The following is a 111295-nucleotide window of genomic DNA, read 5'->3' as shown; positions in this document are numbered from 1 at the left end:
CGCCCCGCCCCTGACGCTCGCCGGACTCTCCGCCCATCTGCGGGACGCGGGGCTCTCCGTCCACAAGCTGCCCGAGCAGCTGGAGGTGCTCGACGCGCTGCCCCGCAACGAGACGCTGCGCAAGGTGCTCAAATACCGGCTGCGGGAACGGTTCGGCGGGTGAGGGGAGGCGTTACGGGGGCGGCGCGCCGCCCCCGTAACGCCCGGAACGCCTACGCGTCCGGCTCGATCACCGTGAAGTACGCGGCGAACGCGGCCATCACATCGCTCTCCGCGATCTGCCCGTCCTGGTCCGTGTCCAGGCTCTGGGCCGCGATGCCCGCGATCTCGTCGCCCGCCCCGAGCACCCGCAGCGCCCGCTCCACCGCCGCCACCGACGCTCTGCCCCCGTTGTCGCTGTCCGCCACGGCGATGGCCGCCCTCAGGAAGGGCCGGGCGATCTCCGCGAACCGTTCCGGATTGTCCCGGAGCCGCTTCACCGCCCCGCCCACGAACTCCTCACGGGTGACCCGCTGGTCCCCGTCCACATCGGCGATCCCCGCCATGCCCTGCCAGAAGGCCTCGGCACCGGTGTAGAGCGCCTGGCCCTTGTCGCAGCGGGCCGTCGTACCGAACTCGGTGAGCAGACGGGCGGCTGCGGCGTTGAAATCGGCGCGATCGATGTAGCCGTTGCCGTCCTGGTCGAAGGCGGCGAAGCGGTGCGCGATCTTTCGCTCGTACTCTGCGCTGTCCATGCGGGGAGCGTACGACGCCCGGGGCCTTCACGTGTCACCGAGCAGCTGTTCCTGTGTGACAACCTCGCATCACCGGGCCCGACTCAGGCGCTCAGCGGACTGCACTCCTCGTCGGCCGCCGACCGCGCGTCGGGGTAGACGTCGAAGAGGCGGCGCACCCCGAGCGCCCCCAGCACCTTGTTGACGTGCGAACCGTCCTCCGCGCCCCGGGCCGGAAGGATCAGCCGCAGCCTGCCGCCGCAGGACTTCATCAGCCGCCGCGACGCGATCAGTACGCCCACACCGCTGGAGTCGCAGAAGAAGACGTCGGACAGGTCGAGCACCACATCGCGCCGCCCCTCGGCGACCGCCTCGTGGACGGACTGACGCACGACGGGTGAGGTCACCAGATCGAGTTCGCCCCGTATCCGGAGCACGGTCCAGTCACCCTGCTCGGTCTCGTCCACCTTCAGCGTCACGCGACTGGACCTCTCGTTCCGGGGGCTCCCGGCAACCCGGAAGTTTCCGTTCCTCCTCGCGGCTGCCCCACCGCGCCTCCATGAAACACCGAGGTGCCCGCCGGAGCCCAGGCGGTTTCCGGCGGAAATGCTCACTTCGGCCCGTTTTCGCTGTTCAGAGATGGCGAGGAAGCGCCCGTGGCCGAAATGCACTACCGTCGGCGGCCACACCGCGCGGCAGCGGAGTTGCCGCAAAGGCGCGTACGCCGCCCGCCCGGCGGACTACATTCGGTCAGCGAGGGCAGAGGGTGGATCTACCGAGCTGGGCAGAGGGCGGGGCTGGGGGTTTCATGGCGAAGGACACACCGCCGCGCTGGGACCGCAGGATGCAGCAGAGGCTGGCCCGCGGCGAGGCTGCGGCGCTCGGTGAGCTGTACGACCGGTTCGCCTCCCTCGTCCACAGCCAGGCCCACCGGATGCTGGACGACGAGGACGCCGCGGACCTGGTGACCCGCGAGGTCTTCGCCCAGGTCTGGGAGAACCCCGAGGCGTACGACCCGAAGCAGGGCTCGATGCGTTCCTGGGTGGCCCGGCTCACCCACCTCCAGTCGGTGCGGCGGCTGCGCCGGGCGGCGGCCACGTCGTACGAGGCGGAGCACGGCGAGGGCGCCGTGCCCGATCCGGAGGAGCTGGAGCGGCGGGTGCGCAGCGCCACGGCGGCCGCCCGCGCCGACTACATCGTCTCCTCGATGCCCGCCCCGCTGCGGCAGGCCCTGGAGCTGGCCTACATCCAGCGCCGCGACTACCGCCAGACCGCCGCGGACCTCGGGGTCACCGAGGACGAGGCCCGTCGCCGCCTCCGGCTGGGCCTCCAGCTGCTCTCCACCGCCAACGCCCGCCCGCTGGAAGGGACCGCGCCACCCGGTTACGGACGAGCCCGGTGAGCGGCGACGGCCGGGAGAGCGACGGCCGCGACGAGGAGGTGCGGGGCGCGCGCCGGATACCGGGTCCGCGCTGGGCGGCGGACGACCTAGACCTGGAGTCGATGCCGCCGCCCGTGCTGCCGCCGCCCGGCGACCCGGCCGCGCCCCACGAGGTCGTCCCGGAACAGGCCGCGCCGGAGGACGCCGGGCCGGCCGCGCGCGCGGCCGAACAGAGCGCGCCCGGCGACGACGTGTACGAGGACGGCCTACGGGAGGCCCCCATGCCCTCCGGAACCGAGCCGGACGAGTGGCCGGGACCGCCCCGGCCGACGCCCGCGCCGGTCCTCTCGCACCAGGTCCTCAAGGCGCTCCTCGGCGCCTGGGCGCTGTCCGCCTGTTCGGCGGAGGAGACCGCTGCCGTGGAGGACCACCTCACCGGGTGCGCCCCGTGCGCGGACGAGGCGCTGCGGCTGCGGGACGCGGTGGGGCTGCTGCACACCGGCGGCTCGCTGGACCTCGATCCGACGTTGCGGACCCGGGTGATGGACGGCTGCCTGGGCCGTCGCCCGGCCCGGATTCCCGTTCCCGAGTGGGCCGCGCCGTACGACGCCGAGACCGCCCGGCTGGACGCTCTGCTCCGCGACATCGGGGACGCCGAATGGCATGCGCCGGTGCGGCTCCAGTGGTTCGAGGAGGAGCGCCCGGTCAGCCGCCGGGCGACGGTCGCCGGGGTGATCGGCCATCTGACGGCGGTCGACGGGCTGCTGTCCGCCGCGCTCGGCCTCGACGACCCGCTCGGCGGCGGCGACGTACCGCTCGACCCCACCGAGCGCACCGAGGCGTACTGGTCGGCGACGCGGCCGCCGGCCACCCGGGCCGTCCGCGAGCCCTGGCGGGACCAGAGCCACGAGCTGATCCGTACGGCGTCCCTCGCCGGGCGGAACGTCGCCGAGACCTCCGTCTCCTACGGCGCCTTCGCCCTGCCGCTCCAGGACGCGCTGCTGGAGCGGGCCTTCGAGTGCTGGGTGCACGGCGGGGACATCGCCGACGCCGTGGACTACCCGTACAAGGCCCCGTCCGCCGCCCATCTGCACCGGATGATCGACCTCGCGGCCCGGCTGCTCCCGGCCGCCCTCGCGGGCCGCCGCGGCGCCGGACTGGCCGGACCGGTCAGGGAACTGGTCGCGGCCGGGGCGCCTGGCCGCTCGCTCCATCTGGAGATCGAGGGGCACGGCGGGGGCGACTGGTACATCGCGCTGGACTCACCGGCCGCCGTCGGCTCGCCCGAGCGCGCGGTGGCGACGGTGGCCCTGGACGGGGTGGAGTTCTGCCGGCTCGTCGCGGGCCACATCCCGCCGGTGGAAGCGGCGGCGGGCCAGGAGGGCGACCGCGAGGCCATCCGCGACGTGCTGTTCGCGGCGGCCTCGCTCAGCCGGTTGTGACGCGGCGCCCGAGGACTACGCGAAGATCACCGTACGGCGGCCGTTGAGCAGGATGCGCCGCTCCGCGTGCCACTTCACCGCGCGCGCCAGCGCCTGGCACTCCACGTCCCGCCCGATCGCGACCAGCTGGTCCGGGGTGACGCCGTGGCTCACCCGCTCGACCTCCTGCTCGATGATCGGGCCCTCGTCGAGGTCGGCGGTGACGTAGTGCGCGGTGGCGCCGATCAGCTTCACCCCGCGCGCGTGCGCCTGGTGGTAGGGCTTGGCGCCCTTGAAGCTCGGCAGGAACGAGTGGTGGATGTTGATGATCCGGCCGCTCAGCTGCTTGCACAGGTCGTCGGAGAGGACCTGCATGTAGCGGGCCAGGACGACGAGCTCGACGTTCTCCTCGCGGACCAGCTCCAGCAGCTGCGCCTCGGCCTCCGGCTTGTTCTCCTTCGTCACCGGGAGGTGCCGGAAGGGGATGCCGTACGAGGCGACCAGCTCGGCGAAGTCCGTGTGGTTGGAGACGACGGCCGCGATCTCGACGGGCAGCGCGCCCGTACGGGAACGGAACAGCAGGTCGTTGAGGCAGTGGCCGAACTTGCTGACCATCAGCACGACCCGCATCCTCTCCTCGGACCGGTGGATCTGCCACTCCATCCGGAAGGCCTCCCCGATCGCGGCGAAGCTGGCCCTCAGCTTGTCCACCGTCACGGTGGCGTCCGAGGAGAAGTGGACGCGCATGAAGAACAGACCCGTGTCGTGGTCCCCGAACTGCTGACTGTCCTCGATGTTGCAGCCGGTCATGAAGAGGTAGCTCGACACGGCGTGCACGATGCCCTGTTTGTCGGGGCAGGAGAGCGTGAGGACGTACTGCTCGGGCAGGGCGGTGGGCTGCGGTGCGGTCATCCTCGTAGGGTGCCACAGCCGCCGGGGGCTAGGCGGTCCTGGTCATGATGCGGATGACGTCCAGGGAGCGCGGGGGCGTGTCCGGGTCCTCGGAGTCGTTGACGGCGAGCAGCACGTGCGCCTCGCGCGCCGCCCGGACCGCCTCCGGCCAGCCCTGATGGTCCAGATAGGCGGAGACGGGGGCGTCCGCGCCGACCTGGTGCATGATCCGCAGGACGCGCAGGGCGGCCGTGTCCACGGCGGCCGCCTCGGCGGCGTCCCTGAATATGGTGCCGACGTACTTCTCGGCGGACCAGTTGTCGAGCCAGGTGTCCTCGACCAGTCGGTAGACGGCGTCGGTGACGTCCCCGTACCCCTCCCGGCCGGCGAGCCAGCACTCGTGGTGGAAGTCGGGGTCGGAGAGCATGTGCAGCGCCGAGCGCACGTTGGTGCGCCAGCGCCACCACGGCATGTCAGTGAGCGGCATGCCGCCCATGGTGGAGGAGCGACGGCCGCGACGGGAAGAGTTCTCCGAACCTTGCTGCACGGTCGTCGATCGTACGTTCCTCGGCCGCACCCCCGCACGGCCCCCCGTAATTCACCTGGACATCACCGAGCGTTGAGAATCACACACCGCGCTGTTACCCCGGGCGCGGAAGGGTTCGGTGCCATGACCGGACGGCGACGCGCCCTGTTCCCCCGCCCCTTCCAGCACGGCATCGCCGCGGCGGCCGCAGGTGCGTTGCTGCTGACCGGCTGCGGTGTGCTCCCTGGGGCCTCGGGGGGATCCAGGGAGCCCGTCACCGTGATGACGTGGGCGCCCGACCGCTCGGACGACGTCAGCTCGGTGCAGCGGGCCGGGGTGCCCGTGATGGCCCGGGCGTACGCCCGCTGGGTCAACGACACCGGCGGTATCGGAGGGCGCGAGCTGCGGGTGATCGTCTGCGACGAGGGCGACACCGCGCTCGGCGCCGAGCGGTGCGCGCGGGAGGCCGTCAAGAAGGAGGTGGCCGCCGTCGTCGGCTCGTACAGCCGGCACGGGCAGAGCTTCATGCCCGCGCTGGAGGCGGGCGGCGTCCCGTACATCGGCGGCTACGGCGCCTCCACCGAGGAGTTCAGCAGCTACCTCTCCTACCCGGTCAACGGCGGCCAGTCCGCGCTGCTGGCCGGTCACGGACAGCAGCTGGCGCGTTCCTGCGCGCGGGTCTCGCTGGTCCGGCCCGACACGATCGGCGGCGACGGCATGCCGCAGCTCCTCAACAACGGGCTGTTGGCCGCCGACCGGCCGAAGTCCACCGACATCCTGGCCCCCGAGGACGCCACCTCCTACGACAAGCAGGCCGCGAAGGCGCTGGAGCGGTCCGGCGGCAGCTGTGTGACGGCGGTGCTCGGTTCCCGCACGGAGACCTTCTTCGACTCCTTCCGCCGGCTGGAGGCGGAAGGCGATCGGGTCACGGTCTCCTCCGTCCTCGGCAGCGTCAGCCAGCCGCTCATCACCCGCACGGGCGGCCGGAACAGCCCGTTCGAGGGGGCCCACGTCACCGGCTGGTACCCGGAATCGGGCGACGCCCGGTGGAAGGAGATGCGCTCGGTGATCAAGCGCTACGCCTTCGGGGACAACCGCATCGACCCGGACGACACCGCCGTCCAGACGACGTGGATCGCGTACACGGCGCTGCGGGCGGCCGTCGCGGCGATCGACGACGACGAGGTCACCTCGGGCCGGATCGCCGCCACCCTCAACCGGGGCACCGAGGTCGACACCGGCGGCCTGACCCCGACGCTCCGCTGGCGCTTCCGGGACCTGGTCGGCGCGTCGGCCTACCCGCGCATCGTCAACACGAAGGTGACGTTCCAGGTGGTCCGCGAGGGCCGTCTCACTGCCGAGAGGGAGGGCTTCGTGGATGTCGCGGAGGCCCTGACGGACGCCCCGCACAGCTGACGGCCGGGGTCCCGGCCGGCGCCGGACCCCGGTCTTCCGCTCAGCGGGCCCAGAAGGCTCAGAGGCCCCGGAGGGCTCGGAAGCCGGTCGCTCAGAGCTCGGTGTACGCGTGCTTGGTGAGGCCGTACTTCTCGGCGATCACGTTCCAGAGTCGCGACGCCTCGCGCTTGGCCTGGGTGGCCACCCCGCTCTGCTGGTTGCCGCTGGCGGTCTCCTTCGTCGACCGGGCCTTGCCGCCCTTGCAGACGTTCTTGTTCTTCTTGGCCTGCCGGGCCCAGGTGGCGTAGTGCTCGTCGGCCGCGGCGGAGGCCTTCCACGCCCGGGTGAGCGAGGACGTCAGCTCGGCGTGGCGCGGCAGCTCGTCCAGGGTCAGGCCGTCGAGCCGGGTCAGCAGGTCGCGGCGCTGCTGGGCGGCGCCCCTGAGGTCGGTGTTCGCCTGGTCAAGGTCCTTGCAGGACTTGATCTTCTCGACCGCGCTGATCACCGCGGCGCGGCTGTCGTTGCTGTCGTCCAGCAGCTTGTCCAGCGCCTCGGCCTGCGGCTTCGCGGGGTCGGGCGCCTCCTTGGGGGCGGGCTCCTCGGCCGGGGGTGAACTCTGCGCCGCCACCGTCTGCTTGTCGTCCTTGGGGGAGTCGTCGCCGCCGCTCATCAGGGCGCCCGCGCCGAGCCCGAGGACCGCGCAGCCGACGACGACGGCGGCGATCAGCGGGACGTGCGCGGAGCGCCGGCGCGGCGGCTCGGCGTCCTGGTGCGGGGCCGGCCCGTCCTGCTCCGTACGGCCCTGGAGCCCCTGGAGGCCGGACCGGTAGCCCGGGGAGGCCTGGTGGGAGTGGGGAGCGTGGGGCGGCAACTGCTCGCCCCGGTGCGGCTGCTGGGGCTGGTAGCCCTGCTGCGGAGGCTGCTGGTACGTGGGCTGGGCCTGCTGCCCCTGGTGCGGGGGCGGGGCCTGCTGCCCCGTGCCGAACCGCGGCATCTGCTGCGTGCCGCCCGCCGGACCCTCCGCGCGGAACAGGTTGTCGAACTCCGCGGGCGGCTGCCGGTCCCCCGGCCTGACCCCGTACGGGGCGCCGCCGGGCACCGGAGGTATGTACTGCGTGGCATCCGCGTCGCCGCCGGGCTGGGGCGTCCCGACGGGCCCGGCGCCTCCCGGGACGGGCGCGATGTACTGCGTGGCGTCCGCGTCACCGCCGGGAGCACCGGGAGCCCCGGGGCCTCCCCGCGTACCCGGCACGGCCTCCGGCGGCAGCGGCTGCGCGTACGGCAGGGGCTGGGGCGGCTGCTGCGGCTGGGGCTGCTGGTACGAGCCATGCTGCTGGGGCTGCTGATACGCCCCGGGCTGCTGATACACGTCCGGCTGCTGATACGCCCCGGCGTCCGGCGTCTGCGCGGGCGGAAGGGGCTGTGCCTGCGCCTGGGGCTGCGGGTAGCCGTAGTGCCCCGACGCCTGCGGGTCCGGCTGCGGCGGTGCGTCGGACCGCGGCCCCCACGGCTGCCCCCACGGCTGTCCGCCCGCGGGGGCCGCCTGTTCGCCGTGTCCGCCGTGCGGGTCCTGTCCTCCGGCCGCGGGTCCCCCCGGGGTCCAGGGGGCACCGCCGTCGGCGGGCAGGACGACACCCTCATGCGCGGGTCGTGCGGCGGGGAGCTGCTGCTCGCCGCCCTGTCCGCCCTGTCCGCTCTGCGTCACCGGGACTCCTACGTGTGAACCTACGGAATCGTCGGCTCACGCTATCGGGTGGTCACCCGCCTCCGCCAAGCGCGTAGGGCCCCTCACGACCCCTTCACAGCGGGGGTGACATCCGGCCGCCCCACGACGCTGTTATCGGGCGGACCCGCGCGACCGGGCCCGCAACCGCGGGATCACGCCGCCTGGAGCTCCAGCCGCTCGCCGAACTCCCGTACCGCGGGCTCCTCGGCGTAGGGCGCGAGCCGCTGCTGGAGGTCGTCGAGGTACTCGGCGCCCCGGGTGGAACGCACCGTCCCCAGGAGCTCCATCGCCCGCGTCCCCGTGTGGCAGGCCCGCTCCACCTCGCGCTGCTGGACCTGGGCCGAGGCGAGGAGCACCAGCCCGATGCCCCGGCGCCGCGCCCGGGTCTCCGGCAACGCGGCCAGCGCCTCCCTGGCCCGCCGGGCGGCCTCCTGCGCCTGCCCCAGGTCCCGGTGGCAGTGGGCCAGTTCGTCCGCGAGGTAGCCCGCGTCGAAGTGCGCGATCCAGACCGGGTCGTCGCCCGTGTCCGGGTCTGCCTGCTCCAGCGCGGCGACCGCCCGCCCCGCCACCGCGTGGCAGGTCCTGGCGTCCCCGAGCAACGCGTGCCCCCGGGCCTCGGCCGCGTAGAACATCGCCTGGGCGCGGGGGGTGACCTGCCCCCGGGCCCCTTCCTGTGCGGCGCGGGCCAGTTGGGCGATCTCGCGCGGGTTGCCGAGCTGGGCGGCGAGATGGCTCATGGAGGCGGCCAGCACATAGCCGCCGTAGGCCCGGTCGCCCGCCGCCTGGGCGAGCCGCAGGGCCTGGATGTAGTACCGCTGGGCGAGGCCGGGCTGACCGGTGTCGACCGCCATGTACCCGCCGAGTTCGGTGAGCCGGGCCACCGCGCCGAACAGCTCACGCCCCACCTGTTCGCGGTACGCACCCGAAAGCAGCCCGGAGACCACGCTGTTGAGGTAGTGCACGAGCACCGGGCGGACATGGCCGCTGCCGAAGCGGTGGTCGAGGTCGGTCAGGGCGGTGGTCATCGCCCGCACCGCCTCCACGTCGGACATCCCGACCCGGGCCCCGGCCGTCCGCTCGACCTGCGGGTCGGCGCCGGAGATCAGCCAGTCCCGGCTGGGCTCGACCAGCGCGGAGGCGGCGATGGCCGAACCGGTGAGCAGATCGCGGCGGCCCACGTCGCTGCGCCACAGCTCGCAGACCTGCTCGACGGCCCCGGCCACGGTCGGCGCGTACTGGAGGCCGACGCCGGAGGCCAGGTTCTTGCCGTTGGCCATGCCGATCTCGTCGATGGTGACCGTACGGCCGAGCTTGCGGCCGAGCGCCTCGGCGATGATCCCCGGGGCCCGGCCCCGGGGTTGCTGTCCGCGCAGCCAGCGCGCCACGGAGGTCTTGTCGTAGCGCAGGTCGAGCCCTCGCTCGGCCCCGACCATGTTCACGCGGCGCGCGAGGCCCGCGTTGGAACAGGCGGCCTCCTGGATGAGCGTCTGGAGCCGTTCGTTGGGCTGGCGGGCTACGAGAGGCCTTGCAGCCATATGTCCCCCTGAAGCATCGGTTATGTGCAGTGATCGGTGGAAGGGATCACTGCCCGGCACATACACAAGAAATGCGCATATTCCATCGGCATTCGGTACGGTCGGCGGTCCTGAAGGTGGCTACCCGCCCTTCGGTACGACGCCTCACGCGCGCCCCCGTCCATGCACCGATGCGCCCCGCGTGCAGGATCGATGCGCCGTGACCCGGTCATGGGGAGGCCGTAACCCCCGGTGACGCCGGGAGTTGTGCTGGTCGTGGAAGAGCCCATCGGAGTCACGGAAGCCGCACAAGTCCCTCAGCAGCGGGGGGATCACCTGCTCGACGCCGCGGTGCGGTATGCGGAAGAGCGCCACTGGGACGTGTTCCCCGGCACCTGGCTGGAGGCGGTGGAGGGCAGGGAGCGCTGCTCCTGCGGCGAGCCGGCCTGCGCCCTGCCCGGGGCCCACGCGGACCGGCCCGACTGGGCGGGCCAGGCGACCGGCAGCGGGGCCGCCGCCCGGCGCATGTGGTCCCGGCAGCCGCGCGCCTCGGTGCTGCTGCCGACCGGGCGCACCTTCGACGCGCTGGAGGTCCCGGAGGCCGCGGGCTTCCTGGCGCTGGCGCGGATGGAGCGGATGGACCTGACCCTCGGCCCGGTCACCTGCACGCCCGACCGCCGGATGATGTTCTTCGTGCTGCCCGGGGCCGCGGCCAAGGCCCCCGAGCTGGTGCGCGCGCTCGGCTGGAACGCCGAGGCGATCGATCTGACCGGCCGGGGCGAGGGCCACTACATCGCCGCTCCGCCGACCCGGGTCGGCGGGCGCGGGGCCGTGCAGTGGGCCCGTAAGCCCACCCACGTCAACCGCTGGCTGCCCGATGTGGACGAGCTGATCAGCCCGCTGGCGTACGCCTGCGCACGTGAGGCGGCCGACGCCCGCACCCGGACCTCGTAGGGCTCCGGAAGCCTTTCGTAGGGTGGTCCCCACCACGTGGGGATATCGAAAGGCTGTGCCATGCCGGACCGGGCAGATGCACGTACGGAGACAGACACGCGCACCGAGAGAGGCGCGCGTGCAGAAGCAGACGCGACAGCGGGCGGTGCGCCGACGGCGGCCCCCGCTGTCCGCGTACAGGGGCTGTGGAAGCGGTTCGGGGAGCAGGTCGCCGTCTCGGGGATCGATCTGGAGCTGCCCGCGGGCAAGTTCATCGGGCTGGTGGGGCCCAACGGGGCCGGTAAGACGACCACGCTCTCGATGATCACCGGGCTGCTGCGGCCCGACATGGGGACGGTCGAGGTCGCGGGCCACAACGTGTGGACGGACCCGGTCGAGGTGAAGTCCCGGATCGGCGTGCTGCCGGAGGGGCTGCGGCTCTTCGAGCGGCTGTCGGGACGCGAACTCCTCGCGTACAACGGGAGGTTGCGCGGTCTCCCCGGTGACGAGGTCGACAAGCGGGCCACCCAGCTGCTCGACGTGCTGGACCTGGCGGGTGCGCAGCACAAGCTGGTCGTCGACTACTCGACCGGTATGCGGAAGAAGATCGGCCTCGCGGCCGCACTCCTCCACAACCCCGAAGTGCTGTTCCTGGACGAGCCTTTCGAGGGCGTCGACCCGGTCTCCGCGCAGACGATCCGCGGGGTGCTGGAGCGCTACACCCGGTCCGGGGCGACGGTGGTCTTCTCCAGCCATGTCATGGAGCTGGTCGAGTCGCTGTGCGACTGGGTGGCGGTGATGGCGGCGGGCCGGATCACCGCGCGCGGCACGCTGGCCGAGGTGCGCGGCGACGCCCCCTCGTTGCAGCACGCCTTCCTCGAACTGGTCGGCGCGAGCGGCCGGGACACCGGCGACGCCCTCGACTGGCTGGGCGGCTCCCGATGAGCGTGCTGGACGCCCCGGTCACCGCCGCCGCCCCGGCCGCGCCGACGTCGGGCCTGACACCGGTCTTCGTACGGCTGAAGCTGTCGCTCCTGCGGAACGGGCTGCGGCAGTCCGCCGGGCGCAGGGCCGCGTTCATCGTCTCCCTGGTCCTCACCCTGCTGGTCGCCGCCGGGCAGGTCCTGGGCCTGGTCCTGCTGCGCGGCGACGAGCACGCGGGCACGGTCGTGGTGCTGCTCACCGGCGTCGTGGCGCTCGGCTGGGCGGTGCTGCCGCTGTTCTTCCCCAGTGGCGACGACACCCTCGACCCGACCCGGCTGGCGATGCTGCCGCTGCGGCCGCAGCCGCTGGTGCGGGCCCTGCTGGTGTCGTCGATGATCGGCATCGGCCCGCTCTTCACGCTGTGCCTGGTGGCCGGGTCGGTCCTCGCGCTGGCGCAGGGGGCGGCCGGGGTGGTGTTCGCGGTCCTCGCCGTCCCGCTGACGATGCTGCTCTGCGTGGCGCTGTCGCGGACGGTGGCCACCGCCAACGTACGGCTGCTGAACTCCCGCAAGGGCCGCGACCTCGCGGTGCTCAGCGGGCTGGTGATCGCGGTGGGCATCCAGTTCGTCAACTTCGGCGCGCAGCGGCTCGGGCAGTCCGGCGGGCTCTCCGCGCTCGACCCGGCGGCGGGCGTGGTCCGCTGGCTGCCCGGTGCCTCCGCGATAGGGGCGGTGGACTCGGCGTCGGCCGGTTCGCCGGGTGTCGCGGTCCTCCAGCTGCTGATCACGGTGGCGGCTCTGGCGTCGCTGCTGTGGATGTGGCAGCGGAGCCTGGTGAAGCTGATGACCGCGCCGGACGGCTCGACGCTGGCGGCGGCCGAACCGTCCCGCAAGGAGTCGTCCGCCGGCCGCGGCGGTCTGGCGGGGCTGCTGCCGGAGGGCCGTACGGGAACGGTCGTGCAGCGAAGCCTGCGGTATGTGGCGCGGGACCCGAAGACCAAGGCGGGCTGGGTGACGGCGCTGGCGATCGGCGCGATCGTGCCGCTGCTCAACGCGTTCCAGGGCACCGGCTCGGTGTACCTCGCGTGCTTCGCCGCGGGCATGCTCGGTATGCAGATGTACAACCAGTTCGGCCAGGACACCTCGGCGTTCTGGATGGTGGCGCTGACGATCTCCTCGCCCCGGGACGCGTACGTCGAGCTGCGGGCCCGCGCACTGGCCCTGCTGCTGATCACGCTCCCGTACACGCTGGTGGTCTGTGCGGTGACGGCTGCGGTGATCGGGGACTGGGAGTCCCTGCCGGGGGCGCTGGGCCTGTCCTTCGCGCTGCTGGGCGCGATGATGTCGACGGGAGCGGTGACCTCGGCGCTGTTCGCGTACTCGATCCCGCAGGAGGGCGCGTTCAAGAACGTGGCTCCGGGACAGGGCGGGCTGGCCTGGATCTCGATCCTCGGCGGCATGGTGGCGTCCGCGCTGCTGGCCGCGCCGGTGATCGCGGTGACGATCTGGCTGCACACCGCGGACCACCATGGCGCTCTGTGGCTCATGGTGCCGGGGGGCGTCGCGTACGGGGCGTTCATCGGGTGGGCCGGGCTGAAGCTCGCCGCGACGCGCACGGCGAACCGGCTGCCGGAGATCCTTTCGGCGGTCAGCAAGGGGTGACCCCCTGCCGACGGCTCCAGGAATTGTCGGACAGGCCCTACGGGGCGACCGGCTCCCGGTCGCCCCGGCTGTCCTCGGCGAGCTGTTCCAGGAACGGCTCCACCGCCGCCCGCCAGCCCTCCGGCTGGTCGTAGTGGATGAGGTGGCCCGCGTCCGCCACCTCCGCGTACTGACCGCGGGGCAGGACGCGGACCATCTCCTGGGCCTCGGCACGGCCCAGCTCCCCGTCGAGGCCGCGCAGCACCAGCGCCGGGCACCGCACCTGGGCCAGCTCCTCCCAGTGGGCGTCGAAGACCCAGGTGGCGCGGGAGCGGAGCATCTGGCGGCGGGAGAAGACGGGACGCCAGCCGTCCTCGCACTCGGCCATCACCTCGGCGTAGAACTCGCCGCGAGAGGGGCTCGGCCGCTCCACCCAGGGGTCGTCCTCGCCGAACCACTTCCGTACGTCGGCGAGGGTGGCGAAGGGCAGCGGCCAGGAGTCGAACCAGTCGCTCCACTCACGCTGGGAGGCGGCGCCGAGGGCGGAGGCCCGCATGTCGCAGATGACGACGGCGCGGACGAGGTCGGGGCGCTTGGCGGCGAGCTGCCAGCCGGTGAGCGCTCCCATGGCGTGGCCGACGACGGTGACGGGACCGAGCCCGAGCTGTTCGATCGCGGCCTCGGCGTCGGAGACGTAGGCCTCGCGGGTGTACGGACCCTCGGCCGGCTTCTCGCTGCGGCCGTGGCCCCGCTGGTCGAGGCCGACCGCGCGATACCGCTCGGCCAGCCAGCGGGCGGTGGGGGCCCAGTGGGAGGCCCGGCCCATGAGCCCGTGAAGCAATAAGACGCCGGGGGCGCGGTCGCTCTCCGCACGCCCCTTGGGCGGGTCGGCGAACTCCCATGCCGCGAGGCGTACGCCGTCGGTTCCGGTCACATCGATGCGCCGCACCATAGTCCTGGCACCCCCTTCTGGTCCTCGATCACCGTGTGGTCCCGCCTCGCCAGGCTATCGAACCTGTATTCGAAAACGGAGATGTGCCACCCAACACCCCACGTTCGAGTGACACCCGTCCAGGATTGGCGCCGACCGCCGTGGGGAGATCTTCACCAGGAGGCGGACCGCTCGGGGACAACGGGCCGCGGGGAATGACCTTGAGAGCTCGGGGCTCCGGGTCAGCACAGGGGAGGACAGGCCCCGGCGTCTTCGGACGCCGGGGCCGACCCCTGTCCGGGGGCGCCCCCGGGAAGGGCCCTGAGACCGCTCCCAAAACCGGTCCCGAGACCGCGCCCGGGACCGGCTCCGCCCGGCGACGGCAACGACGACAACGAAGGCGACAAGGGCCCCACAGGGCTCGGTGGGCACCGTCCGGTGCGCGTGCCGGTATAACGGGCGCATTCCCTGCTCCCTCCCCTGCCTGGGCTCAGCCTGGCACGCGATGCGCCCCCGGCGCTGCGATTCCGGAGGGAAACCAGCGCCCGGCCGCCTCGGCCCCGGGCAACGAACGCGTCAGCGCTTGGCGACGAAGACGTGCGAGGCGATCTCGGCGTCCAGCTCGGCCGCCTCCCCGCTGGAGCCGACCAGCACTCCGCCGGGCGACTCGGTCACGCTGACCACGGACCCGGGCTGCACCCCGGCCCGCCGCAGCGTGTACATCAGCTGGGCGTCGGTCTGGATCGGCTCGCCGATCCGCCGCACCACCACGGTCTTGCCCTCGGTGCCCGGATCGAGCTCGGCCAGGCTCACCATGGAGGCGTCCAGGAACGGGTCGGCCTCGGCCTTCTCGCCCAGCTCCTCCAGGCCCGGGATGGGATTCCCGTACGGCGACTCGGTCGGGTGACGCAGCAGCTCCAGCACGCGCCGCTCCACCGCCTCGCTCATCACGTGCTCCCAGCGACAGGCCTCGGCGTGGACCTGCTCCCACTCCAGGCCGATCACGTCGACGAGGAGACACTCGGCGAGCCGGTGCTTGCGCATCACACGGGTGGCGAGGCGGCGGCCCTCCTCGGTCAGCTCCAGGTGGCGGTCCCCCGCGACCTGGACCAGACCGTCGCGCTCCATACGAGCGACCGTCTGGCTGACGGTCGGACCGCTCTGGTCCAGCCGTTCGGCGATACGGGCGCGCATGGGCACGACGCCTTCCTCTTCCAGTTCGAGGATGGTGCGGAGATACATCTCCGTGGTGTCGATCAGTCCGGACATACGTGCCCCTCGATGCTGTGACTAGAAAACGTCGTGCGATGGCCCTGTACCAATTCTGACGCATAGCGGCGACAACCGTGCCGCCCCGGCGCGAGACCGGTGGAAGACCGTGCGGACGAGGGCGCCGGGCGCTATTGACAGGCCACTGGTCCAGACCGCAACGTGATCGGCGGCACGGGCATTCCCACCCCGTCGATCCACCCCGTCGATCCACCCCGTCGTCCCCCGCCGAAAGGGCTCTCCCCGATGAGCGACAGCAAGCTGGCCGGTCAGTTCTTCGACGCGGCGATCGGCCTGCTCCAGCGGGTGCGCGACGAGGAGGCGGCCTCGATCGACGCCGCGGGCACGGCCATCGCCGACACCGTGGAGGCGGGCGGCCGGCTGTTCGCGTTCGGCGCGGGGCACTCCTCGCTCGCCGCCCAGGACGTCGTCTACCGGGCGGGCGGCCTGGCCCTGATGAACCTGCTCACCGTCCCCGGCGTCGTCGGCGTGGACGTCATGCCCGCCACCCTGGGTTCGGCCCTGGAGCGGGTGGACGGGCTCGCCTCGGCCGTCCTGGACACCAGCCCCGCCACCGCCGGGGACGTCCTCGTGATCATCTCGCTGTCCGGGCGCAACGCGCTGCCCGTGGAGATGGCGCAGAACGCCCGCGCCCTCGGGCTGAAGGTCATCGGCGTCACCTCGGTCGCGTACGCCGAGAACACCCGCTCCCGGCACGCCTCGGGCGGCTTCCTGCGGGACCACTGCGACATCGTCCTGGACAGCAAGATCGCGATCGGTGACGCGGAGCTGACGGCCCCCGGCATCGAGGCCCCCTTCGCCCCGGCCTCGACGGTGGTGACCAGCGCGATCATGCAGGCGATGCTGGCCGCCGCTGCCGAGCGGCTGGTGTCCCGGGGCATCGAGCCGCCGCTCCTGCGCTCGGGGAACGTCGACGGCGGCCACGAGTGGAACGGCCGGGTGATGACGGAGTACCGGGACCGGATCTTCTACCGGCACTGAGGTCCGGTACGCGGCCCCCACTCAGGTACCGGTACGCGGCCCCCACTCAGGTCCGGTCCGTACACCGCCTACCGGTACGCCGTCGGGAACGTGACCCGGGCCGTGAGCCCCCCGCCCGGGTTCGCCGTGGCGCTCACCGCGCCGCCGTGCGCGCGGGCGACCGACGCCACGATGGAGAGCCCGAGGCCCGCGCCCTCGCCGGGGGCATGGCGGCGGGCCTGCGCCCGGCGGAACGGCTCGAACAGCAGCGGCACGGTCGCCGGGTCGACGGCCGGGCCGGTGTTGGCGACCTCCAGGCAGCCCGGCCCGACCCGGACCCGTACGCTCCCGCCGGGGTGGTTGTGGCGCAGCGCGTTGGCGACCAGGTTGTGCACGAGGTGGTCCAGCAGCACCGGATCGCCCTCGACGCTCACCGGCCGGGCCTCCACCTCGACGGTGACGGACCGTTCCCTCGCCTCGGCGGCCAGCGCCTCGGTGACCGTCGATGTGGCCGTGTCCAGGTCGACCCGCTCGCGCCGCCGCAGGCCCTCGTCGGAGACCGCGAGGAGCAGCAGGCCCTCGATGAGCTGCTCGCTGTCGTCGGCGGTGTCGATGAGCTTGTCGCGGATCCAGGCGACCTTCTCGGGCGGCGGGTCGTCGGCCAGGCCGATCTCGGCGGCGGCCCGCTGCACGGCGAGCGGGGTGCGCAGCTCGTGGGCGGCGTTGGCGGCGAACCGCTGCCGGGCGGCGACCAGCTCCTCGATCCGGTCGAGCATCCCGTCGAAGGTGTCGGCCAGCTCCTTCAGCTCACCGGGCGGGGCCTTCAGCGCGATGCGCTCGTGCAGGTTGCTGCCGGACAGCCGGCGGGCTCGGGCGGTGATGACGCCGACCGGCCGCAGTACCCGGCCCGCCATCCACCAGGCGAGCGCGACGGAGAGCGCCGAGTAGCCGGCGAGGGAAACCGCGGAGACGGTGAGGAGCTGGTTGAGCGCGGCGTCCCCGGCGGCGGTGCTGAGCTTCTGCGCGACGGCGATCTGGCCGGGTTCGAGCCTGGTGGTCCGCGCCCAGTCCCCCGAGGGCAGCGCGGGAGTGGCGGCGGCGGCCGCGTCCAGCTGGGACGAGGGGACGGCGGGGGCGACGGCGGTGACGATGCTGGCGTACAGGCCCTCGCTGACCAGGAGGTAGACGAGCCCCATCAGCAGGACCCCGGCCAGCATCAGGAGCCCGCCGTACAGGGCGGTGAGCCGGGTGCGCTCGCTGTTCACCGGGCGCCACCCGCCCGCGGCCCGTCGCCGATGCGGTAACCGGCGCCCGGGACCGTCTCGATCACCGGGGGCGCGCCGAGCTTGGCGCGGAGCTTGGAGAGGGTGACGCGGACGGCGTTGGTGCGGTAGCTGGTGTCCTCCTCCCACACCTCCTCGATCAGGTCGTCGCCGCTGACGACCGCGCCCTCGGCCCGCAGCAGGGTTTCCAGCACGGCGAACTCCTTGCGGGAGAGGGACAGGTAACGGCCGTCGCGGCAGACCTGGCGGCGGGCGGTGTCCAGGGTCAGCCCGGCCCGTTCCAGGACGGGCGGGAGCGCGGGGCGGGCGCGGCGGCCGAGCGCGAGGACCCGGGCGAGGAGTTCGTCGTACGCGAACGGCTTGGTCAGGTAGTCGTCGGCGCCGATCCCGAGCCCGGCCACCCGGTCCCGTACGGTCCCCGACGCGGTGAGCATCAGAATCCGGGTGAGCAGCCGCATCGCGACGACCTTCCGGCACACCTCGTCGCCGTGCAGCCCGGGCAGATCGCGGTCGAGGATCATCACGTCGTACGCGCCGAACCGCAGCCGGTCCAGTGCCGCCCGGCCGTCGGGGGCCACGTCCACGGCGACGGCGTCACGGCGCAGCCCCTCGGCGATCATCTCCGCCAGGAATTCCTCGTCCTCCACCACCAGCACACGCATGGGCCCTGTGTACCCGAAAGCGATGTTTCGTCGGTGTAAGCACCGGCGCTGAGAGAAACGAAACCGCGTCCTCGCGCACGCTCGGGGCTGTTCGCACCCGGCCTGTCAGCAACGGACGAGGAGCCCCAAAGCGATGACGATCACCACGCCCCATTCCCGCCCCCATTCCCGCCCCCACTCCCACCCCCTTCCCCGCACCCTTCTCCACCGGACCGCCGCCGTTCTGGCCGCAGCGGCCGTCGCCCTGACAGCGGCCGGCTGCTCGGACGGCGGCGGCACCAGGAACGGCGGATCGGCTTCCTCCTCGAAGAAGACGGAGGAGGACCAGGCGCTGGAGCACCGCAAGTGCCTGCGCGAGCAGGGCCTGGACATCAAGGAGCCCAAGTCGGGCGAGGCCGGCGTCGGCCTCACCGTGGACGGCGGCAGCATGAGCAAGGAAAAGATGGAGAAGGCGTTCAAGGCCTGCCAGGACAAGGCGGTCGGCGGCGGCCCCAAGGAGCTGACCCAGGCGGAGAAGGACAAGATGGTCGCCTTCGCCCGGTGCATGCGCGAGAACGGCATCGACATGCCCGACCCGAAGTTCGACGGCGGGGCGATGCAGGCGGCGCCCGCGATGAAGCCGAAGGACATGAAGAAGTTCGAGAAGGCCAACAAGGCGTGCGAAAGCGTGGGCCGATGAGGCGCGGACGGGCCGCGGCCGCAGCGGTGGTGGTGCTCGCCGTGGCGGCGGGTTCGCTAGCGCTCACCCGGCTCGGTTCCGGCGAGGAGGGCGACGGAGGGGCGAGGGACACCGGGCTGCCCCCGGCCACGGCACCGGTCGAGCGCGGCGATCTGCGCGACAGCGCGCAGGCGGACGGCACGCTCGGCTACGACAGGGAGCGCAAGGTCAACGCGGGCGCGGCGGGAACCATGACCTGGACGCCGCGCACCGGCTCGACCGTGCGGCGGAACGAGCGGCTGTACGAGGTCGACGGCCGTCCGGTCCGCCTGATGTACGGCTCCGGGCCCATGTACCGGACGCTGAAGCCGGGTGACAAGGGCCGGGACGTGGAGCAGTTGGAGCGCAATCTCGCGGAGCTCGGCTACACGGGCTTCACCCCGGACGACGAGTACACCGAGCTGACGGCGGCGGCCGTCAAGCGCTGGCAGAAGTCCCACGACGCGAAGCGGACCGGGAAGGTGGGGCCGCAGGACATCGCGTTCGCGGCGGGGAAGGTCCGGGTCAAGAGCGTCGAGGCAGGGGTCGGCGAGCAGGCCCAGCCGGGCGCCCCGGTCCTCGTCACGACCGGCTCCGAGCGCATCGTGACCTTCCGGCTGGACGTGGCCGAGAGCCAGTTGGCCAAGGCGGGCACGAAGGTCACGGTGGATCTGCCGGACGGCACCACCGCGCCCGGGAAGGTCTCAGCGGTCGGCCGGACGGCGAAGCCGGGCGACGACCCGCAGGACGACAGCCCCAAGGTCACGCTGACCGTCTCGTTCGACAAGCCGGACGACATCGGCGGGTTCGACCAGTCCCCGGTCACGGTCAGCCTGACCGGCGAGACCCGCAAGGACGTCCTGACGGTCCCGGTGAACGCGCTGCTCGCCCTGCCCGGCGGCGGCTTCGGCCTCCAGGTCGTCCAGGGCGGCACGGTCCGCGAGGTGAAGGTCGAGCTCGGCATGTTCGCCGAGGGCCGGGTGGAGGTCTCGGGCGGCGGGCTGCGTGAGGGTACGAAGGTCGGGGTGCCGAAGATATGAGCAGGCACGCGGATACGAGCAGCCACGCGGGTACGGGCACGGACGCGTACGCCGGTACGGGCACGGATACGGATACGGCCCCCGGCACGAGCGCGGCCCCCGGCACGAGCGCGGCTCCCGGCACAAGCGCGTACGCCGGTACGGATACGGACGCATACGCCGGTACGGGCACGGACCCAGGCACGGGCACGGGCACGGACGCGGCCCTCCGCACCCGCACGGTCGTCGCCCTCTCCGGCGTCACCAAGGAGTACCCGGGCCCGGTCGCCGCGCTGCGCGGGGTCGACCTCACCGTCGAGGAGGGCGAACTCCTCGGCATCGTCGGCCCCTCCGGCTCCGGCAAGTCCACGCTGCTGCACATCATCGGCACCCTGGACCGCCCCACCGCCGGGTCCGTTCACATCGCGGGCCACGACGTGGCGGCCCTCTCCGACCGCCGCCTCTCCGCGCTGCGGGCCCAGCACGTGGGCTTCGTCTTCCAGGCGTTCCACCTGGTCCCCGGCGTCAGCGCCCGCGACAACGTGGCGGAGGGCCTCCTCTACTCCGGCCTGCCCCGCTCCGTACGCCGCCGCAAGGCCGCCGAGGCGCTGGAGCGGGTGGGCCTCGCGGACCGCGTGGACCACAAGCCGCACCAGCTCTCGGGCGGCCAGAAGCAGCGGGTGGCCATCGCCCGGGCGGTGGTCGGCGAACCCGCGCTGCTGCTGGCCGACGAACCGACCGGGGCGCTGGACTCGGCGTCCGGGGAAGCGGTGATGCGGCTGCTGCGCGACCTCAACCGGGAGGGGGCCACGATCGCGGTCATCACGCACGACACGGAGATCGCGCGGGAGCTGCCGCGCGAGGTGCGCATCCGGGACGGCCAGGTGGTGGCGGACGTACGGAATCCTTCCTCCGTACCGTCCACGGTGACGGGGGCGGGCCGGTGAGCCGCACGGGCCGGGGCCGGCTGAAGGCGGCCCGGCTGGGCCCCCGGGACGTACTGCACGTGGGCTCGGCGGGCCTGCGCAGCCGCCCGATGCGGGTGGTGCTCTCGGCCCTGGGCATCGCCATCGGTATCGCCACGATGATCTCGGTGGTCGGCATCTCCGCCTCCAGCCAGGCCCAACTGCTCCGCGAACTGGACAAGTTGGGCACGAACCTCCTCGTGGCCTCGCCGGGCGAATCGATGTTCGCCGGTGAGGACGTCAAACTGCCCGAGGAATCGGTGGGAATGGTGGGCCGGATCAAGGGCGTGCAGGAGGTCGGCGCGACGGCCGACCTGGACACGACCGTGCGCCGCAACGAGAAGATCGACGAGGGCGATACGGGCGGGATCTCCGTCAAGGCGACCACGGCCGATCTGCTCCGCGTCCTGCGGGGCGAGGTCAGCAGCGGCAGCTGGCTCAACGCGGCGACCGGCCGCTACCCCTCCGCCGTACTCGGCCATGTCTCCGCCGAACGCCTCGGCGTCACGAAACCGGGCCAGCAGGTGTGGCTGGGCGACCGGTACTTCACGGTCGTCGGCATCCTGGCCCCGCTCCCGCTCGCCCCGGAGATCGAGCGCTCCGCCCTGATCGGCTGGGAGGGCGCGAAACGCCTGCTGTCCTTCGACGGCCACCCGACGTCGGTGTACGAGCGCTCGACGGACGCGGCGGTCAACGACGTACGCAAGGCGATGGCGGCGACGGTCGACCCGCGGAACCCGCAGAACGTGAAGGTGACCGACCCGTCGTCGGCGCTCCGCGCGAAGGCGGCGACCGAGGGGGCGTTCAGCAGCCTGCTGCTGGGCCTGGGCGGCATCGCGCTGCTGGTCGGGGGCGTCGGAGTAGCCAACACCATGATCATTTCAGTCCTGGAACGCCGGTACGAGATCGGCCTGCGCCGCTCCCTGGGCGCGACCCGGGGCCAGATCCGCGTCCAGTTCGTCACGGAGTCGCTGATGCTGTCCGGCCTGGGCGGCCTGGCGGGCGTGGCCCTGGGCGCGGCGGCGACGGGGGTCTACGCGTCGTCCGGCGGACTGCCCTGGGTGGTCCCGCTGTGGGCGGTCGGCGGGGGCTTCGGCGCGACGCTGGTGATCGGCACGGTGGCGGGCCTCTACCCGGCGGTCCGGGCGTCCCGCCTGTCCCCGACACTGGCGCTGCACGCGGCATGAGGGGTTCCCTCTCCCCCGGCCCGCCATGGGGTTCCCTCTCCCCCGGCCCGCCATGGGGTTCCGTCACTCCCGGTCCGCCGGGGGTCCCCCTCTCCCGGTCCGCCAGGGGTCCCTCCTCCCCCGGTGTCCGACGGGGGAGGAGGGACCCCGCGGTGGCCAGTGGGGTTCACACCCCCTTGGTCACCAACGCCAGGTCGACCGCCCCCGCGACCCGGGCCGCCACCGTCTCCGCGTACGCCGTGTCCTGGCGTTCGAACGCGGCCCGGTTCGCCGCGCGCAGGAACGTCAGGACGCCGAGCGTCCGGCCCCGGCTCCGGAGCACCGCGCAGAGGGCGTGCGCCGCGTCCCGGGGCCAGCGGCGCTCGGCGGCCCAGGCCGGGCCGGAGCCCCCGGCGGCCGCGCTCGTACGGACGGTGCCGGTGCGTTCGACGCACTGGAGGGCGGGGTGGCCGGGGGCGTAACGGGCCGGGATGGAGCCCCCCGCGACCAGCAGACACGGGCCGGGCGCGTCGGAAGGCGTGGCGGCCGTGCGCACCAGGCGCTCGCCCGCCATGAGGTCGACCAGGACGTGGTCGGCGAACCCGGCCAGCGCGAAGTCGAGCAGGGAGGTCGCCGCCTCCATCGGGTCCTCGCACTCGGATGCCGTACGGGCGGCCCGGTGGAGCTGGCTCGTCCGGAACCGCAGCCGGTCGGCCTCCTGTTCCGCGAGCTTGGCAGCGGTGACGTCCCGGAAGAGCCACCCCACCCCCAGCGGAACCGGCTCCTCCGTCAGCGGCGAGGCCAGCCGCAGGAACCCGCTGCGCCAGCACCGGCGGCGCTCGCCCTCCGCCGTCCGCAGCGTCACCCACAGCTCGGCCGGGGCGCTCGGCGCGCCCTCGGCGAGCACATGGTGCAGGGCCGCCTCCAGCTCCTCGACGCCCTGGACCACCAGCTCGCCGAGCGGACGTCCGAGCAGGGCGGTGCGGCCGCCGCCGAGCGCGCGGGAGGCATACACGTTGACCACCGTCGGGCGCAGGTCGACATCGACGAGCACCACACCCCAGGACGCGTCCTCCAGCAGCGCCTCGCTCAGCGCGATGGCCCGCTCCAGGTCGATCTGGGCGTGCACCTCGCTGAACGCGCAGTACACCCCGGCCGGTTGCCCGTCGGCGCCGCGCACCCCGGCGGACTGGGTCCGCACCAGCACCCGCCCGCCGTCCTTGCGCAGCAGCGCGAACTCGTGCACCTGCCGCCCGGGCGCCCCCATGGCCGACATCAGCCGCGTCTGCACCTCGTCCGCGTCGGCCCGGCGCGCCGCCCAGCCCGCGAAGCCCGTACGCCCCACGGCTTCCTGCGCCGACCAGCCGAGGATGCGTTCGGCCTCGCGGTTCCAGTGGGTGACGGTGCCGCCCGCGTCGAACGCGCAGAGCGCGGCGTCCATGCCGTCGAGCAGGGCGGCCAGCAGCTCGGACCCGTCGGGCCCGGAGCCCGGCAACTCCCCCTCACCGGAGACCGGAAGACCTGGACGCACCGGGCCGTCCGGGGGCCCGCTGCCGGGACCCTCGTCCGGCCCGAGCTCGTCCGTGGTCCCACTGCTCCTGGAAGCACCCACTCCGTACCCCCCGCAGAACGTGTCGGCTGTTCTCCCACGCGTCGCCGCGCGTATTGCTGCACGTCAGCCCATTCAACTCGAACGTGACCCAGCACACATCAACTTCACCGAAATCATTTCCCGGATCGACGCTTTTCCGATGGATTCACGCCACTCCGGGGACACGTACGGGACACAACGGGGACGCCGGGCCGGAGTTCGCCGGCGACACCACGGTGCGTGGCGGGGACGACACACGAAGTCCGCCGGGCACACCCACCCCCGGGGGCGGTCTGCTCGTCGTCCAGGACGGCCGGGCCACCCCGGTGCGGGACGGACGGGAGGCCACCGGCTTCAAGCTCGTCGATCCACGGAAGGCCGGGGCGCGCCGGGCCTGCCCCGCGCCGCCGAATAATTCGGTTGAACCCCGATCCGGACCGCTCCTACTCTGACGGCACACAGGAAAGGAGGTGTTCCGGAAGTGATTTCTCTTCGGACTCGTGAGGTGGCTGCGGGCTGACGCCCGACGTCGCGCTCTTTCTGCAGTGCAGGCCGGACGCCGGCCAATCCCAAGCAGTCACCGACCCGCAGGCTCGCCGGTAAGTCCGGCCGGCTCCTCTGTGCACGGAGGAACCAGAGCCTGCGGGTTTCTGCGTTCAAGGGGGTCGATCGGGTCGATCAGGTCGAGCCGACTACAGGATTCGTGCGTTCAAGCGGGTCGAGCCGGTCGCGCGGGTGATGGCGGATTACGGGCAGAGCCGCTCGACCCGCCAGGCGGCACCGGGGGCCGCCCCGCCCTCCCGTACGTACCGCAGCCGGTCGTGCAGCCGGTTCTCGTGCCCCTGCCAGAACTCGATCGTCTCCGGGGCGACCCGGAAGCCGCCCCAGTGCGGCGGGGCCGGGACCTTCTCGCCCTCGGGGTAGCGGGCGGCCAGCTCCTCGTACCGGGTGATCAGCTCCTCGCGGGAGCCGACCACGGTGGACTGGGCACTGGCCCAAGCGCCGAGCTGGGAACCGTGCGGGCGGGTGCGGAAGTAGCCGACGGTCTCCTCGCGGGGGACCCGGGCGGCGGTGCCGGTGACGATGACCTGGCGGGCCATCGGGTGCCAGGGGAAGAGCAGCGAGACGTACGGGTTGGCGGCCAGCTCGCGGCCCTTGCGGGAGTCGTAGTTCGTGAAGAAGACGAAGCCCCGGGCGTCGTACTGCTTCAGCAGCACGGTGCGCGAGGACGGCCGTCCGTCCGGGGTGGCGGTGGAGACGATCATCGCGTTGGGCTCGTACAGCACCCCGCCGACGGCGACCTGGCGGAACCAGCGGGCGAACTGGTCCATCGGGTCGGGGCTGAGGTCGCGCTCGGTGAAGTCCTCGGAGCGGTACTGCTCGCGCATGACGGCCGGATCGATGACGAGGTCGTTGCGGGACCCCTCATCGGAGGCGGCCGGGCGAGTTGCCGCATCATCCGGTGCGGGCACAGCGTGATCCGGATGCGGCACGGAGTGATCTGATGTGGGCACGGCCCCATCCTGCCGCAGCGGCCGAGTGTGCCCCGCTCCGAGGGGCCGTAACCACACGGCGGCGAAATGGAGCCCTGTGCCGGATGTCACGCTTCCCCGCATCGGAGGAACCCGCCAATATCTTGGGGCAGGCCTCTGTGGCCTTCGCACAGCACAGCCCGACGCAGCGCTGCGCAGCCTGCCGCTCATCGCCTGTCGCCCACCGCCCGCCGAACTGAGGGAGCCGCCTGATGTCCGACTTCGTACCCGGTCTTGAAGGAGTCGTCGCGTTCGAAACGGAGATCGCCGAACCGGACAAGGAAGGCGGTTCGCTCCGCTATCGCGGGGTCGACATCGAGGACCTCGTCGGCCATGTCTCCTTCGGGAACGTGTGGGGCCTGCTGGTGGACGGGGCGTTCAACCCCGGCCTGCCGCCCGCCGAGCCGTTCCCGATCCCGGTGCACTCGGGTGACATCCGGGTCGATGTCCAGTCCGCGCTGGCGATGCTGGCACCCGTCTGGGGTCTGAAGCCGCTGCTGGACATCGACGAGACGACGGCCCGCGACGATCTGGCGCGAGCGGCGGTGATGGCCCTGTCGTACGTCGCCCAGTCGGCACGCGGCCAGGGGCTGCCGATGGTGCCGCAGAGCGAGATCGACAAGGCGGAGTCCGTGGTGGAGCGGTTCATGATCCGCTGGCGCGGCGAGCCGGACCCCAAGCACGTCAAGGCGGTCGACGCGTACTGGACCTCGGCGGCCGAGCACGGAATGAACGCCTCCACGTTCACGGCCCGGGTCATCGCGTCGACGGGCGCGGACGTCGCGGCCGCGCTGTCCGGCGCGGTGGGCGCGATGTCGGGCCCGCTGCACGGCGGCGCCCCGTCCCGCGTCCTCGGCATGATCGAGGAGATCGAGCGCACGGGCGACGCGACCGCGTACGTGAAGCAGGCCCTGGACCGGGGCGAGCGCCTGATGGGCTTCGGCCACCGCGTCTACCGCGCCGAGGACCCGCGCGCCCGCGTGCTGCGCCGCACGGCCCGCGAACTGGCCGCGCCGCGCTTCGAGGTGGCGGAGGCACTGGAGAAGGCCGCGCTGGAGGAGCTGCACAACCGCCGCCCGGACCGGGTCCTGGCGACGAACGTCGAGTTCTGGGCGGCGATCGTGCTGGACTTCGCGGAGGTCCCGGCGCACATGTTCACGTCGATGTTCACGTGCGCCCGTACGGCGGGCTGGTCGGCACACATCCTGGAGCAGAAGCGCACGGGCCGCCTGGTCCGCCCGTCGGCGACGTACGTGGGCCCGGGGACGCGGGACCCGCGCGAGATCGAGGGATACGCCGACATCGCGGGCTGACGGGGTGGGGCGGGGTCGTCGAACGAGCCGGTACGGGCGTCATGGCGGGGCGCCCGGCGGTCCGGTCGCCCCCGGCCTGACCCGCGCGGCGGCAACGGCCGTGGGCGTCACCCCGCCTGAGCACCCGCCATGGGCAGGGTGACTTCGAAGCAGCAGCCGCCCGCCACGTTGCGTACGGCGGCCCGCCCCTGGTGAGCCTCGACGATGCCCGCCACGATGGCCAGGCCGAGCCCCGCTCCGGCCGGCGGCGTACGGGCGTGGTTACTGCGCCAGCCGGTGTCGAAGACACGCGGCAGGTCCTCCTCGGGGATGCCGCCGCAGCCGTCGGTGACCGACAGGACGACACCGTCCTCGGTGCGCTGAGCGGCCACCGCGACGGTGCCGTCGGCTGGGGTGCGGCGGATCGCGTTCACGAGGAGGTTGCCCAGAACGCGGCTCATCTCCTTGCTGTCGACCTCCACCGGCACCCGGTCGACGGCCTCGCCCACCAGTCGTACGCCGTGCTCCTCGGCGAGCGGGTCGACCCCGGCCATGGCATCGGCGACCAGGTCGTAGACCGAGATCCGGGCGAGACTCAGGGCGAGCGCGCCCGCGTGAATGCGGGACAGCTCGAAGAGGTCGCCGACCAGTGTGTCGAGGCGTTCGACCTCGGTACGGATCTGGCGCAGATAGCGATCGGGGTCGGCGGCCACACCGTCCTCAAGGGCCTCGGACATGGCGCGCAGACCTGCGAGCGGGGTACGCAGGTCGTGCGAGATCCAGGCCACCAGCTCGCGCCGTGAGGCCTCCAGGGCGCGTTCACGGTCCCTGGACTCCGCCAGCTTGGCACTGCTGGACGCCAGCTCCGCGCTCAGCGCCGTCAGCTCCGCGGTCGCCGCGTGCACGGGCGCGGAGAAGCTTCCTCCGTCACCGAACGAGCGGGCCGCCTCGGTCAGGGCCACACTGCGGGCGACCACCCAGCGGCCGAGCAGCAGCGCGGTGGCCAGCGAGACCGCGGCGGCCATCGCCAAGACGATCACGATGACGTTCAGGTCGTGCGGCGACAGGAACATCTCCCAGGCCACGGCCAGCGTTCCCAGCAGCATCGCGAGGACCGCGACGGCCGCGACGACGGTGAGAACGACCACGAGGGATCGGCGCCTCAGCAGCCGCAGGGCCAAGGCACCGAGGAGGCCGGCCACGGCGGCCCCCAGGAAGGCCAGGAGGGCGATGATGAGGATGTCCAGCATGAGGTCAGCCTTCGGTCGTCGTGGAGCGTCCGGGTCGGCCGGGCCGCACGGGGCGGTCTGGGCGTCCGGGTCCGTCGGGCGGCGCGGAACGGCCCGGGCGTTCAGGTCCGCCGGACAACGCGGAACGGCCCGGGCGTTCAGGCCCGCCGGACAACGCGGAACGCCCCGAACGTTCAGGCCCGCCGGACAACGCGGAACGGCCCGGGCGTTCAGGCCCGCCGGGCCGCGCGGAAGGGCCCTCGCCCGCCTCGTCCGCCACGTCGAGGCGGTACCCCATGCCCCACACCGTCTGGATCAGCCGCGGCCTGGCCGGGTCGTCCTCGACCTTCCCGCGGAGCCTGCGGATGTGGACCGTGACGGTCGACAGGTCGCCGAACTCCCAGCCCCACACCTCACGCATCAGCTCCTCACGGCCGAGCACCCGCCCCGGGTTGCGCAGCAGGTAGACCAGCAGATCGAACTCCCGGATGGTCAGAGTCAGCTCGGCCTCCCCCTTCGACACGTGGCGTGCCACCGGGTCCACCCGGAGACCGTCCGCCAGCAGCGGCGCCCCGGGGTCGGAGGCCGGACCGGTGCGGCTGCGGCGCAGTACCGACTCGACGCGCAGAACGAGCTCGCGGGGACTGAACGGCTTGGTGACGTAGTCGTCGGCACCCACTTCCAGACCGAGGATGCGGTCTTCCTCGTCGCCGCGCGCCGTAAGCATGATGACCGGCACCGGGCCCTCGGCACGCAGTCGGCGGCAGACCTCCAGACCGTCCATACCGGGCAGCATCAGATCCAGGACCACCAGGTCGGGCCGGTGCAGCGCGGCGCACTCCAGGGCCGCCGGCCCGTCATCGGCGCGGATGACCTCGTACCCGGCACGGCTCAGGTACCCCGCGACGACCTCGGCCACGGTCAGGTCGTCGTCCACGACGAGCACGCGCAGCCCGGCGTCCAGCGGTGATGTCTGCATGCCCTCAGCCTCGCACCGGCCCGGGCGGACCGGGTAGGCAGGACCCCGGCCCGGCCGTCGACGTCCCGGTTTCGTAAGAACCTGAAGCCCGTTTCGTCCATTCATCCTTCGTAGGGTGAATCCCACGCCTCCCGCCCTCTCCGGGCAGTGACTCCGCCGCGGCGGCACCCGCCCGGCAGGTCGAAGAAGAACAGGAACCGTGACCATGCCCGACCCGACGCCCCGAGACACCCCGAAGCGACGGCCCTGGAGTCGGCCGGTGATCGTCGGCGCGCTGATTGCCTTCGCACTGGTTGCGACCGCGGGGCTGTACTGGTTCCAGCCCTGGAAGCTGTGGCAGGACGAGACGGTACGCGAGGAGCTGGTCGTGCCCACCGCCCCGCCGCAGACCGCGCCCCCTGCCCCGGGCGCCTCCGCGCCCACGCCCCCGCCGGGGCCGACGACACTGGCGACCGGCGAACTGATCAGCCACGAGCACCGCACGACCGGCACGGTCAAGGTGGTGCTCCTGCCCGACGGCTCACGGACGCTGCGCCTGGAGGGCCTGGACACCAGCAACGGCCCCGACCTTCAGGTGTGGATCACCGACGCCCCGGTCAAGGAGGGCACGTCCGGCTGGCGCGTGTTCGACGACGGCGCGTACGAGAACCTCGGCAAACTCAAGGGCAACAAGGGCGACCAGAACTACGCCCTGCCGACCGACATCGATCTCGACCGGTTCACGAGCGTAAGCATCTGGTGCGCCCGCTTCAGCGTCTCCTTCGGGGCAGCCGAACTCAACCCCGCCTGAGCCCGCCTGAGCCCCGCCTCAACCCGGCCCGACCCCCGCCTGAACCCGGCCTGAACCCGGCCTGCGGACGGTCGCCGGGCGGTCGCCGGGCGGTACGCGGGGACGGGGCAGGCCGATCCCCCACGCGCCGTCCGGCGAGAGGCCGTACCCGGAAGCGCTGGCTGCGAGCCGTCGCGAACGGAACGGACACCGCTTGATGCGGCATAGATTCCTTCGCATGGGATCGCAAGAAGCAACTACAGCCGCAGACGTGCACACTTCGACCGTGCACACGTCGACCTCGTCCTGGCAGCAGCCCTGTCCCCCTCCTGCCTCGCCCGAACGGAGCCGCCTGGTCTCGTCGCTCGCGGACCGGGTCCTGACGGGCGGAACGGGCCGCCTGCTCGTAGGAATCGACGGCTTCACGGCAGCGGGAAAAACGAGCTTCGGCCACGAACTGGGCGCAGAGATAGCCAAGTCGGGCCGCCCCGTGCTGCGGGCCACGCTCGACGACTTCAAGAACCCCTGGAAGGACCGCCATCTGTACGACCGGGAGTCCGGCGAGGGCTACTACCGCAACGCGTACGACTACGCCACGGCCAAGCGCCTCCTCCTGGACCCCTGCCGCTCCCCCGAGGCGGCTTCCTGCGCTCTCTGCTCGATCGACCCCCTGACGCAGAAGGACCACACGGCCGAAAGGACCCCGCTCACCCCGGACTCGGTGCTGATCGTGGACGGCGTCTTCGCGTTCCGGCCCGAGATCGACGCGTACTGGGACTTCCGCATCTGGATGGACGTTGACGCCGAACTCTCCGTACGCCGGGGCGCGGAGCGCGACCAGGACTGGGCGGGCTCGGACGCGGAGGCGATCCACCGCGACCGGTATCTGGCGGCCGAGCGCATCTACCTCGACGATGTGGACCCGCTGCCGGGAATGGACGCGGTCGTCGACAACACGGATTTCGCACGCCCGAGGCTGGTGCCGCCGCCCTCCGCCTCCTCGCGGTAGTCCTTGCCCTGAGCCCTCACGGCCCCGAACTGCGCGGCGATCGAGGGGCCAACCGGGGGCGTCCGAAAGCGCCTCCGCCCCGACCGCTGACGTTCCGGAATGGGAATCAGCCCTGCCTCCCACCACGAGGGCCCAGCCTCGCGCGGGAAGGAACTCCACACGGAGCCGACGCGCCTGGTTCCGAAGCCTGCGGGAACATAAGCCGGCTTCATGGTTCTTGCAGGCCAGGCGTTGGCCGCAATCTGGCTGATAGCTGATTGCAGATGCGATGCGGAGATTGGTAGACAGGGACACACATGCGTTCGCGCGCATGTTCGTGCGAAGTGCCGGGGGATGTCGTGAAGTTCGATACGGGGGCGGCGGGACTGTCGGCGTGGCGTCGCATTCGCAGGGTGCGCGTACGGATCTCCATCTGCCTTACGCATTCGGCGTTGGTGAAGAAGGACGACGCCGCTGCACAGACTCTGAGGCGGGCGAAGACTGCGTTCGACAGCGGCGGCTGACACAGGGACGGTTCGCTTTCGCCCGCCGTGCGGGGTGGGCCGGGTTTCGTTGTACGTACGGGGGGCGTGGATGACCGGGTGGGATATCAAGCCGCAGGGTGTGCAGAGCCAGTTGAAGGTGGTCGGTGTGCATGCCGGTGAGCTGGAGAAAGCGCTGACCGCATTATTGGCGGATCTGGCAGATGCCGCGCGGGCGGCGGGTACGGCGGTGCCGGGTGGGGTGGAGGCGGGTCAGCCGGTGGGGCCGTTGGCTCCGGGGGTCCGGCTCGGTCCGGTGGCGGGGAGTGTGACGCACTCGGCGACGGGTCCGGTGGCAGCCGCGCTGGGCGAGTACGTGCAGGCCCGGCAGCCGCAGCTGAAGTCGATGGCCGAGCGTATCCAGGCGGCGGTTCTGGGTGCGGCGACGGCGACGAACGAGTACGTGGAGGGTGACCTCGACACCGCGAAGCAGGCGCAGAACGCGGCGAAGTCGGTCCGCCTGGAACCGGCAAGGCCCTCATCGCCTACGACCAACGGGGCCAGAACCCCGCCCGCGCCGGCGGTGCGGTCACCTTCAACGCCCTGACGACCGTCTTCACCGGCGGCGCGGGAGGAGCGGTCTCCGGCACGGGCAGAGCCTCCACCACGGCCAAAGCCCTGTCGCTCGCCAACAGGACCGGCCGGGCCGTCGACCCCACCACCTACCTCATCAAGAGCGCGGGCGCAGGCCTCACCAAGATCAGCGACGTCATGACCGGCCTCAAAGGCACCGGCAACATCAACGTCCCACCCCTGCCGGAGAACGTCTTCACCCTTCCCGAGGGCGGCATCCGGCTACCCGACGGCACGGTGAGCCTCCCCGCAGGCACCGCAATTCCGGATGGCGCGATCCGCCTCCCCGACGGCACGATCAAACTCCCCGACGGAGTCGCCGCCCTCCCCGAAGGCACCGTCGAATCACCCTCCGACGAGGGACCTGCCTACATCGGCCGCGATGGCAGCCTCTACAACCAGAACGGCAGCATCGCCCAACACGCCGACCAGGCCCACAAGGGCGCCGACACGGATGGACCACGCGTCGACACTGCCACGGAGCCTGCCCTGGCAGGCCCGGGCCGAGTCGGGGCCGACTCCGGCAGCAACAGGCCTCTCCGTATCCGCAACGGTCTTGACGATGCCAACCGAGCCGGAAGCGACCCTCCCGGCCGAATCCAAACCAGCGGTGCGACTTCCGGTGCAAGGCCAGATGGTGACGCTGGTGGATTCACCGGACGAGAGGGTTCACCCAACCATGAGGTGTTCGATACCGGCGGCAGTGGCCCACGTACACCCGACAGCCCTCCTGCCCACAGTGGTGGTGCCGACGACGGACTCGGCCGGGGAGAGGGTTCTGACCAGCCCTACCTGGAGGGTTCCTCACAGGTGAGGCCGGACGGCGGCAGATATGTGGAGGAGCCTGCTCCCGAGGACATCGCTGCGGCACGGTTTTATGATCAAGTGCGCGCTGATCCCTCGTCTCTGGATATCGGGACCATTTCTCGGAGGACGGGCGTGCACGCGGATGTCCTGGACCGAGTGCGGACCCACTTCTTCCTGACCGAGCACGTGGTGACCGATGCCCCCGGCAGTGCCCGAAAGGCCTACTTCACGCCACGGCGCGATGTCGCTGAACTCTGGGAGGCGGCGAGGCAGCGCGACCTGTCCCCTGAAAGTCAGAAGCGGGCGAGTTGCACCATCCGCGCCCCGAATCGACAACCAGGCGTTGAAGTAAAATTGGATGTCAGGGCGGGAGAACAAACCGACCTCGACCTGATGGCCCGAGAAGTAGACAGAGATGCTCACGGCTACCGATACAAGGACTCCAATAGCCCGAATAGGGTCGTTAAAAGATCCTGGACAACACGAAACAGATTCCAACTCGTATGCCCCTTGGACGCGCACCATGACGTTCTCGTACAAGGGAACGACCAAGGCTTCTTCGGGACCGGACAAGTAGTCACCGACGACACTCACCGCCGCTCTCCAAGCCGAAGTCAACGCCTGTGCGGCGGAGATGGCCGAGTAGCGTGACGGGCGCGGGCGTCGCCTGGTGGTCCGCAACGGCCATCACCGGGCGAGGCTGCTGATGGGTGTGCGCGCGGACGGCACGACGGAGCTCATCCCCCTGAGCGACAGCTACCGTGAATCAGCCGACTCGTGGGCTGGCCTGCTGCGCGACTGACACCGGCGCGGGATGCACGCTCCCGTTCTGGTGGTCGGCGGTGGGGGACTCGGATTCTCCCAGGTCCGCGGCAGGCGGGGAACGCACCGCAACTCGTCGCTCTCGTCCGCGCTGGCGCCCGCTTTGGGCGTGGACAGCTCGCCGAACGCCCGGCGGCCCGCATCGTGTGAGGCGCGTGCCGGCACGACGTGAAACGCGATGGACACGATGATCACAGCGGCCGTACTCTCGGCCGGTCCCAGTCTTCACACGTCCGAAGAGGTGCATTTGATGACGGTCCAGGTGCTCGCGGCCAACTCCGGTCGGCCGCATGGCCCAGCCGTTCTGACCAACACGGACCGAAGGAACCCTAGTAGTGGATCTGCCACGTAGCTTCACCATCCGCGAGAGCAGCCATCGCATCTGCAACCCGTTCACCAGCGAGAAGCTGACCAACCTGGGTCAGGCCGTCAGCCCGTCGCCGGGCACCCGCATGCTCGACCTCGCCTGTGGCAAGGGCGAGATGCTGTGCACCTGGGCCCGCGACCACGGCGTGGTCGGCACCGGGGTCGACATCAGTACCGTCTTCATCGACGCCGCCCGCGGGCGGGCCGTGGAACTGGGCGTTGCTGACCAAGTCGGCTTCGTACACGCGGACGCCTCGGGCCATATCGCCGACGATCCCGTCGACATCGCCGCCTGTGTCGGTGCCACATGGATCGGCTCTGGCGTGGCGGGCACCGTCGAACTCCTGCGGCGCAGCCTCGCACCCGGCGGCATGATGCTGATCGGCGAACCGTACTGGCGCCGCGAGCCTGAGGACCAGACCGTCGTCGAGGGCTGCCGTATGGCGCGTAAGGACGACCTGCTCCCGCTGCCAGAACTGCTCGAACAGTTCAGGGCCCTGGGCTGTGATGTCGTCGAGATGGTCCTGGCCGACCAGGACAGCTGGGACCGGTACGTCTCGGCACAGTGGCTCAACATCCGACGCTGGCTCGACGCCAACCCCGACGACGAGCTCGCCGCGGACATGCGTACGGAACTCGCCGCGGCACCCGTCCAGCATGCCAGGTACCAGCGCGAATACCTCGGGTGGGGCGTGTTCGTCCTGATGGACCGCTGACACACCACTCCTCGTGAGCCCCGGCGCCACCTGCCGGGGCTCACCCCCGTGGCACCGCGCCCCAACTCCCTTGGGACACCGCAGGCCTGGCTACGCGCCACGCGATCCACAGATCCTGGCCATTACCGTCGGCTGTCGCCCGCCCGGTCCCTGGCGGAACTCCCGGGTCAGGGCTTGGAAGAGGGAGAAGTTGGGGGTCAGCCGTACGGAGGCGACTTCGGTGTTACGGCGCCCGATCGCGTGGACCGCGATGGAGCCGTCCTTCACGTCCACGCTCCCGACCTGGCTCCAGATGGACTCGTGGAGTGGGTCACAATGCTGATCGTCACCCGTGAGGCCGACCGACGCTGCAAACTCCGGCCGTCCCAGCGCGATAGTCGGCCTGCTCGTCGCACGCAGCGGGTCTGCTGAGGAGGCTACGGGACCACGATCCCGACTTCGTCCTGCTCGACGGCACCCTCGCCGAGTGCGACCGGGGTCACGGCGTCCCCCGCCTGAAATCCTGGCGGATCTTCCGCAAATGCCGCTACAGCCCCAACCGAATGACGCCAATCGCCAAGGCCGTCCTCACACTGGAGCTGCAACGCTGAAGAACCTCGATTAATTTTGGTAAGAATAATTTCAGTTCACGACGTCACCGTAGTTGACATTCAGAACCTTCCCCGTTTCTGCGTTTATCATGACCGATGCTCCTTGATCGACAGGAACTTCCTCTGGGCTGACCTCCGCTGGCGGGAGTGCGAAGTTGATCGCCCACCGCGTCTCCCAATCTCCTTCTTCGTTCTTTTGTACGAGCACTTCCGAACTGTCGAACTTTCCATTCGGGACGCTATTGGAGGCGATTCTCTTGGCCTGCGCAGCAGTTATGCTGTGGGGAGGTGGAACTACGGGGCCAGGCTCGTTGCGTCCCGTAAAGGAGGAGATGCGCCCGCTTTGCTCTACTACGACATCCATCCGCATCGGCATAAGGACACCTTCCACTCGCTTCCGCCACCCGACCATCTTTTGCCCGGTGCCTGGAGCGATCGGGTTCACCATCGGCTGACTCCCTGCGAGCGCCCAGGGGAACCTAGAACGGACGAACAGTTCTGCCTGCCGAATGGCGTCATCATCTGATTTTATAGGACTATTTTCTACGCCAGGCAGTGAATCCGCCAGAGTGGACCCCGTTACGAACGATTCGGATTCGGTAAAATTCAAGAATCCGTCCTCCAGGGTCACGAGAGTCTGGTCCTCTTGGCCATTATCGCCCCTCATGTGCTGAATGCTGGAAATTCCGACCTTGCCGCCATAGATTTTTTTGACCACCTCTCTGGCCTTCTCCTGCTGCGCGGAACTTGCTTGCGTCAGTTCCAACACCTCGGTGAGAACCGGAGTAACAGTCATAGAACCAACTACGAGTATGACTACAGCACTTCCGAAGAGAGTGCTGGCGGCACGGGAGAAATCCCGCCTATTCAAGGCCCTATCCTGTACGCCGAACTTCTTCTTGAGCACGAGAACGGCTGCGGTCGCCCCGAGCACGGCTCCCAAGCCGTTAGCCACTAGATCCTCGGAAGCGCACGAGCGACCCATATGCGGAGTAACCGCCTGTACAAGTTCAGTGGTCGCCGAGAGTGCAATGCAGCTTGCTGTGATCAGGGCAGGACGACGGAACAGGACAACGGCCAAGAAGGCAAGCGGAAAGTACATGGCGATGTTCATCAAGCCCTGCTGAGTTAGCAGTGGCGTGAACGGATCGCGGTTGATCCAGCAAGCACCCGACGCGTCAGCGGAAGCGTGAATCGGGTAAAGCGTGGCGACGAGTTCCCCTGCAACAGCCCACCCGAGAAGCACTGCGAGGGACTGTGACCAATTTCGCCTGCGGGCCACACGGAAAAGCAAAGAACTAAGAATAAGGCCGAAGGCAAGGAAAGTAGGAACCAGCCATGGGTTCCCCTGGAGAATCGCGCTGATCACAGGAGCCTCGGTATAGCATCGAAGAGTAGGGAATGGAACAGCCCTGCGGGCCGCACCTGCAGAGGTGCGGCCCGCAGACAGTGACAATCAGCAGCTGTTGACCGGCGGGGTCTGGAAGGTCTGCTGGCCAGTCACCTGCATCCGGCCGACTGCAGATGCACAGGAGGTAAGCACATACGCGTTCTTCCACGTGGAGCGCTTTGGGGTCTTGGCCGACTGCTTGAAATAGCCTGCCCAGCGGTTCGATCCGTTGTAGCTATAACCGAATCTGGCATTGATTGCCGAGCCTGAATCCTTCCGGTACGCAACGACTATGTTCATCCGATTCTGGACCGTGGAATCCATCGACAGGAAGATGCTCAACTGTCCGCTGCTCAGCGAAGTGCATGACGTCACATGGCCACAATTCCCTGCTGCGGCTGCCGGCGACGCCCCCATTCCGAGCGCCAGGACGCTGCCCATAGCCACAAACGCAGCCGTCTTCTTCCTGGGTTCCCCTTTATTTTCACGAAACCAACACTTGCTTGCATTGTGAACCTACACGGTCACCAATTGCCCGTCCAGAGGCTTCAACAAGCGCCACAATCATCCCACATTCGAGGGAAAGTAATTTTTAGGGTGAGTGGCAAAAATCCACTTATACTGGGAAAGGTTCAGGAGGATTTTACATATTGCCCCTTTTGCCTATCCCGGGCAATCGTGGATCGGCTCGAACTTGCCCATTCCTCTCTCACTGTCGAGGATTACTTTCTGCCAAAGTTGTCTTATTTGGCTCCTGAGTGGGTCGTTCCAATTCGTTGTTGAGTGTTTTCGGATTGGCCACTGACGGGATGACTGCGGCGAGGGCACCCGGCACGAGGCACCCGTGCCGTCGAGAGAGGTGCTCGACGTCTCAACTCAGCAGCACAGGTGCCTCGTTGGTCTCCAATTCTGCCGCACTCGACCTGTCCTATACGTTGGTCGAGCGGGTTACCATGCTCATCGTCACCATCGACTTGTCCAGCCGCACCCTGCAACACCTCTCCGGTCTTCTCTCAGGTCACCGCCGTCGGATCGGCTCGCGGTAGCGTCGCCTGACCTGCGGCTGGCAGGCCCTGCTCGTCCTTGCACACCTGCGCTGCGGCGACACCTACGCCCGTCTCGCAGCTGGCTTCCGCATCTGGATCGCCACGGCCTACCGCTACATACGCGAGGCCGTCGACCTCCTGGCCGCCCTCGCGCCCACGCTGGAACAGGCCATGACGGCTGTCCGGAAGAAGGCGTACGTGATCCTCGACGGCACCGTGCTCCCGATCGACCGCATCGCCGCAGACCGGCCGTACTACTCCGGAAAGAAGAAGCACCACGGGATGAACGTGCAGGTCCTCGCCGATCCCGCCGGACGCCTGGTCTGGGTCTCGGACGCACTGCCGGGAGCCACACACGACCTGACGGCGGCGCGGGCCCACGGCATTCCCGCCGCCCTCGCCGCGGAGGACATCAAGTGCTGGGCCGACAGTGATGATGGTTCATGGCGTCACCGACAGATCTGTCCCTTGGGCTGACTGACCGGAGTCAAGGCGTACCAGGGAGCCGGCCCCGCGATCCGCGTTCCGATCCGTGGCAGCCCCTGCGCGGCTGGCGCCGACGTCACAACCGGGACCACGCGAAGGTCCGCAGACTCGGTGAACGCGCCATGGCGATCCTCAAGCCCTGGCGGCTCCTACGGAAGCTCCGCTGCAGCACCACCCGGATCACAGCCCTCGTCCGAGCCATCGTCGCCCTCGAACTCGCCTCCTGATCAAGATGGGAAGGGCTCACTGTGACCGCCGCTGCAGGCTGCCCACCAACGCGCCCTCGTCGCTCTGGTGTACCTGCGCAAGCGCGACACCCTGACCCAGATAGCCGTCGGCTTCGGGGGCCCGGTCGGCACCGCCCACGCCTACACCACCGCAGTGATCGACCTCCTGGCCACCCAGGCGCCCGGCCTGCTCAAGGTCCTGCGCGAGCACGAACCGCACTGCGCACTGCTCGATGGCACGCTCGCCGAGTGCGACCGGGTCGGTGACGGCCGAACTGAGCCTTCGCACAAGCACCGTCGCCACGGTGTGAACGTGTAGGTCGGCACCGATCCGACCGGGCAGGTGCTGTGGATCTCGCCGACCTTGCCGGGCCAGTGCCACGAACCAACTGCGGCCCGCACTCGCCGGATCCTCCGGATCTACGGACGCCAGGGCGTCCCGATCCTGGCCGGCCGCGCCTACACGGGTGCCGGCCCCTGGGGCACCAATGGACGCAGACGCCCACTAGGCGGGCAGATGCCCCCGCCAGAGCGGACGGTCAACCGGGCAAGGGCCACGTCCCGAGCGCCCATCGAACGTGGGATGGCACGACTCAAGTCCTGGAACATCTTTCGCGGATCGCGATGCAGCCCGAACCGCATGACGTCAATCGCCAAGGCCGTCCTCCCCGGAGAGGCAGCGCTGAAAGCGCTCACTTTCCCACCCAACAGCCCACGGGCGAGGAATGAACAGGAACCGAAGAGACAGGAACGGCGTGGGAATGGTCACGTGGCGTTTGGACCCAATTCCCGCTGTCGGCCCGTTGGTTGCCGCAGACTCGGCCGTAGACCAACCGTCGTCCTGGAGGACCACCGTGAAGATCCGCCCACCGTTCGTCGTCCTGCTCGCCGCGTCCGCCGCCGCCCTCACCGCCTGTTCCGGGTCCGGGCAGGAACTTGGGTACGGGGAGGAGGCCACCGGTGACGGCGTCGATGTGACGGTGGTGAGGGTGGAGGCGGGAAGCGCCGGGGATCTCGCCTCGTTGAAGGACGCCGCGAAGTACGACGGGCGGACGCCGTATTACTTGCACTACCGCGTCACCAAGACCAAGGACGGCTCCGTCGAGGGCCCCTCCTTCGACGTCGCCAACGACAAGAATCGGCTCACCCGTCTGAGCATCCTGCCCAGCTTCCCCACCCCCACCGTCGGCGACGACGGTGAGCTGAGCTACTCGCCGGCGCCGAGGTTCGACAAGTGCACCGGTGACCAGTCCTCCTCGGACTTCAACAAGGCCCCCAAGGGGGAGACGTACGAGGCATGCAGCATCTACCTCAGCGCCGAGGGCGACACTTCGGCACCGTCCGAGGTGACGTGGGTCGAGGGTGCCAAGAACGAGACGGTCGCCGTCTGGAAGTGATCATTCCCGGCCCCGGATCACGGACTTCGCGGCACGGATTGCGGGCCCCGGGTCGCACGGGGCACAGGGCTCGAACCCCGGCCCCGAGCCCCGGTTGCAAGCCCCGAATCCCGAGTCCCGGGATTCGGGTGCCGGGATGCGAGACCCGGGGTTCGAGCGCCTTCTTTAACTGGTAGGTAGATGAAGGGGGTTGGGAGAACCTCCCTACCTCCCCCACCCCGTCACGGCCAGGAAGTATGACTAATCGTGACAGCTTGCGGCGCAGCGTCACGACTGCTTACGGTTCGAGAACCAAACGACCCCGACGCGGTGTTGCCACACCAGGCCGGGGTCTCACCGCAAGACGACTACCCAAGAAAGTCGATCCCGTGGCTATCAAGCAGCCTAGCTCCGCCCTGCACGCCCCCGCACACTCCACCGCGTACCCGATGGCCAAGCCCGGATACGGCAAACGCACCGCACCGGACCAACATGCCCGTACGCGCCACGACTTCGCCCTACTGCCGACGCGCGAGCGGTACGTGGCCGGGTTCGTCGACCACCTCCCCGAGGGCGCGGCGATGAGCGTGAAGCACCTCGCCAAACAGCTCCCGCTCTACGGGCAGCAGGCCATCTCCACCGCCCTCACCGCCCTGTCCGTCGCCGGGCATCTGCGACGCGTACGGTGCCCGGTCGTCGGCGCGGGCGACGAGACCCGCTGGGTCTACCGCACCTTCTGGTCCCGCACCGCCCGCGACAACGCATGGTGGAACACCTACCTCGCCACCGAGCACAGCAGCCTGGCGGACAGCTCGGGCACCTCCGCCCCTCCGCCGCCCTGGGTACCGGCCGAGGAGCCGCCGGGGCCCGCACGGCCGGAGGCTCCTCGCGGAGAAGCCGCCCGAGAGACGCCTGAGCCCCCGCACGCGGACGCCGCCCCGGCGCGCGCGGAGCCCGCAAAGTCCTCGGCCGCCACCTCCGTACCGGAACAGCGCGCCGCCTCCGCGCCGAACTTGGACCAGGGCACGGCTCCAGCAGCACACCACTCCCCCGCCTACCTCGCCCTGGCTCGACTCGGCCGCCGGGACCACCGCCTGGCGTTGTCCGCCGACGACTGCGCCGCGCTGGAGGCTCAGGCCACCGAATGGCTCGCCCGGGGCGTCGGCGCCGAGTACCTGATCACTGCTCTCACCGCGGGGCTCCCCGCCCACGTCGACATCCCGGTCCGCTTCGTACGCCGACGCCTCGCCGACAAGATCCCGCCGCGGCTGCCCACCGAGCCCGCCGCACCAGGAGCCCCCGCCCGCCGCGTCCTGGTGGAGTGCACCGAGTGCGGCGCCCCCGGCCGCCCAGAGGCCCTCCCCGACGGCCTCTGCCGTCCGTGCCGCGCCGACCACCAGCCCGGGGCGGGGGCCGATGCGCCCCCTCCCCGTCCCACTGAGGCACCCTCCGACGCCCCCGACATCGGGGCCTCCATCGCAGGCCTCCGCGACATGCTCAAGGCCCCTTAGACAGGCGCATTGATCACGCGGCGTTGTGCCGGTGGCGGAGCTGAACCGCCTTGCCCGATCCGGCCGGACCCCACGACGGGGCTGTTCGTGGTTTGCGGAGGGGCCGGGGCGGCCGTCGTCGTGAACGGCCCGCCGACGAGGGGGGTTAGCCCTACCTTGCATGGGCCCGCTGCCCGGATCGATGGATCGATCTTGAGCCCGCAGGCTGGACACATCGGGATTTCCGAGGCATCCAGCGGTTGCACCAGGAGGGTTCTCCATGACCGATCGTGCGCATCAGGTCCGGCGTGTTCGTACCGTGTCGTCGGCGGCAGTTCGTGCCGTGTCGTCGTCAGCGGGCCGAGGGCGGCGGCGAGGCATCGCCATGGCGGCCGTGATGGCTGCCGCCCTGGCCGTGGTCGGCACGCTGCCCGCGTCCGCGGCGTCTCAGGGCCACGGCCGGGGTGGCGTCGTACAGCAGGGGCTGGACCGCCTGGTCCACGACGACAGGTACCCCGCCGCCTTGGCCGCCACCGTCGGCCGTGACGGCCGTACCCGTCACTACACGTCCGGCGTCGCGGACCTGAGGACCGGAGCGAAGGTACCGGTCGACGGGCAGGTACGGGCGGGGAGCAACACCAAGACCTTCGTCGCCACGGTCGTCCTCCAACTGGTCGGCGAAGGCAAGGTCGCTCTCGACGACCCGGTGGAGGACTACCTGCCGAACCTGGTGCGGGGCGAGGGCATCGACGGCAACCACATCACCGTACGCCAGTTGTTGCAGCACACCAGCGGGCTGCCCAACTACACCGACTTCATGACCGACGAGGACCTCGCCGGGGAGGGCCGCCACACCTACGTCCAGCCCCGCGCCCTGCTCGACGCGGCGTTCGCGCACAAGGCGGACTTCGCTCCCGGGACCGGCTGGAAGTACAGCAACACCAACTACATACTGGCCGGCCTGATCATCGAGAAGGTCACCGGCCGCCCGCTGGCCGAGCAGATCACCGACCGGGTCATCGACCGCATAGGGCTGCGCCGCACCTACTTCCCCGGAGTGGGCGAGGAACGCATCCGGAAAGCCCACCCCAAGGGCTACTTCGCGGCGAAGCCCGGGGCGCGGCTGAAGGACGTCACGGAGCTCGACCCCTCCTGGGGATGGGCCGCCGGACAGATGGTCTCCACCCCCGGCGACCTGAACCGCTTCCTCACCGCCCTGCTCGGCGGCAAGCTCCTCGCTCCCGCACAGCTCGCCCAGATGCGCACCACCGTCGGGATCGGCGACAGTGACTTCGAGGACTCCGGCGTCCGGTTCGGGCTGGGGCTGACCAGTACGCCGCTGAGCTGTGGCGGCCTGATGTGGGGGCACGGCGGCGATATCCCCGGCTACGCCACGCGCCCCGCAGCCACCGATGACGGCCGCGCCGCCGCGATCGCCGTCACCGCCAACCGGGCGCCCACCGAGCAGGGCCCCGGCCATGTCGACGCCCTCCTCGATACCGCCCTGTGCACGTGACGGCGAGGCGGGCGTGCCTCACTTCCCCGGGGCCGCTCAGCACTCCAGCCGAGGTCGTCGTCCTGACCGGCGAGAGCCGGTGCGGGCAGGGGTGCGGCCACCGTTGACAGCGATCACGGCCGCAGGTCACTGCGCAGACCCTGCCGCTTACGGCGGCGGTGCCTCAGCTCTGCGCGGTGTCGTCGCCCGGCTGCCCGGTGCCCTCGGCCCCGCCGGTCTTCTCGCGCATCTTCCGCACCAGCTCCGCCTTCTGGTCGGCCGCACCCTTGCGGTCGAGGTTGCGGTGCGGACCGTTGTTCTGCCGTTCGGCCCGGGACAGCTTCTTGCGCTGGCCGCCGCCCTGGCCCACGGGGTTGTTGATGTTCTTGCTCACGGTCACGGGTTCTCCCAGGAATGGTGTGAAGTGATCTACGGATTCATCGGTGGGGGACGGGCGGCGACGTCGTAGGACGTCAGCAGGGGCCCATCACGCTCTCACTCGTAAATCGGCGCCCGGAAGAACATGACAAAGACGTTACCCGGTTCCGTCGGCCCCGCACACCAGCCTTCTCCCCGGTCTGGACGACGGGGACGCAAACGGCCCGCGCTACGAGCCCTCCGGTATGACCGGGGTGGCGCTGGCGCCCGGGCTGACGCACCTGACGTACGAGTCCGTCATCGGCGGCAACCGGGCCCGCCGGAGGTCATGGTGGCGCGGACGGCCCGGGGAGACGTCGTGGCGGATGTGCTACCACCAGGCGACGCCCGTCCCGGGCGGTGAGGGCTCCGAGCACTCCTGAGTCCGCGCGGCTCCGAACGAGTGGACTTGTCGGGGCGCGGCACGGATGCGACGCGGAGCCCGGGTGGGCGGATGGTGTCGTTGCCGTCCGCTCCCCTCCCCCTCCCCCGCCCGGAAGAGGCACCCCCACATGCGACGCTCCCCCACCCGACGTCTGTTCGCCGCGATGCTGCTCGCGGCCGCCGTCCTGGCCCCGATGGCCGTGGCTCCCGCCCCGGCGGTCCACGCCGCAGGCCTCGACCAGCACGATCAGCATCACCAGAACCTCAGGAACGACCGGCACGACCGGCACGGCGAGGACGACTGTCCGCCGGGCGGACTCGACCCCGCGCTGACCGCCAAGCTCGACAAGACCATCGAGGACGTCCGAAAGCAGGCCGGCATTCCCGGTGCCGTCATCGGGCTGTGGATGCCAGGGAAGGGCAGCTACGTCCACGCGAGCGGCGTCGGCAACACGGCCACCGGTGAGCCGATGTCGGCCGACACCCGTATCCGGATCGGCAGTGAGACCAAGACCTTCACCGTCACCGCGCTGCTCCAACTCGTCGACGACAAGCTCGTCAAGCTGGACGACCCGATCTCCGCCTACGTGCCCGGCGTGCGCAACGGCGACCGGATCACGCTCCGCCAGCTCGCCGGGATGCGCAGCGGCCTGTTCCCGTACACCGCCGACGCGGACTTCGTGCACGACCTGCTGAGCGATCCGTACCGCTCGTTCACCCCGCGCGGTGTGCTCGCGTACGGCATGAAGCACAAGAACACCTTCAAGCCGGGCGCGCAGTTCCAGTACTCCAACTCCAACCTCGTCCTGCTCGGCCTGGTGATCGAGAAGGTCACCGGTCAGAACCTCGACCGCGTCATCCACGAGCGGGTGCTGCGCCCGGCCAACCTGCACAACACGCTCTTTCCGACCGGGGCCGAGTTCCCTGAGCCGCACGCCCACGGCTACACCGACCAGACGCTGAGCGGCGAGACCGAGGACGCCACGGACTGGAACCCCAGCTGGGCGTGGGCCGCCGGGGCGATGATCTCCGATCTGCACGACCTGCGCCGCTGGGCCAAGGTCGTCGCCACCGGGGAGCTGCTGAGCCCCGAGACCCAGGCGCAGCGGCTCAAGACCCTGCCGACCGGGTTCCCGGGGCTCAGCTACGGCCTCGGCATCTTCGAGACCGGCGGGTGGATCGGCCACAACGGTTCCCTGCCGGGGTACGAGACCGTCACCGTCTACCTGCCCGCGCAGAAGGCCACCATGGTCATCATGATCAACACGGACTCCCTCAGCGGGACCCAGGAGCCGTCCACCCTGCTCGCCCGCGCGGTCACCCGGATCGCCACGCCTGACAACGTCTACGACGGCAGTGCCTCCCAGGGCTGACCCCCTGCATGCCACTGCCCGCACACCGCCGTACGGGCTCGGCCGGGGCTCACCCCAGCCCCTCCTCCACCAGCGCCCCCCACTGCGCCACCACCCGCGCCCGTCGGGCGGTGTCGTCGGTGAGGAGGTTGGCGAGGCCCAGGCCGCGGGCCATGTCCAGCAGCCCCTGGACCGTTTCGCGGGCACCGGGGCGCGACTCGTCCGCGCCCAGGAGTTCGACGGCGATGCGGTGGGTCTCGCGGCCCACCCGCGCCTCCAGTTCCGTGACGCGCGGGCGCAGTTGGTCCTCGTTGGAGGCGGCGACCCACAGGTGGAGGGCGGCCCGGAACAGCGGGCCCGTGTAGAGGTCGACGAGGGCCGCCACCACGTCCGCGCGGCCCTGCACGGGGAGCGCGCGCAGGGCGGCCGAGCGTTCCTCGGCCACGTACTCCACCGCCCCCGTGAACAGGTCCTCGCGGGTCGGGAAGTGGTGCTGGGCCGCACCCCGCGAGACCCCGGCGCGCTCGGCGACGGCGGAGACGGTGGAGCCCGCCCAGCCGTGTTCGGCCAGGCAGGCCACCGCCGCCTCCAGGAGCCGCTGCCGCGTCGCCCGGCTGCGGTCCTGCTTGGGCGCGTGAGCGGATTTGGGAGTGGAAGTAGCGGACGAAGAGGTCACCGCACCCATGCCGGGTCCCGTCGTTCAAGGAAGGCCGTCATCCCCTCCCTGGCCTCCTCGGAGGCGAACAGCGCGGCGGAGCGGGCGATGAGGTCTTCGGCGTACTGGTCGAATCTCTTCAGAACCGTAGCCGTGACCAGCTCCTTCGATGCGGCCAGCCCCTGTGGTGACGCCCTGCGCAGCCCGTCCAGGACCGGGGCCAGCGCCCGGTCCACGTCCTCCGGGTCCCCGGCGGCCTGCGTGATCAGGCCGATTCTCGCCGCCTCCGTCGCGCCGAACCGCTCCCCGGTGAGGTAGTAGCGGTTCGCCGCCGTACGGTCCAGGCGCGGCAGGAGCGTCAGGGAGATCACCGCCGGGGCCAGGCCCAGGCGGGACTCGGTCAGGGCGAAGGACGACGCCCGGCCCGCCACCGCGATGTCGCACGCCGCCAGCAGGCCCAGGCCGCCCGCCCGGACATGGCCCTCCACCCGGGCCACCACCGGCTTCGGCAGCTCCACGATCGCCCGCATCAGGCCCACGAACGCCTCCGGGTCCGGCGGCGCCGTCAGGTCCGCCCCGGCACAGAACGTCGTCCCGGTGTGGGTCAGGACGATCGCCCGTACGGAGTCGTCGGCGGCGCAGGCCTCCAGCGCCTCCCGCACTTCTCCCACCAGCGCCGCCGACAGCGCGTTCCGGTTCGCCGGGGAGTCCAGGCTCAGGACCGCCATGCCGCGTTCGCGGCCGGACCGGATGTACGTCACGCTTCCTCCGTCTTCTCCCGGTCGCGCAGCTCGCGCCGGAGGATCTTGCCCGAGGCGGCACGCGGCACCGCCTCGATGAACTCGGCCTGCCTCACCTTCTTGTAGGGGGCGACGCGTTCGGCGACGTACGCCATGACGTCCTTGGCCGTCAGTCCGTCCGCCCCCGCGCTCCTGACCAGGAACGCCTTCGGGACCTCGTTGCCCTCGGCGTCGTACACCCCGATCACCGCCGCGTCCGCCACCTGCTCGTGGGTGAGCAGCAGGGCCTCCAGTTCGGCGGGGGCGACCTGGTAGCCCTTGTACTTGATCAGCTCCTTCACGCGGTCGACGACGTACAGCCAGCCGTCCTCGTCGATCCGGCCGACGTCCCCCGTGTGCACCCAGCCGTCCCCGTCGATCATCGCGGCGGTGGCGTCCGGGCGGCCCAGGTAGCCCTTCATCACCTGGGGGCCGCGGATGAGGATCTCGCCGTCCGTGCCCGGCGCGGCGTCCTTCGCCGGGTCCTCCAGGGACACGATCCGCATCTGCGTACCCGGCAGCAGCTTGCCGACCGTGCCCGGCGGCGGCCGCTCGGCGGAGAGCGGCACCACGTGCGTACCGGGCGACAGCTCCGTCATCCCGTACGCCTGCCGCACCGGCGGCACTCCCAGCCGGGCCGAGCACGCCGCCGCCAGCTCTGCGTCCAGCGGGGCGGCCGCGCTGACGATGTACTGGAGCGAGGACAGGTCGTACTCACCTACCAGCGGGTGCTTCGCCAGCGCCAGCACGATCGGCGGAGCCACGTACAGGGCCGTGATCCGGTGGGTCTGGATGGTCTCCAGGAACTGCGTCAGGTCGAAACGGGGCAGGACGACGACCGTCGAGCCGCAGCGCAGCGGGGCGTTCATGAGCGCCGTCAGTCCGTAGATGTGGAAGAACGGCAGGACGGCGAGGATGCGCTCCCCCTCGGTCATGGGCATGACCGGGCGCAGCTGCTCCAGGTTCGTGCCGATCGACCGGTGCGTGAGCATCACGCCCTTGGGCGTGCCGGTCGTGCCGGAGCTGTACGGGAGTGCCGCCACGTCCTGGCCGGGGTCGATGGTGATCTGCGGCTCGGGAGCGGTGGAGGACAGCATGTCCAGGATGGAGGTGTGGCCCTCCGCCCGGTCGCAGACGTAGATCTCGCTGACGCCACCGGCCAGTTCGGCCGCCCGCCGGGCCGTCTCCAGGAGCGGGGAGACCGTCACGATCCAGCGCGCCCCGCTGTCGCCGATCTGTTTGGCGAACTCCTCGGCCGTCGCCAGCGGGTGGACCGTCGTGACGGACGCCCCGGCGCGTGTGGCGCCGTAGAAGACCGCCGGGTACGCGATGGTGTTCGGGCTGTGGAGGGCGAGCACGTCGCCCTGGTCGAGTCCCGCGTCGGCGAGCGCGGCGGCGATGCGCCGGTGGAAGCCGTCGAGCTGCGCGTACGTGAGGGAGTTGCCGTTCGTCCCGTCGATCAGGGCGACGGTGTCACCGAGCTGGGCGGCCCCGCCGAGGACCGCTTCGTGGATGGGCAGGTCGAGGGCCGGTACGTCTGCGTACTCACTGCGGAACACCATGGCGGACCCCTGTCGTCGCGGGCCCCGGCGCTCCGGGGGCTCCGGAGCGCCGGGGGCGCCGTGCGGGTGTGGAGGGACAGAATCACCCCTGCGGGGGCGGTAGGGGGAGAGGTCGGACGGGCTTCTTCACTCCGGGCCGCCCTTCGGTGCGACTCTGCTCGCACGGCTTCGCCCGGTACGGCTTCGGCGGCACGTGTCCGGTCAGTACGACTTCGGCAGGCCCAGCGACTGGTGCGAGACGTAGTTGAGGATCATCTCCCGGCTGACCGGGGCGATCCGGGCCACCCGGGACGCGGTGATCAGGGACGCGAGTCCGTACTCGCGGGTCAGGCCGTTGCCGCCGAGCGTGTGGACCGCCTGGTCGACCGCCTTCACGCACGCCTCGCCCGCCGCGTACTTCGCCATGTTCGCCGCCTCGCCCGCCCCGGCGTCGTCTCCGTCGTCGTACAGCCGGGCGGCCTTCTGCATCATCAGGCGCGACAGTTCGAGGTCGATGTGCGCGGTGGCGAGCGGGTGCGCGATGGCCTGGTGAGCGCCGATGGGGTCCTTCCAGACCTGGCGCGTACGGGCGTACTCCACGGCCCTGCCGAGCGCGAAGCGGCCCATCCCGATGGCGAAGGCGGCCGTCATGATCCGCTCGGGGTTCAGCCCGGCGAAGAGCTGGAGGAGGCCCGCGTCCTCGTCGCCGACCAGGGCGTCGGCGGGGAGCCGTACGTCGTCCAGCACGAGTTCGAACTGCTTCTCGGGGGCGTGGAGTTCCATCTCGATCCGGTTCCGTCCGAAGCCGGGGGCGTCGCGCGGGACGATGAAGAGGCAGGGCTTCAGCGTGCCCGAGCGGGCGTCTTCCGTGCGGCCCACGATCAGGGTGGCGTCGGCCATGTCGACACCGGAGACGAAGACCTTGCGACCGGTGAGCACCCAGTCCGCGCCCTCGCGGCGGGCGGTCGTGGTGATCCGGTGGGAGTTGGACCCGGCGTCCGGCTCGGTGATGCCGAAGGCCATGGTGAGGCTCCCGTCCGCGAGGCCCGGCAGCCACTTCCGCCTCTGTTCGTCCGTGCCGAATCGGGCGATGACCGTGCCGCAGATCGCGGGCGACACGATCATCATGAGGAGCGGCGAGCCTGCCGCCCCCAACTCCTCCAGGACGATGGAGAGTTCCGCCATGCCGCCGCCTCCGCCGCCGTACTCCTCGGGAAGGTTCACCCCGAGGTAGCCGAGTTTGGCGGCCTCGGCCCACAGCTCGTGGGTGTGGGAGCCCTCGCGGACGACGGTGGTCATGTAGTCGCGCCCGTACCGCTTTCCGAGGGCGGCGACGGCGGCGCGCAGCGCCTGGTGCTCTTCGGTTTCGAGGACGGTGCTCATGCGTTCTCCTCCGTTACGGGGGCGGTGCCCAGGTCCTCCTGGACCACGGCGAGCAGCGCGCCCACCTCGACCTGGTGGCCGGGGGCGGCGTGCAGGGCGGTGAGGGTGCCGGAGGCGGGGGCGAGGATGCGGTGCTCCATCTTCATCGCCTCCAGCCAGATGAGCGGCTGCCCGGCTGCCACGGCCGCCCCGGCGGCGAGGCCCTCCGCGAGGCGGACGACGGTGCCGGGCATGGGGGCGAGGAGGGAGCCGGGGTCGGTGTGCGTGGCGGGGTCGGTGAAGCGGGGCAGGGCGGTGAAGGTGTACGAGGCGTGGGCGGTGTCCACGTGGAGCCGGTCACGGTCACGGTCGGCGGTGATGGTGAAGTGCCTGCTCACGCCGTCCAGTTCGAGGGTGACCCGGCCGGGGGTCGCGGCGAGGACCCGGACGCCGGGTGCCTCGTACGGTTGCGGGGTTCCGGTGCGCGGGGTGCGGTAGGAGATCTCGTACTCGGTGCCGGCCGGCTCGCTGCGGTAGCGCTTGACCTGGGGCTGCGAGGGGACGTTGCGCCAGGCGCCGAAGCGGGCGGGGGCGGGGGACGGGGAGCTCGTGGCGCGTGCGGCCTCCGCGAGGGCGGCGGCCAGAGCGGCGACGGCGGGGTCGTCGGCCCCCGGGGCGGTCAGGTCCGCCAGGTGCCGGTCGTAGAAGCCCGTGTCGAGCCGGCCCGCCGCGAAGTCCGGGTGGCGCAAGGACCGTACGAGCAGTTCGCGGTTGGTGACCGGGCCGTGGATGCGGGCGCGCTCCAGGGCGCGGGCCAGCAGCCGGACGGCTTCGGGGCGGGTCGGGGCGTGGGCGATGACCTTGGCGAGCATCGGGTCGTAGTGCACGCCGATGGTGTCGCCGCCCACGTACCCCGTGTCCAGGCGCAGGCCGGGCGCCTCCGGCACCTCCAGCGCGAGCAGTGCCCCGGTCTGCGGCTGCCAGTCGCGCGCGGGGTCCTCGGCATAGAGCCGGGCCTCCACCGCGTGGCCGGCCGCCGGCGGGGGCCCCGGCGCGGGCAGCGGCTCCCCCTCCGCCACGCGCAGTTGGAGCGCCACCAGGTCCACGCCGAACACGGCTTCCGTCACCGGGTGTTCGACCTGGAGGCGGGTGTTCATCTCCAGGAAGTACGGCCGCCCCTCGGCGGAGACCAGGAACTCCACGGTCCCCGCGCCCCGGTAGCCCACCGCCCGCGCCGCCGCCACCGCCGCCTCGTGGAGCCGGGTGCGCAGGGCCTCGTCCAGGCCGGGCGCCGGGGCCTCCTCGATGACCTTCTGGTGGCGGCGCTGGAGCGAGCAGTCCCGGGTCCCGAGCGCCCACACGGTGTCGTACCGGTCCGCCATGACCTGGACCTCGACGTGCCGGCCGCGCTCCACGTACGGCTCCGCGAAGACCTCCCCGTCCCCGAAGGCGGAAGCGGCCTCGGCGGCTGCCGCCCTCAACTCAGCCGGAAGCGATCGGAGTCCGCGCACGATCCGCATTCCGCGGCCGCCCCCGCCGGAGGCCGCCTTCAGCAGCAGCGGCAGGTCGCCCTCGCCCGCCGTCGCCGGGTCCACGGGGGCCAGCAGCGGTACCCCCGCCCCGGCCATCAGCTCCTTCGCGCGGGTCTTGGACGCCATCAGCTCGATGGCCTTCACCGGCGGGCCGACCCACACCAGGCCCGCGTCCTGTACGGCGGCGGCGAAGGCGGCGTTCTCGGAGAGGAAGCCGTAGCCGGGGTGCACGGCGTCCGCCCCGGCGGCCAGCGCGGCGGCCACGACGAGGTCGCCGCGCAGATAGGTGTCGGCGGGGGCCGAGCCCGGCAGGCGTACGGCGAGGTCGGCCTCCCGTACGTGGAGGGCGTCGGCGTCCGCGTCGGAGTACACGGCGACGGTGGCGATGCCCACCTCCCGGCAGGTGCGGAAGATCCGGCAGGCGATCTCGCCCCGGTTGGCGACGAGCAGCGTGTCGATCACGTCTCTCCTCATGCGCGGGTCACATCCGGAAGACGCCGAAGCCGCCGCGGGCGCCCTCGACCGGTGCGGTGTGGATCACGGACAGGCACATCCCGAGGACGGTCCGGGTGTCGCGCGGGTCGATGACCCCGTCGTCGTACAGCCGCCCGGACAGGAACATCGGCAGCGACTCCGCCTCGATCTGCTGCTCCACCATCGCGCGCAGCCCCGCGTCCGCCTCGTCGTCGTACGGCTGCCCCTTCGCGGCGGCCGACGCGCGGGCGACGATGGAGAGCACACCCGCGAGCTGCTGCGGGCCCATGACGGCGGACTTGCTGCTCGGCCAGGCGAAGAGGAAGCGCGGGTCGTAGGCGCGGCCGCACATGCCGTAGTGCCCGGCCCCGTACGAGGCGCCCATCAGGACCGACAGATGCGGGACCCTGGAGTTGGCGACCGCGTTGATCATCATCGCGCCGTGCTTGATGATGCCGCCCTGCTCGTACTCCTTGCCGACCATGTAGCCGGTGGTGTTGTGGAGGAAGAGCAGCGGAATGTCGCGCTGGTTGGCGAGCTGGATGAACTGGGCGGCCTTCTGGGACTCCTCGCTGAACAGCACGCCCTGCGCGTTGGCGAGAATCCCGACGGGATACCCGTGCAGCCGCGCCCACCCCGTGACCAGGCTCGTCCCGTACAGCGGCTTGAACGCGTCGAAGTCCGAGCCGTCGACCAGCCGGGCGATGACCTCGCGCGGGTCGAAGGGCGCCTTCAGGTCGCCCGGCACCATGCCGAGCAGCTCGTCCTCGTCGTACTTCGGCGGCTCGGCGGGCCCCGGATCGGGGTGCGCCTTGCGCCAGTTCAGCCGGGCGACGATACGCCGGGCCTGCCGGAGCGCGTCGTGCTCGTCGACGGCGAAGTGGTCGGCGAGACCCGACGTACGGGCGTGCATCTCGGCCCCGCCGAGGGACTCGTCGTCGCTCTCCTCGCCGGTGGCCATCTTCACCAGCGGCGGCCCGCCGAGGAAGACCTTGGACTGCTCCTTGATCATCACGGTGTGGTCGGACATCCCGGGGACGTACGCGCCTCCGGCGGTGGAGTTGCCGAACACGACGGCCACGGTGGGGATTCCGGCGGCCGAGAGCCTGGTGATGTCCCGGAACAGGGCACCGCCCGGTATGAAGATCTCCTTCTGGGACGGCAGGTCGGCGCCGCCCGACTCCACCAGGCTGATGCAGGGCAGCCGGTTGGCGAAGGCGATCTCGTTGGCGCGCAGGGCCTTCTTCAGCGTCCAGGGGTTCGATGCCCCGCCGCGTACGGTCGGGTCGTTGGCGGTGATCAGGCACTCGACGCCCTCCACCACCCCGATCCCGGTGACGAGCGAGGCGCCCACTGTGTACTCGGGGGAGGCACTGCCCCAGGCGGCCAGCGGCGACAGCTCCAGGAACGGGGTGTCGGGGTCGACCAGCAGCTCGATCCGCTCCCGCGCGGGGAGCTTGCCGCGCCCCCGGTGCCGGGTCACGTACTTCTCACCGCCGCCCGCGAGCGCCTTGGCGTGCTCGGCCTCCAGTGCGGCGAGCTTCTCCGTCATGGCGGCCCGATTGGCCGCGTATTCAGGGCTGTCAGTGTCGAGTCCGGTGGGCAGGACGGTCATGCGGTCACCTCCGGGGCGCGGGCGTCTTCGAGCAGTGCCACGGGGATGGGCAGCCACCGCGACCGCAGCCACTCCCCGACCGCCTTGGCCTGCGGGTCGAACCGCGCCTGCGCGGCGACGCCCTCCCCCAGGAGGCCGTGGACGACGAAGTTCAGGGCGCGCAGGTTGGGCAGGACATGGCGTACGACGGTGAGTTCGGCGGTCTCCGGCAGCAGCTCCCGCAACCGCTGGACGGTCAGCTCGTGCGCCAGCCACCGCCAGGCGTCGTCGTCACGCACCCACACGCCCACGTTGGCGTCACCGCCCTTGTCGCCGCTGCGAGCGCCCACGATGAGGCCGAGGGGGGCGCGTCGGGTCGGTCCGGCGGGATACGGGTCGGGGAGCGGCGACGCGTCGGCCTCGGCCAACCCCCTCGTCCGGAAGGGTGGTTCGACGATCTTCCGTGTCCCGTCGGGCAGCACCGCCGTGTGCTCGACCTCCCCCGCCGGTACGTGGATGGCCTCGAACACGCCGTAGGGGGCGCCCTTTCCGGGCGGGGCGGTGACGTGGAAGCCCGGGTAGCTGCCGAGGGCGAGTTCGACGGCGGCCCCGGAGACGGCCCGGCCGACCGCGTCGGCGTCCTGGTCGCGGACGACGAGCCGGAGGAGGGCGCTGGCCCGCTCCTCGGTGTCGGCGTCGGGGTGATCCGTACGGGCCAGCTCCCAGCGGACCTCGGCGGGCGGGCGGGCCTCGCTCCGCGCCAGGGCGTCGGCGAACTGGGCCTGGACCAGGCGGGCCTTGGCCTCGATGTCGAGTCCGGTGACGACGAGGACGACCTCGTTGCGCCAGCCGCCGAGCCGGGTGAGCCCGGCCTTGAGGGTGGGCGGCGGGGCCTCGCCGCGCACGCCGTGGATGCGGACCCGGTCCGGGCCGTCCTGGGTCAGCGCCACGGTGTCGAGGCGGGCGGTGACGTCGGGGCCCGCGTACCGGGCTCCCGCGGTCTCGTAAAGGAGTTGGGCGGTGACGGTACCGAGGTCGACGACCCCGCCCGTACCGTCGTGTTTGGTGATGACGGAGGACCCGTCGGCGTGGATCTCGGCGAGCGGGAAGCCGGGGCGGTGCAGGCGGCGCGCGTCGTGCTCGCCGAAGAAGGCGTAGTTCCCGCCGGTCGCCTGCGTGCCGCACTCCAGGACGTGCCCGGCGACCACGGCCCCCGCGAGGGCGTCCAGGTCGTCCGGGCCCCAGCCGAAGTGGGCGGCGGCGGGCCCGGTGACCAGGGCCGCGTCGGTGACCCGGCCGGTGACGACGACATCGGCCCCGGCACGCAGACAGGCGGCGATGCCGGCGCCGCCGAGGTAGGCGTTGGCGGTGAGGAACCCGTCCGGGACGGGCAGGCTGTCGCCCTCGACGTGGGCGACACGGGCGGGGACGCCGACCTTGGCGGCCAGCTTCCTGACGGCGTCGGCGAGTCCGGCCGGGTTGAGGCCGCCCGCGTTGGCGACGATCCTCACCCCGCGCTCGTGGGCGAGGCCGAGCCCCTCCTCCAACTGGCGCAGGAAGGTGGTGGCGTACCCCTTCTCGGGGTCCTTGAGGCGGCTGCGGCCGAGGATGAGCATCGTCAGCTCGGCGAGGTAGTCGCCGGTGAGGACGTCGAGGGGCCCGCCGGTGAGCATCTCGCGCAGGGCGTCGAAGCGGTCGCCGTAGAAGCCGGAGGCGTTGCCGATGCGGAGGGGGGCGGGGGCGCTCACCGGTGGTCGTCCTGTTCGGCGCGGGGCGGGCGGCCCGGCCCCGGAGGTCCGGCGAACGCCTGGGCGATGGAGAGCCACTGGCCGGCCTCGCGCCCCTCGGCGGTGACGGCGAGGTCGGCGCGGTGGGCGCGCCGGGTGACCAGGAGGCAGAAGTCGAGGAGCGGCCCGGTGACCCGCTGGGCGGCGCCCTCGGGCCCGTACGCGATCACCTCACCGCCGGGGGAGCGGAGTTCGACGCGGAACTCCTCGTCGGGCGGGGTGATGCCGCGCACCGCGTAGGCGTAGTTCCGGGCCCGTACGCCGATCCGCGCCACGTGCCGCAGCCGGGCGGTGGGGGCGCGGGTGACGCCGAGGGCGTCGGCGATGTCCTGGCCGTGGGCCCAGGTCTCCATGAGCCGGGCGGTCGCCAGGGACGCGACGCTCATCGGCGGGCCGTACCAGGGGATGCGGGTCCCCGCCGGGGCGTCCCGCATGGCCTTGTCGAGCCGCTGCCGCCCGTCCCGCCACCGTGCGAGCAGAGCGTGCGGGGCGTGGTCGGCGACCAGGGCCTCGGCAGCCTCGTCGACGAAGGTCTCGGGGGCGGCGAGCGCCCTGGCCACCTCGTCGCCGAACCGGTCCGGCTCGGTGGCCGCCAGCAGCGCGACGGCGTCGGTCCAGGCGAGGTGGGCGATCTGGTGGGCGACGGTCCACCCCGCGGCGGGCGTCGGCCCGCGCCAGGCCTCATCCCCCAAATTCCCTGCCAGCGCGTCGAGTTCGTCGCCCTCCTCGCGCAGATCGTCGATCACGGCTACGACAGCGGACACGTGCGCTCCCCTCGGGACCGGGTGTGGTGCCCAGGAGCATGGCAGCGCCCCAGGAAACAATCAAGCACGCTTGCATGATTTTCGGCCCCGGGCGCCTCGCCACTGTGCGCCCGAGCTCTCCGGCTCCATCAGCGGCCTCCAGGCACCCTGCACCCGGTGACCGACACAGCCTGAGCATTCCGATGCGGCCCCGGACCATGGAGCACGAGCGGCTGGCCGTCTCACCGTTGGTCGTCACCGAGCTGGACCACCTGGTCCATCGCGACCTGGGGTTCCCGGCCGCGATGCAGGTGATGGAGGCTCTGAACTCCCGCATGGAAGACGGGCAGTACCGCCTCGCCGAGCTCAGGCTCGCGGATCTGCGTACCGCCCATGAGGTCTGCCAGAAGTACGAAGGCCTGCGACTGGACCTGGCCGACGCGGTCGGGGTGGCCCTCGCCGACCGCTACCGGACCAACCGCGTCTTCACCCTGGACCAGCGCGCCTTCCGGGCCATGTCACCCCTGACGCCCGGGCTGGACACCTTTCGCATCCTGCCCGCCGACAGCTGAGGCGGACACCGCCCCCCGGCTCATGCCTTCTTCCGCGCCCCCGCCTGACTGCGTACCGCGCCCATGCTCGCCCCGATGACCAGGGCGATGGCGAGGGCGTCCGTGGTGGACAGGGCCTGGTTCAGGATGAGGAAGCCCGCGGTCGCCGCGATCGCCGGTTCCAGGCTCATCATCACGGCGAACGTGGAGGCGGGCAGGCGGCGCAGGGCCATGAGCTCCAGGGTGTACGGGAGGACCGAGCTCAGGATCGCCACCGCCGCGCCGAGCGCCATGACGGAGGGGACCGCCAGTTTCGCCCCCGACTCCAGGATGCCCAGGGGCAGCGAGAGGAGTGCGGCGACGACCATCGCCAGGGCCAGTCCGTCCGCCTGGGGGAAGCGGCGGCCGGTGCGGGCGCTGAAGACGATGTACGCCGCCCACATCGCCCCGGCCCCCAGCGCGTACGCCGCACCCACCGGGTCCAGGCGGTCGAAGCCGCCGCCCCCGAGAAGAACCACGCCGACGAGGGCGAGCCCGGCCCACACGACGTTGATCAGGCGGCGCGAGGCGAAGACGGAGAGCGCCAGCGGGCCGAGCACCTCCAGGGTGACGGCGATGCCCAGCGGGATACGGTCCAGCGCCTGGTAGAACAGCGTGTTCATGCCGCCCATCGCGACGCCGAAGGCGACCACCGTCCCCCAGTCGGCGCGCGAGTGGCCCCGCAGCTTCGGGCGGCAGACCACCAGCAGGATCAGCGCGGCTGCCGCCAGCCGCAGTGTGACGACGCCCAGCGCCCCCGCCTTCGGCATCAGCAGCGCGGCGATCGCCGAGCCGAACTGGACGGACAGACCGCCCGCGATCACCAGCACCACCGGGACCAGCGCCGCCCTGCGTTCGGTACCGGCCGGCCCGGCACCCGCGTTCCCCCGGACGTCACTCCCCCGGCCACCCGGGCCCGGGCCGGCGCCTTCCAGTGCCGTCACCGCTTCCGGTACGGCGACGGCCGCGGCGGCCGGTTCTGCGGCGGCGGCGCTGCGCTGGTCGTTCACGGGGACCTTCCGGAGGAGGAGGGCGAACACGGGGAAGGAAAGCGAGGTCAGTGCACTGCAATGCACCGGACAGTACGGCATCTCGCACTCGCCCGCCAAGGCCTTTCCCCCACCGTAAGGACCCCCGCGCGTTCCGTGAAATGCCGATCACGCTCCCGTTATGCTCCCCACGCATGAACCCGGGACCTTCCACCGGCCGCCCTGTCGAACTCCGGCATCTGCGCGCCTTCCTCGCCGTCGCCGACGAGCTCAACGTCACCCGCGCCGCCGCCCGCCTCCGCCTGACCCAGCCCGCCGTCTCCCGCACCCTCGCCGCACTGGAGAACCACCTGGGCGTCCGGCTCGTCGACCGCTCCACGCACCACCTCGCCCTCACCCCCGAGGGCGTCGCCTTCCGTGACAAGGCCGCCGCCGCGGTCGCCGCCTTCGACGAGGCGCTCGACTCCGGGCGGCTGCACCAGTGGCCCCTGCGGCTCGGGCACGCCTGGTCCGCGTTCGGGCCGTACACCACCCCGCTGCTGCGGGCCTGGCAGGAGCGGCACCCCCGGACCCCGCTGGAACTCCTCCGGATCGACGACCGCACCGCCGGGCTCACCCGGGGCGAGGTCGACGCCGCCCTGCTGCGGGGGCCCGTGGACGCGCCGGGGCTCGTCGCCGAGGTGCTGTTCACGGAGATGCGGGTGGCAGCGGTCACCGCGGACGGGCCGCTGGCCGGACGCACCTCGCTCGCCCTCGCCGATCTCGCGGACGGCGCCGTCGTCCTCAACACCGTCTCCGGCACCACCACGATCGACCTGTGGCCTCCCCGCACCCGGCCCGCCGCCACCCTCACCGTCGGCAACACCGACGACTGGCTCACCGCCATCGCCGCCGGACGCGGCAACGGGGTGTCCACCGCCTCGACCGCCGAGATGCACCCGCACACGGGGGTCGTCTACGTCCCGCTCGACGACGCCCCCGGCGTCCCGGTCCTCCTCGCCCGCCGCGACGCACCCGGCCACCCGGCCCTGCCCCATCTGGCGGCCCTGGCCCGCGAGATCATCGCGCGCGGCCCGTGAGGTGGAGCAGGGCCGCGGCCTCGATGCGCTGAGGAGCCGGGCCGGGCCTGTCCGTCCGGGCAGGCCCGGCCCGCTACCTGAGCTCCGGCAGCGTCAGCCGGACCGGGCCGCAGCCGATGCGCTCCGCCTCCGCCGCCACATAGCGGGGCAGCAGGGCGCGGACGAGGTTCGTACGCCTGTCCTCACCGTCGCCGACGGACTTCAGCCGCTCCACCAGGAAGACCACGTCACCGGTCTGGCAGTGGGCCACGTACACCCCCCTGGTGACGTCCAGCGAACCGAACCCGCCGGGGCCCCGGCCCTTCGCCTCGCGCAGGCGGGTACCGCCGTGGAGCGCCTCCAGGGCGAACACATGGGCCAGCTGCGGGTCCACGACGGTCGTCAGATGCAGTTCGCCCGGCGGGTAGGAGGAGCCCACTTCGCAGGAGCGAGCCGCGCCGCCCTCCTGCCCCACGCGGGTCCGAGGCAGCGACTCCCGGTAACCGGCGGGCAGCCGAAGCCCCTTGATGCCGCAGAGCGCGTCCGGGGTGGTGTCGTCCCAGGCGACGTACGAACCGGTGGGCTCCGCAGAACCGTACGTACCGGAGCAGCCCAGTTCACGCAGGACGCCGTTGGCCACCGCCACCGCCGCCGCGGACAGGGCCCGGCGCTCCTTCAGGTCGTACTCCGGCAAGCCGCGGCCGCCCGTTTCGCCCATCGCGAGGTCGACGACGGTCGGCGTGGCCAGCTCGTCCGGAGGCCCGACGCAGCTCTGCGGCAGCGCCAGCCAGGCCCGGGACGCGGACACCATACCGGGCAGCCCGTTCCCCATCGGCGCCATGTCGGCCTGGAGGAACTCGCTCGTCCAGGACCGCGCCTCCCTCTGGTGGGTTCCGTCCAGTTCACGGACACGCACGGTCAGTTGGCTCACCACGGAGACCTTCTCGCCGTGGCTCGTGATGCGGCACTGCCCGTACGAGGCGACACGGGTGCGCGGGTCCCTCTGTAGTCGCTGGGTCTCGGCCGAGACCTCCAGGTCGCCGAACACGCGCGTGGTCAGGTCGTCGTCGAACGCGCCCCAGCAGGGGGCGGGGGAGAGCAGCGGCAGCGTGTCCGTCCGCCAGGCGACCGCCCCCGCGCCGAACAGCGCACCGACGAGCCCGGCAGCGGTGACGGCGAGGACCGTCCCGCTACGGAGGAGCCGCCGCAGCAACGGGGGCCGCCCGGCCGGGGCACCGTCGGGGGTGTCACCGTCAGCCGGAGCGCCGTCGGCCGGAACACCCTCAGGCGTGACACCGTCACCCGGAGCAACACCCGACGTGGCACCGTCAGCCGTGGCCGGAAGTGCGTCCGTGCCCGTGCCCGCGCCCCTCGTCCCGTCCGTCATCGTGCCGCCCCCTGGCTCTGGCTCTGGCTCTGGCTCTGGCTCCCGCCGCGGTTCCGCGTCGTGGGTGCGCAGCCGATGCGCCGGCCCGCCGACTCGGCGAACCGGGCCACCACCCTCCGGTCGGCCTTCTCCGAGCTGGACACCCCCGCCTCGATCCGCCCGTAGAACACAGCGTCCCGGTCGTCGCAGGAGGCACGCAGGAGACCGTGCTCCTCGCCCTCGGGGAGACCGGCGAACACCGCCGCCGTCCGGGGCGTGGCGGCCATCACGAACTGGGCCGCCGGTTCGGCCGGCCCGCCCCTCTGGGTCCACACGACCGAGCAGGTCTGGAGCCGGTCGTCGACCACGCCCACCTGCTGCTCGTACCGGGAGGTCCTTCCCAGGTCGAGCCTCACCCCGGGGATTCGGCAGACCGGATTCCTGGCACTGCCCGGACGCTCGGCGACCCGGGTCATCGGCGACGTCATCCGCAGCGGGTCCTCCGGCGCGCACCCCGCCTTCCGCATCCCCGCCTCGGCGGCGCCCAGCAGCATGCGGCCCACGTCGGGCAGGGTGCCGATGGTCAGCGGGATCTGCCGCTTGCCCAGGTGGCCGTCGCCCCAGCTCTCGGCCCACAGGGTCACCGCGGACGGCCTGCCCTTCACATCGCACGCCTCGGGCAGCACGAGCATCGCCCGGTCCCCGGAGACGAGGCCGTCGAGGTCGTCGGGGAGCGCGGAGGCGGTGCCGCTGAAGTACCGATCGATCCAGGCGTACCGCTCGTCCGGGGCCTCGGGCACCGGACCGTAGCTCAGCGTCACCCGGTCCTCGAAGCGGATCGGCTCGGTGGAGTCGTCGTCGGGTACGGACGAGGTCACCGTGAGGGTGCAGGTCGCCGTCCGCCCGTCGCCGCCCGGCGTACCGGACTCGACGGCCACACGCTCGGAGCCGGACTTGCCCAGGGCCTCGTCGCCGAGGAACCGGGCCCCGCTGTCCTGCTGCCAGGCGTCCCAGCAGTAGCGGTCCCGGAAGAGCCCGCTGTCCTTCGCCCAGAGCCCCCCACCGGACACGAGCACCGCTGCCGCCAGCGCGGAGGCGAGGACCGCACGCCTCCGCCACCACCTGCCACCGCTCTTCACGACGTTCCCCCCTGCACCCACGTGACTACGCGACGACCGCCGCAAACCCGTCGATGCTACGGGGTCACCTCCCGCCGCCCTCCAGCCCGTCCGCGATCACCTCCGCCAGGTGCCGGGCCCGGCGTCCGGCCAGCTGGTCCAGTTGCGTACGGCAGGAGAACCCGTCCGCGAGGAGTTCGGTCTCCGGTCCCGACTCCCGTACGGCGGGGAGCAACTGCTCCTCCGCGCAGGCCACGGACACCTCCCAGTGCCCCTTCTCGAAACCGAAGTTCCCGGCCAGCCCGCAGCACCCCCCGCTCAGCTCACCCGTCAGCCCCATCCGTTCCCGCAGCCGCCGCTCCGCCGCGTCGCCGAGGACCGCGTGCTGGTGGCAGTGGGTCTGGCCGGTGACCGGGCGGTCCAGGCGGGGCGGGGTCCAGTCGGGGGCGTACTCCTCCAGGTACTGGGCCAAGGTCCTGACGCTCCCGGCCAGTTCGTCGGCGCGCGGGTCGTCGGGGAGAAGTTCGGGCAGGTCCGTGCGGAGGGTGGCGGCGCAGCTGGGTTCGAGGACGACGAGCGGGTGGCCGGGGAGCAGGCCGACCCGGTCCAGGGTGCGGCGCATCACGCGGCGGGCCGCGTCCAGCTGGCCCGTCGATACGTAGGTGAGGCCGCAGCACACCCCGCGCGGGGCCGGCAGCACCGTGCGCCCCGTCGCCTCCTCCAGCACCCGGACCGCCGCCCGGCCCACCTGCGGGGACAGGTGCTCGGTGAAGGTGTCCGCCCACAGGGCCACCGCCCGGTCCGACGCGAGGACGCGCGTCCCCCCGCCCTGCCGGCGACGGCGCAGCCACCGGCTGTACGTCTCCGTCGCCAGCACCGGAATCGTCCGCTCGGGCGCGATCCCCGCCAGCCGTTTCGCGAGTGCGGCGAGCGGGCGCAGCCGGGCCAGGGCGTTCAGCGGGCGGGCCAGGGGCGCGGCCAGGCGCAGCCACCGCGGGAGGCGGCCCAGGGCGTAGTGGGCGGCGGGGCGGAGGCGGCCCCGGTAGTGGTGGTGCAGGAACTCCGCCTTGTACGTGGCCATGTCGACGCCCACCGGGCAGTCGCTGCGGCACCCCTTGCAGGAGAGGCAGAGGTCGAGCGCGTCCCGCACCTCCGTGCTCCGCCAGCCGTCCGTGATCACCTCGCCCGCCAGCATCTCGTGCAGCAGCCGGGCCCGCCCGCGCGTGGAGTGGGCCTCCTCGCCGGTCGCGCGGAAGGACGGGCACATGACGCCCGCACCCGGCGCCTGCGTCGTACGGCACTTGGCGACGCCGACGCACCTGCGCACCGCCCCCGCGAAGTCCCCGCCGTCCTGCGGGTAGCCGAACTCCACGTCGACCGGGCGCTTCGGCAGGACCGCGAAGCGGAGGTTCTCGTCGAGCCGGTCCGGGCGGACGAGCATCCCGGGGTTCAGGCCGCCGTCCGGGTCCCACAGGTCCTTGAACCGGCCGAAGAGGCCGACGAGTTCGTCCCCGTACATCCGGGGCAGCAGCTCCGCGCGCGCCTGGCCGTCGCCGTGTTCGCCGCTGAGGGAGCCGCCGTGGGCGACGACCAGGTCGGCCGTCTCCTCGGAGAAGCGGCGGAAGCGGGCGGTTCCGGCCGGGGTGAGGAGGTCGAAGTCGATGCGCACGTGGATGCAGCCGTCGCCGAAGTGGCCGTACGGGGTGCCGCGCAGGCCGTGTTCGGTGAGCAGCGCCCGGAAGTCGCGCAGGTACGCACCGAGCCGGGCGGGCGGCACCGCGCAGTCCTCCCAGCCGGGCCAGGCCTCACTGCCGTCGGGCATCCGGGTCGCGGTCCCGGCGGCGTCCTCGCGGATGCGCCACAGGGCCCGCTGCCCGGCCGGGTCGGTGACGACCGTCCCGTCGACGGCGTCGGCCGCCCGCAGGATGCGTTCGGCGTGCGCGCGGGCGTCGGACTCGGTCGCCCCGCCCGCCTCGACGAACAGCCAGGCGGCCCCGCGCGGCAGCCCGGCGGACTCGCGTACGAGGTCGGCGGCCATGCCCTCGACGGTGAGCGGACCGTACGGGAGGAGGCCCGGGGCGGCCTCGGCGGCGGCGGACTCGTCGGCGTACCCGAGGACGGCCAGGGCGCGGGCGCGCGGGGGCTCGACCAGGCGCACGGTCGCCTCGGTGACCACGGCGAGGGTGCCCTCGCTGCCGCAGAACGCCCGGACCGGGTCGGGGCCACCGGGGTGTTCGGGGAGCAGGGCGTCGAGCGCGTAGCCGGAGATGCGGCGCGGGAGGTCGGGGTAGCGGGTGCGGAGGGGGGCGAGCTGGGCGGCGATCAGTTCACGCACACCGTGGGGGCCGAGGGCCTCCGGCCCCTGGCCGCTCCCCTGTTCCAGGCGCAGCGCCCCGCCCCCGTACCGGACCACCGACAGTCCCCGTACGTTGTCGGCCGTCGTGCCCCAGGCCACCGAGTGCGCCCCGCAGGAGTTGTTGCCGATCATTCCGCCGATGGTGCAGCGGCTGTGCGTGGACGGGTCGGGGCCGAACGTCAGCCCGTGCGGGGCGGCGGCGGCCCGCAGGTCGTCCAGGACGACGCCGGGCTGGACGACGGCGGTGCGCGCGACCGGGTCCAGGTCGAGGATCGTCCGCAGGTGGCGGGTGAGGTCGAGCACGAGGCCGGTGCCGGTGGCCTGCCCGGCGATGGACGTGCCGCCGCCGCGCGCCACCACCGGAACGCCGTACTCCTGGCAGACCGTCAGCGCGGCCGCGATGTCGTCGGCGTCGCGCGGGGCGAGGACCCCGAGCGGGACGCGACGGTAGTTGGAGGCGTCCATCGTCGTCAGGGCCCGTGCGGCGGGCCCGAAGTCGCTCTCGCCGCGCACGGAGGAGCGGAGCGCCCCGACAAAGGCACGGGAGGGGCCGGAGGGTCCGGAGGGTCCGGTATGCGGTCGATGCTGTTCGGCCATGGCTCCAGCATGCCGTCGGTACAGATGAACTCTTGGGATGCGGTCGGGTAAAGGCGGGCAAGCCGCACAAAAAAGCCCACAAGATCTTCCCAAACAGACCGTCAAGTCTCCTATAGTGACCAAGACTTGAGCAGGAATTATCAGCTCCAGTTGTGCATGATCGCCCACACCCGTGGCGAACTGTCCGGATTTGACCGGCACGGTTTCGCCTTGCCCCACCCCGTAACGCCCCGCCCCGCCCCGCACGTCCGCCACCGAGGACTCCGATTGCGCCCCTCACACCGGCCCACCGCACTCGCCCTGCTGATCTCGGCCGTCGCAACCGGCACGCTGACCCTGTGGGGCGTCGCCGCGGCCCCCGACACGGTACGGACCCCGCTGGCGTGGGGAGCGGGCGCCGCCGCCGTACTGCTGAGCGTCGCCGTGGCCGTCACCGTCCACACCCTGGGGGCCGCGCGGACGCTGCGCGCCCTGCGGGCCGCCGACGCCCAGCGGTTCACCGCCGAGACCTCACGCCTGGTCTCCGCCTCCGCGGCCGAAGCCCAGCGCTTCACCGCCGAGAGTGCCCGGATCAAGGCCGCCGCCTCCGCCGAGACCGCCCGGGTCGCCGCCGACGCCCGCGCCGAGAACGAGCGCATCCGCGCCGAGGCCGCCGCCGAACAGGCCCGCCTCACCACCGCCGTCGAGCGGCTCACCGCCCGCGCCACCCGCGCCGAGACCGAGCGCTCCGCGGCCGTCGCCGCCTGCGCCAACGCTGCCGGACGGATGCAGGCCCTGGCCACCAGCATGCTGGCCGACCTGCGGGAGATGGAGCACCGGCACGCCGACGAGTCCGTACTCGGGGACCTGCTGTACCTGGACCACCGCACCGCCCAGGCGGGCCGCCTCGCCGACTCCATCGCCGTACTGACCGGGGCGCGTTCCGGCCGCCGCTGGGCCAAGCCGATCGTGATGGAGTCGATCCTGCGCGGCGCGATGGGCCGCATCGGCAGCTACCAGCGCGTCCGCCTCCACTCCACCAGCGATGTCGCGATCGCCGGTCACGCGGCCGAGGGCGTCATGCACGCGCTCGCCGAACTCCTCGACAACGCGGCCAACTTCTCGCCGCCCACCGCCGAGGTCCACGTCTACGTGGAGGAGGTCCCGGCGGGCATCGTCATCACCGTCGAGGACAGCGGGCTCGTCATGAGCGAGGTGCAGCTGCGCCGCGCCGAGCGGGCCGTCTCCGCCGAGAACCAGGACCTCACCAGCCTCTCCGGCACCCGCCTCGGCCTCGCCGTCGTCGGCCGGCTGGCCCGTAAGCACGGGCTGACGGTCTCGTTCCGGCCGTCCGCGCGCGGCGGCACCGGCGCGCTGATGATGCTCCCTCAGGACCTCATCTCCCGCGCCCCCGCACCGGCCGTACGGACGCCGGCTGCCACGCTCCCGGCCACCCCGGCCACCACGACACCCGCCGAGCCGGAGCCGTCCCACGCGTCGGCCGAGGACGCGGGCGCCGCCGACCCCGCCCCCGCGGCCCGCAACGCCCCGGACGGCGCCTCCGGTGACACCGCCTCCATGCCCCTGCCCCCGGCGGCGGAGCCCGCACACTCCCCGGAGTCCGCGTCCGAATCCACCGGCAGCGTGCCCACGTTCGGCGAGAGCGGTCTGCCCAAGCGCCGCCGCGGCCGCACCCTGGCCGCCGCCGAAGCCCGTACCGGCAACGCCGCCCCCGGCGAAGCCGACACCCCCCGGGCCCGTACCACCACCGACCCGAAGGTCCAGGCAGCGCGCTTCAGCACCTTCAGCAGGGCGGTACGAGCCAACTCCCCGCACCCGGAAGGCAACACCCGATGACCGCGACCACCGACGAGAAGCTCAACTGGCTGCTGGAGGGGCTGCTCGACCGCACCCCCGGCACCCGCCACGCCCTCGTCCTGTCCCGCGACGGCCTCAAGCTGTGCCGCACCCCCGAGCTCTCCGTCGACCAGGCCGACCAGCTGGCCGCGATCTCCGCCGGAATCCAGAGCCTCTCGCACGGCGCGTCCATCGAGTTCGGTGACGGCACCGGCGGCGTACGGTCCGCGATGACCGAGTTCTACGGCGGCGTGCTGTTCATCGTCGAGGCGGGCGCCGGTGCCCACCTCGCCGTCGTCGCCGACGAGGACTCCGACGTGGGCCTCGTCGGCCACAACATGAGCGAGCTCGTCGAACAGCTCGGCGAGCACCTGGTCGCCCCGCCGCGCGCACCCGTGGCGGAGGGCACGGCCGTATGACGACGGCGCCCCGCCCGCGCCCGGGCCGCGACGACGATCCGGACCGGCTGTACACCCTCACCGGGGGCCGCAGCCGTTCCGATTCGGCCGCCTTCGACCTGGTCACGCTCGTCGTCGCCGAGTGCGACCCGGCCCCCGGCATGCAGTCGGAGCACGTCGCGATCCTGCGGATGTGCCAGGGCCCGACCGCCGTCGTCGAGATCGCCGCGAGCCTGAACCTGCCCGTCAGCATCGTTCGCATCATGCTGTGCGACCTGCTCGACACCGGCCGGGTCAGCGCCCGCCACCCCCGTACCGCCCGTGTCGCGGACCGGCTCCCCGACCCCGACATCCTGGAACAGGTGCTCGTTGGACTCCGCAACCTCTGACCGCGCCGCCCTGAGCTCGACGGCCGACAACGGACTCAAGATCGTTGTCGTCGGCGGCTTCGGCGTCGGCAAGACCACCATGGTCCGATCCGTGAGCGAGATCCGTCCGCTCAACACGGAGGAGACGATGACCCGCGCGGGCGAGGCCGTCGACCACCTCGACGGCGTACAGGCCAAGACGTCCACCACCGTGGCGTTCGACTTCGGCCGCATCACGCTCGACGAACGGTCCGTGCTGTACCTCTTCGGCGCGCCCGGACAGGAGCGGTTCTGGTTCCTGTGGGACCGGCTGTTCTCCGGCACGCTAGGCGCGGTCGTCCTCGTCGACACCCGCCGGCTCGCCGACTCCTGGTATGCCATCGACCGCCTGGAGCACCACGGCACACCGTTCATCGTGGCGTGCAACGACTTCGGCGGCCCGCTCCACAGCGAGCAGCAGATCCGCGAGGCCCTGGACCTCTCGGAGGACGTACCGCTGGTGGAGTGCGACGCACGCGACCGGTCCTCCAGCAAGTACGTGCTCATCACGCTCGTCGAACACCTGGCCGCGCTGTCCGCCGCCCGCCTCCGCGCCCCCGAGGCGGCCGTCCCCGCAGGGGCCCTGGCCGACGCGGCCCTGGCGGCTGCCGGACCGACCCCGGAGCCCGCCCCGTGACAACCACCACCGGCACCACCGGCACCACCGCCTCCGGCTGCCCCGTCACCCACGGGTCCGTCCCCCTGTCCGGGCCCCGCTTCCAGAGCGACCCCGTCCAGCTCTACCGGGACATGCGGCGCGACCACGGCGCCGTCGCCCCGGTCGTGCTCGACGGGGACGTGCCCGCCTGGCTGATCCTCGGCTACCGCGAACTGCACCAGGTCACCGGCGACCCGGTCCTCTTCAGCCGGGACTCCGACCTGTGGAACCAGTGGGACCGCATCCCCGACGACTGGCCGCTGCTGCCGATGATCGGGCGCAAGCAGCCCTCGATCCTCTACACGGTCGGCGAGCGCCACAGCGTCCGGGCGATGATGATCAGCAACGCGCTGGAGGGCGTCGACCCGTTCTCCCTGAAGCGGTACGCGGAGGAGTTCGCGGACGAGCTGATCGACCGGTTCTGCACCAAGGGCTCGGTGGACATCATCGCGGACTACGCCAAGCTGCTCCCCGCCCTCGTGCTGGCCAGGATCTACGGCTTCTCCGACGCGGAGGCGCACCCCCTGGTCGGCGCGATCAACGACATGATCGACGGCCGCGAGCGGGCGCTCGCCGGACAGCAGCACCTGGCCACCTCGATGTTCCGGCTGCTGGCCGACAAGCACGCCGAGCCCGGCGACGACGTGGCCAGCCGGATGATCGCCGACCGCGGCGGTTTCACCGACGAGGAGGTCGCCCAGGACCTCATGGTGATGATGGCGGCCGGGCACCAGCCGACCGCCGACTGGATGGGCAACTCGCTGCGCCTGATGCTCACCGACGACCGGTTCGCCGCCTCGCTCTCCGGCGGGCGGCACAGCGTCGCCGAGGCGATGAACGAAGTCCTCTGGGAGGACACCCCCACCCAGAACGTGGCGGGCCGCTGGGCCTCCCGCGACACCCACCTCGGCGGCCGCCACATCCGCGCCGGTGACCTGCTGCTCCTCGGCCTCGCCGCCGCCAACGGGGACCCCCAGGTGCGGACCGACGGCTCGACGCTGACCGGCGGCAACAACGCCTTCCTCTCCTTCGGCCACGGCGAGCACCGCTGCCCGTTCCCGGCCCAGGAGACCGCCGAGGTCATCGCCCGTACCGGCATCGAGGTCCTGCTCGACCGGCTGCCGGACGTGGACCTCGCCGTCCCCGCCGAGCAGCTCACCCGCCGCCCGTCACCGTGGCTGCGCGGCCTGACGGACCTGCCGGTGACCTTCACGCCCACGCCCGCCCTCGGCAGACCCGGAAGTTTCGGAGGCCCCGCATGACCCGCATCGCGCTCGACCCGTTCGTCACCGACCTCGACGGCGAGAGCGCCGCGCTGCGGGCCGCCGGTCCGCTCGCGGAGGTGGAGCTGCCGGGCGGGGTGCACGTCTACGCGGTCACCCGCCACGCGGAGGCCCGCGCGCTGCTCACCGACAGCCGGGTGGTCAAGGACATCAACGTCTGGAACGCCTGGCAGCGCGGCGAGATACCGATGGACTGGCCGCTGATCGGCCTGGCCAACCCGGGCCGCTCGATGCTGACGGTCGACGGGGCGGACCACCGCCGGCTCCGTACGCTGGTGGCGCAGGCGCTGACCGTGAAGCGGGTGGAGCGGCTGCGGGCGGGCATCGAGGCACTGACGAACGCGAGCCTGGAGAAGCTGGCGGCACTGCCGGCCGGGCAGCCGGTGGACCTGAAGGCCGAGTTCGCCTACCCCCTGCCCATGAACGTGATCAGCGAGCTGATGGGCGTGGACGGGGCGGACCACCCGCGCCTCAAGGAGCTGTTCGAGAAGTTCTTCTCGACGCAGACCCCGCCGGAGGAGGTCCCGCAGATGATGGCGGACCTCGGGGCCCTCTTCACGAAGATCGTCGACGACAAGCGGGCGAACCCGGGCGACGACCTCACCAGCGCCCTGATCGCGGCCTCCGAGAACGGCGACCACCTCACCGACGAGGAGATCGTCAACACGCTGCAACTGATCATCGCCGCCGGACATGAGACCACGATCAGCCTGATCGTCAACGTCGTCGAGGCGCTCCAGACCCACCCCGAGCAGCGCAAGAAGGTCCTGGACGGGGAGATCGGGTGGGAGGGCGTGATCGAGGAGACGCTGCGCTGGAACACCCCGACCTCGCACGTCCTGATCCGCTTCGCGACGGAGGACATCGAGGTGGGCGACCGTATCCTCCCGAAGGGCGAGGGCCTGATCATCTCGTTCGGCGCGCTGGGCCGCGACGAGGAGCAGTACGGCCCGACGGCGGGCGAGTTCGACGCCACCCGCACCCCGAACCGCCACATCGCCTTCGGCCACGGCCCGCACGTCTGCCCGGGCGCGGCACTGTCCCGCCTGGAAGCGGGGATCGCGCTCCCCGCCCTCTACGCACGGTTCCCGGAACTGGAGCTGGCGGTCCCGGCCACTGAGCTGCGCAACAAGCCGATCGTGACGCAGAACGACCTGTACGAGCTGCCGGTGGAGTTGGGCTGCCCGTTCGGCCACGAGGCGTAGTCCTCCCGGTTGCGCGGGCGTCCACGGGCCGGAGCGCACGTCTCATCGGACGGACACGGTTGCTGGGCCGCGCCGTCGAGGGACTACGCTCCGACTCGTGGCCGACATCCAGATTCCCGCTGACATCAAGCCCGCCGACGGACGCTTCGGCGCCGGTCCTTCCAAGGTGCGGACGGAGGCGCTCGACGCGCTGGCCGCCACCGGCACCTCACTCCTCGGCACGTCCCACCGCCAGGCCCCGGTCAAGAACCTGGTCGGCGAGGTACGCGACGGCGTGCGCGCGCTCTTCTCCCTCCCCGAGGGTTACGAGGTCATCCTCGGCAACGGCGGCTCCACCGCCTTCTGGGACATCGCGACGCACGGTCTGATCGAGTCGAAGTCCCAGCACCTGAACTTCGGTGAGTTCTCCTCCAAGTTCGCCAAGGCCGCGAAGCTCGCGCCCTGGCTGTCCGACCCGACCGTCATCGCCTCCGACCCGGGCACCCACCCGGACCCGCAGGCCGAGGCGGGCGTGGACGTCTACGCCTTCACGCACAACGAGACGTCGACGGGTGTCGCGGCCCCGGTCAAGCGCGTCGCGGGCGCCGACGAGGGCGCACTCGTCCTGGTGGACGCCACCTCCGGGGCGGGCGGGCTGCCGGTCGACATCACCGAGAGCGACGTCTACTACTTCGCCCCGCAGAAGTCCTTCGCCTCCGACGGCGGCCTGTGGATCGGCGTGTTCTCCCCGGCCGCCCTGGAGCGTGCGGCCCGCGTCCACGCCTCGGGCCGGCACATCCCGGAGTTCTTCTCGCTGCCCACGGCCATCGACAACTCCCTCAAGAACCAGACGTACAACACCCCGGCGCTGTCCACCCTCTTCCTGCTGAACGAGCAGCTGAAGTGGATGAACACCCAGGGCGGCCTGGACTTCACGACGGGCCGCACGGCCGCGTCCTCCGGCCACCTCTACGGCTGGGCCGACGAGTCGAAGTACGCCACCCCGTTCGTCACGGACCCGGCGAAGCGCTCGCAGGTCATCGGCACGATCGACTTCGCGGACGAGATCGACGCGGCGGCCGTCGCCAAGGTGCTGCGCGCCAACGGCATCGTGGACACCGAGCCGTACCGCAAGCTGGGCCGCAACCAGCTGCGCGTGGCGATGTTCCCGGCGATCGACCCGGCGGACGTGCAGGCGCTGACGGCGTGCATCGACTACGTGATCGAGAAGCTGTAGCGCTGCGGTTCTCCGCTGTACGGAGACGGCCCGGCACCCACGTGGGTGCCGGGCCGTTTCTGCTTCACTCGACCGGGCGTGCCGAAGCCTCGCTGGACGTCGACGAGATCGTGCGCGCGGGCAGCCTGAAACGCTGAGGACGCGGCACTACTCCCCCGACGCCGCCACCAGCACCGCCCGCAGCTCGGCTATCCCCGCCAGCCATTGCTCGTCCGCCCCTGCGTCCGCCCACAGGTCCAGTGGCTCGGCGTTCTTCGCGGTGAGGCGGTCCAGGGCGCGGACGGCCAGGGGGCGCAGGTCGGCGGGGAGCGGGGGCAGGGAGGCCTTGGGGCCGTACGGCGTGGTGACGGGCTCTCCCCCGGGGCACTGCGCGGCGATCAGCGCGGCGGCGGCCACCGCCCCCTCCCCGCCGTCCACATAGTCCTCCGGCCCGGTGTCCGCCACGGCGGTCAGGACGTCCCGGAGCACGTCCGCCTTCCTCCCGGGCTCCGCGTCGTCGACCCGGCCGCCGAAGTCGGCGGCGGTGTCGTTGTCGAAGTGGCCGATGTCCCAGGCGCCCATGGGGTCCCCCTCAATCCGCTGTGCTGGTGTTCCCATACTCACAGCCGCCACTGACAATCGGCCTGCGCGCGAGGACGAACCCCTGCGGTGCCCGCTCCGGGAACGGCCCGTCCGTCTCCCGCTCCCGCCACACCCGGGACACCACCTCCAGGCCCGCGCCCCGCAGCAGTTCGGCCACCCGCTCCGGCTGCCGCCGGTGGAAGACGAGCGAGATCTCCATGCCCCACGCCTCCGTCAGCCGCAACGGCTCGTCCCCGACCTGGAAGCCGAGCTGTACGTATCCGCCGGGGGCCAGCACCCGGTGGAACTCCGCGAAGGCGCGCGGCAGTTCCTCGTCCGGCACGTGGATCGTCGAGTACCAGGCGAGCAGCCCGCCCAATGACGCGTCCGGCAGCGCGAGGCCCAGCATGGACCCCTCCTCGAAACGCAGCCCGGGGTGGTCCTTCCGTGCCTCGGCCAGCATCTGTGGGGCGAGGTCGATCCCGAACACGTCGAGCCCGAGGCCAAGTCCGTGCAGATACCCGGTCACCCGGCCGGTACCGCAGCCGACGTCGGCCAGCGGGAGCCCGCCGCCGCCCTTCGCCACCAGCTCGGCGAAGACGGTCAGCAGCCCGCGCTCAAGAGGCTTGGCCGCCAACTCACCTCGGGAGAAATCGACATAGGCGGGCGCCATGGTGTCGTACGAGGCCCGGGTGGCGTGCAGGAAGTCGGGAGAGGGGTCGGGAGAGGTCATGGCCACCACCCTATGAGTCCGATGTATTCAGTGGTCGTAGGCGATCAGTGAGCGTTTGACTGCGGCGCCGGTGGTCCAGTTGTGCCAGATGCCGGCGGCGAGGGCGAGGAGTCGTTGTCCGGTGCGGGCGAAGACTCCGGCGGGGCTTCTGCCGCCGTGCTGTTCGAGGCTGACTTGGCCTTTGAGGGTGTCGATGACAGCCTCGATCCACTGCCGGACTGGGGCGACCTTCCCGTGCCGGACCGGCTCGTCCTTGCGGTCCGGCCGCACGAGGTGGGTGCCGAGGCGCTCGCTGACGAAGGTCTCGAACTCCTTCCCGGCGAAGCCATTGTCGGCGAGGATCACCTGCCCCTGGCAGACGAGGTGGTGGTCGCGCTCCAGCAGGGCGGCCATCACCTCCCGTTCGCCGGGCTTCGGGTTGGCCACGCACCAGGTAACGGGCCTGCGCTCGGCGGTGGTGACCAGGTAGAGCCGGAATCCCCAGAAGAACGAAGGGCGCAGATGACCTGGTCAGGACACTGGCGCGGATACGGTCCGTGGACCGGTAGCAGGGACACGTACGGCCAGGAGGCCCTACGCCGTCCGGGTGCAGAACTGAACTCCGAACACACCCGCGCGTTCGTCTCCTCGACGCTGCCGCCCCTCATGACCGGACACTGGCTCATGCGGCAGAACCAGACCACGGTGGAACGCACCTGGACTCGTGTGCTGGGTGCCGTCACGTGGCTGAAGAGCACGTACGAGGCGAATCGCCCCTGCTGAGAGGGACGACGGCGGCCGCGCCTACGCCACCCTCGAACGCAAGATCGCTTACGCGATGGACTGCCCTCCCCGAGGGATCGACGTCTGCTGGGTGCAGTACACCAAGTCCCAGAGCCTGAGCTCCTTGTCGGTGGTGTGCTGCCTCAACCACCACCCCGGCCTCCCTTGCCCCCTAACGGACTCAGCATGCGCCCTGCCTCCACACCAACTGAGCTTCAGGACGTGGATTCAGGCTCAGGGCGGAAGCACGCTGATTGAACGGTGACCTCAAGTTGGGCCGGATCGTCGCTCGGCCTGCCATGGAAACGGGCATCGACGGAGAATTTCCCATTGGCCGAGTCGGCGACAATTTGCGGACTTTTCGCCCGACTGTCATCCGGGCCGTCTTTTACGATCTTCCACCCCTTCTTCGGCAGCTGGCTTCGCAATCTATCCATTGCTTCTTCCAGATTCTTGGCAGGAGGCCCGTAGACGCCCCAGGGGTGGTGCGCCCGATACGTTCCTCCCTCACACGGAGAGATCATGGCACCCGCCTCGGTCACCTTCGCCTCCAGCGAAAGAATCTCCAGGATCGAGCTCGAAACCTTCTCGACCTCGTCCTGCACCTTGGAACTGGCACGCACCGGAGCGTCGGCGCTGTTTTCGTTCATCCCAGAACACCCCGAAAGAAGCGAGCAAAAGAGGATCACGCAGGCTGTACTCTTGCGTGTCTTGCGTGTCTTGCGTGTCTTGCTGGTCCCGTATTTCGCGGGACTAGTCATGCTGGACTCGTTCATATTTTCCCGCAATCACGGCTGCTTGATTTCTGAGGCTGGTTGATTCAGGATCCCAGAACCCACCGTGATCACCCGAGTCGCTCTTCATGATGTTCCCGCCGAAGCGTTCGTCGGTGGGGATTGTCAGGTTGTCGCCGAGTCCCATCAAGCGGCCGCCCTGACGGACGACCTGGTCGTCCCCGGGCGCGCCCATGGCCCACACGTGCTGGGCGCCGATTCCCAGATCCGCCGCATGGTCGGCCTGCACGCCGGGGCTGCCGACAACGATCACATCATCAGCGATGCGTGGGGTCGGACCGAGTTGCCCGATCGGCCCGATGTCCGACTGGGCGGCAACGCCCACAACAGTGCTTCCATAGCTGTGCCCAATGAGCGTCATGTGGCCCGGGTTTCCGGGGCTGGTTTCATGCGCGGCCCTGTTTCCTTCCATGAAGCTGCGCAGCGTCGGGCCGGCATCTTCTGCGTACGACCCGCGAGTGGCTTCGCCGAAAACCTTGTCGGGAGCGTCGTAGTCGAGCCAAGTGATAGTGGAAAAGCTCTTATCCGGAGCCATCTTTCCGCTCTCCGCCCACAGCCTCTCGCTTCTACCGAAGTCGCCCAAGTCGGCGCCCTCAGCGATCTTCTCGATGTTGGCTTTGGTCCCAGGCACATATACGGCCGTATGGTCTGCGGTGTCAGGATTCCCGTTCGCCAGGATGATTTTCCCGTCAGAATGACCCACAGGGTCGTAGCCAAGAAGGTACGCCTCTGGGAGGCCACGCACGCCGGTCCGGTCGAAGCGGTCCTGGATCTGGTCCATCCCCTTGAGGTAGCCCTCCAGCTCCTTTTTCCTGTCGCTGTACTTTTCATCCCACTTCACGTAGTCGTCGGTATACACCCTGACCGGGCCTCTGCCGGTGTTGACGTACGTGTACTTCGTCGGCGCCGCCGGGATCGCCTTCAGGGCCTGTTCGTACTCGCCGCGCTTCTCCGCGAAGACCGTGCGGTTGGCCTCGTCACGGGTTTCGGCGGGCAGCCCGTCCAGCGCTCCGACCGAGGCGGCGTTCAGGGCGAGGTGGGCCGACTGCTCCTCCGCGCTGAGGCCCTTCCACCAGGACGCGTTGTCCTCCGGGGTGCCGTCCTTCGGAGGCTCCGGCAGCGAGTCGAGGTAGTCCTTGCCCGCGCCGCGGACACCGCTCGTGTCCGACCGAACGTCCGCCCAGTCCCGATGGGAGACCGTCAGGTCGTCGTCGGCCTTCAGCGCGCGCAGTTTCGGCGCCCACTTCGTATCAGCGTCCGTGGCTTCTTCCAGGGCGTCGGCGATCCGGTTGGCGTACGCCCTGGCCTTGCCGTAGTGCGGGTTCGGGTGGATGTTGGCCGCCTGGCGATCCAGCGCGTCGGGCATGGAGCCGCCTCCGGCGCGCCCGGTCACCGTGCCGCCGTCCGCCATCTCCTCGTCGCCGGGCTTCTTGCCCGCCGGATACGAGACGGAGCCGTCGGGGTTGACCGTGCAACCGTCGGCTCGGGCGTCCTCCATGGCCGCTTCCAGCTTGCGCTTGGCCGCCGCCATGTCGAAGGCGAAACCGTTCAGCGCGGTGCTCACCAGGCCGCACTCGACCTGCGCGTAGTGGAAATTCGCCGACAGCTTCTTGAGCTCGTCGAGAGCGGCCTTCGCCGCCTCGCCCTCCACCTGGTTGCGGAGTCCCACACTGATCTGGTTGTCGATCGTGTCCTTGGCCGTGGAGGCCATGTCACCGGTCGCCCGGTATCCGTCCGCGGCCTCTTCGTACTCGGACGGCTTGAAGGCTTTCAACGTGGCCAGGTTCATGAGCTGGATCACCGCTCCTTTGCCTGGCCGCCAACGGCCTCGGTGTCCCGGTACTTCACCGCGAGCTTGTCCAGCTCCGCCGTGACTTCCTGCTCGGACTTCGACAGATCGTGGCCTGCCTTCTGCAGCAGCCCGCCCAACGTGTCACAGCGGCCGCTCACGTCGCCGACGTACTTCTTCCAGGAGTCGTAGAGCTCCTTCTGCGCTGCGGCGCTCCGGCATCCCCCGGTGTCACCGAGCCCCGTCTGCCCCTCGGTCAGCTTCGTCAATGCCTTGCCAACACCGTCCTTGAGACCCAGGACGCCCTCGCCGGCCTTCACCCATGCCCTTTTGTTCGTCTTCAGATCTCCTGAAGCCGGCCCAGCTGAGGCCCCGTCCTCCGAAGGAGCCCGGTTCAGCTGCATGTGGACAGTTCCGCGCGCCGACGCATCAGCTTTCAGTTGCTCCCACTCGTCCCACGCCACCGCGAAACTCTCCCCACTTCCCCGTTTCCCCGTGCCCTGTTTCCAGGCGCCTCGGGCCGAGTGGACATACTCTCCGGCGTCGACGGGACAAATCAAACACAGGGTTTGCCATAGCCAGACTCCCGCTGCCGGCCAAGGAGATCAGGCCACATCGGTGAACTCGGGCAAGGTGAGGGCCGAATGGGCCGGGCGGCCGGATCTTTGCGGCGGGGTTGTGCTGAGCTCGCGCAGCCCCTTGTTTCGCTGCGTCCTCGGTTCCGCCTCGGCGTCAGACACCGCTCCGGGCACGCCCGGCGAGGAGCTGCGTCTCCCAGGCGAAGGCCACACCCGTGGCGCCCCCGTGCTGGGCCTGGACCGCGGCGGCCCCCTGGATGGTCTCCTCGCGGGCCCAGTCGCGCTGCCACTCGCCCATCACGGCCAGCCACGTGATCGGCACGACGCCCGCCTGGACCATGCGCCGCACCGCCATGTCGTGGGCCTCGGCCGAGACACCCCCCGACGCGTCGGTGACGGCGTAGACCTCGAATCCCTCGCCCACCGCCTGGATGGCGGGCATCGCCAGGCAGATCTCCGTCCAGAGCCCGGCCAGGATCAGCTTCTTCCGCCCGGTCGCCTTGACGGCGTCGACGACGCGCTCGTCCTGCCACGTGTTGATGAAGGTCCGGTCGATCGGCCTCTGTTCCGGGAACACGTCCTGGATGCCCTGGATGATCAGGCCGCCGCGCTCCTCCAGAACGGTCGTCAGGATGGTCGGCACGTCGTAGACCTTGGCAGCCTTGGCGAGCCCGACGACGTTGTTGACGATCATCGTCGGCTCATGGCTGTTCAGATTGGCGAACTGGAACGGCTGATGGTCGATCAGTACCAGGACGCTCTCCTCCGGCGTCAGCAGCGTGTCGAGTCCGGACTTGTTCTGGGTGCTCATGGGATTCCCCTTCTGGAGCTTCACGTGTACCCGCCGCAACGGTTTAGTTGACGCGTCATCCACATTAGGGACCAATGATTGATGCGTCAACTACCCATTGGGGCAGCCGATTTGCCGCGGCGCACGGAGGCCCGATCGCCCGATGCGGGAGCCGGCCCCGTCCAGGCGATGGCTCAGCCACCGACCGCCTCGCTACGCTCCTCGCATGGACGCACCGCCACACTGGCTGACCCCGGAGCAGCAGGCCGCCTGGGACAGCTTCATCCGCATGCAGGAGAAGCTCATCGGGCGACTCTCACGCCAGGTACAGGCCGACTCCCGCATGTCCCCCTCCGACTACATCGTGTTGGCCAAACTCACCGAGGCCGGCGGCCGGATGCGCTTCATGGACCTGACCAAGCTGGTGGAGTGGGAAAAAAGCCGCATGTCCCATCAGGTGGGGCGGATGGCGAAGCGCGGACTGGTGACCAAGGAGGACTGCCCCGACGACGGACGCGGAGCGTTCATCATCGCCACCCCCGCCGGCCGCAGGGCGATCGAGGACGCCGCCCCCCTGCACGTCCAGCATGTCCGCCGGCTGTTCATCGACGCCCTCACCCAGGAGGAGCTGGACACCCTCTCCCACATCGCGAACCGCGTCCTCACCCACATGGAGAAGCAGCCCGACTGACCGGCTCCGGGCAGCGCCGCGAGGTACTGCGCCCAGGCATCGAAACCCGGCACGATCGACTGCGCGGACCTGCATGACGAACCGGCTCGTCGAGGCGAGGTCAGACGGGTTTGAGCAGGTCGCGGAGGTTACTCATGTGCGCCTTGACGTCGACGATCTCGGCGGAGTGGGGCGAGTTCCCTTCGCCCCCGGAGTGGGTTTCGCGGCAGTCTCGGCAGAGACCGTCGGGGAGGGCTTCCGGCCGACCGGGACGTCCGCAGTCGGTGCATTCCATGAGGAGGCGGCGAGGCGGGGCGAGGGCGGCGGGTTGGGCGTTCTCGGTGGGAAGTCGGGGTGGGATCTTGTCGGCGAGGCGGCGGCGGACGAAGCCGAGAGGGCTGTCGACCCTGGCGGGCAGCCCTGCGGTGAGGGCGCTGGTCAGGTAGTCGATGGTGACGCCCCGGGCGAGCCATTGCGCCGCCAGTCCTTCCAGGGCGGCGCAGTCGTCGGCGGAGAGGGTGAGGCGGTGGTCGTCGCGGCCGAGGCGGGCCAGGGCGAGGTAGGCGGGGGAAAGGCCGACTTCGGAGGTGTGGGGCGGTGCGGGGGCAGACGGAGCAGTCGGCGCGGGCTCGGCGTCCGGTGCGTGGGCAGGGGTGCGCTGGTGCGGTACGGCGGCGGGTTCGGGCGCCGGTTCCCTACCGGGGCACTCCGGGGCGGACGGCGGGGAAGCCGTGTCCGGGGCCGGGGCGCCCGGTGCGGAGCTGACGGTCCGGGCGGCCTTCTCGGTGGCGAGGTAGGCGCTCCACCACTCGTTGTCGCGGGCGGTGCGGGACCAGAAGGTGCGGAAGACCCACCGGGTCTCGTCGCCCGCGCCGACGACCGGGCACCGTACGCGCCGCAGATGCCCGGCGACGGACAGGGCGGTGAGGGCGGTGGAGATGGCCTGCTGCCCGTAGAGCGGGAGCTGTTTGGCGAGGTGCTTCACGCTCATCGCCGCGCCCTCGGGGAGGTGGTCGACGAACCCGGCCACGTACCGCTCGCGCGTCGGCAGCAAGGCGAAATCATCGCGCGTACGCGGAAGTTGGTCCGGCGCCGTGCGTTTGCCGTATCCGGGCTTGGCCATCGGGTACGCGGTGGAGTGTGCGGGGGCGTGCAGGGCGGAGCTAGGCTGCTTGATAGCCACGGGATCGACTTTCTTGGGTAGTCGTCTTGCGGTGAGACCCCGGCCTGGTGTGCCAACACCGTGTCGGGGTCGTTTGGTTCTCGAACCGTAAGCAGTCGTGACGCTGCGCCGCAAGCTGTCACGATTAGTCATACTTCCCGGCCGTGACGAGGTGGGGGAGGTGGGGAGGTTCTCCCAACCCCCTTCATCTACCTACCGGTTGAAGAAGGCGCTCGAACCCCGGGTCCCGCATCCCGACGCCCGAATCCCGGGCCCCGAGCTTCGGGCCGGGGCACTGCCCACGTACACCCGGAAGAGTGAGCCGGGCCGTCCCGAGGCCCGAGGCTCGGGACTCGGGACTCGGGCACCGAGTCCCGGGCGCAGGGGCGCGCTCGCCCGATCACCGCCAGGCAGTCCCCGCGCTTCGACGAGTCGGATCTGGACCACGATGTACGTGAGTCCCCCAAGGCGCTCATCAAGGGCTCGCCTACCGCCTGTTGCGCGCAACTGCTCTGCCTTGATGAGGATCTGCAATTCCGCGCAATCTGCCCTCGGTCTGGTGCTATCCGCCGCATCCTGGATTCCCACTCAGCGTAGACGGAGGGCACTATGACGCTCCTCAGGTTCCTCGGCACCACCAGCGACGACGGAGACTGCCCCACTCTTTACGAGGTCGAGGGCACCACCGACATCCTTGTCCAGGGCGACCGCGTTACCGACCCAGAGCACCTGGCGCAGCTCCGCGATGTGAAAGACAGCGAGACATTCGTACTGGTGCCACGCGATCTCCTGGTCCGCTTCGCACCACGCACTACCGTTCCTGAGATGGTGGCGTTCTCCGAGATCGCCCCGCTGTTCCGCGAGTTCAGGCACACCGCGTTCCGGCTGGAGACCCGGCACGGATACGCCTCCGACCGCAACAGTCCGAAGTGGAGACGGTGGAAGAGCGGTGCGGACATCTCGGCTGAGCCGGACAACGCATGGCGCGAGAATGTCCGGGCGCAGACGGCTCGGGGAAAGCGGTTCGAGCGGGTCCGGCTCGTCGACGAGCCTCTGACCGAGGGGCAGCGGTTTCTTCTGGCCAGCGGCCAGGGCAACGTGGCGGCTGGTGAGGACATCCGCAACCTGCCACGCTCCCAGGCAGTTCGACTTGGCCTGCCCGGCCACGACTTCTGGCTGTTCGACTCCCGGCTGATCGCCAGGTTCGTCTTCGCTGAGGACGACACGACCCTCGGCGTCGTCCTCAGCGAAGACCCAGCCGAAGTCGCTCTCGCGTGCCAGGCGCGAGACGCGGCCTGGCACCACGCGACACGCACCGCGGACTTCGCGAAGGAAGTAACTTCGACCGGGTGAGCACCGACTTCCAAACCGCGCGGGTCGCCCTCGGAGCACGGCTCCGCGAGCTACGCAGCGAGGCGGGGCTCAACGGCAAAGGCGTGGCCGAGGTGCTCGGCTGGCAACGCTCGAAGGTGTCCCGCCTGGAAACAGGAAAGCAGACCCCCACCGTGAGCGACCTGATGGAGTCGGCCCAGGCGATGGGGCAGCCTGGTGCGGCGACCGAGTTACGGGGACGGCTCGTCGGACTGGAGTCGCAGTACCGGTCGTGGCGACGGCAACTCGCGGGTGGTCATCGGGCACGCCAGGAGCTGGCCGTCACCGAGACGATGGCTACGCAGCTCATCCGAGGTGTCGAGGTGTCCCGCATTCCGGGACTGTTCCAGACCGCGGACTACGCCCGGCACACGTTCGAGGCGAACGCCGAGTTCCGCGGAATCCCGAGGGACGTCGAGGCAGCGGTCCGGGCGCGCATGCGCCGCCAAGAGGCGTTGTACGAGGCCGGCAAGCACTTTCGGTTCGTGGTGTGGGAAGCAGCCCTGTATGTACTGACGTGCCCCCGCGAGGTGATGGCCGCACAACTGGACCGGCTTGCCGGACTGATCGGCCTGGACACTGTCGAGATCTGCGTGCTTCCCCTCGGTGCGCAGCTGAGGCGTGCGCCGGGCCACGGGTTTTGGATCTATGACCGGCGTCGCGTGATCGTCGAGACGATCAACACCGAGATGTGGCTCGACGACGAGGAGAACGTCGTTCTGTATGAGCGGGCGTGGGATCTGATGGCCGAAGCCGCGGTCCAGGGGCCGCAGGCACGACGTTTGATCGGTCGCGCACGGGCGTCGTTGGAGCTCGGTTAGGCAACCGTGCCCAATGCGTACAGCGGGATTCGCAACCTGGCACAACCGCCCAGCGCACCTCGTGCTCAGCTCTCTAACGTGCTGCTCATGGCCACGCGGATGCGTGTAGCTCCAGCCCACACCAGCCCGAAGGAAAAGCCATGAGCACGCTGACCATGCCCTCACACGGGCCCGAAGCCGCATACCGGATACTTCTTGACCACACCACGACCTGCACCGCCTGCCGTGCCGGAGTGCCGTGTTCGACGGCTGCGCGTCTGGGCCGGGCGTGGCGGGAGGCCCGGCGCGGATGAGGTGTTACGCGGAGGGCGGTGTGCACGAGTTTCCGATTGCGGACGGGTCGGGTGCCTATTGTCCGGAGCATGGGGTGACGTTGTTGTGGCGTGGCGATCCGGTCACCGCCGCCGATGTGGCCGAGGAGACGGGCACCCACCCGGGCGGGCTGTCGGCCGGGGTGGACGGTCCGTACGGCGTCGTCTGTCGCAGCGCTTCGGTGTCGGGTCTGCCTGCTGCGCATGCCCTGTGCCGTCGGCCGGACTGTGTCTGCCCGTGCCACACGTCGGCCACTGTTCTCCGGGATGCCGGATGAGGGTCAGCCTGTCGGTGACGGATGTCCGTACCTGTGAGGCGTGTTGGCGCGCTCCGGTCACCACCGTACGGCACACCGCCCGAGGCCGGGACCTTCTCTGCCGGGCATGTGCCGAGAGTGGTCGTCCGTGCCGCGTCGGCCTCTTCCCGCCGTACGGGATCTACCGGCTGCACCGCCGCCCCGCCGATCGAACCGTTCCACCGGGCAGAGGAGATGGACGATGACCACCACCCCCGTACAGGCTGAGGGCGGCAAGCATGGCGGGCCTCCGTCGGACAAGCCGTGGACGCCGCCGTCGGAGCCGAAGCCGTCTCCGGACGGCAGCCGCCCCACGTACGTCCCGCAGCCGTGAACGCACCGCACCAGGTACCGACCTACCCGGATCTGGTCCGGGCTCTTGCCGATCGCGGGTTGCTCAACGCCCGTTGGCGGCAGGTCTTCGAGGCCGTGCCGCGCGGCCGGTTCGTTCCGGCGGACGTCTGGCGGCAGTTGCCCGACCGGTGTGAGCCGGTCGTGGGGACGGACGCCTGGCTGGCGCTGGTCAACAGCGACGAACCGGTCGTCACACAGCTCGACGACGGAGCGGTGGGCGGACCCGGTGTCGCGACGTCGTCGAACTCGATGCCCTCGATGGTGGCCCGGATGCTCGGGCTGCTCGATGTCCGGGACGGTCAGCGTGTACTGGAGATCGGGACCGGCACCGGGTACGTGGCCGCGCTGCTCTGCGAGCGGCTCGGTGACGATCTGGTCCACAGCGTCGAGCTGGACCCGGTCGTGGCGCGGCAGGCGGCCGACGCCCTCGCGCAGGCCGGGTACCGGCCGCATCTGCTGGTCGGGGACGGTGAACAGCCCTGGCCCGGCCTGGGACTGGTGGACCGGCTGGTCTCCACGTGTGCGCTGCGGTACGTCCCGTACGCGCTGCTGCGGCAGGTCCGGCCCGGCGGGGTCGTCGTGGCTCCGCTGGCCCGGGAGTTCTGGTCGGGTGCGCTGGTCCAGCTCCGTGTTCAGGATGACGGTACGGCGGTGGGGCCGTTCTGCGGCGGGGCCACGTACATGCCGATGCGCGGCCATCGCGTACCGGATCTCCACGAGGTACGGGGCAGGGGGCGGGCCCGGGCGTCGGGCCTGGACCCCGCGCGGCTTCTCGACCTCGGGTTCGCGCTGTTCGCGGGGGCGCGGCTGCCCGGCGTACGCCTCGTCCACCAGGACACCGCTGACGGTGTTCAGGTGTGGGTGACCCGGGAGAACGGGTCCGGAGCGACGGCCGCCACGGGGGAGGAGGTGTGGCAGTACGGGCCCGGGTTCCTGTGGGAGGAGATCGAGCAGGCCTGGTGGGAGTACGAGTCGGCGGGGCGACCTGACCCGGAGCGGTTCGGGCTGACCGTGACCGACCGGGGGCAGCAGGTATGGCTCCGCGACCCGCGCGAGGTCATCCGGCCGGCCAGGGCGTAACACGCGTCAGGGCCTGCCCTGAGTTGGCCCGTGGCGTCGCGCGAAGGGCCGACTCAGAGCAGGCCCTCACGGGCCCCCGGAACAGGCGTGTCGGCAGTCCACCGCTGCTCTCCGTCCTCCCACCCCCCGGTCGGCCGGAGGCCCGCCGCCGCAGCCACCGCCTCGGACGCCGCGTGGTCGGGGTGGATGTGGGCGACGAGCGTACGGACACCCGCGTCCGAGGCCAGGTACGCCACGAGGCCCTGCACCGCCTCGCTCGCGTGGCCCCGGCCCTGCCACGGGGTCCCGATCACCCAGGCGATCTCCGCGCGGGGCCCTCGTACGGTCGCCTGGACGTACCCGGCGAGGCAGCCCTCCGCGCGGACCCGGAGCACCCAGTTCCACCACAGCTCCCCGGCGTCCGGCGAACCGGCGCACTGCCGCTCGTACCGGGCCCGCAGCGCGACCGGGTCCGGCGGGCCGCCCCCGGTGAACACGTACAGCGCAGGGTCGGCGAGGACGGCGGCCATCTCGTCGGCGTACGCCGGATCGAGGGGGAGCGCGTCGAGGCGGGCGGTGGTGAAGGGCCAGGGCCCGGTGGTCGGCGGCACGGTCCCCGACCCTACGCGCGGCCTGCCCGCGCCCGCCCCTCAGTTACTCAGCCGCTCACCCGCTCGGCAGCTCACGTGCTCAGCAGCTCACCTGCTCAGCAGCCTGAACCGCCGTACCGCCAGCGGCAGGAACACCAACGTGATCACGGTCGGCCACACCACCGCCATCAGCAGAGCGTGCTCCTCCACCCACGTGCCGCCGCCCGCCACCGGATTGCCGAACAGTTCACGGGTGGCCGTAGCGGTCGATGAGATCGGGTTCCAGGCGGCGACCGCGCCCAGCCAGCCCGGCATCAGGGAGGGGGCGACGAAGGTGCTGGAGATCATCGTGAGGGGAAAGGCGACCGCGTACAGCCCGCCCGCCGCCTCCGGGGTGGGGACCAGCAGGCCCAGCCAGACGCCCACCCAGATCAGGCTGAACCGCAGCAGCAGGAGCAGCCCGAACGCCCCGAAGGCGGCCACCCCCCCGCCACCCGCGCGCCAGCCGATCAGCAGCGCGGTGGCGGCCAGGATGGTCAGCTCGGCGGCGGCGACCACCAGGTCGGCCACCCCGCGTCCGGAGGCGAAGGCGGAGGGGGCCATCGGCATGGACCGGAAGCGGTCGACGACCCCCCTGCCGGTGTCGGTGACGACGGCCACGGCAGTGTTCATGAAGCCCATGGCCATGGTCATGGCGAACATGCCGGGCATCAGGAACTCCCGGTAGTCGCCGCCCCCGGGCACCTTCATGGCGCTGCCGAAGATGTACCCGTACAGCAGGACGGAGAGGATCGGGAAGCCGAGCTGCCAGAGGACGGCGGCGGGATGGCGCTGGTAGTGGGTGAGGGTGCGGCGGGTGATGTTCCAGCAGTCGGAGACCGCCCAGTAGGCGAGTCCGTGGTCCCGGCCCGCTCGGGGCGACGCCACGGGGTTCTGGTCGAGCGTGGTCATGCCGCCGCCTCTCGCACGTCGGGGATCTCGATGTCGTGGCCCTCGCCCGTGTCGCGGTCCGTGCCGTGCCCCGTCAGCCGCAGGAACACATCGTCCAGGCTCGGCCGGCGCAGCCCGATGTCCTCCACCGCGATCCCGTCGCCCTGAAGGCTCCGGGCCACCTCGGTCAGGGCGGCCACCCGGTCCGCGACCTGAGCGTGCACCCGACGGGCGGTGCCGTCGGTGACGACGAGCCCGCCACCGGCCACCCGCTCGACGACCTTCGCCACCGCGGCCAGGTCGCGCTCGTCCGCGGCGACGACCTCGATCCGGTCGCCGCCGACGCGGTTCTTCAGCGCGTCCGGGGTGTCGTCGGCGATGGCCCGCCCCCGGTCGATGACGGTGATGTGCGAGGCGAGCCGGTCCGCCTCGTCCAGGTACTGCGTGGTGAGCAGCACCGTCGTGCCGCCCGCCACCAGGGCCCGGACCGCGTCCCAGACCTCGCCCCGGCCGCGCGGGTCGAGCCCGGTCGTCGGCTCGTCCAGGAAGAGCACGTCGGGCGAGAGGATCATCGAGGAGGCGAGGTCGAGTCGGCGCCGCATGCCGCCGCTGTACTCCTTGGCGCTCCGGTCGGCCGCCTCGACCAGGTCGAACCGGTCCAGCAGCTCCCTGGCACGCTGCCGGGCCCCGCGGTTGCCCAGGTGGAAGAGGCGCCCGAACATCTCCAGGTTCTGCCGCCCGGTGAGGCCCTCGTCGACGGCGGCGTACTGACCGGCGAGCCCGATCCTGCTCCGTACGCGACGGGGTTCGCGCCGCACGTCGAGCCCGGCGACCTCCGCCCGGCCCCCGTCGAACCGCAGGAGGGTCGCGAGGACCCGTACGGCGGTGGTCTTTCCGGCCCCGTTCGGGCCGAGGAGGCCATGGACAGTGCCGGGGCGCACGGCGAGGTCGAATCCGTCCAGCGCCCGATTCTCCGCCCCGCCCTTCCCCCGCGCCCGGTACCGCTTGACGACCCCCTCGGCGAGCACCGCGTACCCGGACGTGGACCTCGCCCCTGCTTCAGGCATGAACATGGCGCAACCCCCTGCTTCTCCGGTCGACCAGAAAGCGAATTGAGTACACCGTACCGGATGATGGGTACGGTGTACTCCAATGCGAGTACGGCGTACCCAAATCTTCTCCGGCGCATTACGCTGACGCCATGGCGAAAGACGGATCGACAGCGACAGCGACAGCGACGACGGACGGCGCGGCGACCGGGAGCGGCGACATCGCCCGCAGCCTGGAACTCCTGTGGGGCACCGGCGAACGCCCCAGCCGCGGCCCCAAGCCGGGCCTCACCCTGGACCGGATCGTCACGGCTGCCATTGCCGTGGCGGACGCGGAAGGGCTGTCCGCCGTCTCCATGCGCCGGCTCTCCACCGAGCTGGGCACGGGCACGATGTCGCTCTACCGGTACATCCCCGGCAAGGCGGAACTGCTGGACCTGATGCTCGACCGCGTCCTCGGCGAACCGCTGCCGACGGGCCCCGGCGAGCCCCCCTCCGACTGGCGGGCGGCCGTCGACCGGATGGCCCGCGGGCACCTGGACAACCTGCGCCGCCACCCCTGGCTGCTCAAGATCAACCAGGCCCGTACGGTGCTCGGCCCCAGCGCCCTGCGCGGACTTGAGCTCGCGCTCACCGGTCTGCGCGGCATGGGCCTGCGGGACCCCGAGCTGATCGGCGTGATCATCACGGTCAACAGCTTCGTGGAGGGCCTCGCCCGGACCCAGGGCGATGCGGCGGAGGCGGTGGCGCAGACCGGGCTGAGCGACGAGGAGTTCTGGGACAACCAGCGCCCCTACCTGGAGCGGGCCATGCTCAGCGGGGAGTACCCGGTGATGGCGGCGATGGCGGAGGACACCTTCAGCGCCGAGTTCGATCACTTCGAGTTCGGCCTCCAGCGGCTGATCGCCGGTTTCGAGGCCCTGGTCCGGGAACGGAGGGCGGCGCAGAAGTGACAGCGGACGCGGCCCGTGTCCCAATGGATATATGGACGCCAGCCGGGAGCTCGCTCCTTTCGTCAAGCAGTACGCCGTCCTGCTGAGCACCCACCGCCAGGACGGGACGCCCGTCGGCACGCCGGTCAACATCGCCGTCGAGGGCGATCACGCGTTCATCCGGACGTTCTCCTCGGCCTGGAAGGTCGAGCGCATGCGCAACCACCCGCAGGTGGAGATCGCCCCCTGCACGCTCCGGGGCCGGCCCACCGGACCGCAGATCAGGGCCCATGCCCGGCTGCTGCCGGCAGGCACGAAGGAGAACACGCACGCGGCGCGGATGCTGTCGCGCAAGTACCCGATCGTGCACGGCGTGCTGGTGCCGCTCGCGCACCGGCTGAAGAGGGACCGGACGCTGCACTACGAGGTGTGGCCGGTCACCGACGACGACTGAACCCGCCGGCTAGCCCCGCCGCCGCCTCAGCCCGAGCCACAGGACCGCGATCCCGACGAGGACGGCCGCCCCGAGAACCACGTTGCCGTCCCCGGAGCCGTCCGAGGCGGCGCTCCCGCTGCCACTCCCCCCGTCCCGGTCACCGCCCCGGTCACCGGCCTGATCACCGGCCTCGTCACCGCCCTTGGGCGGCGCACCGTCCCCTCCGCCCTCACGACCGGCGACCTCCACGCGCACCACACCGCCGCGCAGGCCCTCCGACCCGAACATCAGGGCCGACCCGTCCGCCGTGTACGTCACCGACTCCGCCTGCCGCTGGAACGGCGCGGCGACCGCCTCGCCCTCCCCGAGCCGGCCGTCCTCGAAGTCGTACACGCGGGCGCTGAAGTACGACCGCAGCACCAGCGAGCCCCCGTCGGGCGAGAAGGCCCCGTCCGTCACCCACGGCACTTCGTCGACCCGCCGGAACGTGTTCACGGCCCCGGTGGTGAGCTTCGCGGGCCCTTCGTAGAGGCCTCCGCCGTCCCCGTGCTTGGAGGCGATGTAGACGCGGCCGGTCTTCGGGTGGACCATCAGCGCCTCGGCGTTGCGGGGGCCGTCGGCGTACTTCACGTCGTACTGGACGGCGGTGACGGTGGCGTCGCGCAACTCCTTCGGCTCGGGAAAACGGTAGATCCAGACATGACTCCACGAGCCGTCCAGGTTGTCCCCGATGTCACCGACGTAGATGTCGCCGTCGGGCCCGATCGAGATGCCTTCCACATCCCGCGGCTCGCCCACTCCCCGCATGGTGATCGTCGCGACCGTCTTCCCGGTGCGGGAGTCGACGGCGAAGACGTAGGGGCCGTCGTCGCTGTCGTTGTGCGTCCAGTAGACGCCGGGGTGCGCGCGGCTGGCGGCGAGGCCGCTGGACTCGGTGATGCGGGGGTCCTCGATCGTGAAGTCACGATCGGCCCGGCCGTCGTCGGCCACGGCCGGGCCGCCCCCCGCGAGCAGCAGAAGAGCAGCGGCGAGGGCGGCGGCACGGGTGCCCGCCGGGCCGGTCAGATACGAACGCATGGCCTAAGTGTCCATCGTCACGTCGCAGGCCGGAGGCATGATCGGCCATGATGACGCCATGCGTTTCCTCTTCGTCGGCGATTCCATGACCATCGGGCGCGCCGGCGACTTCACCTGGCGCTACCGGATGTGGCAGCACCTGGAGTCGTTTCCCGGCCTCCCGTACGAGATCGTCGGCCCGCGCTCGACGCTGTACGACGCCGAGGCGAACGCCCCGCTCTCCGAGACGTACGCGGACCCGTCCTTCCCGCCGCTCGCCCGCCGCCATCTGTCCGGCTGGGGTGAGGGCTGGCTGCACATGGCCCCGGTGATCGCGGACGCGGCGCGCGAGGCGGAGGCGGACGTCCTGCTGGTCTCGCTGGGGCTGATAGACCTCGGGTTCTACACGGACGCCGAGCAGACGGCGGCCAACGCCCGCGCGTTCATCACGGCTGCCCGCACGGCGAACCCTCGCATGCGCATGGTGCTGCTCCCGGTGATACCGAACGTCCGGGCCGAGACGGACGCCCCCTTCGCCGCCTCCTGCGCCCGCTTCAACGAACTCCTGGCCAAGGCGGTGGCCGACCTGGACGACCCCGCCTCCCCCCTCCTCCTGGCCTCGCGCCCCACGGCGTACGACATCCACACCGACACCTACGACGGCACCCACCCCGGCCCGACCGGCGAACACAAACTGGCCGCCGCCTTCGCCGACGCGATGCACCAGGCGTGGGCGCTGGGCGGCCCGTACACCGAGCGCCAGGCGCTGGAGCACCTGCCGGCCTGACCGGCAGGGCTCAAGCGCTCGCCCTCACCCCACCGACCGCGACCCCAGCATCGACAGCGCCAGCTGGGTCAGTTCCCCCGAGACCTCCCCGGGGCGGGCCCGGCGGCAGCGGCGGGCGTGGTGGGCCATCAGTTCGTGGACCGTGCCGACCATGACCATCACGTCGACCCGGTAGTCCCGGTTCTCCGCCTCCCCCCGCTCCACCGCCCGCTCGGTCTCACCGGTCAGGAACTCCGTCCACAGCGCACGCCAGAGCTTGCAGTGCTCGTCCACCACGGCGCTCACGCCCAGCACCTCGACGAACGTCACGCGGGCCTCGCGCGGGTCCAGGGTGACGGCCTCCACGTACGCGTCGAAGAGCCGGCGGACCCGCTCCGCGATCGAGCAGTCGTCGATGCCCTCGGAGAGCAGGGCGGCCTCCGCGGCCCGCAGGCCGGCTGTCGTGACCCGGTTGTGGAGGGCGATGAGCAGGCCCTCCCGGGAGCCGTACTCCTGGCGCAGCACCTCCACCGGAACCCCGGCCGCCTCGCACACGTCCCGCTCGGCGGTCTCGCGGTAGCCGTTGATCCCGTACAACTCCCTCGCCGCTTCGAGAAGTTGTTCGCGCGCCTGCATGCGGGCGACGTCCCCGGGCCCGGTCCGCTGAACCGTCCAGCTCTCCGCCACCGGTCCTCCTTGAGCGCAAGGTGCGGGAGAGGGGCCTCAGCTCCTCTGCACGAACCGCCGCCCCATTGTGCTCGCCCACCGCCGTACGGGCCGTAGCGCCACACCCGTACGGGCGAATACCCGCACGCGGAAACGCTTCTTCAGAGCCTTCCCCCACCCACCCGGTCCTGCGGCGACGCACCACGGGACCCGCGTTGAACGCGTTCAAACAGGTCTGGCACGATCAGCACAGCGGCCGCCCCACCGGGCGAACCGCACCCGCCGCCGTGCGCAAGGGGGACCTGAACGGTGGAGAACAAGCGGCTCTACGGGCTGAACCTGCTGCTCTCGATGATGGTCCTGCTCCTGGAGGCGGCGCTCGCCCTCGTCGTGTCCATCGTGTACGACGAGACACAGGCGGCACCGACCCCCGAAGGCACCGGCGGCTCGGCCCTGTTCGTCCTGTTCCTGCCCGTGCTCGCCGTGATCGGAGCCACCTTCACGGCCGCGGCCTCCCTGGCCCTCGTCCTCCCCACGGCCTGGCTGAGCGACGCGCTGGGGCGCCGGTTCGCCGGGCGTGAGGCGTGGTGGTGCGTTCCGCCGGTGGCGGGGGCCGTCGCCCTCGCGCCCGTCGGTACGGCCGTCGCCCTGGCCGGCGGCGGGAAGCCCGGCGCGATCGCCCTGGGGTGGTCGCTGACCACGGTGATCATCACCGTTCCGGCCCTGCTCTGCCGGTCGCGCCGGAAGCGGATCTTCGGCCCGGTCCTACTCTGGGGCGTACTCACCGTGGTCGTCACGGCCGTGCTCGGCGCAGCCGCCCTGTCGACGGGGCTCCTGAAGGAGTACCGCCCACCTGCGGTCACCTCGGCGGACCTCGTCGGAAGCTGGTCGGACGGCAACGGCGGGACGCTGACCCTCAGGCCGGACGGCCGGGTCACCGGCTCCGGTCTCCACGCCGACCTCGGCTACGGCTCCACCGGCCTCGGCAAGAGCGCCCCGAGCGGCGATCACCTCCCCCACGGCGGGGGCAACAGCTGTACGGAGCCGGGGACGTGGAGCTTCGAGTCCGGGCCGGACACCACGGCCCAAAGGGTGGAGATATCGGTCGGGACGTGCGGGTTCGCCCCCTGGAGCGTCGGCGGCACAGAGGACCGGCCCACCCTCTACCGATACGTCGGCGACCCCGACTCCCCCGACCTGCACGAGCTGACGAAAGCACCCGGCACATGACGCCGCGAGCAGAACCCACCGTCACATTCGCGCCACGGGTCCTTCTCGGCTGAGTCACCATCAGGGGCACGGAACGTACAGATCGCAAATCGGAATACCCCAGTCTTTGCGCTTCTCATACCTTTTGCCCGCCCCTCCTGGGGCCCACAAGGCCCTGACTCGTCACACAGGGGCGTCACAGGCGCAACTTAGGCTCCGCTTATGCGTATCTCGAACAACCTCATTGGGAAGAACCTCATCGGACTCGCCGCCGTCGGCATCCTGGTCACCGGCTGCGGCCCCTCGTCGGACGACGACTCCGGCAAGTCCAGCGCTTCGGCCGGCTCGTCCGGGTCCGCCGAGCAGACACCCGAGAAGGAGGACAAGGCTCCCGAGCCGGGCGCGGACCTGGCGGTCCCGGTCACCGGTCCGCAGCCGGACGTCCTCGCCTCCAGCTCCGACCCGAAGCTCAAGGTCCTCCCGAAGCCCGACAACGGCGCCTCGTTCACCGAGAAGGTCGAGCACAAGCTCCAGGAGAACCTGCTCAGCCGGGTCAAGGTCCCCGGCAAGACGAGCGCGAACTGCCCCGACGGCGTCACCCAGGAAGCCGGCGCGGTCAGCGTCTGCAACGTCACCTACGAGGGCGCGGTCATCCCGTACGAGATCAAGATCAGCGACAAGTACAAGCCGGGCAGCCTCATGACGTTCTACAACAGCACCCCGAAGAAGGGCCTGCTGGTCGCCAAGGCCGCCTACAACCGGCTCTGGGAGTCCTACAAGGGCCGGTCCGACGCCGAGAAGCTCTCCTGCGAGGAGCTGCCCGTGGCCAAGGCCGTCGACGAGGAGACCGAGACCGGTCTGCACTGCCAGTACTGGGGCAAGTACGCGGGCGACGACCGCGACGGCGGCTTCGTCAAGCTCGGCATCAAGGTCAACCGGCACAACGTGAACTTCTTCGAGGTTCGTTGAGCCACCGGCTCCTCAGCAGCCACCTCAGCGGCCGCAGTGGCTCCAGCCACCTCAGCGGCGGCAGCAGCTTCAGCGTCTGACGATGGGCCCCAGCAGCTACACGGCGGGGGCCCATCGGCCGCACCGCGCGGAGAGAACGGCGGCCGCGGCCTCCCGTGAGCGGCGATCAGGGCGTCGCGCCCGCACCTGCCGTGGCACGCGACGCGACGCGCCGACCAGGGCTTCAGGGACTCACCCGCGCGATCCCGCGCCGGTCCGCCATCCGCGCGATGACCAGGCAGTACAGCGGGGCGAAGGCGAGCTCGACGACCATGGCCTGCCAGGGGGCGTCGGCCGCGGTACTGGTGTCGTCGAGCGCGCCGAAGCCCGCCGCGAGCCCGAACGCGAGCACGTTGTTGGCGACGTGCATGACGATCACCGCTTCGAGGCCGCCGGTACGGATGACCAACCAGCCCCACCACAGCGCCGAGTAGAACAGCAGGACGAACCCGGAGAGTTCACCGAACCCGTGGGCCAGAGCGAACAGGAGCGACGCGAGTACGACGGCGGGCCAGGGCGACCGGACGGCCCGCCCGATCACCTGGACCAGCCAGCCCCGGAAGACGTACTCCTCGGCGGCGGCCTGGAACGGGACGAGTGCCAGCACGACGGCAAGGCTCACGGCGAGGGCGGACCAGCCGGGGAAGCCCCCGCCCACGTCCCCGACCGGCTCGTCGTCCCAGGTCCACGCGATCATCAGCCCCAACTGGAGGATCATCAGCGGGACGCCCACGACAGCACAGCGCCCGAGCCACCCCCAGCGCAGCCGCCCAACGACGGAGGACACCGTCCCGGCAGGACGCTTACCCATGTGGCGAGCGCCGAACAGGACCACGGGTATGCCGATCGCCAGGCTGACGAGCGACATGGCGAGCTCGGCGACCGGATCGGTGAAGACCACTTCACTGTCCGCCGAGGCGGGCGCCAGATCGAACACCGCCGCGACGATGGAAGCGACACCGAAGACGGTCAACAGCCCACCGATGAGCATCCCCAGGACAACGACCAGCTCCCCCACCCACGCGAGCCTGCCGCCGCCCCGCCCGTTGCGCCCCTGCTCGTCGTAGCGGGACCCGGAGGGCGCCCGGGTAGGCCCGGACGGGATGCGGGCCCACTCGGGGGGCCGGTCCCATCCCTGCCAGGCGGGGGCGGGGGCCGATGGCTCGGTCCCAGGGGCCGCCCAGGCCGTAGGGACTGGCCCGGGCGTGGGGACTGGCCCGGCCGTACGAGTCGGCTCGCCCGCCCCCGCAGTGTGTTGCTCGTCCACGTGTTTCCCCCTTGCGTGCTTCCCGTGCCCGCTCCGGTCAAGAACAGGCAATACAGATCATTGCCGATCCTGCGGGCGCCCAGCACTCGGGTCAAAGCGATTCGGGGCAGAGTGAACCAGCTCACGGCCACGGCGACAGTGGGCGGCCAGGAGTCGGTCAAGAGCCCGTAGGGGAGGGAACCCGCCATGCCGCAGCCTCCCTCCACTCCGGCCGCTACCTCACGGCACCCCGCCTCCGTCGACGCCCGTACCGACGGCGGCGACGCGCTCACGCCACGACGGAGGCTCGGGTGCGGCCTCGGCGTGGGCGCGCACCTCGGCCCAGTAGGCGCGCTGCTCCGCCCGATGGCAGGGCCCGCAGGTGGTGGCCCACGGGACAGCGGGCCGGAACATGTGCTCCTCGCCGGGCCCCGCGCAGGCGATCAGAGCGGGAGGCGGCGGCGGTGCGGGCTCCGACCGAGGTACGTCGGCCGGAGGCGCGGGCAGCTTCTCCGCCAACCGGTGCGCCAGGAACCCCACCGCCGACCTCACCCCTTCGGGCGGCAGCGCACCGCTCAGCGCCTGCCGCAACTCCCCGGCGCTGACGCCCCGCCGCAGCCACTCGGCGGCGAGCCCGGAGAGCTTGCGGGCCTCGCGTACACCGAGATGCAGTTCCCGCTTGTCGTGGCGCAGCGACAGCAATACGCGCTCGGCCAAGACCACTTCGGACTCAAGGGGCTCCACTACGGACACCTCGGGCGCCTCGGGCACCTTGGGCGCCTCAGGCACGGCTTCCGCTGTGGGCACCTCAGGCACCCCGACCGCTTCGGTGGGTGGGTGGGGATCGTTATTCCCCAGTTCTTCGTCTGCGGGTAATAGACCACCGACCGTCCGACCCCTCGGCCGACCGACCGTCGGCCAATGCGCACTCGGAGCGGGGGCGTTAGCTGGGGCGGCCGTGGGGGCGTTAGCGAGGGTGGTCGTGGGGGCGTTGGCGAGGTCGGTCGCGGGGGCGGTGTCGAGCGGCTCGTACCCGTACCCCTCGGCCGGGACACCGGCCCGCAGCCGCGCCGCCTGATCATCCGTCAACGGACGGTTGGAGAACACCTGCACGGTCCGCCAACGCCCCCCCGGCGACGCTCTCCCGCTTCTCGTGGACGAACCCGTACGTCACCAGATCGGCCTTCGCCTTCTGGTACGCGCGCCCGGTCAACCGAAGCTCCCGGGCGTGCTCGCTCAGAGCCTTGTCCCGATCGCTTTCGGGCAGCCCTTGCACGTAGATGACCAGGAGCTTCGCGTCACTACCCATGCGCGGGTTGCGGACGAGGTCGTTGGGGGCCTTCGTATAGCCCCGGTCGGGCGGGATAACATGCGAAATCATCGCGGGTGGACTCCTGATCCACTAGTGGTGAAGGTCCCCGGACCGGTGCTGTAACACCACCGGGGGCCGCCCCACACACGTAACATGTACGTACGCGCACAGAGCGTGATGACACGATCACGGTACCGCAGCCGGGAGCCAGGCCACGCCGGATCACTCCTTCACGGCGCACCCCGCCCGCAGCCACGCCATCTCGTGCAGCAACCCGCCCTCCACGAGCGGCTCCTGGGCCGTAGGCCGCGAACGCCAGTCCAACGGCCAAGTGGCCCCGTCCAGCGCGGGCACCCCGCCGAACGCGCCCCAGCGCGAACTCCTGCTCATCGCCTCCACCCCGGGAGGCCACCGGAACGCGGCGGCGGTACCGGGCGCCAGCAGGAAGTACATGCTGCGCTCGCCGATGCCGGAGCGGACGATGGGCCCGGCGTGGAAGTCGGTGAACTGCATGACCTCGTACGCGATTTCCTTATCGAAGGGCAGGGAGGCAGCTTCTTTGTCACCGAACACCCGGAGCTGGGTAACCTGTTCGGAAAGTATGGCGTCACGCGTGCCCAGGCATACACTCCGGAGAGGACGCTGGAGACAATCGAGAAGATGGCAGAGGAACTATGAGCACCGGTCTCCACTGGTTCAAGTCCAGCTACAGCGGCAGCGAGGGCGGCAACTGCATCGAGGTCGCGCTCGCTTGGTCCAAGTCCACCTACAGCGGCCCCCGGGGCGGCGACTGCGTCGAGGTGGCCGCCTGCCCCCACACCGTCCACATCCGCGACTCCAAGGACCTCACCGTCCCCGCGCTCGCCGTCTCCCCCGAGTCCTGGACCTCGTTCGTGGAGTTCGCCGCCTCCTGAGCAAGGCGGGGGAGCTCTCCAGGCGTCAGGACGAGGGGGTGGCGCCCGGTACCGGGGTTTCTGCGGACCAGAAGTCGGAGTGGACGTTGGGGGTGGGGATTTCGCCTTCGTACGTGCGGCCGTTCGCCACTTTCGTGGGCGCTGCCACCTTCGACTCGTCCACGCAGGGGCTCGTAACCTGGAAAAACGCCTGCCCTTTGTAGCCGAAACTGACCCTGAGGCCGAAGCCGTCCGCGGACCTGGCGATGATCGTAGGCATCTCCTTGCTCGGATTCACCATCTTGATCCGGTAGTCGCTCGCCTTCCAGAAACGCTCGACCACGCCGAGGAAGTTGCCCCGGCGCTGTTCGGAGATGACTGTCATCACGGTCCAGTAGCGCGTTACGTCGCAGCTGCCGGTCGTCGTCGCGCGGTGAACCCATTCGACCTCCGGCTTGATCTCCCCGACCGTCGCGTAGAACATCCCGTCGGCACGCCCCGCCGCTCCCTGCATGTCCATGCCCGCCAATGCACCTTTTCCGTTCTTGACACCGCCCAACAGCCCACACCCGGCGACCATCACGCCGGCCACAATCACCGCACAGGCCACGCGAACGGTTCGCTTGATGCGCCTCATCGATGCTTCTCCCTCACGATGTCCTCAGGACGTCCGCCGACGATCTTGGCGATGTTGGCCGCCGACACATCATCCAGCTCGGGATCGAAGTACTGGGAGTGGGCGTCAAACAGTCCGACATCGCGGACCATCCTGGGCCCGTCGTCGACCTGGAAGCGCTGTGCCCCAAAGGCCTCGCTCGCCGGGTCCTTGCCGAAGTACAGATCGTCGTTGCCGACATCGAAGAGATCACGTCCCACCCTGACCCCCACCGGGCCTCCCAGCGCCCAGCCGAGCGCCGACTCGCCCTTCGTGGGCAGGTGGGTGACCGGGTCGTTGTCGGCGGCGCCGACGAACACATGCTCCTTGCCCACGCCGAGTTCCGTCGCCTTCTGCGCGTCCACGCCGGGGCTGCCGAGCAGGATCACATCGTCGACGCCCGGGATACCGCCGGACTCCTGGGCGGCCGTGCCCACGGTGAGCGAGCCGTAGGAATGCCCGATCGCCGTCACATGCGGGTCCTCGTTCGCGTTCGTCGCCGAGATGCCCGCCATGAACTCGTTGTACGCCGGGGCGCCCCGTTGCGCATCGCCCTTCGACATCACGTCCACACTCTGCGGGGCGTCGTAGCCCAGCCAGATGATCGAGGCGACGGACGGGTCCACTTCCTCGGCACCGAGGGCCGTGTCCTCAGCCCGCTTCATCGTGTCCGTGACGAAGTCGTCGTTGAGCTTGGTGCCGAGACCGGGGACGTACGCCGCGACGTGCTTGGAGGTGTCGGGGTTGCCGTACGAGACGATCGCGCGTCCGTTGCCCTCGTCCCCGATGCCCAGAAGGAACATGGGCGGGTGGCTCGACTCGCTCAGCTTCCCCTGGATCACGCGGAGGGCGTCGAGCTTGGTCTTGGCGTCGTCGCCGTCCCGTCGCGCCACCTCGTCGATGAGGACCGGCAAGTAGTTCCGGTTCGCCTCGTCGCGGGCCACCGCCGGGATGCCATCCAGATCGCCGATCAGGTCCGGTGCGACCTTCAGGTACTCCTGCCGTTGTTCGTCGGTCAGCCCGTCCCACCACTTCTTGCGCTCGGCAGGGTCCTTGTCCTGCGGGATGCCTTCGGCGAGGTGCATACCCGCGGTGGAGCGGACGTCGGCGGTGTCCCGGAAGACGTCCTTCAGTGTGGCCGCGGTGACATCGAGGCCCTTCTCCGCCTTCAGGCCATTGAGGGTCTTCGCGTACCGGGCGTCGATCTCCTGCGCGGTCCGTACGGCTCGGGCGATACGGTCGGCCACGTCCTGCGCCTTCGCCGCGTTCGGGTTCCTTGGCTTGAAGCCCGAGTACCCGGGGTAGAGCGGCTGCTGCCCCGGCGAGCCGAGGCCTGGCGGTTCCAGCGGGAGGCGGGAGCTGCCCTGGGACTTGCCGCCCGGCGCCTCCTGCTTCGCCCCGGCCGCATCTTCGACCTCGGCGGCCGGGTAGCTGACGGAACCGTCCTCGTGGACGGTGAAGTTCAGGGAGGCGGCGTCCTCAAGTGCCTGCTTCAACTGGCGCTGAGGATCGGCGAGATCACCGGCAAGCCCGTTGAGCGCTGTACGGACCAGCCCGCACTCGGTCTGCACGTACTGGAAGTTGCGGCTGAGCCGCCGGAGCCTGCCGAGGGCCGCCCCCACCGTATCGCTCTCCTGGGTCTCGCGGAGCTTCGCGGACATCGCGCGGTCGACCCGTACCCGGTCGGAGGCCGAACGGCCGGAGACCTCGTGCCACTTGTCGCCCGCCTGCGTGAGCTCGGAGGTCTTGAGGTCGCGCAGCTGCTGCCAGGTGAGGGTTCCGGTCATCGCTTCTCGTCCGCCTTGCCGGAGACGTGGACACCCTTGAAGGACGTCTTGATCGCGATCTCCGTCTCCCCCATCTCCTTGGCGACCGTCAGCAGGTTCCCTTTGAGGTACTCGCACTCGTCCCGCACCGCCTCAAGGCGTTCTTCCCAGGACGTCAGCACGCGCTTGAGGGCCGCGACCGAGCTGAGACCGGCGGCTCCCGCCTCGACGCCCTCGTGGCCGCGCCCGAGTGCCGACCGGCTCGTCTCCGTCCTGGTGCGCAGATCGTCGGCGGTGCCGGAAGCACTGGTCCAAGGACCCTTGCTGTGCTTGAGGTTTCCGGTGCCGCCCGCGCCGGCCCCGGGGTCGGAGAACGCCGAGGCGAGCCTCATCGCGGGCCCATCGCCGGTCGGTCCGAACAGTTCCTGCCAGCGCTCCGAATAGGACACGGCGATCACCCGTCTGTCTGCATTTCCGATACTGCGCTTCGAGAGGCTAGCTCAGATTGCACATGTGTACGCGATCGAGAACAGATTCCGGACAAGAGAACGGCTGAACAACCGTGCCTAGGTGACTCGTCTCCGGCACGTGAGAATTCAGTTGATGCCAGCTGACCGTGAGGACCATGCAGGACTCAGCGGCCCATTCGTTCTCCTGGAAACAGCCGAGCGGCGGCAGTTGACCTATATCGAAGGCCAAGGGGGAGCCTTTTCATTACCGAACAGCCGGACGTCGGGAACTTGTTCGGGAGGTACGGCGTCACGCGGGCCCAGGCATACACTCCGGAGAGGACCCTGGAAACGATCGAGAAGATGGCAGAGGAACTATGAGCACCGATCTCCACTGGTCCAAGTCCACCTACAGCGGCAGCGAGGGCGGCGACTGCGTCGAGGTGGCCGCCTGCCCCCACACCGTCCACATCCGCGACTCCAAGGACCTCACCGTCCCCGCGCTCGCCGTCTCCCCCGCCTCCTGGACGAACTTCGTGGAGTTCGCCGCCTCCTGAAACCCCGGTCGCTCAGCCGAAACCGGCGCCCAGGAGGAACGGGGCGAGGCTCAGCCCCACCGACACCGGCCAGTACGGGTACGGGCAGGGACGCGGGTACGGCGGCACGACAATGACCAGCCACAACAGCATCCCGTCGTCCTCGTTCGGGCCCCGTTGGGTCCATCCCAGCTCCGCCAGTGGCCCGTTGGAAAGGAAGTACCAGGTCAGGAAGGTCGGCACCGCCCCGAAACGGAGCTCCTCGGCGGGCCGGGCTCCGTACTGGGGATCGGCTGCGGCACCGGCCGCGCCCTCGCCCACCTCGCTCAGCAGGGCATCGCGGCCCGGGGCGTCGACCTGTCGCCCCGTGACAGGCCTCGGCAGTGGGTACTGCCCCCGTCAGCCCGGAGATTGACGCCTGGTCACCCGCAGGACTTAGCCGGTCGGACCTTCGAGGGGATCCGCGTCATCCCCCAGCCCGCCAGGCTGAAGACATGACGACGACAAGGCACTCCTCCCCTACGGACTTCGGTGTGCACTCCGAAGGGACGGGCCTCGTGCAGCACAGCGTGCCGGCCTGGGCGGAGCGCGTCGCGCACGCCATCCCGCTGGTTGTGCTGCCGGTCGGCATCTGGCGGCTGCCGATCGGCTTCGGATACGGCATGGGCGGGGAGCCCATGTCCCCCGCCTGGTTCAACGCGCCCTACGTCATCGGGCTGACGGTCCTCACCGAGATCCTCGCGCTGCTCAGCTTCGGGTTGGTACGCCGCTGGGGCGAGGTCGTTCCGCGCTGGGTGCCGAGGCTGGGCGGCCGACGCGTCCCGCCCGCCGCCGCGATCTTCCCCGCAGCCTTGGGTGGTCTCCTCATCACCGCGCTCGGCGTCCACTGGCTGTACGAGGCCGCCACCGTCGGCAGGGCTGCCTGGCCGTACGACGAGGGCTGGGACGTCCTCGCGATGACGATGAGCGGGCTGATGAACCTGTGGGGCCCGTTGCTTCTGGCTCTCACCTACGCGTACTACCGACGCCGCCGGGCCTGATCCCAACGGTCATTCATGCGTGCGTACCGGGGAAGGCGGCCCCGGCCCGGCAGGCAACACGGTCGGACAGGCCTCCGGCACCCGGACCTGCCCGCGAGTGCCCGGCGGCCCCGGGGACTGCCCCCGGGGACCTGGCCGAGACCAGGCCCCCGGGCAGCGGTCAGCGCTCAGCGCTCAGCGCTTGAGCGTGAAGGTGAAGGCGTCGGAGACCTTGCCGGTCAGCCGGACCGCCGAAACGAGCTTCCCCTCCGTGATCAGGCGCTCGGCCTCGGCCCGCGAAAGACCGCAACCGTCAGCGATCAGTCGCACCGGCCGGACAGGAATCCGCGCCGCGAAGCGGACCGAGACATCGATCACTTCGCGGTCCAGGTGGTCCGAACCGCCGGTGTCCAGACGCCAGGCGCCCGCCCAGTCGAGGGCGATGCGGTTACGGCGCCGCAGAGCCGGGTCCTGAAGCAACTCCGCAGTCAGTCCCGGGTCATTGGCGTGCAGCCGGTCCAGCAGTTCGGGCCGTACGGAGCGTACGTTCACCCGCTCCAGGACCGTGAGCTTCGCCGTGTCCCCGCAGGCGGTGCAGAGCACGAGGAGCCAGGCATCGATGGCCTTGTGGTTGGCGTTGACACGAAACTTTCCGCTCGCCCGGAAGCGCTGGGACGCGCACGCGTGGCAACGACGGAGAACGAGAGGCAGGCAGGTGGGCGCGACCACCCAGTTTTCGAGCACAGGTGTACACCGGTTCCAGTGAGAAATCCGCAGCAAAAAGGGGCGCGGCGCACAGGCGCGACGCGCGACGATTCAGCGCTCAGGAGGTCTCACAGGGTGTACAACGGCATGTCCTTGCCCAGACGACGGGGTTCGGCGGCACAGTAACGGCGCACAGCGGGGCCGCTCCACCGGTTTTCGGCTTCACCGCGTTCCCGGCTCACCGGTTTTCGGCTTCACCGCGTTTTCGGCTTCACCGCATTTTCGGCTTCACCGCGCTCTCCTCAGGCCCTCACGGCGGGCGCGATCTGTCGCGACAGTTCGCCGCCGTTCGCGAGGAGTTGACCGGGCAGCCCCTCGGCCTGTCTGACAGATGGCCGCGACCGTGGATCGCATGCCTCGGATGGTGCGCCCGCGGCGCCCCGCCCCACCTCGCCGAGCGGGAGCGGGAGCGGGAGCGGAAGCCGCACGGTGAGGGTCAGTGCCGCAGGCCGAGGACGATCATGCGCATCGTGTCCTGCCCGGCGTGCGTGATGAACACGCCCGCGCCCCTGGCCATGGCGGTCGGCGTCGTGGCCATCTCCGGTAGCGGCTTGGCGGCGCCGGTGGCTGCGGAGACGGAGACCGGGATCCGCGGGGCGTCTTCCCCTGCGATGCCGTAGGCCGTGCCGTCGTCGCCGACGGAGGAGAGGATGATCTCCTTGGCGTCCTCACCCTTGTCGGCGCACGCGCCCTTGCCCGTCCGCAGGTCGAAGAGGTTGCCGCCCTTGACCAGATAGCGCCCGTTGGGGGAGACCGCCGGCGGAACGTCTTCCCGGTGCGTCACCTTGGGAATGTCGGCGGCGTACGAAGTGCTTGCGGTTTCGCACGGGGCAGTGGCCCGGACCTTGCCGGTCGTCATGTCGTGTACGGCGGAGATCTTCTCACTCACCGTGACGGCGGAGCTCTCCTTCCTCCCCTTGCCCCACCCGGCGATCAGAAGGTCGCCGACGGCACCGACGATATGGCCGTTGGGAACCTGCTCCACGGGCCGCAAGGCCGAGTCGAATTCGACGACCGCCTCGGCGCCCGGCGGAATCGCCTTCGCGCTTTCCCAGCCGCCGTCGACGCCGAATCCGCCTTCTCCGGTGCCTTCGTGCTTGTTGTTGGTCACCAGCCCGTCCCGGCCGGGGAACACCATGCTGTAGTCGCCGTCCACTGACTGCCCGCCGATCCGGACCTTGGCGTCGCCGTTGTCGGTGACCTTCCCGTCGGGTGAGATCAGGAGGTTGTCGAAGTAGGACCTGACGAGCAGACCCCCCGCACCGGGAAACACGCTGACCTGGTTGTCGAACTCGCCATCCGGCGCTTGGACGTCCCCGGAGCCGGCGGGCGCGAGGTCCTTACCGGATGCGTCGGCCGGGTAGAAGGCCACGGAAATGGCCTGCTTGAAGTCGTGGAGCTCGTCCTTTCGCTTCTCGCCGTGCGCCCACACGGCGAAGAACTCGCGTTCGCCGCCCGTGATCAGGGCGATACGGGGGACTGCCAGTGCCGAGGTGTAGTCCCCGCCCTGCTTCTCGGTGAGCTTCGGGGCCTGCCAGGGCTTGCCGGTCGACAGCAGCTTGCCGGACGCGGCCTCGCGGACGCTCAGTACGTAGCCCTGTTTCGTCTTGTCCAGATAGGCGACCGTGCCGCTCTTCGCCGAGACCGCGTAGGGGAAGGGTTGCCCCTGAGGCAGCCAGTCGGCCTTGACCTCCCACCCCTTGCCGCTGTCGAAGGCGTCAGGCACCGTGATCTTGCTGGTGAGGGCGACGCCGGCCGTGCTGTCGGTTCCCCCGCCAGCGGCTCCGCCTCCTCGTGCACCATCGGCGCCGTCGCTGCCGGACGAGCACGCCGACAGTGCGCCGATCAGTGCGCCTGTCACCAGCATGGCCGCCTTGCCGATCCTCATCCTCAGCCCTTTCAGTTCACAGGGCGATGAGGCAGCTCGGCCGTCTCCCCCCGGTGGACGGTGCCTATGCAAATGATCACGCAGAAATCAGACGGTACAGCATCGTCAACAGCTTGCACACGACGCTCTGCCCCGTCATCTCAGCGTGAGGCAGGGGAAGTTGTCGTCCCGAGTGGCCGCACGACCCTCCTGGGGTCAGCTGCAACGGAACTGACCCAGATGGACCTGGACCTCTTCGAGCAAGCGGCCCCACGCGCCGCCGCCTCCCCGCGGGCGAACCGCTCGTAGCCCGTCTGCCATGGCCCACAGCGTTCCGGCAGGTCAGGCCACGGAGCCCCGGTCCGCAACCGCCACAGAACCCCGTCGATCACGTGCCGGAGATCACCGCCGCCGCCCACCACCATCAACACCAGGCAACAACGGGGCTATCCGCTCCCCCTGGAACAACACACCTCGGGCCTCAGGACGACAGGACGGCAGGACGGCAGGACGGGAGGACGGCAGGACGGGAGGACGGCAGGGCGTGAGAACGGCAGGCCGGTCAGGCCAGTCAGGCGGGTCAGGCCGGCGCCTGGCCCGTCTCGAAGCGGCTGATGCGGTCGCCGGTGACCGTGAAGACCCAGCGCGTCCGCATCGTGCCCCAGGTGTCGTTCGTGTAGTCGACGACGAGGGTGCGGCCGTCGTCGGAGGCGTCCACGATCTTCATACGGCCATTCGCCTTCGGCGAGAAGATCTCCTTCTCCGTCCAGGCCGCCAGGTCCCGTTCGCTCCCGTCGTCGGACATCGTGGCGTCCTCGGTGAGCACCCCCGAGAAGAAGGCCTCCTTGTCGCCCGCGTTCACGGCGGCGACGAACTTCTCCACCACCGGGTCGCTGATCGATGTGGTCATGATGTTCCTCCTTCACTGCGCGTCCGGGATCGCGCGTCCCGGAGATCCCTACCGAGTCTCTGTCGGCACCCCCGTCACCGCACGTCGGGCGACAGCGGCCGGACCTCGCGTACGTCTCGCGCCGTGAGGTCGCTCAGCGGCCGGCCGCCGCCAAGGCGCTGATCAGACGGCCCAGCTCCCCCGGCCCCTCAAGGTGCGCCATGTGGCCCTGGCCGGGCAGTACGTGGACCCCGGCTCGGGGGACACGCCGCGCGACGTCGTCGAACGTCGTTCCGTAGGGGGCCCTTCCCTGATTGCTCCCGCCGACGATCAGGTCGACCCGGTCCGCCCTCCGGGCCGGCTCCTCCGGGAGCGGCGGCCCGTACAGCGCGGCGAGCTCCGCGTACGCCGGCCTGGCCAGGCGGCACAGGGTGTCCCACGTCTCGCGGTCGGCGCGCAGGCTCTCGACGACCGCCACGTCGACGCCCGCGATCCTGCGGTGCACGATCCCGACCACCGCGTCCCAGTCCTCCGCCGCCTCCGCCGCCTTCAGTTCCGGGAGTACGTCGAGGCCGAACGGGCGTATCACCGGCTCGTAGGCGATGACCTGGCGCACCGGCCGTTCGTCGGCGGCCAGCAGGGCGATCAGACCGCCGTAGCTCCAGCCGAAGAGCGCCTCCGAGCCGCTGAACTCGTCGAGCACCACGCCCAGGTCCGCCACCTCCGTCCGTAGCGAGTACGCATCCGTCAGCGGGCCCGAGGGAGCCCGGCCCCGGCGGTTGATCACCGCCACCGAGTCCCAGGCGTCGATCGCCGTCGCTACGTCACGCCACGCCCGCGCGTCGGCCATCGCTCCCGGGACGACGACGAGACCGGACGCGTCCGGGTCCCCGTACACGTCGACCGTGACCCAGCTCGCTCCGTCACCTCCCCCCTCTCCGCCGCCTCCACCTACCGACAACCTCTTCTGGATCGTTCGCTCCATAATTCAATTATGGAGCGTCCGCTCTATAGTGCAAGGGTGCCCCAGCCAACCCGCGGACGCCCGCGCTCCTTCGACCGGGACCAGGCCCTCCTCGAAGCCGCCCGCCTCTTCTGGCGGCGCGGTTACTCAGGGACGTCCACCCGCGACCTCACCACCGCCCTCGGCCTCTCCACCTCCAGCCTCTACGGCACCTTCGGGTCCAAGGCCGAGCTGTTCGAGGAAGCAGTACGCACCTACGCCGAGCGTTACCGCGATATCTACCAGCACGCCGTTGCCGAAACGGACTTCGGGACCGTCGTCGAGCGCATCCTCGTCGACTCCGTACACGAGTTCACCCGGCCCGCCGACGAACACCCCGGCTGCCTGCTCAGCAGCGCCGCCATGGCCGACAGCACCAGCACCCTCGACACCAGCGCCTACTTCGCCGAACTCCAGAAAGCCAACGAGCAGGCCCTCCTCGTACGTATCGAACATGCGCTAAAGGGAGGCGAGTTGGGCGACGACACCGACGCGGGCACGCTAGCCGGGCTCATCCAGTCCGTCTGGCACGGGCTGTCGGCGCGCGCCAACCTCGGCGCCGGGCGCGAGGACCTGCTCGCCACGGCCCGGCTGGCCCACGAGCTGATCTGCGGGCGCCTCACATAACGAGCGTGGTCATGAACGTAACCACGGACGTGGTCAGGAACGTAGTTACGGACGCGGATACGTGCACAGTCACGCCCATGGTCACTCAGTCGCCCAGCCCTCTGAACCCTCCCCGGTCCGGCTCAGGAACACGTCCCTCCCCGGGCACGTCGTGTGCGCGGGCCACAGCGCGTGGACCGGTACGTGCACCGGCGGGTCCAGGTCGATGACGTGGGCCGCGCCGCCCGCCGTCGGGCCCGGGGGCGACGTGACGAAGGCGAGGCGGCCCGTCGCGGTGACCGCCGTGATGGGCGGGGTGCCCTGGACCGGGTTGCGGCGGGTGTCCGGTTCGACGCCCGCCTGTCGGCACAGGCCGATCAGGAGATCCGTGTACGCGGACGAGCCCGGCTCGCCCCACACCGTGAGCGGTTCCCCGCCCAGATCGGCCAGGGCCACCGCGGTCCGGGCGGCGAGCGGGTGACCGGCGGGGACGGCGACCCGGAGGCGGTGCTCGGCGATCCGGGCCCGGGTCAGGCCGCTGTCCGCCGGCATGGAACGGGTCAGGCCCAGGTCGCACGCGCCCGTCAGGAGCTGCTCGCGCAGTTCGTCGGGGAAGAGCTGGCGAACGTGGGCCCGTACGCCCTGCTCCTCCGTACCGGCCCGGGTCAGCAGCTCCACCACCTCCTCGGCGGTGACCGCCGGGGTGTGACCGATGCGCAGGTGCCCCGCCTCGCCGCGCCCGATGCGGCGGGCGCGGTCCAGGGCGGCGAGCGCCTGGGCGCTGAGGGCACGGGCGTCGTCGATGAGAGCCTGCCCGGACGGGGTCGGGGTGACGTGCTGATGACCCCGGTCCAGGAGCTGTACCCCGACGTGACGTTCCAGAGTGCGGATGGACGTGCTCAGCGCCTGCTGGCTGAGGTGCAGCCGTTCGGCCGCCCGGGTGAACCCGCCCTCCTCGGCGACGGCGACGAGATGCTCCAGCTTCCGCAGATCCAGACTCACACGGTCCTCCCCAGGCCCTCGGTCTCCCCGCGGTACGGTCAGCGCACCGTGTAGCCGCCGTTGGCGAAGATCGTCTGCCCGGTGATCCAGCCGCCCTCGGTGACCAGGAACTTCACCAGCGGCGCGATGTCCTCGATCTCCGTCAGCCGCCCGCCCATCGCCTGGGACTTGTGGAACTCCACGCGCTCCGGCGTCTCCTGCGGGTAGAAGAACGGCGTGTCCATCGGCCCCGGGGCCACATTGTTCACCGCGATACCGCGCGGCGCGAACTCCTTGGCCGCCGCCCGGGTGAAGTGCTCCAGCGGGGCCTTCGCGCCGGCGTACGTGGCGTACCCGTCCGTGAACGCGGCGAGCAGCGACGTCACCAGGCTGACGATCCGGCCGCCGTCGTTGAGGCGCGCACCCGCCTCCTGGAGGAAGAAGTACGCCGCCTTGGAGTTGATCGCGAACATCCGGTCGTACTCCTCCTCGGATGTCTCGCCGATCGGCTTGCGGAGCACCATGCCGGTGGTGTTCACGGCGACGTCCACCCCGCCGAAGGCGTCCAGCGCCTGGTCGAAGAGGCTGCGCACCCCCTCGACGCGGGTCAGGTCCTCCTGTACGACGACGGCCTGGGCGCCCGTGCCCCGTACGGCCTCCGCGGTCTTCTCGGCATCGGCGGCGGTGTTCTCGCTGTGGTAGTGGACGACCACGTTCGCACCGGCCTCGCCGAGCGTACGGCTGATCAGACCACCGAGGTTCTTCGCGCCTCCGGCGACCACGGCGGTCCTGCCGTTCAGCAACTGCTGCTCACTCATGATGGGGCCCTTCTCTCCGCTTCTCCGGCCGCATTCCGATATGCGGCGTTCGTCACACTTTCCGCTGTCCACGCTAGGAGCGCACGTCCGCCCAGGGGAAACACAAAGATCCGGTCGCCCCACCAGAAAGATGAGTCGTCGCAGCTCACAAGGGGTTCACAGGGGGGTACGGAGGGCTCGGCCCGGTGTCCGGAAAGGCCATTGACGTACGCGTACGGGTCACGAAGGATCACCCTGTGACGATCAACGGACAGCCGTCGGCGGCCCCGGAAACGGCCCGCCCCATCGCCCTGATCACCGGTGTCGGACGCAGCATCGGAATCGGCGCGGGCATCGCCCGGCAGCTCGCCGCCACCGGCTGGGACGTCGCCTTCACCTACTGGACGCCCTACGACCGGCGCATGGCCTGGGGCGCCGAGGACGGGGCCGCCGCGTCCATCGCGAAGGAGCTGGAGGAGTCCGGGGCCCGGACGGCGACGATCGAGGCGGACCTGTCCGACCCCGACGCCCCGGCCCGGATCTTCGACGAGGCGGAGCAGCAGCTAGGCGGGCCGGTGACCGCGCTCGTCCTGTCGCACGCGGAGTCGGTGGACTCGGGACTGCTGGACACCACGGTCGAGGCGTTCGACCGGCACTTCGCCGTGAACAGCCGGGCCAGTTGGCTGCTCGTACGGGAGTACGGCCTGCGCTTCCGCGGCGCGCCCGAAGCGGTGGCGGGCCGGATCGTCGCGCTCACGAGCGACCACACGGTGGGCAACCTGCCCTACGGCGCGAGCAAGGGCGCCCTGGACCGCATCACACTGGCCGCCGCGCACGAGCTGGCCCACCTCGGGGTGACGGCGAACGTCGTCAACCCCGGCCCCGTGGACACCGGTTGGATGAACGACGAGCTGCGGGAGTCCCTGATCCGGGGCACCCCGCTCGGCCGCATCGGCACCCCGCGCGACACCGCACACCTGGTGTCCTTCCTCTGCTCGCCCGAAGGCCAGTGGGTCAACGGCCAGTTGCTGAAGAGCAACGGCGGAGCGGCTTCCTGAAAGGGCCCGACCGGACGCCACCCGGGCCGCCCGGGCCGCCCGGGACACCGACCGCGATACTTCCCGGGGACATCTGCCGGGACACTTCTCGGGGGACCTCCAGGGGGCCCGCTGGGGGACCTGCCGCGAGGCCTGCCGCGAGACCCGTCCGCCATGAGACCCGCAATGAGACCCGTCAGATGACCGGTTCAATGAGACCGGTCATGAGACCGGCCGGAACGTGACGGAACGTCTAATCTGGCCTGGGCCACGGAGTTCACAGGGGGTCGGGGGCGTATGCACAGCGAAGACAGGGCGAACACACCCCAGGGTGGCCCGGGGAGCACGCCCGAGGGCGGACCCGCGGGCGACGCGCCCCTCCTCGTGATCGACGGACGCTACGAGCTGCTGGAGCCGATCGGCAGCGGCGGCATGGGCGAGGTCTGGAAGGCCCACGACCGGCGGCTGCGCCGGTTCGTCGCCGTGAAGGGCCTGCTCGACCGCAACGCCATGACGGCGGGCACGCAGACGGCGGCGATGCAGCGGGCCCGGCGCGAGGCGGAGGCGATCGCCAAGATCGAGCACCAGAACGTGGTGACGGTCCACGACCAGGTCGAGACCGACAACCAGGTCTGGATCGTGATGAAACTCCTCGAAGCACGGTCCCTGGCCGACATGTTGCGCGGCGAGTGGGTCCTCGCCGTGCCGAGGGCGGCGGACATCGGCCTCCAGATCCTCCAGGGCCTGCGGGCGGTGCACGGCGCCTCCGTCGTCCACCGCGACGTGAAGCCCGGCAACGTCCTCGTACGGGACGACGGGCTCGCGATCCTCGTCGACTTCGGCATCGCCACGTTCGAGGGCGCGGACCGGGTGACCCGCTCCGGCAGCGTGATCGGCACACCCCCGTACCTGGCCCCCGAGCTGTTCGCCCCCGCATCGCCCGGGCCGACGCCCGCGTCGGACCTCTGGGCGCTGGGGATCACGCTGTACGAAATGGCCGAGGGCCGTGTCCCGTTCGGGGGGCGCGAGGTGTGGGAGGTCCAGGAGAACATCCGCCAGTCGCCGGAGCCCCCTCTCCGGTACGCCGGACCGCTCGGCCCGGTCATCCAGGGCCTCCTCATCACGGACCCGCGCGAGCGCCTGGACGCGGCGACGGCGGAGGCGATGCTCCGGGAGGTCCTCGACGACCCGGCCGCACCGCGCCCCGCCACCTCGCCGGGCGGCGCCAACACACACCCGCCGACGGCCGTGTCCACACCCAGCCCGTCAACCCCCGCGCAGGGCACGTCCGTTCCCGCCTCCGCCGCCCGCACCACTCCTTCCGTCCCTGTCCCTCCCGTCCCTCCCCCTCCCGTCACTCCCTCGGCGAGCGGACGGCGCGGCCGGTACGGCGGGTGGAAGGTGGCGGCGGCGGTCGTGTCCGTCGCACTGCTGGCGGGCGCGGGCTGGCTCGTCGCGCAGGGTGACGGCGGGGACGAAGCCGGTTCGGCCCAGGGCCAGAGCCAGGGCGCGGGCTCGGGCTCGGGCTCGGGCAAGGGCGGCGGCACCGAGGAGCGGTGGAAGGACACCCACCCCACGCTGGAGATCGGCGTCAAGGACGACCAGCCGGGCCTGAGCATGTTCGACGAGAAGACCCGTACGTACAAGGGTTACGACATCGACCTGGCCTACGCCATCGCCGAGAGCATGGGCTACGACCGGGGCGAGGTCGCCTTCACCACGGTCGCCACGGACTACCGCAGCACCGCCCTCAAGACCAAACAGGTGGACCTGGTCATCGCCTCGTACAGCATCACGGACGACCGCAAGACCGCCTCACCGGGCGAGTACAGCGTCGACTTCGCGGGCCCGTACTACGAGGCGAGCCGGGGCTTCCTGGTCCGTGAGAAGTCGAGCAGGTACACGATCAACGACTCCAGCGATCTGCGGGACCTCGGCGTCGAGGTGTGCACGGCACGGGCGTCGACGTACGAGAAGGCGCTGCCCGAGCAGGGTTTCACCATGGCCAAGTCGCAGCCCAACACGTACCAGGACTGCCTGGACAGGCTGCTGGACCCGATGTCCGACGTGTACGCGGTGGCCTCGGACGACATCATTCTCGCCGGGTACCTCAAGGCCAACCCGGGCAAGGTGCGGCGGCTGGAGAACATCCAGGGCGCGGAGGGCTACGGCGTGGCGATGCGGCCGGGAACGCCGACCCTGAAGGGCGAGGTGTGCGCGGCGCTCCGCACCATCCTGGGCAGCAAGACCTGGGAGGACATGTACACGGAGAACCTGTCGGGCCTGGTGGGCGACAAGAACCCGCCGGGACGCCCGGACCTGACGGAGTGCGAGGGGTACTGAGGCGCTGCCAGGGGTCGGCTCACCGCTCCGGAAACGGCTCCCCGCACCGGCTGCAGAAGAAGGGCGCGGGGTCCTCGGACAACCGCCCGCACCCCGGGCAGACCCGGTCCGACATGCAGGGGCCCTCGCCGCCTGCGTCCCCCTCGCCGCCCTCGTACGCCCCGCTGCCGGGCGCCTTGATCGCGAGGCCGGGGCGGCGGCGGTGGACGGTGACGTAGGCGAGCCCGTCCGGCCCGGCGGCGAGGGAGCGGCGGGAGCCACGGGGCAACCAGAGGAGGCTACTCGCCCCCAGCTCCAGGTCCTGGCCGTCCCCGGACCGCAGGCTCCCGCCACCAGCCACCACGAGGAGAAGGACATCGAGCACGTCCTCCTGATGCTCGCCGACCTCGGCTCCGGCCGGGAGCCGCACGAGATTGGCATCCAACTCCCGACCGCTCTCGGCGAGATGCCACAGCGCACCCCGCGCATCGGGCCCGGCGGAGGCCAGGAGTTCACCGATGACGGCGAGGACCCGGGGAGCAGCGTTCACGCCACCCAGGATACGTCGCACGGCAGGCACCATAGACTGTCCGGCTCACTGAGGGAGGCACGGAGCATGGGCCGGGAACCGGACGAGCTGTATCCGCCGATCGAACCGTACGAGAGCGGCATGCTGGACGTCGGCGACGGCAACCACGTGTACTGGGAGACCTGCGGCAACTCGGACGGCAAGCCGGCCCTCGTCGTCCACGGCGGCCCCGGCTCGGGCTGCACCCCCCGCGCCCGCCAGTACTTCGACCCGGACCGCTACCGGGTGGTCCTCTTCGACCAGCGGGGCTGCGGCCGCTCGACACCGCATGCGAGTGACCCGGCGACGGACATGGCGTACAACACGACAGCCCACCTGATCGCCGATATGGAGCGCCTTCGGGAACACCTGAGCATCGACAACTGGCTGCTGTACGGGGGCTCCTGGGGCTCCACCCTGATCCTGGCGTACGCGCAGGCACACCCGGAGCGGGTCACGGAGATGGTCATCCCGTCGGTGACGACGACCCGCCGCAGCGAGATCGACTGGCTCTACCGGGGCGTCGGCCAGATCTTCCCCGAGGCCTGGGACGCCTTCCGCGCGGGCGTCCCGGAGGCGACGGGCCCCACGGACCTGGTCGCGGCGTACGCCCGCCGCATGGAGAGCGACGACGCGGCCGTACGGGAACGGGCGGCAGCCGACTGGTGCGCCTGGGAGGACGCGGTCATCTCGATGGAGGCGATCGCGGGCCCGCCCCCGTACAGCAGCCGCCCGAACCGCGCCCAGCAGGCGCTCGTCCGGATCTGCGCCCACTATTTCGCCCACGGAGCCTGGCTGGAGGAAGGCCGACTGCTCGACCAGGCGCACCACCTGACCGGCATCCCCGCCACCCTGATCCACGGCCGCTTCGACCTCGCCAGCCCCCTGAGCACCGCCTGGGAACTCAACCGCGCCTGGCCGGACGCCGAACTGACGATCATCGACAACGCAGGCCACCTGGGCGGCACGGAGACCCGCGAACCATCACAGAATGTGCCGGTCAGAGAACTTCTGGAAGCGCTGTAGCCACCCAAAAGATCCCAATCGCAATCATGACGAATCCGCCCAGGCGAAACGTGTTCACGGTCGCCGTCCCCGGGTTCACTCGACTGGATGCACGATTGAACATTCGACCCGCAAGGTTCCAAAAGTTCCCGACCATGGAGACACCGACTGAAAAAATCAGTACCCCGACAACTATAGCGAACACGTAAACCCCTTCCTCTTAACGCGGCCCCCCATTAACCAAATTCACCACTCTGCATGCAAATCATTCCGCCACCGAATTCCACTCCTGCACCAATCCCCGCCCTCAGCCCAACCGAACACGTCCACCCCCTCGGGAATTCTTTATGCCGATGACCGTCTTGCCATTTCCTCCAATCCCGATACCTCTATAGATCCCGCCATCCAGGTCACTACCGAATCCGGAAAACTGGCTTATATCATCCGCATTGCTCCTGATTATCGACGCACCTTAGCTTATTTTTAACGACCTTGCTGCATAACGGAGTTGAGTACCTGCTGCTCGGCAGGGGCTGGTGCGACAGCGGTGCGGCCTTGGTGTGATCATGTGCGTTGTCGAGACGCTGTTGATCATGCCAAGGCCGCGAGGGTGAGTCTGCTGCACGACGCTGTTCGCGTCGAGTCCCTGACCGTGTTGTCCCGGTTCCGGACCGACTTTTACGACTGCCTGACCGCCCGCGCCGACGCGCTGTTCGAGCTGACGGACGCGATGCTGTGCACCGACGGGCCATGAGCCTTTTCCAACTTGGTTTGCGCGTAAGGCTGTTGGGCTGACAACGTGGTGAAGCCCCTGGTAGATGGGTTTTCGACCAAGAGAACCGTCTC

104 protein-coding genes and 10 pseudogenes (1 of these 114 cut by a window edge) are annotated in these 111295 nt (G+C 70.9%); 56 read left to right on the top strand and 58 right to left on the bottom strand.

Going from position 1 to position 111295, the window contains the following annotated elements; genetic code table 11:
* Nucleotides 1-163, top strand: the 3' portion of a protein-coding gene (locus ACZ5WC_RS04795; protein ID WP_468539500.1) for a class I adenylate-forming enzyme family protein. It extends 1409 nt beyond the left edge of the window; 163 of the gene's 1572 nt are visible here — the last part of the coding sequence; its start codon lies off the left edge, out of view; it ends in the stop codon at nt 161-163.
* A 49-nt stretch (nt 164-212) separates the two neighbouring features.
* Here the strand turns inward: ACZ5WC_RS04795 and ACZ5WC_RS04790 are convergent, their stop codons facing one another.
* The gene (locus ACZ5WC_RS04790; RefSeq protein WP_468539499.1) at nt 213-734 is read right to left on the bottom strand and encodes an EF-hand domain-containing protein; all 522 of its coding nucleotides are present in this window, start codon (nt 732-734) and stop codon (nt 213-215) included.
* Between the two features lie 83 nt (nt 735-817).
* Nucleotides 818-1192, bottom strand: coding sequence for an STAS domain-containing protein (locus ACZ5WC_RS04785; RefSeq protein ID WP_311120931.1), 375 nt, complete (start codon nt 1190-1192; stop codon nt 818-820).
* A gap of 329 nt (nt 1193-1521) precedes the next feature.
* Between ACZ5WC_RS04785 and ACZ5WC_RS04780 the strand changes: the two genes are divergently transcribed.
* Both ACZ5WC_RS04780 and ACZ5WC_RS04775 read left to right on the top strand, forming a co-directional pair.
* The gene (locus ACZ5WC_RS04780) at nt 1522-2115 is read left to right on the top strand and encodes an RNA polymerase sigma factor (protein ID WP_311120930.1); all 594 of its coding nucleotides are present in this window, start codon (nt 1522-1524) and stop codon (nt 2113-2115) included.
* Nucleotides 2112-3536 carry a zf-HC2 domain-containing protein gene (locus ACZ5WC_RS04775; protein ID WP_468539498.1) on the top strand — a complete coding sequence of 475 codons (1425 nt, stop codon included), beginning with the start codon at nt 2112-2114 and terminating at the stop codon, nt 3534-3536. Before ACZ5WC_RS04780 ends, ACZ5WC_RS04775 begins: the two co-directional genes overlap by 4 nt.
* A 15-nt stretch (nt 3537-3551) precedes the next feature.
* Here the strand turns inward: ACZ5WC_RS04775 and purU are convergent, their stop codons facing one another.
* The gene (gene purU / locus ACZ5WC_RS04770; RefSeq protein ID WP_468539497.1) at nt 3552-4427 is read right to left on the bottom strand and encodes a formyltetrahydrofolate deformylase; all 876 of its coding nucleotides are present in this window, start codon (nt 4425-4427) and stop codon (nt 3552-3554) included.
* A gap of 28 nt (nt 4428-4455) precedes the next feature.
* Nucleotides 4456-4902, bottom strand: coding sequence for an SCO4402 family protein (locus ACZ5WC_RS04765; RefSeq protein WP_096627688.1), 447 nt, complete (start codon nt 4900-4902; stop codon nt 4456-4458).
* A 174-nt stretch (nt 4903-5076) separates the two neighbouring features.
* On the opposite strand from ACZ5WC_RS04765, the gene ACZ5WC_RS04760 reads away from it, so the two are divergent.
* Nucleotides 5077-6348 (top strand): ABC transporter substrate-binding protein, encoded by a 1272-nt coding sequence (locus ACZ5WC_RS04760; protein WP_468539496.1) that lies wholly within the window; start codon nt 5077-5079, stop codon nt 6346-6348.
* A gap of 91 nt (nt 6349-6439) precedes the next feature.
* Here the strand turns inward: ACZ5WC_RS04760 and ACZ5WC_RS04755 are convergent, their stop codons facing one another.
* Together ACZ5WC_RS04755 and ACZ5WC_RS04750 are read right to left on the bottom strand one after the other, a co-directional pair.
* Nucleotides 6440-8032, bottom strand: coding sequence for a hypothetical protein (locus tag ACZ5WC_RS04755; RefSeq protein ID WP_468539495.1), 1593 nt, complete (start codon nt 8030-8032; stop codon nt 6440-6442).
* 173 nt (nt 8033-8205) lie between these two features.
* The gene (locus ACZ5WC_RS04750) at nt 8206-9588 is read right to left on the bottom strand and encodes a transcriptional regulator (protein WP_468539494.1); all 1383 of its coding nucleotides are present in this window, start codon (nt 9586-9588) and stop codon (nt 8206-8208) included.
* 246 nt (nt 9589-9834) lie between these two features.
* On the opposite strand from ACZ5WC_RS04750, the gene ACZ5WC_RS04745 reads away from it, so the two are divergent.
* From ACZ5WC_RS04745 to ACZ5WC_RS04735, 3 genes are read left to right on the top strand one after another with little or no spacing between them, the layout of a single operon-like run.
* Nucleotides 9835-10521 carry a bifunctional DNA primase/polymerase gene (locus ACZ5WC_RS04745; RefSeq protein WP_311122937.1) on the top strand — a complete coding sequence of 229 codons (687 nt, stop codon included), beginning with the start codon at nt 9835-9837 and terminating at the stop codon, nt 10519-10521.
* Between the two features lie 60 nt (nt 10522-10581).
* Entirely contained in the window at nt 10582-11445 is an 864-nt protein-coding gene (locus tag ACZ5WC_RS04740) for an ABC transporter ATP-binding protein (RefSeq protein WP_468539493.1), read from the top strand.
* Nucleotides 11442-13085 carry a transporter gene (locus tag ACZ5WC_RS04735; RefSeq protein ID WP_468539492.1) on the top strand — a complete coding sequence of 548 codons (1644 nt, stop codon included), beginning with the start codon at nt 11442-11444 and terminating at the stop codon, nt 13083-13085. The genes ACZ5WC_RS04740 and ACZ5WC_RS04735 overlap by 4 nt, the downstream gene beginning before the upstream one ends.
* A 37-nt stretch (nt 13086-13122) precedes the next feature.
* Here ACZ5WC_RS04735 and ACZ5WC_RS04730 read toward each other — a convergent pair whose 3' ends face one another.
* The gene (locus ACZ5WC_RS04730) at nt 13123-14016 is read right to left on the bottom strand and encodes an alpha/beta fold hydrolase (RefSeq protein ID WP_468539491.1); all 894 of its coding nucleotides are present in this window, start codon (nt 14014-14016) and stop codon (nt 13123-13125) included.
* Nucleotides 14017-14571: 555 nt separating this feature from the next.
* Nucleotides 14572-15264: a metal-dependent transcriptional regulator gene (locus ACZ5WC_RS04725; RefSeq protein ID WP_096627696.1), complete on the bottom strand. Its 693-nt coding sequence runs from the start codon at nt 15262-15264 to the stop codon at nt 14572-14574.
* Nucleotides 15265-15510: 246 nt separating this feature from the next.
* Here ACZ5WC_RS04725 and ACZ5WC_RS04720 point away from each other — a divergent pair, with 246 nt between their 5' ends.
* Entirely contained in the window at nt 15511-16266 is a 756-nt protein-coding gene (locus ACZ5WC_RS04720) for an SIS domain-containing protein (protein ID WP_468539490.1), read from the top strand.
* Nucleotides 16267-16334: 68 nt separating this feature from the next.
* On the opposite strand, the gene ACZ5WC_RS04715 is transcribed toward ACZ5WC_RS04720, so the two are convergent.
* Nucleotides 16335-17510: a sensor histidine kinase gene (locus ACZ5WC_RS04715; protein ID WP_468539489.1), complete on the bottom strand. Its 1176-nt coding sequence runs from the start codon at nt 17508-17510 to the stop codon at nt 16335-16337.
* The gene (locus ACZ5WC_RS04710; RefSeq protein ID WP_311120921.1) at nt 17507-18190 is read right to left on the bottom strand and encodes a response regulator transcription factor; all 684 of its coding nucleotides are present in this window, start codon (nt 18188-18190) and stop codon (nt 17507-17509) included. Before ACZ5WC_RS04710 ends, ACZ5WC_RS04715 begins: the two co-directional genes overlap by 4 nt.
* 133 nt (nt 18191-18323) lie before the next feature.
* On the opposite strand from ACZ5WC_RS04710, the gene ACZ5WC_RS04705 reads away from it, so the two are divergent.
* The 4 genes from ACZ5WC_RS04705 (at nt 18324) to ACZ5WC_RS04690 (ending at nt 22058) form a co-directional block, all read left to right on the top strand.
* On the top strand, nt 18324-18869 hold the full coding sequence (locus ACZ5WC_RS04705) for a hypothetical protein (protein WP_468539488.1): 546 nt from the start codon (nt 18324-18326) through the stop codon (nt 18867-18869).
* The gene (locus tag ACZ5WC_RS04700) at nt 18866-19927 is read left to right on the top strand and encodes an efflux RND transporter periplasmic adaptor subunit (RefSeq protein WP_468539487.1); all 1062 of its coding nucleotides are present in this window, start codon (nt 18866-18868) and stop codon (nt 19925-19927) included. The genes ACZ5WC_RS04705 and ACZ5WC_RS04700 overlap by 4 nt, the downstream gene beginning before the upstream one ends.
* 272 nt (nt 19928-20199) lie before the next feature.
* Complete coding sequence (locus tag ACZ5WC_RS04695; protein WP_468539945.1) at nt 20200-20853, top strand: ABC transporter ATP-binding protein; 654 nt, start codon at nt 20200-20202, stop codon at nt 20851-20853.
* Nucleotides 20850-22058, top strand: coding sequence for an ABC transporter permease (locus tag ACZ5WC_RS04690; RefSeq protein ID WP_468539486.1), 1209 nt, complete (start codon nt 20850-20852; stop codon nt 22056-22058). Before ACZ5WC_RS04695 ends, ACZ5WC_RS04690 begins: the two co-directional genes overlap by 4 nt.
* A 166-nt stretch (nt 22059-22224) precedes the next feature.
* Here the strand turns inward: ACZ5WC_RS04690 and ACZ5WC_RS04685 are convergent, their stop codons facing one another.
* A complete protein-coding gene (locus ACZ5WC_RS04685; RefSeq protein WP_468539485.1) occupies nt 22225-23649 on the bottom strand; it encodes a PAS domain S-box protein in 1425 nt (474 codons plus the stop codon).
* Nucleotides 23650-24374: 725 nt separating this feature from the next.
* Nucleotides 24375-25016, bottom strand: coding sequence for a pyridoxamine 5'-phosphate oxidase (pdxH, locus tag ACZ5WC_RS04680; protein ID WP_468539944.1), 642 nt, complete (start codon nt 25014-25016; stop codon nt 24375-24377).
* A gap of 356 nt (nt 25017-25372) precedes the next feature.
* Here pdxH and ACZ5WC_RS04675 point away from each other — a divergent pair, with 356 nt between their 5' ends.
* Nucleotides 25373-26473, top strand: a complete 1101-nt coding sequence (locus ACZ5WC_RS04675; RefSeq protein WP_468539484.1) for a citrate synthase 2 — start codon at nt 25373-25375, stop codon at nt 26471-26473.
* A 107-nt stretch (nt 26474-26580) separates the two neighbouring features.
* On the opposite strand, the gene ACZ5WC_RS04670 is transcribed toward ACZ5WC_RS04675, so the two are convergent.
* Both ACZ5WC_RS04670 and ACZ5WC_RS04665 read right to left on the bottom strand, forming a co-directional pair.
* The gene (locus ACZ5WC_RS04670; protein ID WP_468539483.1) at nt 26581-27702 is read right to left on the bottom strand and encodes a sensor histidine kinase; all 1122 of its coding nucleotides are present in this window, start codon (nt 27700-27702) and stop codon (nt 26581-26583) included.
* A 4-nt stretch (nt 27703-27706) separates the two neighbouring features.
* Nucleotides 27707-28660: a response regulator transcription factor gene (locus ACZ5WC_RS04665; RefSeq protein WP_468539482.1), complete on the bottom strand. Its 954-nt coding sequence runs from the start codon at nt 28658-28660 to the stop codon at nt 27707-27709.
* Between the two features lie 205 nt (nt 28661-28865).
* Here ACZ5WC_RS04665 and ACZ5WC_RS04660 point away from each other — a divergent pair, with 205 nt between their 5' ends.
* The 6 genes and pseudogenes from ACZ5WC_RS04660 (at nt 28866) to ACZ5WC_RS04635 (ending at nt 34243) form a co-directional block, all read left to right on the top strand.
* Nucleotides 28866-29450: a DM13 domain-containing protein gene (locus tag ACZ5WC_RS04660; RefSeq protein WP_468539481.1), complete on the top strand. Its 585-nt coding sequence runs from the start codon at nt 28866-28868 to the stop codon at nt 29448-29450.
* A 265-nt stretch (nt 29451-29715) separates the two neighbouring features.
* Nucleotides 29716-30438, top strand: coding sequence for a nucleoside/nucleotide kinase family protein (locus ACZ5WC_RS04655; protein ID WP_468539480.1), 723 nt, complete (start codon nt 29716-29718; stop codon nt 30436-30438).
* Nucleotides 30439-31011: 573 nt separating this feature from the next.
* The gene (locus tag ACZ5WC_RS04650; RefSeq protein WP_468539479.1) at nt 31012-31506 is read left to right on the top strand and encodes a DUF6507 family protein; all 495 of its coding nucleotides are present in this window, start codon (nt 31012-31014) and stop codon (nt 31504-31506) included.
* A 164-nt stretch (nt 31507-31670) separates the two neighbouring features.
* Nucleotides 31671-32990 (top strand): hypothetical protein, encoded by a 1320-nt coding sequence (locus ACZ5WC_RS04645; protein WP_468539981.1) that lies wholly within the window; start codon nt 31671-31673, stop codon nt 32988-32990.
* Nucleotides 32929-33138, top strand: a pseudogene (locus ACZ5WC_RS04640) (IS256-like element IS6120 family transposase); the annotation flags it as partial. The gene ACZ5WC_RS04645 and the pseudogene ACZ5WC_RS04640, both read left to right, overlap by 62 nt.
* A gap of 358 nt (nt 33139-33496) precedes the next feature.
* Entirely contained in the window at nt 33497-34243 is a 747-nt protein-coding gene (locus tag ACZ5WC_RS04635) for an SAM-dependent methyltransferase (protein WP_468539478.1), read from the top strand.
* 90 nt (nt 34244-34333) lie between these two features.
* On the opposite strand, the gene ACZ5WC_RS04630 is transcribed toward ACZ5WC_RS04635, so the two are convergent.
* The gene (locus tag ACZ5WC_RS04630; protein ID WP_468539477.1) at nt 34334-34516 is read right to left on the bottom strand and encodes a hypothetical protein; all 183 of its coding nucleotides are present in this window, start codon (nt 34514-34516) and stop codon (nt 34334-34336) included.
* Between the two features lie 42 nt (nt 34517-34558).
* Between ACZ5WC_RS04630 and ACZ5WC_RS04625 the strand changes: the two are divergent.
* Nucleotides 34559-34833 (top strand): annotated as a pseudogene (locus ACZ5WC_RS04625) (hypothetical protein).
* A 31-nt stretch (nt 34834-34864) separates the two neighbouring features.
* Here ACZ5WC_RS04625 and ACZ5WC_RS04620 read toward each other — a convergent pair.
* On the bottom strand, nt 34865-36079 hold the full coding sequence (locus tag ACZ5WC_RS04620) for a VanZ family protein (RefSeq protein WP_468539943.1): 1215 nt from the start codon (nt 36077-36079) through the stop codon (nt 34865-34867).
* Between the two features lie 210 nt (nt 36080-36289).
* Nucleotides 36290-36664, bottom strand: a complete 375-nt coding sequence (locus tag ACZ5WC_RS04615; protein ID WP_468539476.1) for a hypothetical protein — start codon at nt 36662-36664, stop codon at nt 36290-36292.
* A gap of 512 nt (nt 36665-37176) precedes the next feature.
* Between ACZ5WC_RS04615 and ACZ5WC_RS04610 the strand changes: the two are divergent.
* From ACZ5WC_RS04610 to ACZ5WC_RS04590, 5 genes and pseudogenes are all read left to right on the top strand, one after another.
* Nucleotides 37177-37982: pseudogene (locus ACZ5WC_RS04610) on the top strand (transposase family protein).
* A 23-nt stretch (nt 37983-38005) separates the two neighbouring features.
* Nucleotides 38006-38668 (top strand): annotated as a pseudogene (locus ACZ5WC_RS04605) (transposase); the annotation flags it as partial.
* Between the two features lie 168 nt (nt 38669-38836).
* Nucleotides 38837-39379, top strand: coding sequence for a hypothetical protein (locus ACZ5WC_RS04600; RefSeq protein ID WP_468539475.1), 543 nt, complete (start codon nt 38837-38839; stop codon nt 39377-39379).
* 368 nt (nt 39380-39747) lie between these two features.
* A complete protein-coding gene (locus ACZ5WC_RS04595; RefSeq protein ID WP_468539474.1) occupies nt 39748-40869 on the top strand; it encodes a MarR family transcriptional regulator in 1122 nt (373 codons plus the stop codon).
* A 364-nt stretch (nt 40870-41233) separates the two neighbouring features.
* A complete protein-coding gene (locus ACZ5WC_RS04590) occupies nt 41234-42364 on the top strand; it encodes a serine hydrolase domain-containing protein (protein ID WP_468539473.1) in 1131 nt (376 codons plus the stop codon).
* 163 nt (nt 42365-42527) lie between these two features.
* On the opposite strand, the gene ACZ5WC_RS04585 is transcribed toward ACZ5WC_RS04590, so the two are convergent.
* Entirely contained in the window at nt 42528-42743 is a 216-nt protein-coding gene (locus ACZ5WC_RS04585; protein WP_468539472.1) for a DUF6243 family protein, read from the bottom strand.
* 223 nt (nt 42744-42966) lie between these two features.
* On the opposite strand from ACZ5WC_RS04585, the gene ACZ5WC_RS04580 reads away from it, so the two are divergent.
* Nucleotides 42967-43143, top strand: coding sequence for a hypothetical protein (locus tag ACZ5WC_RS04580; RefSeq protein ID WP_468539471.1), 177 nt, complete (start codon nt 42967-42969; stop codon nt 43141-43143).
* 129 nt (nt 43144-43272) lie between these two features.
* Nucleotides 43273-44517: a serine hydrolase domain-containing protein gene (locus ACZ5WC_RS04575; RefSeq protein WP_468539470.1), complete on the top strand. Its 1245-nt coding sequence runs from the start codon at nt 43273-43275 to the stop codon at nt 44515-44517.
* Between the two features lie 49 nt (nt 44518-44566).
* Here ACZ5WC_RS04575 and ACZ5WC_RS04570 read toward each other — a convergent pair whose 3' ends face one another.
* The 8 genes from ACZ5WC_RS04570 to ACZ5WC_RS04535 all read right to left on the bottom strand — a co-directional run bounded on the left by ACZ5WC_RS04570 (nt 44567) and on the right by ACZ5WC_RS04535 (nt 54984).
* On the bottom strand, nt 44567-45181 hold the full coding sequence (locus tag ACZ5WC_RS04570; RefSeq protein WP_468539469.1) for a TetR/AcrR family transcriptional regulator: 615 nt from the start codon (nt 45179-45181) through the stop codon (nt 44567-44569).
* Nucleotides 45169-45879 carry an enoyl-CoA hydratase family protein gene (locus tag ACZ5WC_RS04565; protein ID WP_468539942.1) on the bottom strand — a complete coding sequence of 237 codons (711 nt, stop codon included), beginning with the start codon at nt 45877-45879 and terminating at the stop codon, nt 45169-45171. Before ACZ5WC_RS04565 ends, ACZ5WC_RS04570 begins: the two co-directional genes overlap by 13 nt.
* A 29-nt stretch (nt 45880-45908) precedes the next feature.
* The gene (locus ACZ5WC_RS04560) at nt 45909-47492 is read right to left on the bottom strand and encodes a 4-coumarate--CoA ligase family protein (RefSeq protein ID WP_468539468.1); all 1584 of its coding nucleotides are present in this window, start codon (nt 47490-47492) and stop codon (nt 45909-45911) included.
* A 201-nt stretch (nt 47493-47693) separates the two neighbouring features.
* Nucleotides 47694-48854: an acyl-CoA dehydrogenase family protein gene (locus tag ACZ5WC_RS04555; protein ID WP_468539467.1), complete on the bottom strand. Its 1161-nt coding sequence runs from the start codon at nt 48852-48854 to the stop codon at nt 47694-47696.
* Complete coding sequence (locus ACZ5WC_RS04550) at nt 48851-50839, bottom strand: acetyl/propionyl/methylcrotonyl-CoA carboxylase subunit alpha (protein WP_468539466.1); 1989 nt, start codon at nt 50837-50839, stop codon at nt 48851-48853. The genes ACZ5WC_RS04555 and ACZ5WC_RS04550 overlap by 4 nt, the downstream gene beginning before the upstream one ends.
* A 7-nt stretch (nt 50840-50846) precedes the next feature.
* Nucleotides 50847-52454 carry an acyl-CoA carboxylase subunit beta gene (locus ACZ5WC_RS04545; protein ID WP_468539465.1) on the bottom strand — a complete coding sequence of 536 codons (1608 nt, stop codon included), beginning with the start codon at nt 52452-52454 and terminating at the stop codon, nt 50847-50849.
* Nucleotides 52451-54181 carry an acyclic terpene utilization AtuA family protein gene (locus ACZ5WC_RS04540; protein WP_468539464.1) on the bottom strand — a complete coding sequence of 577 codons (1731 nt, stop codon included), beginning with the start codon at nt 54179-54181 and terminating at the stop codon, nt 52451-52453. The genes ACZ5WC_RS04545 and ACZ5WC_RS04540 overlap by 4 nt, the downstream gene beginning before the upstream one ends.
* On the bottom strand, nt 54178-54984 hold the full coding sequence (locus ACZ5WC_RS04535) for a TIGR03084 family metal-binding protein (protein ID WP_468539463.1): 807 nt from the start codon (nt 54982-54984) through the stop codon (nt 54178-54180). The genes ACZ5WC_RS04540 and ACZ5WC_RS04535 overlap by 4 nt, the downstream gene beginning before the upstream one ends.
* 166 nt (nt 54985-55150) lie before the next feature.
* Between ACZ5WC_RS04535 and ACZ5WC_RS04530 the strand changes: the two are divergent.
* Nucleotides 55151-55535: pseudogene (locus ACZ5WC_RS04530) on the top strand (PIN domain-containing protein); the annotation flags it as partial.
* Nucleotides 55536-55555: 20 nt separating this feature from the next.
* Here ACZ5WC_RS04530 and ACZ5WC_RS04525 read toward each other — a convergent pair.
* Nucleotides 55556-56563, bottom strand: coding sequence for an EamA family transporter (locus tag ACZ5WC_RS04525; protein WP_468539462.1), 1008 nt, complete (start codon nt 56561-56563; stop codon nt 55556-55558).
* A 173-nt stretch (nt 56564-56736) separates the two neighbouring features.
* Here ACZ5WC_RS04525 and ACZ5WC_RS04520 point away from each other — a divergent pair, with 173 nt between their 5' ends.
* A complete protein-coding gene (locus tag ACZ5WC_RS04520; RefSeq protein WP_468539461.1) occupies nt 56737-57621 on the top strand; it encodes a LysR family transcriptional regulator in 885 nt (294 codons plus the stop codon).
* 73 nt (nt 57622-57694) lie between these two features.
* Here ACZ5WC_RS04520 and ACZ5WC_RS04515 read toward each other — a convergent pair whose 3' ends face one another.
* The 3 genes from ACZ5WC_RS04515 to ACZ5WC_RS04505 form a co-directional block, all read right to left on the bottom strand.
* Complete coding sequence (locus ACZ5WC_RS04515; protein WP_468539460.1) at nt 57695-58987, bottom strand: hypothetical protein; 1293 nt, start codon at nt 58985-58987, stop codon at nt 57695-57697.
* Entirely contained in the window at nt 58984-60105 is a 1122-nt protein-coding gene (locus ACZ5WC_RS04510; protein ID WP_468539459.1) for a hypothetical protein, read from the bottom strand. The genes ACZ5WC_RS04515 and ACZ5WC_RS04510 overlap by 4 nt, the downstream gene beginning before the upstream one ends.
* A gap of 64 nt (nt 60106-60169) precedes the next feature.
* Complete coding sequence (locus ACZ5WC_RS04505; RefSeq protein ID WP_468539458.1) at nt 60170-63037, bottom strand: FAD-binding and (Fe-S)-binding domain-containing protein; 2868 nt, start codon at nt 63035-63037, stop codon at nt 60170-60172.
* A 267-nt stretch (nt 63038-63304) separates the two neighbouring features.
* On the opposite strand from ACZ5WC_RS04505, the gene ACZ5WC_RS04500 reads away from it, so the two are divergent.
* The 7 genes from ACZ5WC_RS04500 (at nt 63305) to serC (ending at nt 70040) form a co-directional block, all read left to right on the top strand.
* Nucleotides 63305-64873: a sensor histidine kinase gene (locus tag ACZ5WC_RS04500; RefSeq protein ID WP_468539457.1), complete on the top strand. Its 1569-nt coding sequence runs from the start codon at nt 63305-63307 to the stop codon at nt 64871-64873.
* On the top strand, nt 64870-65292 hold the full coding sequence (locus ACZ5WC_RS04495; RefSeq protein WP_096627743.1) for a roadblock/LC7 domain-containing protein: 423 nt from the start codon (nt 64870-64872) through the stop codon (nt 65290-65292). Before ACZ5WC_RS04500 ends, ACZ5WC_RS04495 begins: the two co-directional genes overlap by 4 nt.
* Nucleotides 65289-65660 (top strand): DUF742 domain-containing protein, encoded by a 372-nt coding sequence (locus tag ACZ5WC_RS04490; protein WP_096627745.1) that lies wholly within the window; start codon nt 65289-65291, stop codon nt 65658-65660. Before ACZ5WC_RS04495 ends, ACZ5WC_RS04490 begins: the two co-directional genes overlap by 4 nt.
* The gene (locus tag ACZ5WC_RS04485) at nt 65641-66315 is read left to right on the top strand and encodes a GTP-binding protein (RefSeq protein ID WP_311120890.1); all 675 of its coding nucleotides are present in this window, start codon (nt 65641-65643) and stop codon (nt 66313-66315) included. The genes ACZ5WC_RS04490 and ACZ5WC_RS04485 overlap by 20 nt, the downstream gene beginning before the upstream one ends.
* A complete protein-coding gene (locus ACZ5WC_RS04480; protein ID WP_468539456.1) occupies nt 66312-67598 on the top strand; it encodes a cytochrome P450 in 1287 nt (428 codons plus the stop codon). Before ACZ5WC_RS04485 ends, ACZ5WC_RS04480 begins: the two co-directional genes overlap by 4 nt.
* Entirely contained in the window at nt 67595-68824 is a 1230-nt protein-coding gene (locus tag ACZ5WC_RS04475) for a cytochrome P450 family protein (RefSeq protein ID WP_468539455.1), read from the top strand. The genes ACZ5WC_RS04480 and ACZ5WC_RS04475 overlap by 4 nt, the downstream gene beginning before the upstream one ends.
* A 97-nt stretch (nt 68825-68921) precedes the next feature.
* Nucleotides 68922-70040 (top strand): phosphoserine transaminase, encoded by a 1119-nt coding sequence (serC, locus tag ACZ5WC_RS04470; RefSeq protein ID WP_468539454.1) that lies wholly within the window; start codon nt 68922-68924, stop codon nt 70038-70040.
* A 147-nt stretch (nt 70041-70187) separates the two neighbouring features.
* Here serC and ACZ5WC_RS04465 read toward each other — a convergent pair whose 3' ends face one another.
* The 7 genes and pseudogenes from ACZ5WC_RS04465 to ACZ5WC_RS04435 all read right to left on the bottom strand — a co-directional run bounded on the left by ACZ5WC_RS04465 (nt 70188) and on the right by ACZ5WC_RS04435 (nt 76068).
* A complete protein-coding gene (locus ACZ5WC_RS04465) occupies nt 70188-70601 on the bottom strand; it encodes a DUF4259 domain-containing protein (protein ID WP_468539453.1) in 414 nt (137 codons plus the stop codon).
* A gap of 10 nt (nt 70602-70611) precedes the next feature.
* The gene (locus tag ACZ5WC_RS04460) at nt 70612-71334 is read right to left on the bottom strand and encodes a class I SAM-dependent methyltransferase (RefSeq protein WP_468539452.1); all 723 of its coding nucleotides are present in this window, start codon (nt 71332-71334) and stop codon (nt 70612-70614) included.
* Between the two features lie 27 nt (nt 71335-71361).
* Nucleotides 71362-71823: pseudogene (locus ACZ5WC_RS04455) on the bottom strand (transposase); the annotation flags it as partial.
* Between the two features lie 488 nt (nt 71824-72311).
* Nucleotides 72312-72746, bottom strand: coding sequence for a hypothetical protein (locus ACZ5WC_RS04450; protein ID WP_468539451.1), 435 nt, complete (start codon nt 72744-72746; stop codon nt 72312-72314).
* Nucleotides 72747-72849: 103 nt separating this feature from the next.
* A complete protein-coding gene (locus ACZ5WC_RS04445) occupies nt 72850-74679 on the bottom strand; it encodes an alpha/beta hydrolase (protein WP_468539941.1) in 1830 nt (609 codons plus the stop codon).
* An 8-nt stretch (nt 74680-74687) separates the two neighbouring features.
* A complete protein-coding gene (locus tag ACZ5WC_RS04440) occupies nt 74688-75143 on the bottom strand; it encodes a hypothetical protein (RefSeq protein ID WP_468539450.1) in 456 nt (151 codons plus the stop codon).
* 268 nt (nt 75144-75411) lie between these two features.
* Nucleotides 75412-76068 carry a hydrolase gene (locus ACZ5WC_RS04435; protein ID WP_468539449.1) on the bottom strand — a complete coding sequence of 219 codons (657 nt, stop codon included), beginning with the start codon at nt 76066-76068 and terminating at the stop codon, nt 75412-75414.
* A gap of 205 nt (nt 76069-76273) precedes the next feature.
* On the opposite strand from ACZ5WC_RS04435, the gene ACZ5WC_RS04430 reads away from it, so the two are divergent.
* The gene (locus ACZ5WC_RS04430; protein WP_468539448.1) at nt 76274-76738 is read left to right on the top strand and encodes a MarR family winged helix-turn-helix transcriptional regulator; all 465 of its coding nucleotides are present in this window, start codon (nt 76274-76276) and stop codon (nt 76736-76738) included.
* Between the two features lie 100 nt (nt 76739-76838).
* Here the strand turns inward: ACZ5WC_RS04430 and ACZ5WC_RS04425 are convergent, their stop codons facing one another.
* Nucleotides 76839-77840 (bottom strand): MarR family transcriptional regulator, encoded by a 1002-nt coding sequence (locus ACZ5WC_RS04425; RefSeq protein ID WP_468539940.1) that lies wholly within the window; start codon nt 77838-77840, stop codon nt 76839-76841.
* 648 nt (nt 77841-78488) lie between these two features.
* Between ACZ5WC_RS04425 and ACZ5WC_RS04420 the strand changes: the two genes are divergently transcribed.
* The 4 genes from ACZ5WC_RS04420 (at nt 78489) to ACZ5WC_RS04405 (ending at nt 82112) form a co-directional block, all read left to right on the top strand.
* A complete protein-coding gene (locus tag ACZ5WC_RS04420; protein WP_468539447.1) occupies nt 78489-79232 on the top strand; it encodes a DUF6879 family protein in 744 nt (247 codons plus the stop codon).
* Entirely contained in the window at nt 79229-80071 is an 843-nt protein-coding gene (locus tag ACZ5WC_RS04415; RefSeq protein ID WP_468539446.1) for a Scr1 family TA system antitoxin-like transcriptional regulator, read from the top strand. Before ACZ5WC_RS04420 ends, ACZ5WC_RS04415 begins: the two co-directional genes overlap by 4 nt.
* Before the next feature lie 809 nt (nt 80072-80880).
* Nucleotides 80881-81012: a hypothetical protein gene (locus ACZ5WC_RS04410; protein WP_392943133.1), complete on the top strand. Its 132-nt coding sequence runs from the start codon at nt 80881-80883 to the stop codon at nt 81010-81012.
* Nucleotides 81009-82112 (top strand): methyltransferase domain-containing protein, encoded by a 1104-nt coding sequence (locus tag ACZ5WC_RS04405; protein ID WP_468539445.1) that lies wholly within the window; start codon nt 81009-81011, stop codon nt 82110-82112. Before ACZ5WC_RS04410 ends, ACZ5WC_RS04405 begins: the two co-directional genes overlap by 4 nt.
* 53 nt (nt 82113-82165) lie before the next feature.
* Here ACZ5WC_RS04405 and ACZ5WC_RS04400 read toward each other — a convergent pair whose 3' ends face one another.
* The 3 genes from ACZ5WC_RS04400 to ACZ5WC_RS04390 form a co-directional block, all read right to left on the bottom strand.
* Nucleotides 82166-82702, bottom strand: a complete 537-nt coding sequence (locus ACZ5WC_RS04400; protein WP_468539444.1) for a GNAT family N-acetyltransferase — start codon at nt 82700-82702, stop codon at nt 82166-82168.
* 87 nt (nt 82703-82789) lie between these two features.
* Nucleotides 82790-83632, bottom strand: a complete 843-nt coding sequence (locus tag ACZ5WC_RS04395; RefSeq protein ID WP_468539443.1) for an ABC transporter permease — start codon at nt 83630-83632, stop codon at nt 82790-82792.
* A complete protein-coding gene (locus ACZ5WC_RS04390) occupies nt 83629-84684 on the bottom strand; it encodes an ATP-binding cassette domain-containing protein (protein WP_468539442.1) in 1056 nt (351 codons plus the stop codon). The genes ACZ5WC_RS04395 and ACZ5WC_RS04390 overlap by 4 nt, the downstream gene beginning before the upstream one ends.
* Nucleotides 84685-84812: 128 nt before the next feature.
* Here ACZ5WC_RS04390 and ACZ5WC_RS04385 point away from each other — a divergent pair, with 128 nt between their 5' ends.
* Nucleotides 84813-85613: a TetR/AcrR family transcriptional regulator gene (locus ACZ5WC_RS04385; protein ID WP_468539441.1), complete on the top strand. Its 801-nt coding sequence runs from the start codon at nt 84813-84815 to the stop codon at nt 85611-85613.
* 31 nt (nt 85614-85644) lie between these two features.
* Nucleotides 85645-86046 (top strand): PPOX class F420-dependent oxidoreductase, encoded by a 402-nt coding sequence (locus tag ACZ5WC_RS04380; protein WP_468539440.1) that lies wholly within the window; start codon nt 85645-85647, stop codon nt 86044-86046.
* Between the two features lie 9 nt (nt 86047-86055).
* On the opposite strand, the gene ACZ5WC_RS04375 is transcribed toward ACZ5WC_RS04380, so the two are convergent.
* Nucleotides 86056-87105 (bottom strand): SdiA-regulated/phytase-like domain-containing protein, encoded by a 1050-nt coding sequence (locus tag ACZ5WC_RS04375; RefSeq protein WP_468539439.1) that lies wholly within the window; start codon nt 87103-87105, stop codon nt 86056-86058.
* A gap of 37 nt (nt 87106-87142) precedes the next feature.
* Between ACZ5WC_RS04375 and ACZ5WC_RS04370 the strand changes: the two genes are divergently transcribed.
* On the top strand, nt 87143-87871 hold the full coding sequence (locus ACZ5WC_RS04370) for a GDSL-type esterase/lipase family protein (RefSeq protein WP_468539438.1): 729 nt from the start codon (nt 87143-87145) through the stop codon (nt 87869-87871).
* A 24-nt stretch (nt 87872-87895) separates the two neighbouring features.
* On the opposite strand, the gene ACZ5WC_RS04365 is transcribed toward ACZ5WC_RS04370, so the two are convergent.
* A complete protein-coding gene (locus ACZ5WC_RS04365) occupies nt 87896-88537 on the bottom strand; it encodes a TetR/AcrR family transcriptional regulator (protein WP_468539437.1) in 642 nt (213 codons plus the stop codon).
* 288 nt (nt 88538-88825) lie between these two features.
* Between ACZ5WC_RS04365 and ACZ5WC_RS04360 the strand changes: the two genes are divergently transcribed.
* Together ACZ5WC_RS04360 and ACZ5WC_RS04355 are read left to right on the top strand one after the other, a co-directional pair.
* Nucleotides 88826-89746 (top strand): hypothetical protein, encoded by a 921-nt coding sequence (locus tag ACZ5WC_RS04360; RefSeq protein WP_468539436.1) that lies wholly within the window; start codon nt 88826-88828, stop codon nt 89744-89746.
* A gap of 201 nt (nt 89747-89947) precedes the next feature.
* Nucleotides 89948-90694, top strand: coding sequence for a hypothetical protein (locus ACZ5WC_RS04355; RefSeq protein WP_468539435.1), 747 nt, complete (start codon nt 89948-89950; stop codon nt 90692-90694).
* A 223-nt stretch (nt 90695-90917) separates the two neighbouring features.
* Here the strand turns inward: ACZ5WC_RS04355 and ACZ5WC_RS04350 are convergent, their stop codons facing one another.
* From ACZ5WC_RS04350 to ACZ5WC_RS04340, 3 genes and pseudogenes are all read right to left on the bottom strand, one after another.
* Entirely contained in the window at nt 90918-91838 is a 921-nt protein-coding gene (locus ACZ5WC_RS04350; protein WP_468539939.1) for a lysostaphin resistance A-like protein, read from the bottom strand.
* 381 nt (nt 91839-92219) lie between these two features.
* Nucleotides 92220-93360 (bottom strand): annotated as a pseudogene (locus ACZ5WC_RS04345) (hypothetical protein).
* 153 nt (nt 93361-93513) lie between these two features.
* Nucleotides 93514-93804 (bottom strand): hypothetical protein, encoded by a 291-nt coding sequence (locus ACZ5WC_RS04340; protein ID WP_468539938.1) that lies wholly within the window; start codon nt 93802-93804, stop codon nt 93514-93516.
* Between the two features lie 161 nt (nt 93805-93965).
* Between ACZ5WC_RS04340 and ACZ5WC_RS04335 the strand changes: the two genes are divergently transcribed.
* Nucleotides 93966-94205 (top strand): DUF397 domain-containing protein, encoded by a 240-nt coding sequence (locus ACZ5WC_RS04335; protein WP_468539434.1) that lies wholly within the window; start codon nt 93966-93968, stop codon nt 94203-94205.
* 25 nt (nt 94206-94230) lie between these two features.
* Here ACZ5WC_RS04335 and ACZ5WC_RS04330 read toward each other — a convergent pair whose 3' ends face one another.
* Genes ACZ5WC_RS04330 through ACZ5WC_RS04320 form a run of 3 tightly spaced genes read right to left on the bottom strand, consistent with a single transcriptional unit; the run spans nt 94231 to nt 97054 of the window.
* On the bottom strand, nt 94231-94821 hold the full coding sequence (locus ACZ5WC_RS04330) for a hypothetical protein (RefSeq protein ID WP_468539433.1): 591 nt from the start codon (nt 94819-94821) through the stop codon (nt 94231-94233).
* A complete protein-coding gene (locus tag ACZ5WC_RS04325; protein ID WP_468539432.1) occupies nt 94818-96626 on the bottom strand; it encodes an alpha/beta hydrolase in 1809 nt (602 codons plus the stop codon). The genes ACZ5WC_RS04330 and ACZ5WC_RS04325 overlap by 4 nt, the downstream gene beginning before the upstream one ends.
* The gene (locus ACZ5WC_RS04320) at nt 96623-97054 is read right to left on the bottom strand and encodes a hypothetical protein (protein WP_468539431.1); all 432 of its coding nucleotides are present in this window, start codon (nt 97052-97054) and stop codon (nt 96623-96625) included. The genes ACZ5WC_RS04325 and ACZ5WC_RS04320 overlap by 4 nt, the downstream gene beginning before the upstream one ends.
* A gap of 154 nt (nt 97055-97208) precedes the next feature.
* Between ACZ5WC_RS04320 and ACZ5WC_RS04315 the strand changes: the two are divergent.
* Nucleotides 97209-97268 (top strand): annotated as a pseudogene (locus tag ACZ5WC_RS04315) (hypothetical protein); the annotation flags it as partial.
* A gap of 163 nt (nt 97269-97431) precedes the next feature.
* Nucleotides 97432-97611, top strand: a complete 180-nt coding sequence (locus tag ACZ5WC_RS04310) for a DUF397 domain-containing protein (RefSeq protein ID WP_468539430.1) — start codon at nt 97432-97434, stop codon at nt 97609-97611.
* Between the two features lie 12 nt (nt 97612-97623).
* Here the strand turns inward: ACZ5WC_RS04310 and ACZ5WC_RS04305 are convergent, their stop codons facing one another.
* Nucleotides 97624-97833, bottom strand: coding sequence for a hypothetical protein (locus tag ACZ5WC_RS04305; RefSeq protein WP_468539429.1), 210 nt, complete (start codon nt 97831-97833; stop codon nt 97624-97626).
* On the opposite strand from ACZ5WC_RS04305, the pseudogene ACZ5WC_RS04300 reads away from it, so the two are divergent.
* Both ACZ5WC_RS04300 and ACZ5WC_RS04295 read left to right on the top strand, forming a co-directional pair.
* Nucleotides 97768-97956: pseudogene (locus ACZ5WC_RS04300) on the top strand (hypothetical protein); the annotation flags it as partial. The gene ACZ5WC_RS04305 and the pseudogene ACZ5WC_RS04300 sit on opposite strands and share 66 nt — an antisense overlap.
* A 128-nt stretch (nt 97957-98084) precedes the next feature.
* Entirely contained in the window at nt 98085-98630 is a 546-nt protein-coding gene (locus ACZ5WC_RS04295) for a hypothetical protein (protein ID WP_468539428.1), read from the top strand.
* Between the two features lie 174 nt (nt 98631-98804).
* Here ACZ5WC_RS04295 and ACZ5WC_RS04290 read toward each other — a convergent pair whose 3' ends face one another.
* From ACZ5WC_RS04290 to ACZ5WC_RS04270, 5 genes and pseudogenes are all read right to left on the bottom strand, one after another.
* Nucleotides 98805-99353 carry a DUF1062 domain-containing protein gene (locus ACZ5WC_RS04290; RefSeq protein WP_468539427.1) on the bottom strand — a complete coding sequence of 183 codons (549 nt, stop codon included), beginning with the start codon at nt 99351-99353 and terminating at the stop codon, nt 98805-98807.
* Between the two features lie 457 nt (nt 99354-99810).
* A complete protein-coding gene (locus ACZ5WC_RS04285; protein WP_468539426.1) occupies nt 99811-101262 on the bottom strand; it encodes a hypothetical protein in 1452 nt (483 codons plus the stop codon).
* A gap of 222 nt (nt 101263-101484) precedes the next feature.
* Nucleotides 101485-101712: pseudogene (locus ACZ5WC_RS04280) on the bottom strand (transposase); the annotation flags it as partial.
* 109 nt (nt 101713-101821) lie between these two features.
* Nucleotides 101822-102151 carry a nuclear transport factor 2-like protein gene (locus ACZ5WC_RS04275; RefSeq protein WP_468539425.1) on the bottom strand — a complete coding sequence of 110 codons (330 nt, stop codon included), beginning with the start codon at nt 102149-102151 and terminating at the stop codon, nt 101822-101824.
* 133 nt (nt 102152-102284) lie between these two features.
* Nucleotides 102285-103115, bottom strand: a complete 831-nt coding sequence (locus ACZ5WC_RS04270) for an alpha/beta fold hydrolase (protein WP_468539424.1) — start codon at nt 103113-103115, stop codon at nt 102285-102287.
* 36 nt (nt 103116-103151) lie between these two features.
* Here ACZ5WC_RS04270 and ACZ5WC_RS04265 point away from each other — a divergent pair, with 36 nt between their 5' ends.
* Nucleotides 103152-103760, top strand: coding sequence for a TetR/AcrR family transcriptional regulator (locus ACZ5WC_RS04265; protein WP_468539423.1), 609 nt, complete (start codon nt 103152-103154; stop codon nt 103758-103760).
* A gap of 81 nt (nt 103761-103841) precedes the next feature.
* Here ACZ5WC_RS04265 and ACZ5WC_RS04260 read toward each other — a convergent pair whose 3' ends face one another.
* Nucleotides 103842-104741: a LysR family transcriptional regulator gene (locus tag ACZ5WC_RS04260; RefSeq protein WP_468539422.1), complete on the bottom strand. Its 900-nt coding sequence runs from the start codon at nt 104739-104741 to the stop codon at nt 103842-103844.
* 38 nt (nt 104742-104779) lie between these two features.
* A complete protein-coding gene (locus ACZ5WC_RS04255; protein ID WP_468539421.1) occupies nt 104780-105538 on the bottom strand; it encodes an SDR family oxidoreductase in 759 nt (252 codons plus the stop codon).
* 236 nt (nt 105539-105774) lie between these two features.
* Between ACZ5WC_RS04255 and ACZ5WC_RS04250 the strand changes: the two genes are divergently transcribed.
* On the top strand, nt 105775-106575 hold the full coding sequence (locus ACZ5WC_RS04250) for an SDR family oxidoreductase (RefSeq protein WP_468539420.1): 801 nt from the start codon (nt 105775-105777) through the stop codon (nt 106573-106575).
* 276 nt (nt 106576-106851) lie between these two features.
* The gene (locus ACZ5WC_RS04245) at nt 106852-108897 is read left to right on the top strand and encodes a serine/threonine-protein kinase (protein WP_468539419.1); all 2046 of its coding nucleotides are present in this window, start codon (nt 106852-106854) and stop codon (nt 108895-108897) included.
* A gap of 19 nt (nt 108898-108916) precedes the next feature.
* Here the strand turns inward: ACZ5WC_RS04245 and ACZ5WC_RS04240 are convergent, their stop codons facing one another.
* Nucleotides 108917-109426, bottom strand: a complete 510-nt coding sequence (locus ACZ5WC_RS04240; protein ID WP_468539418.1) for a hypothetical protein — start codon at nt 109424-109426, stop codon at nt 108917-108919.
* Nucleotides 109427-109492: 66 nt separating this feature from the next.
* Between ACZ5WC_RS04240 and pip the strand changes: the two genes are divergently transcribed.
* Together pip and ACZ5WC_RS04230 are read left to right on the top strand one after the other, a co-directional pair.
* Nucleotides 109493-110470 (top strand): prolyl aminopeptidase, encoded by a 978-nt coding sequence (pip, locus tag ACZ5WC_RS04235; protein WP_468539417.1) that lies wholly within the window; start codon nt 109493-109495, stop codon nt 110468-110470.
* 589 nt (nt 110471-111059) lie between these two features.
* Nucleotides 111060-111203, top strand: coding sequence for a hypothetical protein (locus tag ACZ5WC_RS04230; protein ID WP_468539416.1), 144 nt, complete (start codon nt 111060-111062; stop codon nt 111201-111203).
* The last annotated feature ends 92 nt before the right edge of the window (nt 111204-111295 follow it).

It is taken from the genome of Streptomyces sp. NPDC033165 (genome assembly GCF_055577965.1).
This window is presented reverse-complemented; position numbering and strand designations above follow the sequence as displayed.

Coding starts and splice junctions, on each gene's coding strand:
- ACZ5WC_RS04790 (WP_468539499.1), bottom strand. CDS start 734: ATGGACAGCGCAGAGTACGAGCGAAAGATCGCGCACCGCTTCGCCGCC.
- ACZ5WC_RS04780 (WP_311120930.1), top strand. CDS start 1,522: ATGGCGAAGGACACACCGCCGCGCTGGGACCGCAGGATGCAGCAGAGG.
- purU (WP_468539497.1), bottom strand. CDS start 4,427: ATGACCGCACCGCAGCCCACCGCCCTGCCCGAGCAGTACGTCCTCACG.
- ACZ5WC_RS04765 (WP_096627688.1), bottom strand. CDS start 4,902: ATGGGCGGCATGCCGCTCACTGACATGCCGTGGTGGCGCTGGCGCACC.
- ACZ5WC_RS04760 (WP_468539496.1), top strand. CDS start 5,077: ATGACCGGACGGCGACGCGCCCTGTTCCCCCGCCCCTTCCAGCACGGC.
- ACZ5WC_RS04750 (WP_468539494.1), bottom strand. CDS start 9,588: ATGGCTGCAAGGCCTCTCGTAGCCCGCCAGCCCAACGAACGGCTCCAG.
- ACZ5WC_RS04740 (WP_468539493.1), top strand. CDS start 10,582: ATGCCGGACCGGGCAGATGCACGTACGGAGACAGACACGCGCACCGAG.
- ACZ5WC_RS04735 (WP_468539492.1), top strand. CDS start 11,442: ATGAGCGTGCTGGACGCCCCGGTCACCGCCGCCGCCCCGGCCGCGCCG.
- ACZ5WC_RS04730 (WP_468539491.1), bottom strand. CDS start 14,016: ATGGTGCGGCGCATCGATGTGACCGGAACCGACGGCGTACGCCTCGCG.
- ACZ5WC_RS04725 (WP_096627696.1), bottom strand. CDS start 15,264: ATGTCCGGACTGATCGACACCACGGAGATGTATCTCCGCACCATCCTC.
- ACZ5WC_RS04720 (WP_468539490.1), top strand. CDS start 15,511: ATGAGCGACAGCAAGCTGGCCGGTCAGTTCTTCGACGCGGCGATCGGC.
- ACZ5WC_RS04710 (WP_311120921.1), bottom strand. CDS start 18,190: ATGCGTGTGCTGGTGGTGGAGGACGAGGAATTCCTGGCGGAGATGATC.
- ACZ5WC_RS04705 (WP_468539488.1), top strand. CDS start 18,324: ATGACGATCACCACGCCCCATTCCCGCCCCCATTCCCGCCCCCACTCC.
- ACZ5WC_RS04700 (WP_468539487.1), top strand. CDS start 18,866: ATGAGGCGCGGACGGGCCGCGGCCGCAGCGGTGGTGGTGCTCGCCGTG.
- pdxH (WP_468539944.1), bottom strand. CDS start 25,016: ATGCGCGAGCAGTACCGCTCCGAGGACTTCACCGAGCGCGACCTCAGC.
- ACZ5WC_RS04675 (WP_468539484.1), top strand. CDS start 25,373: ATGTCCGACTTCGTACCCGGTCTTGAAGGAGTCGTCGCGTTCGAAACG.
- ACZ5WC_RS04670 (WP_468539483.1), bottom strand. CDS start 27,702: ATGCTGGACATCCTCATCATCGCCCTCCTGGCCTTCCTGGGGGCCGCC.
- ACZ5WC_RS04665 (WP_468539482.1), bottom strand. CDS start 28,660: ATGCAGACATCACCGCTGGACGCCGGGCTGCGCGTGCTCGTCGTGGAC.
- ACZ5WC_RS04660 (WP_468539481.1), top strand. CDS start 28,866: ATGCCCGACCCGACGCCCCGAGACACCCCGAAGCGACGGCCCTGGAGT.
- ACZ5WC_RS04650 (WP_468539479.1), top strand. CDS start 31,012: ATGACCGGGTGGGATATCAAGCCGCAGGGTGTGCAGAGCCAGTTGAAG.
- ACZ5WC_RS04645 (WP_468539981.1), top strand. CDS start 31,671: ATGACCGGCCTCAAAGGCACCGGCAACATCAACGTCCCACCCCTGCCG.
- ACZ5WC_RS04615 (WP_468539476.1), bottom strand. CDS start 36,664: ATGGGCAGCGTCCTGGCGCTCGGAATGGGGGCGTCGCCGGCAGCCGCA.
- ACZ5WC_RS04590 (WP_468539473.1), top strand. CDS start 41,234: ATGGCGGCCGTGATGGCTGCCGCCCTGGCCGTGGTCGGCACGCTGCCC.
- ACZ5WC_RS04580 (WP_468539471.1), top strand. CDS start 42,967: ATGACCGGGGTGGCGCTGGCGCCCGGGCTGACGCACCTGACGTACGAG.
- ACZ5WC_RS04575 (WP_468539470.1), top strand. CDS start 43,273: ATGCGACGCTCCCCCACCCGACGTCTGTTCGCCGCGATGCTGCTCGCG.
- ACZ5WC_RS04570 (WP_468539469.1), bottom strand. CDS start 45,181: ATGGGTGCGGTGACCTCTTCGTCCGCTACTTCCACTCCCAAATCCGCT.
- ACZ5WC_RS04565 (WP_468539942.1), bottom strand. CDS start 45,879: ATGGCGGTCCTGAGCCTGGACTCCCCGGCGAACCGGAACGCGCTGTCG.
- ACZ5WC_RS04560 (WP_468539468.1), bottom strand. CDS start 47,492: ATGGTGTTCCGCAGTGAGTACGCAGACGTACCGGCCCTCGACCTGCCC.
- ACZ5WC_RS04555 (WP_468539467.1), bottom strand. CDS start 48,854: ATGAGCACCGTCCTCGAAACCGAAGAGCACCAGGCGCTGCGCGCCGCC.
- ACZ5WC_RS04550 (WP_468539466.1), bottom strand. CDS start 50,839: ATGAGGAGAGACGTGATCGACACGCTGCTCGTCGCCAACCGGGGCGAG.
- ACZ5WC_RS04545 (WP_468539465.1), bottom strand. CDS start 52,454: ATGACCGTCCTGCCCACCGGACTCGACACTGACAGCCCTGAATACGCG.
- ACZ5WC_RS04520 (WP_468539461.1), top strand. CDS start 56,737: ATGAACCCGGGACCTTCCACCGGCCGCCCTGTCGAACTCCGGCATCTG.
- ACZ5WC_RS04515 (WP_468539460.1), bottom strand. CDS start 58,987: ATGACGGACGGGACGAGGGGCGCGGGCACGGGCACGGACGCACTTCCG.
- ACZ5WC_RS04505 (WP_468539458.1), bottom strand. CDS start 63,037: ATGGCCGAACAGCATCGACCGCATACCGGACCCTCCGGACCCTCCGGC.
- ACZ5WC_RS04495 (WP_096627743.1), top strand. CDS start 64,870: ATGACCGCGACCACCGACGAGAAGCTCAACTGGCTGCTGGAGGGGCTG.
- ACZ5WC_RS04490 (WP_096627745.1), top strand. CDS start 65,289: ATGACGACGGCGCCCCGCCCGCGCCCGGGCCGCGACGACGATCCGGAC.
- ACZ5WC_RS04475 (WP_468539455.1), top strand. CDS start 67,595: ATGACCCGCATCGCGCTCGACCCGTTCGTCACCGACCTCGACGGCGAG.
- ACZ5WC_RS04465 (WP_468539453.1), bottom strand. CDS start 70,601: ATGGGCGCCTGGGACATCGGCCACTTCGACAACGACACCGCCGCCGAC.
- ACZ5WC_RS04460 (WP_468539452.1), bottom strand. CDS start 71,334: ATGACCTCTCCCGACCCCTCTCCCGACTTCCTGCACGCCACCCGGGCC.
- ACZ5WC_RS04450 (WP_468539451.1), bottom strand. CDS start 72,746: ATGAACGAAAACAGCGCCGACGCTCCGGTGCGTGCCAGTTCCAAGGTG.
- ACZ5WC_RS04445 (WP_468539941.1), bottom strand. CDS start 74,679: ATGAACCTGGCCACGTTGAAAGCCTTCAAGCCGTCCGAGTACGAAGAG.
- ACZ5WC_RS04435 (WP_468539449.1), bottom strand. CDS start 76,068: ATGAGCACCCAGAACAAGTCCGGACTCGACACGCTGCTGACGCCGGAG.
- ACZ5WC_RS04430 (WP_468539448.1), top strand. CDS start 76,274: ATGGACGCACCGCCACACTGGCTGACCCCGGAGCAGCAGGCCGCCTGG.
- ACZ5WC_RS04425 (WP_468539940.1), bottom strand. CDS start 77,840: ATGGCCAAGCCCGGATACGGCAAACGCACGGCGCCGGACCAACTTCCG.
- ACZ5WC_RS04420 (WP_468539447.1), top strand. CDS start 78,489: ATGACGCTCCTCAGGTTCCTCGGCACCACCAGCGACGACGGAGACTGC.
- ACZ5WC_RS04410 (WP_392943133.1), top strand. CDS start 80,881: ATGACCACCACCCCCGTACAGGCTGAGGGCGGCAAGCATGGCGGGCCT.
- ACZ5WC_RS04395 (WP_468539443.1), bottom strand. CDS start 83,632: ATGACCACGCTCGACCAGAACCCCGTGGCGTCGCCCCGAGCGGGCCGG.
- ACZ5WC_RS04390 (WP_468539442.1), bottom strand. CDS start 84,684: ATGTTCATGCCTGAAGCAGGGGCGAGGTCCACGTCCGGGTACGCGGTG.
- ACZ5WC_RS04385 (WP_468539441.1), top strand. CDS start 84,813: ATGGCGAAAGACGGATCGACAGCGACAGCGACAGCGACGACGGACGGC.
- ACZ5WC_RS04380 (WP_468539440.1), top strand. CDS start 85,645: ATGGACGCCAGCCGGGAGCTCGCTCCTTTCGTCAAGCAGTACGCCGTC.
- ACZ5WC_RS04375 (WP_468539439.1), bottom strand. CDS start 87,105: ATGCGTTCGTATCTGACCGGCCCGGCGGGCACCCGTGCCGCCGCCCTC.
- ACZ5WC_RS04370 (WP_468539438.1), top strand. CDS start 87,143: ATGATCGGCCATGATGACGCCATGCGTTTCCTCTTCGTCGGCGATTCC.
- ACZ5WC_RS04355 (WP_468539435.1), top strand. CDS start 89,948: ATGCGTATCTCGAACAACCTCATTGGGAAGAACCTCATCGGACTCGCC.
- ACZ5WC_RS04340 (WP_468539938.1), bottom strand. CDS start 93,804: ATGCAGTTCACCGACTTCCACGCCGGGCCCATCGTCCGCTCCGGCATC.
- ACZ5WC_RS04335 (WP_468539434.1), top strand. CDS start 93,966: ATGAGCACCGGTCTCCACTGGTTCAAGTCCAGCTACAGCGGCAGCGAG.
- ACZ5WC_RS04330 (WP_468539433.1), bottom strand. CDS start 94,821: ATGAGGCGCATCAAGCGAACCGTTCGCGTGGCCTGTGCGGTGATTGTG.
- ACZ5WC_RS04325 (WP_468539432.1), bottom strand. CDS start 96,626: ATGACCGGAACCCTCACCTGGCAGCAGCTGCGCGACCTCAAGACCTCC.
- ACZ5WC_RS04310 (WP_468539430.1), top strand. CDS start 97,432: ATGAGCACCGATCTCCACTGGTCCAAGTCCACCTACAGCGGCAGCGAG.
- ACZ5WC_RS04295 (WP_468539428.1), top strand. CDS start 98,085: ATGACGACGACAAGGCACTCCTCCCCTACGGACTTCGGTGTGCACTCC.
- ACZ5WC_RS04285 (WP_468539426.1), bottom strand. CDS start 101,262: ATGAGGATCGGCAAGGCGGCCATGCTGGTGACAGGCGCACTGATCGGC.
- ACZ5WC_RS04275 (WP_468539425.1), bottom strand. CDS start 102,151: ATGACCACATCGATCAGCGACCCGGTGGTGGAGAAGTTCGTCGCCGCC.
- ACZ5WC_RS04270 (WP_468539424.1), bottom strand. CDS start 103,115: ATGGAGCGAACGATCCAGAAGAGGTTGTCGGTAGGTGGAGGCGGCGGA.
- ACZ5WC_RS04255 (WP_468539421.1), bottom strand. CDS start 105,538: ATGAGTGAGCAGCAGTTGCTGAACGGCAGGACCGCCGTGGTCGCCGGA.
- ACZ5WC_RS04245 (WP_468539419.1), top strand. CDS start 106,852: ATGCACAGCGAAGACAGGGCGAACACACCCCAGGGTGGCCCGGGGAGC.
- pip (WP_468539417.1), top strand. CDS start 109,493: ATGGGCCGGGAACCGGACGAGCTGTATCCGCCGATCGAACCGTACGAG.